This window comes from Castellaniella sp., assembly GCF_049671645.1.
Taxonomy (GTDB): Bacteria; Pseudomonadota; Gammaproteobacteria; order Burkholderiales; family Burkholderiaceae_B; genus Castellaniella.
In genome coordinates, this window is record NZ_JBATVG010000023.1 from 114877 (window position 1) to 229301 (window position 114425).

General features: G+C 63.7%; 108 protein-coding genes and 1 tRNA gene (2 of these 109 only partly in view). 60 read left to right on the forward strand and 49 right to left on the reverse strand.

Going from position 1 to position 114425, the window contains the following annotated elements:
* On the forward strand, nucleotides 1-3227 hold the 3' portion of the coding sequence (locus WBG56_RS11560) for a DUF3683 domain-containing protein (RefSeq protein WP_424268417.1). 706 nt of this gene lie to the left of the window's left edge; the window shows 3227 of its 3933 coding nt (coding positions 707-3933); the start codon falls outside the window, past its left edge; it ends in the stop codon at nucleotides 3225-3227.
* A gap of 355 nt (nucleotides 3228-3582) precedes the next feature.
* Here the strand turns inward: WBG56_RS11560 and WBG56_RS11565 are convergent, their stop codons facing one another.
* Complete coding sequence (locus WBG56_RS11565) at nucleotides 3583-4137, reverse strand: adenine phosphoribosyltransferase (protein WP_424268419.1); 555 nt, start codon at nucleotides 4135-4137, stop codon at nucleotides 3583-3585.
* Between the two features lie 73 nt (nucleotides 4138-4210).
* Here WBG56_RS11565 and WBG56_RS11570 point away from each other — a divergent pair, with 73 nt between their 5' ends.
* The 10 genes from WBG56_RS11570 (at nucleotide 4211) to WBG56_RS11615 (ending at nucleotide 12047) form a co-directional block, all read left to right on the forward strand.
* Nucleotides 4211-5197, forward strand: coding sequence for a KpsF/GutQ family sugar-phosphate isomerase (locus WBG56_RS11570; protein WP_424268421.1), 987 nt, complete (start codon nucleotides 4211-4213; stop codon nucleotides 5195-5197).
* Nucleotides 5197-5799 carry a KdsC family phosphatase gene (locus WBG56_RS11575; RefSeq protein ID WP_424268423.1) on the forward strand — a complete coding sequence of 201 codons (603 nt, stop codon included), beginning with the start codon at nucleotides 5197-5199 and terminating at the stop codon, nucleotides 5797-5799. The genes WBG56_RS11570 and WBG56_RS11575 overlap by 1 nt, the downstream gene beginning before the upstream one ends.
* A complete protein-coding gene (gene lptC, locus WBG56_RS11580; RefSeq protein WP_424268425.1) occupies nucleotides 5796-6413 on the forward strand; it encodes an LPS export ABC transporter periplasmic protein LptC in 618 nt (205 codons plus the stop codon). Before WBG56_RS11575 ends, lptC begins: the two co-directional genes overlap by 4 nt.
* A complete protein-coding gene (gene lptA, locus WBG56_RS11585; protein ID WP_424268427.1) occupies nucleotides 6410-7003 on the forward strand; it encodes a lipopolysaccharide transport periplasmic protein LptA in 594 nt (197 codons plus the stop codon). The genes lptC and lptA overlap by 4 nt, the downstream gene beginning before the upstream one ends.
* A 16-nt stretch (nucleotides 7004-7019) precedes the next feature.
* On the forward strand, nucleotides 7020-7805 hold the full coding sequence (gene lptB / locus WBG56_RS11590) for an LPS export ABC transporter ATP-binding protein (protein WP_424268429.1): 786 nt from the start codon (nucleotides 7020-7022) through the stop codon (nucleotides 7803-7805).
* 492 nt (nucleotides 7806-8297) lie between these two features.
* Nucleotides 8298-8624, forward strand: a complete 327-nt coding sequence (gene hpf / locus WBG56_RS11595; protein ID WP_298013151.1) for a ribosome hibernation-promoting factor, HPF/YfiA family — start codon at nucleotides 8298-8300, stop codon at nucleotides 8622-8624.
* Nucleotides 8625-8734: 110 nt separating this feature from the next.
* On the forward strand, nucleotides 8735-9232 hold the full coding sequence (locus tag WBG56_RS11600; RefSeq protein WP_424268432.1) for a PTS sugar transporter subunit IIA: 498 nt from the start codon (nucleotides 8735-8737) through the stop codon (nucleotides 9230-9232).
* Nucleotides 9204-10142, forward strand: a complete 939-nt coding sequence (gene hprK / locus WBG56_RS11605; protein WP_424268434.1) for an HPr(Ser) kinase/phosphatase — start codon at nucleotides 9204-9206, stop codon at nucleotides 10140-10142. The genes WBG56_RS11600 and hprK overlap by 29 nt, the downstream gene beginning before the upstream one ends.
* Before the next feature lie 52 nt (nucleotides 10143-10194).
* Complete coding sequence (rapZ, locus tag WBG56_RS11610) at nucleotides 10195-11070, forward strand: RNase adapter RapZ (RefSeq protein ID WP_424268436.1); 876 nt, start codon at nucleotides 10195-10197, stop codon at nucleotides 11068-11070.
* The gene (locus tag WBG56_RS11615; protein WP_424268438.1) at nucleotides 11067-12047 is read left to right on the forward strand and encodes a septal ring lytic transglycosylase RlpA family protein; all 981 of its coding nucleotides are present in this window, start codon (nucleotides 11067-11069) and stop codon (nucleotides 12045-12047) included. The genes rapZ and WBG56_RS11615 overlap by 4 nt, the downstream gene beginning before the upstream one ends.
* On the opposite strand, the gene rsmI is transcribed toward WBG56_RS11615, so the two are convergent.
* Complete coding sequence (gene rsmI, locus WBG56_RS11620; RefSeq protein ID WP_424268440.1) at nucleotides 12035-12964, reverse strand: 16S rRNA (cytidine(1402)-2'-O)-methyltransferase; 930 nt, start codon at nucleotides 12962-12964, stop codon at nucleotides 12035-12037. The genes WBG56_RS11615 and rsmI overlap by 13 nt on opposite strands.
* A gap of 33 nt (nucleotides 12965-12997) precedes the next feature.
* Here rsmI and WBG56_RS11625 point away from each other — a divergent pair, with 33 nt between their 5' ends.
* The 6 genes from WBG56_RS11625 to WBG56_RS11650 are packed head-to-tail and all read left to right on the forward strand — an operon-like array spanning nucleotide 12998 to nucleotide 17013.
* Nucleotides 12998-13492 (forward strand): YraN family protein, encoded by a 495-nt coding sequence (locus WBG56_RS11625; RefSeq protein WP_424268442.1) that lies wholly within the window; start codon nucleotides 12998-13000, stop codon nucleotides 13490-13492.
* A 54-nt stretch (nucleotides 13493-13546) separates the two neighbouring features.
* The gene (locus tag WBG56_RS11630; RefSeq protein WP_424268444.1) at nucleotides 13547-14140 is read left to right on the forward strand and encodes a phosphoheptose isomerase; all 594 of its coding nucleotides are present in this window, start codon (nucleotides 13547-13549) and stop codon (nucleotides 14138-14140) included.
* Nucleotides 14140-14868, forward strand: a complete 729-nt coding sequence (locus WBG56_RS11635; RefSeq protein ID WP_424268446.1) for a BON domain-containing protein — start codon at nucleotides 14140-14142, stop codon at nucleotides 14866-14868. The genes WBG56_RS11630 and WBG56_RS11635 overlap by 1 nt, the downstream gene beginning before the upstream one ends.
* Nucleotides 14865-15359 (forward strand): peroxiredoxin family protein, encoded by a 495-nt coding sequence (locus tag WBG56_RS11640; protein WP_424268448.1) that lies wholly within the window; start codon nucleotides 14865-14867, stop codon nucleotides 15357-15359. Before WBG56_RS11635 ends, WBG56_RS11640 begins: the two co-directional genes overlap by 4 nt.
* Nucleotides 15356-16258: an acetylglutamate kinase gene (argB, locus tag WBG56_RS11645; protein ID WP_424268450.1), complete on the forward strand. Its 903-nt coding sequence runs from the start codon at nucleotides 15356-15358 to the stop codon at nucleotides 16256-16258. The genes WBG56_RS11640 and argB overlap by 4 nt, the downstream gene beginning before the upstream one ends.
* A 5-nt stretch (nucleotides 16259-16263) precedes the next feature.
* On the forward strand, nucleotides 16264-17013 hold the full coding sequence (locus WBG56_RS11650; protein WP_424268452.1) for a pyrimidine 5'-nucleotidase: 750 nt from the start codon (nucleotides 16264-16266) through the stop codon (nucleotides 17011-17013).
* On the opposite strand, the gene WBG56_RS11655 is transcribed toward WBG56_RS11650, so the two are convergent.
* From WBG56_RS11655 to gpmA, 4 genes are all read right to left on the reverse strand, one after another.
* Nucleotides 16943-17722 carry a HesA/MoeB/ThiF family protein gene (locus WBG56_RS11655; protein WP_424268792.1) on the reverse strand — a complete coding sequence of 260 codons (780 nt, stop codon included), beginning with the start codon at nucleotides 17720-17722 and terminating at the stop codon, nucleotides 16943-16945. The two genes, WBG56_RS11650 and WBG56_RS11655, sit on opposite strands and share 71 nt — an antisense overlap.
* Nucleotides 17723-17739: 17 nt before the next feature.
* On the reverse strand, nucleotides 17740-19251 hold the full coding sequence (locus tag WBG56_RS11660) for a S41 family peptidase (RefSeq protein ID WP_424268454.1): 1512 nt from the start codon (nucleotides 19249-19251) through the stop codon (nucleotides 17740-17742).
* An 82-nt stretch (nucleotides 19252-19333) separates the two neighbouring features.
* Nucleotides 19334-20734 carry a peptidoglycan DD-metalloendopeptidase family protein gene (locus WBG56_RS11665; protein WP_424268456.1) on the reverse strand — a complete coding sequence of 467 codons (1401 nt, stop codon included), beginning with the start codon at nucleotides 20732-20734 and terminating at the stop codon, nucleotides 19334-19336.
* Between the two features lies 1 nt (nucleotide 20735).
* Nucleotides 20736-21488, reverse strand: coding sequence for a 2,3-diphosphoglycerate-dependent phosphoglycerate mutase (gene gpmA / locus WBG56_RS11670; RefSeq protein WP_424268458.1), 753 nt, complete (start codon nucleotides 21486-21488; stop codon nucleotides 20736-20738).
* Between the two features lie 88 nt (nucleotides 21489-21576).
* Between gpmA and WBG56_RS11675 the strand changes: the two genes are divergently transcribed.
* The 4 genes from WBG56_RS11675 (at nucleotide 21577) to WBG56_RS11690 (ending at nucleotide 23918) form a co-directional block, all read left to right on the forward strand.
* On the forward strand, nucleotides 21577-21987 hold the full coding sequence (locus WBG56_RS11675) for a rhodanese-like domain-containing protein (RefSeq protein WP_424268460.1): 411 nt from the start codon (nucleotides 21577-21579) through the stop codon (nucleotides 21985-21987).
* A gap of 13 nt (nucleotides 21988-22000) precedes the next feature.
* Nucleotides 22001-22258, forward strand: a complete 258-nt coding sequence (grxC, locus tag WBG56_RS11680) for a glutaredoxin 3 (RefSeq protein ID WP_424268462.1) — start codon at nucleotides 22001-22003, stop codon at nucleotides 22256-22258.
* Between the two features lie 36 nt (nucleotides 22259-22294).
* Nucleotides 22295-22801 carry a protein-export chaperone SecB gene (gene secB, locus WBG56_RS11685; RefSeq protein WP_424268464.1) on the forward strand — a complete coding sequence of 169 codons (507 nt, stop codon included), beginning with the start codon at nucleotides 22295-22297 and terminating at the stop codon, nucleotides 22799-22801.
* A gap of 82 nt (nucleotides 22802-22883) precedes the next feature.
* Nucleotides 22884-23918 (forward strand): NAD(P)H-dependent glycerol-3-phosphate dehydrogenase, encoded by a 1035-nt coding sequence (locus tag WBG56_RS11690; protein WP_424268466.1) that lies wholly within the window; start codon nucleotides 22884-22886, stop codon nucleotides 23916-23918.
* Nucleotides 23919-23980: 62 nt separating this feature from the next.
* On the opposite strand, the gene WBG56_RS11695 is transcribed toward WBG56_RS11690, so the two are convergent.
* Together WBG56_RS11695 and WBG56_RS11700 are read right to left on the reverse strand one after the other, a co-directional pair.
* The gene (locus WBG56_RS11695; protein WP_424268468.1) at nucleotides 23981-24451 is read right to left on the reverse strand and encodes a tRNA (cytidine(34)-2'-O)-methyltransferase; all 471 of its coding nucleotides are present in this window, start codon (nucleotides 24449-24451) and stop codon (nucleotides 23981-23983) included.
* A 52-nt stretch (nucleotides 24452-24503) separates the two neighbouring features.
* Complete coding sequence (locus tag WBG56_RS11700; RefSeq protein ID WP_424268470.1) at nucleotides 24504-25169, reverse strand: ComF family protein; 666 nt, start codon at nucleotides 25167-25169, stop codon at nucleotides 24504-24506.
* Between the two features lie 193 nt (nucleotides 25170-25362).
* On the opposite strand from WBG56_RS11700, the gene WBG56_RS11705 reads away from it, so the two are divergent.
* Nucleotides 25363-26313: a methyltransferase domain-containing protein gene (locus WBG56_RS11705; RefSeq protein WP_424268472.1), complete on the forward strand. Its 951-nt coding sequence runs from the start codon at nucleotides 25363-25365 to the stop codon at nucleotides 26311-26313.
* A 41-nt stretch (nucleotides 26314-26354) separates the two neighbouring features.
* Here the strand turns inward: WBG56_RS11705 and rimO are convergent, their stop codons facing one another.
* Nucleotides 26355-27677, reverse strand: coding sequence for a 30S ribosomal protein S12 methylthiotransferase RimO (rimO, locus tag WBG56_RS11710; protein ID WP_424268474.1), 1323 nt, complete (start codon nucleotides 27675-27677; stop codon nucleotides 26355-26357).
* 93 nt (nucleotides 27678-27770) lie between these two features.
* Between rimO and rsmB the strand changes: the two genes are divergently transcribed.
* From rsmB to WBG56_RS11730, 4 genes are all read left to right on the forward strand, one after another.
* The gene (rsmB, locus tag WBG56_RS11715) at nucleotides 27771-29150 is read left to right on the forward strand and encodes a 16S rRNA (cytosine(967)-C(5))-methyltransferase RsmB (protein ID WP_424268794.1); all 1380 of its coding nucleotides are present in this window, start codon (nucleotides 27771-27773) and stop codon (nucleotides 29148-29150) included.
* 141 nt (nucleotides 29151-29291) lie between these two features.
* The gene (locus tag WBG56_RS11720) at nucleotides 29292-29858 is read left to right on the forward strand and encodes a DUF4390 domain-containing protein (protein ID WP_424268476.1); all 567 of its coding nucleotides are present in this window, start codon (nucleotides 29292-29294) and stop codon (nucleotides 29856-29858) included.
* Nucleotides 29858-32191, forward strand: coding sequence for an ATP-binding protein (locus WBG56_RS11725; RefSeq protein ID WP_424268796.1), 2334 nt, complete (start codon nucleotides 29858-29860; stop codon nucleotides 32189-32191). The genes WBG56_RS11720 and WBG56_RS11725 overlap by 1 nt, the downstream gene beginning before the upstream one ends.
* A 1-nt stretch (nucleotide 32192) precedes the next feature.
* Nucleotides 32193-32891: a response regulator gene (locus tag WBG56_RS11730; RefSeq protein WP_424268478.1), complete on the forward strand. Its 699-nt coding sequence runs from the start codon at nucleotides 32193-32195 to the stop codon at nucleotides 32889-32891.
* A 78-nt stretch (nucleotides 32892-32969) separates the two neighbouring features.
* Here WBG56_RS11730 and fmt read toward each other — a convergent pair whose 3' ends face one another.
* The 4 genes from fmt to msrP all read right to left on the reverse strand — a co-directional run bounded on the left by fmt (nucleotide 32970) and on the right by msrP (nucleotide 36235).
* A complete protein-coding gene (gene fmt / locus WBG56_RS11735) occupies nucleotides 32970-33926 on the reverse strand; it encodes a methionyl-tRNA formyltransferase (RefSeq protein WP_424268480.1) in 957 nt (318 codons plus the stop codon).
* Between the two features lie 4 nt (nucleotides 33927-33930).
* Entirely contained in the window at nucleotides 33931-34455 is a 525-nt protein-coding gene (gene def / locus WBG56_RS11740) for a peptide deformylase (protein ID WP_424268482.1), read from the reverse strand.
* An 82-nt stretch (nucleotides 34456-34537) separates the two neighbouring features.
* Nucleotides 34538-35257: a sulfite oxidase heme-binding subunit YedZ gene (locus tag WBG56_RS11745; protein ID WP_424268484.1), complete on the reverse strand. Its 720-nt coding sequence runs from the start codon at nucleotides 35255-35257 to the stop codon at nucleotides 34538-34540.
* A 12-nt stretch (nucleotides 35258-35269) separates the two neighbouring features.
* Nucleotides 35270-36235 carry a protein-methionine-sulfoxide reductase catalytic subunit MsrP gene (msrP, locus tag WBG56_RS11750; protein WP_424268486.1) on the reverse strand — a complete coding sequence of 322 codons (966 nt, stop codon included), beginning with the start codon at nucleotides 36233-36235 and terminating at the stop codon, nucleotides 35270-35272.
* A 142-nt stretch (nucleotides 36236-36377) separates the two neighbouring features.
* Here msrP and WBG56_RS11755 point away from each other — a divergent pair, with 142 nt between their 5' ends.
* The 4 genes from WBG56_RS11755 to WBG56_RS11770 all read left to right on the forward strand — a co-directional run bounded on the left by WBG56_RS11755 (nucleotide 36378) and on the right by WBG56_RS11770 (nucleotide 40802).
* Nucleotides 36378-37049 carry a heavy metal response regulator transcription factor gene (locus WBG56_RS11755; protein WP_424268488.1) on the forward strand — a complete coding sequence of 224 codons (672 nt, stop codon included), beginning with the start codon at nucleotides 36378-36380 and terminating at the stop codon, nucleotides 37047-37049.
* Nucleotides 37046-38482, forward strand: a complete 1437-nt coding sequence (locus WBG56_RS11760) for a heavy metal sensor histidine kinase (protein ID WP_424268490.1) — start codon at nucleotides 37046-37048, stop codon at nucleotides 38480-38482. The genes WBG56_RS11755 and WBG56_RS11760 overlap by 4 nt, the downstream gene beginning before the upstream one ends.
* A 97-nt stretch (nucleotides 38483-38579) precedes the next feature.
* Nucleotides 38580-39767, forward strand: coding sequence for a DNA-processing protein DprA (dprA, locus tag WBG56_RS11765; protein WP_424268492.1), 1188 nt, complete (start codon nucleotides 38580-38582; stop codon nucleotides 39765-39767).
* Between the two features lie 132 nt (nucleotides 39768-39899).
* A complete protein-coding gene (locus tag WBG56_RS11770; protein ID WP_424268494.1) occupies nucleotides 39900-40802 on the forward strand; it encodes a hydroxymethylglutaryl-CoA lyase in 903 nt (300 codons plus the stop codon).
* A 49-nt stretch (nucleotides 40803-40851) separates the two neighbouring features.
* On the opposite strand, the gene WBG56_RS11775 is transcribed toward WBG56_RS11770, so the two are convergent.
* The gene (locus tag WBG56_RS11775; RefSeq protein ID WP_424268496.1) at nucleotides 40852-41319 is read right to left on the reverse strand and encodes an Lrp/AsnC family transcriptional regulator; all 468 of its coding nucleotides are present in this window, start codon (nucleotides 41317-41319) and stop codon (nucleotides 40852-40854) included.
* Nucleotides 41320-41437: 118 nt separating this feature from the next.
* Here WBG56_RS11775 and WBG56_RS11780 point away from each other — a divergent pair, with 118 nt between their 5' ends.
* Both WBG56_RS11780 and WBG56_RS11785 read left to right on the forward strand, forming a co-directional pair.
* Entirely contained in the window at nucleotides 41438-42733 is a 1296-nt protein-coding gene (locus tag WBG56_RS11780) for a diaminopropionate ammonia-lyase (RefSeq protein ID WP_424268498.1), read from the forward strand.
* Nucleotides 42734-42824: 91 nt separating this feature from the next.
* Nucleotides 42825-43298 carry a hypothetical protein gene (locus WBG56_RS11785; protein WP_424268500.1) on the forward strand — a complete coding sequence of 158 codons (474 nt, stop codon included), beginning with the start codon at nucleotides 42825-42827 and terminating at the stop codon, nucleotides 43296-43298.
* 72 nt (nucleotides 43299-43370) lie between these two features.
* On the opposite strand, the gene WBG56_RS11790 is transcribed toward WBG56_RS11785, so the two are convergent.
* The 7 genes from WBG56_RS11790 to WBG56_RS11820 all read right to left on the reverse strand — a co-directional run bounded on the left by WBG56_RS11790 (nucleotide 43371) and on the right by WBG56_RS11820 (nucleotide 51815).
* Nucleotides 43371-44642: a phenylacetate--CoA ligase family protein gene (locus WBG56_RS11790; RefSeq protein ID WP_424268502.1), complete on the reverse strand. Its 1272-nt coding sequence runs from the start codon at nucleotides 44640-44642 to the stop codon at nucleotides 43371-43373.
* 15 nt (nucleotides 44643-44657) lie between these two features.
* Nucleotides 44658-45485 (reverse strand): ABC transporter ATP-binding protein, encoded by an 828-nt coding sequence (locus WBG56_RS11795; protein ID WP_424268504.1) that lies wholly within the window; start codon nucleotides 45483-45485, stop codon nucleotides 44658-44660.
* A 45-nt stretch (nucleotides 45486-45530) separates the two neighbouring features.
* Nucleotides 45531-46862 carry an ABC transporter substrate-binding protein gene (locus WBG56_RS11800; RefSeq protein ID WP_424268506.1) on the reverse strand — a complete coding sequence of 444 codons (1332 nt, stop codon included), beginning with the start codon at nucleotides 46860-46862 and terminating at the stop codon, nucleotides 45531-45533.
* A gap of 124 nt (nucleotides 46863-46986) precedes the next feature.
* Nucleotides 46987-48048, reverse strand: a complete 1062-nt coding sequence (locus tag WBG56_RS11805; RefSeq protein ID WP_424268508.1) for a branched-chain amino acid ABC transporter permease — start codon at nucleotides 48046-48048, stop codon at nucleotides 46987-46989.
* A gap of 32 nt (nucleotides 48049-48080) precedes the next feature.
* Nucleotides 48081-49010 (reverse strand): branched-chain amino acid ABC transporter permease, encoded by a 930-nt coding sequence (locus WBG56_RS11810; RefSeq protein WP_424268510.1) that lies wholly within the window; start codon nucleotides 49008-49010, stop codon nucleotides 48081-48083.
* Nucleotides 49011-49019: 9 nt separating this feature from the next.
* A complete protein-coding gene (locus tag WBG56_RS11815) occupies nucleotides 49020-49853 on the reverse strand; it encodes an ABC transporter ATP-binding protein (protein WP_424268512.1) in 834 nt (277 codons plus the stop codon).
* Nucleotides 49854-51815: an AMP-dependent synthetase/ligase gene (locus WBG56_RS11820; RefSeq protein WP_424268514.1), complete on the reverse strand. Its 1962-nt coding sequence runs from the start codon at nucleotides 51813-51815 to the stop codon at nucleotides 49854-49856.
* A 147-nt stretch (nucleotides 51816-51962) separates the two neighbouring features.
* Between WBG56_RS11820 and WBG56_RS11825 the strand changes: the two genes are divergently transcribed.
* Nucleotides 51963-52637 (forward strand): Crp/Fnr family transcriptional regulator, encoded by a 675-nt coding sequence (locus WBG56_RS11825; protein ID WP_424268516.1) that lies wholly within the window; start codon nucleotides 51963-51965, stop codon nucleotides 52635-52637.
* Between the two features lie 33 nt (nucleotides 52638-52670).
* On the opposite strand, the gene WBG56_RS11830 is transcribed toward WBG56_RS11825, so the two are convergent.
* From WBG56_RS11830 to WBG56_RS11865, 8 genes are all read right to left on the reverse strand, one after another.
* Nucleotides 52671-53390 carry an ABC transporter ATP-binding protein gene (locus WBG56_RS11830; protein ID WP_424268518.1) on the reverse strand — a complete coding sequence of 240 codons (720 nt, stop codon included), beginning with the start codon at nucleotides 53388-53390 and terminating at the stop codon, nucleotides 52671-52673.
* Nucleotides 53384-55318 carry an ABC transporter permease subunit gene (locus WBG56_RS11835; RefSeq protein ID WP_424268520.1) on the reverse strand — a complete coding sequence of 645 codons (1935 nt, stop codon included), beginning with the start codon at nucleotides 55316-55318 and terminating at the stop codon, nucleotides 53384-53386. The genes WBG56_RS11830 and WBG56_RS11835 overlap by 7 nt, the downstream gene beginning before the upstream one ends.
* Nucleotides 55319-55321: 3 nt before the next feature.
* Nucleotides 55322-56197, reverse strand: coding sequence for a branched-chain amino acid ABC transporter permease (locus tag WBG56_RS11840; protein ID WP_424268522.1), 876 nt, complete (start codon nucleotides 56195-56197; stop codon nucleotides 55322-55324).
* Nucleotides 56198-56313: 116 nt separating this feature from the next.
* Nucleotides 56314-57528: an ABC transporter substrate-binding protein gene (locus tag WBG56_RS11845; RefSeq protein WP_424268524.1), complete on the reverse strand. Its 1215-nt coding sequence runs from the start codon at nucleotides 57526-57528 to the stop codon at nucleotides 56314-56316.
* Nucleotides 57529-57669: 141 nt separating this feature from the next.
* Nucleotides 57670-58584: a LysR substrate-binding domain-containing protein gene (locus tag WBG56_RS11850; protein ID WP_424268526.1), complete on the reverse strand. Its 915-nt coding sequence runs from the start codon at nucleotides 58582-58584 to the stop codon at nucleotides 57670-57672.
* 85 nt (nucleotides 58585-58669) lie between these two features.
* Nucleotides 58670-59971 (reverse strand): sulfate adenylyltransferase subunit 1, encoded by a 1302-nt coding sequence (locus WBG56_RS11855; RefSeq protein WP_424268528.1) that lies wholly within the window; start codon nucleotides 59969-59971, stop codon nucleotides 58670-58672.
* Entirely contained in the window at nucleotides 59971-60888 is a 918-nt protein-coding gene (gene cysD / locus WBG56_RS11860) for a sulfate adenylyltransferase subunit CysD (RefSeq protein ID WP_424268530.1), read from the reverse strand. Before cysD ends, WBG56_RS11855 begins: the two co-directional genes overlap by 1 nt.
* Nucleotides 60885-61661, reverse strand: a complete 777-nt coding sequence (locus WBG56_RS11865) for a phosphoadenylyl-sulfate reductase (protein WP_424268532.1) — start codon at nucleotides 61659-61661, stop codon at nucleotides 60885-60887. The genes cysD and WBG56_RS11865 overlap by 4 nt, the downstream gene beginning before the upstream one ends.
* A 255-nt stretch (nucleotides 61662-61916) precedes the next feature.
* Between WBG56_RS11865 and WBG56_RS11870 the strand changes: the two genes are divergently transcribed.
* Complete coding sequence (locus WBG56_RS11870; RefSeq protein ID WP_424268534.1) at nucleotides 61917-63206, forward strand: Glu/Leu/Phe/Val family dehydrogenase; 1290 nt, start codon at nucleotides 61917-61919, stop codon at nucleotides 63204-63206.
* Nucleotides 63206-64177 carry an asparaginase gene (locus tag WBG56_RS11875; protein WP_424268536.1) on the forward strand — a complete coding sequence of 324 codons (972 nt, stop codon included), beginning with the start codon at nucleotides 63206-63208 and terminating at the stop codon, nucleotides 64175-64177. Before WBG56_RS11870 ends, WBG56_RS11875 begins: the two co-directional genes overlap by 1 nt.
* Before the next feature lie 218 nt (nucleotides 64178-64395).
* On the opposite strand, the gene tdh is transcribed toward WBG56_RS11875, so the two are convergent.
* Together tdh and WBG56_RS11885 are read right to left on the reverse strand one after the other, a co-directional pair.
* The gene (gene tdh, locus WBG56_RS11880) at nucleotides 64396-65436 is read right to left on the reverse strand and encodes an L-threonine 3-dehydrogenase (protein WP_424268538.1); all 1041 of its coding nucleotides are present in this window, start codon (nucleotides 65434-65436) and stop codon (nucleotides 64396-64398) included.
* Between the two features lie 66 nt (nucleotides 65437-65502).
* Nucleotides 65503-66711: a glycine C-acetyltransferase gene (locus WBG56_RS11885; protein ID WP_424268540.1), complete on the reverse strand. Its 1209-nt coding sequence runs from the start codon at nucleotides 66709-66711 to the stop codon at nucleotides 65503-65505.
* A gap of 163 nt (nucleotides 66712-66874) precedes the next feature.
* Here WBG56_RS11885 and WBG56_RS11890 point away from each other — a divergent pair, with 163 nt between their 5' ends.
* Nucleotides 66875-69463: an EAL domain-containing protein gene (locus WBG56_RS11890; RefSeq protein ID WP_424268542.1), complete on the forward strand. Its 2589-nt coding sequence runs from the start codon at nucleotides 66875-66877 to the stop codon at nucleotides 69461-69463.
* Nucleotides 69464-69613: 150 nt separating this feature from the next.
* Here the strand turns inward: WBG56_RS11890 and WBG56_RS11895 are convergent, their stop codons facing one another.
* Entirely contained in the window at nucleotides 69614-70465 is an 852-nt protein-coding gene (locus tag WBG56_RS11895) for an aldo/keto reductase (protein ID WP_424268544.1), read from the reverse strand.
* A gap of 170 nt (nucleotides 70466-70635) precedes the next feature.
* Here WBG56_RS11895 and WBG56_RS11900 point away from each other — a divergent pair, with 170 nt between their 5' ends.
* Nucleotides 70636-71580 (forward strand): LysR family transcriptional regulator, encoded by a 945-nt coding sequence (locus WBG56_RS11900; protein WP_424268546.1) that lies wholly within the window; start codon nucleotides 70636-70638, stop codon nucleotides 71578-71580.
* Nucleotides 71581-71728: 148 nt separating this feature from the next.
* Here WBG56_RS11900 and WBG56_RS11905 read toward each other — a convergent pair whose 3' ends face one another.
* The 3 genes from WBG56_RS11905 to WBG56_RS11915 form a co-directional block, all read right to left on the reverse strand.
* Nucleotides 71729-73474 (reverse strand): TRAP transporter large permease, encoded by a 1746-nt coding sequence (locus tag WBG56_RS11905; protein WP_424268548.1) that lies wholly within the window; start codon nucleotides 73472-73474, stop codon nucleotides 71729-71731.
* 2 nt (nucleotides 73475-73476) lie between these two features.
* Nucleotides 73477-74088, reverse strand: coding sequence for a TRAP transporter small permease subunit (locus tag WBG56_RS11910; protein WP_424268550.1), 612 nt, complete (start codon nucleotides 74086-74088; stop codon nucleotides 73477-73479).
* Between the two features lie 121 nt (nucleotides 74089-74209).
* Nucleotides 74210-75298 carry a TRAP transporter substrate-binding protein gene (locus WBG56_RS11915; protein ID WP_424268552.1) on the reverse strand — a complete coding sequence of 363 codons (1089 nt, stop codon included), beginning with the start codon at nucleotides 75296-75298 and terminating at the stop codon, nucleotides 74210-74212.
* 260 nt (nucleotides 75299-75558) lie between these two features.
* On the opposite strand from WBG56_RS11915, the gene WBG56_RS11920 reads away from it, so the two are divergent.
* Nucleotides 75559-76752, forward strand: coding sequence for an MFS transporter (locus WBG56_RS11920; protein ID WP_424268554.1), 1194 nt, complete (start codon nucleotides 75559-75561; stop codon nucleotides 76750-76752).
* The gene (locus WBG56_RS11925; protein ID WP_424268556.1) at nucleotides 76749-77981 is read left to right on the forward strand and encodes a CynX/NimT family MFS transporter; all 1233 of its coding nucleotides are present in this window, start codon (nucleotides 76749-76751) and stop codon (nucleotides 77979-77981) included. The genes WBG56_RS11920 and WBG56_RS11925 overlap by 4 nt, the downstream gene beginning before the upstream one ends.
* Here the strand turns inward: WBG56_RS11925 and WBG56_RS11930 are convergent.
* From WBG56_RS11930 to hemA, 6 genes are all read right to left on the reverse strand, one after another.
* Nucleotides 77978-79195: an HD-GYP domain-containing protein gene (locus WBG56_RS11930; protein WP_424268558.1), complete on the reverse strand. Its 1218-nt coding sequence runs from the start codon at nucleotides 79193-79195 to the stop codon at nucleotides 77978-77980. The two genes, WBG56_RS11925 and WBG56_RS11930, sit on opposite strands and share 4 nt — an antisense overlap.
* Before the next feature lie 31 nt (nucleotides 79196-79226).
* Nucleotides 79227-79835 (reverse strand): UbiX family flavin prenyltransferase, encoded by a 609-nt coding sequence (locus WBG56_RS11935; protein WP_424268560.1) that lies wholly within the window; start codon nucleotides 79833-79835, stop codon nucleotides 79227-79229.
* A complete protein-coding gene (grxD, locus tag WBG56_RS11940) occupies nucleotides 79828-80172 on the reverse strand; it encodes a Grx4 family monothiol glutaredoxin (RefSeq protein ID WP_424268562.1) in 345 nt (114 codons plus the stop codon). The genes WBG56_RS11935 and grxD overlap by 8 nt, the downstream gene beginning before the upstream one ends.
* 17 nt (nucleotides 80173-80189) lie before the next feature.
* The gene (gene prmC, locus WBG56_RS11945; protein WP_424268564.1) at nucleotides 80190-81011 is read right to left on the reverse strand and encodes a peptide chain release factor N(5)-glutamine methyltransferase; all 822 of its coding nucleotides are present in this window, start codon (nucleotides 81009-81011) and stop codon (nucleotides 80190-80192) included.
* A 19-nt stretch (nucleotides 81012-81030) separates the two neighbouring features.
* On the reverse strand, nucleotides 81031-82110 hold the full coding sequence (prfA, locus tag WBG56_RS11950; protein WP_424268566.1) for a peptide chain release factor 1: 1080 nt from the start codon (nucleotides 82108-82110) through the stop codon (nucleotides 81031-81033).
* Nucleotides 82111-82192: 82 nt separating this feature from the next.
* Nucleotides 82193-83470 carry a glutamyl-tRNA reductase gene (gene hemA / locus WBG56_RS11955; protein WP_424268568.1) on the reverse strand — a complete coding sequence of 426 codons (1278 nt, stop codon included), beginning with the start codon at nucleotides 83468-83470 and terminating at the stop codon, nucleotides 82193-82195.
* A gap of 119 nt (nucleotides 83471-83589) precedes the next feature.
* Between hemA and WBG56_RS11960 the strand changes: the two genes are divergently transcribed.
* The 4 genes from WBG56_RS11960 to WBG56_RS11975 all read left to right on the forward strand — a co-directional run bounded on the left by WBG56_RS11960 (nucleotide 83590) and on the right by WBG56_RS11975 (nucleotide 84919).
* Nucleotides 83590-83665 (forward strand) — tRNA-Phe (locus WBG56_RS11960).
* Nucleotides 83666-83838: 173 nt separating this feature from the next.
* Nucleotides 83839-84249, forward strand: a complete 411-nt coding sequence (locus WBG56_RS11965; protein ID WP_424268570.1) for an Arm DNA-binding domain-containing protein — start codon at nucleotides 83839-83841, stop codon at nucleotides 84247-84249.
* Entirely contained in the window at nucleotides 84144-84566 is a 423-nt protein-coding gene (locus tag WBG56_RS11970) for a tyrosine-type recombinase/integrase (protein ID WP_424268798.1), read from the forward strand. Before WBG56_RS11965 ends, WBG56_RS11970 begins: the two co-directional genes overlap by 106 nt.
* A complete protein-coding gene (locus WBG56_RS11975; protein ID WP_424268572.1) occupies nucleotides 84563-84919 on the forward strand; it encodes a tyrosine-type recombinase/integrase in 357 nt (118 codons plus the stop codon). Before WBG56_RS11970 ends, WBG56_RS11975 begins: the two co-directional genes overlap by 4 nt.
* A gap of 314 nt (nucleotides 84920-85233) precedes the next feature.
* Here the strand turns inward: WBG56_RS11975 and WBG56_RS11980 are convergent, their stop codons facing one another.
* Nucleotides 85234-86820, reverse strand: a complete 1587-nt coding sequence (locus tag WBG56_RS11980; protein WP_424268574.1) for a DNA cytosine methyltransferase — start codon at nucleotides 86818-86820, stop codon at nucleotides 85234-85236.
* 128 nt (nucleotides 86821-86948) lie between these two features.
* On the opposite strand from WBG56_RS11980, the gene WBG56_RS11985 reads away from it, so the two are divergent.
* From WBG56_RS11985 to WBG56_RS12005, 5 genes are read left to right on the forward strand one after another with little or no spacing between them, the layout of a single operon-like run.
* On the forward strand, nucleotides 86949-88475 hold the full coding sequence (locus WBG56_RS11985; RefSeq protein ID WP_424268578.1) for an ATP-binding protein: 1527 nt from the start codon (nucleotides 86949-86951) through the stop codon (nucleotides 88473-88475).
* Nucleotides 88459-91221, forward strand: a complete 2763-nt coding sequence (locus WBG56_RS11990; RefSeq protein WP_424268580.1) for a Z1 domain-containing protein — start codon at nucleotides 88459-88461, stop codon at nucleotides 91219-91221. The genes WBG56_RS11985 and WBG56_RS11990 overlap by 17 nt, the downstream gene beginning before the upstream one ends.
* The gene (locus WBG56_RS11995; RefSeq protein ID WP_424268582.1) at nucleotides 91187-92161 is read left to right on the forward strand and encodes a PD-(D/E)XK motif protein; all 975 of its coding nucleotides are present in this window, start codon (nucleotides 91187-91189) and stop codon (nucleotides 92159-92161) included. Before WBG56_RS11990 ends, WBG56_RS11995 begins: the two co-directional genes overlap by 35 nt.
* On the forward strand, nucleotides 92149-94206 hold the full coding sequence (locus WBG56_RS12000; RefSeq protein ID WP_424268584.1) for an AIPR family protein: 2058 nt from the start codon (nucleotides 92149-92151) through the stop codon (nucleotides 94204-94206). Before WBG56_RS11995 ends, WBG56_RS12000 begins: the two co-directional genes overlap by 13 nt.
* A 34-nt stretch (nucleotides 94207-94240) precedes the next feature.
* Nucleotides 94241-94735, forward strand: coding sequence for a very short patch repair endonuclease (locus tag WBG56_RS12005; protein WP_424268586.1), 495 nt, complete (start codon nucleotides 94241-94243; stop codon nucleotides 94733-94735).
* Between the two features lie 6 nt (nucleotides 94736-94741).
* Here WBG56_RS12005 and WBG56_RS12010 read toward each other — a convergent pair whose 3' ends face one another.
* From WBG56_RS12010 to WBG56_RS12035, 6 genes are all read right to left on the reverse strand, one after another.
* Complete coding sequence (locus WBG56_RS12010; protein ID WP_424268588.1) at nucleotides 94742-95005, reverse strand: transcriptional regulator; 264 nt, start codon at nucleotides 95003-95005, stop codon at nucleotides 94742-94744.
* 1000 nt (nucleotides 95006-96005) lie between these two features.
* Nucleotides 96006-98048, reverse strand: coding sequence for an AsmA family protein (locus WBG56_RS12015; protein ID WP_424268590.1), 2043 nt, complete (start codon nucleotides 98046-98048; stop codon nucleotides 96006-96008).
* Nucleotides 98049-98275: 227 nt separating this feature from the next.
* Entirely contained in the window at nucleotides 98276-99556 is a 1281-nt protein-coding gene (locus WBG56_RS12020) for an aminotransferase class V-fold PLP-dependent enzyme (RefSeq protein WP_424268592.1), read from the reverse strand.
* Between the two features lie 418 nt (nucleotides 99557-99974).
* Nucleotides 99975-101264, reverse strand: a complete 1290-nt coding sequence (locus WBG56_RS12025) for a TRAP transporter large permease (RefSeq protein WP_424268594.1) — start codon at nucleotides 101262-101264, stop codon at nucleotides 99975-99977.
* Nucleotides 101265-101285: 21 nt separating this feature from the next.
* Nucleotides 101286-101798 carry a TRAP transporter small permease subunit gene (locus WBG56_RS12030; protein WP_424268596.1) on the reverse strand — a complete coding sequence of 171 codons (513 nt, stop codon included), beginning with the start codon at nucleotides 101796-101798 and terminating at the stop codon, nucleotides 101286-101288.
* 30 nt (nucleotides 101799-101828) lie between these two features.
* On the reverse strand, nucleotides 101829-102818 hold the full coding sequence (locus tag WBG56_RS12035; protein WP_424268598.1) for a TRAP transporter substrate-binding protein: 990 nt from the start codon (nucleotides 102816-102818) through the stop codon (nucleotides 101829-101831).
* 306 nt (nucleotides 102819-103124) lie between these two features.
* Here WBG56_RS12035 and WBG56_RS12040 point away from each other — a divergent pair, with 306 nt between their 5' ends.
* The 6 genes from WBG56_RS12040 (at nucleotide 103125) to WBG56_RS12065 (ending at nucleotide 108757) form a co-directional block, all read left to right on the forward strand.
* Entirely contained in the window at nucleotides 103125-104033 is a 909-nt protein-coding gene (locus WBG56_RS12040; RefSeq protein WP_424268600.1) for a LysR family transcriptional regulator, read from the forward strand.
* Nucleotides 104034-104044: 11 nt separating this feature from the next.
* Nucleotides 104045-104737: a 5-oxoprolinase subunit PxpB gene (pxpB, locus tag WBG56_RS12045; protein WP_424268602.1), complete on the forward strand. Its 693-nt coding sequence runs from the start codon at nucleotides 104045-104047 to the stop codon at nucleotides 104735-104737.
* The gene (locus WBG56_RS12050) at nucleotides 104734-105723 is read left to right on the forward strand and encodes a biotin-dependent carboxyltransferase family protein (RefSeq protein ID WP_424268604.1); all 990 of its coding nucleotides are present in this window, start codon (nucleotides 104734-104736) and stop codon (nucleotides 105721-105723) included. Before pxpB ends, WBG56_RS12050 begins: the two co-directional genes overlap by 4 nt.
* A gap of 50 nt (nucleotides 105724-105773) precedes the next feature.
* Nucleotides 105774-106547, forward strand: a complete 774-nt coding sequence (locus WBG56_RS12055; RefSeq protein ID WP_424268606.1) for a LamB/YcsF family protein — start codon at nucleotides 105774-105776, stop codon at nucleotides 106545-106547.
* 141 nt (nucleotides 106548-106688) lie between these two features.
* On the forward strand, nucleotides 106689-108035 hold the full coding sequence (locus tag WBG56_RS12060; RefSeq protein ID WP_424268608.1) for a diguanylate cyclase domain-containing protein: 1347 nt from the start codon (nucleotides 106689-106691) through the stop codon (nucleotides 108033-108035).
* Nucleotides 108032-108757 carry a uracil-DNA glycosylase family protein gene (locus tag WBG56_RS12065; protein WP_424268610.1) on the forward strand — a complete coding sequence of 242 codons (726 nt, stop codon included), beginning with the start codon at nucleotides 108032-108034 and terminating at the stop codon, nucleotides 108755-108757. The genes WBG56_RS12060 and WBG56_RS12065 overlap by 4 nt, the downstream gene beginning before the upstream one ends.
* 52 nt (nucleotides 108758-108809) lie before the next feature.
* Here the strand turns inward: WBG56_RS12065 and WBG56_RS12070 are convergent, their stop codons facing one another.
* Nucleotides 108810-109715, reverse strand: coding sequence for a LysR family transcriptional regulator (locus tag WBG56_RS12070; RefSeq protein ID WP_424268612.1), 906 nt, complete (start codon nucleotides 109713-109715; stop codon nucleotides 108810-108812).
* 32 nt (nucleotides 109716-109747) lie between these two features.
* On the opposite strand from WBG56_RS12070, the gene WBG56_RS12075 reads away from it, so the two are divergent.
* The 6 genes from WBG56_RS12075 to WBG56_RS12100 all read left to right on the forward strand — a co-directional run.
* Nucleotides 109748-110524: an RraA family protein gene (locus WBG56_RS12075; RefSeq protein ID WP_424268614.1), complete on the forward strand. Its 777-nt coding sequence runs from the start codon at nucleotides 109748-109750 to the stop codon at nucleotides 110522-110524.
* 46 nt (nucleotides 110525-110570) lie between these two features.
* Entirely contained in the window at nucleotides 110571-111605 is a 1035-nt protein-coding gene (locus WBG56_RS12080) for a TRAP transporter substrate-binding protein (protein WP_424268616.1), read from the forward strand.
* A 26-nt stretch (nucleotides 111606-111631) separates the two neighbouring features.
* The gene (locus WBG56_RS12085; protein ID WP_424268618.1) at nucleotides 111632-112255 is read left to right on the forward strand and encodes a TRAP transporter small permease subunit; all 624 of its coding nucleotides are present in this window, start codon (nucleotides 111632-111634) and stop codon (nucleotides 112253-112255) included.
* Nucleotides 112256-112263: 8 nt separating this feature from the next.
* Nucleotides 112264-113553: a TRAP transporter large permease gene (locus WBG56_RS12090; RefSeq protein WP_424268620.1), complete on the forward strand. Its 1290-nt coding sequence runs from the start codon at nucleotides 112264-112266 to the stop codon at nucleotides 113551-113553.
* Nucleotides 113554-113610: 57 nt separating this feature from the next.
* Nucleotides 113611-114174, forward strand: a complete 564-nt coding sequence (locus WBG56_RS12095; RefSeq protein WP_424268622.1) for an ureidoglycolate lyase — start codon at nucleotides 113611-113613, stop codon at nucleotides 114172-114174.
* A 237-nt stretch (nucleotides 114175-114411) separates the two neighbouring features.
* Nucleotides 114412-114425, forward strand: partial view of a TRAP transporter small permease gene (locus WBG56_RS12100; RefSeq protein ID WP_424268624.1) — the start only. Its footprint extends 523 nt past the window's final position; the window shows 14 of its 537 coding nt (coding positions 1-14); it begins with the start codon at nucleotides 114412-114414; its stop codon lies off the right edge, out of view.

Genomic DNA, 114425 nt, shown 5'->3' on the forward strand with positions numbered 1-114425 from the left:
ACGCCATCGGCGTTGTCGAAGCCATCGCCCTGCCTGGCGTGGAACAGCCGGTGCACACCATCCTGACCGGGGCCGGAGTCGTCACGCGCCGCGTAGCCGAGGCTGCGGAAGCGGCCGGGCGAGTCTTCGCGGTGGACCCGACATCGGCGGACGCTTCCTGCGTGGGCGGCAACGTCGCCATGAACGCGGGCGGGAAGAAAGCCGTATTGTGGGGCACGGCGCTGGACAACCTGGCCTGGTGGCGCATGGTCGACCCCCAGGGCGACTGGCTGGAAATCACCCGCCTCGACCACAATCTGGGCAAGATCCACGATGTCGAGCAGGCCCGTTTCGAACTGAAATGGTTCGACGGCCGCCAGGCCCCCGGCCAGACGCTCCTGAAAACCGAGGTTCTCGCCATCGAGGGCCGTCGTTTCCGCAAGGCCGGCCTGGGCAAGGACGTGACCGACAAATTCCTGGCCGGCCTGCCCGGCGTGCAAAAAGAAGGCTGCGACGGCCTGATCACGGCCGCGCGCTGGATCCTGCATCGCATGCCCACGCACACGCGCACGGTCTGCATGGAATTCTTCGGCCAGGCCCGCCATGCCGTGCCGTCCATCGTCGAGGTCAAGCACTATCTGGACACCGACGGCCGTGCCAACGGCGCCATCCTGGCCGGTCTGGAACACCTGGACGAGCGCTATCTGCGGGCCGTGGGCTACGCCACCAAAAGCAAACGCGGCACCTTGCCCAAAATGGTGCTGATCGGCGACATCGTGGGCGACGACGAACACGCCGTGGCCCTGGCCGCCAGCGAGGTCGTGCGCATCGCCAACTCGCGCCACGGGGAAGGCTTCATCGCCGTCAGCCCCGAAGCCCGCAAGAAATTCTGGCTGGACCGCGCCCGCACCGCCGCGATCTCCCGCCACACCAACGCCTTCAAGATCAACGAAGACGTGGTGATCCCGCTGCCGCGCATGGGCGAATACACGGATGCCATCGAACGCATCAACATCGAACTGTCCACGCGCAACAAGCTGCGCCTGATCGACGCCCTGGAAAGCTACCTGCAGGGGGATCTGCCCGTGGGCAAGGCCGAAGACCCGGACGATGCCGAACACACCCGGGAATTCATCCTGTCCACCCGCCGCCACGACGCCCTGGACACCCTGGCCGCCGTGCGCCGGCGCTGGGCCTGGTTGCTGGACCACCTGGATGCATCCCTGGCCGATCACCTGGACACCCTGGCGGCCCTGGGCCTGGAACCCCTGCTGCCCGCCCTGCGGGAACGCCTGGCCGCGCAGCCCGACAGCCGCATCGTGGACATCATCCAGGACCATACCCTGCGCATTTCCTGGAAGGCCGATATCCGGGGCGCCATGGAACGCCACTTCGCCGGGGCGGAATGCGCCGCCGTCCTGGCCGGTTTGCAGGCCACGCATGACCGCATCCTGAAAAGCCGGGTCTTCGTCGCCCTGCACATGCATGCGGGCGATGGCAACGTGCACACCAACATCCCGGTCAATTCGGACGACTACGAGATGCTGCGCGAAGCCAACCAGGCCGTGGCCCGCATCATGGGCATCGCCCGCAGCCTGGACGGCGTGATTTCCGGCGAACACGGCATCGGGCTGACGAAACTCGAATTCCTGACCGAGGCCGAGCTGGGCCCCTTCCAGGACTACAAGCGGCGCGTCGATCCCCACGGACATTTCAACGCGGGCAAGCTGATGCCCGGCGCCGACCTGTCGCGCGCCTGGACGCCCAGCTTCAACCTGCTGGGCTACGAATCGCTGATCATGCAGCGCAGCGAAATCGGCGCCATTTCCAATGCCATCAAGGACTGCCTGCGCTGCGGCAAGTGCAAGCCCGTGTGCGCCACGCACGTGCCGCGCGCCAACCTGCTGTATTCGCCGCGCAACAAGATCCTGGCAACGTCCCTGCTGATCGAGGCCTTCCTGTACGAGGAGCAGACCCGGCGCGGGGTCAGTATCCGCCACTGGGAAGAATTCGAGGACGTGGGCGATCACTGCACGCTCTGCCACAAGTGCTACAACCCCTGTCCGGTGGACATCGATTTCGGCGACGTGTCCATGGAAATGCGGGCCTTGCTGCGGCGGATGGGAAAAAAATCCTTCAACCCCGGCACCGCGGCATCCATGTTCTTCCTGAACGCGAAGGACCCGCGCGTGATCAAGGCGACCCGCACGGCCATGATCGACATGGGCTACAAAGCCCAGCGCCTGGCCCACGATCTGCTGGCGCCGGTCGCCAAGAAGCAGATGGCGCACCCGCCGGCCACGGTGGGCAAGGCGCCGGTGCGCGAACAGGTGATCCACTTCATCAACAAGAAAATGCCCGGCGGCCTGCCCAAGCAGACCGCCCGCAAGCTGCTGGACATCGAAGACCCGAACATCGTCCCCATCATCCGCAATCCGGCGACCACCGCGCCCGACACGGAGGCCGTGTTCTATTTTCCCGGCTGCGGCTCGGAGCGACTGTTTTCCCAGGTGGGCCTGGCGACCCAGGCGATGCTATGGCACGTAGGGGTGCAGACCGTGCTGCCGCCGGGCTATCTGTGCTGCGGCTACCCGCAGCGCGGCAACGGCCTGGCCGACAAGGCCGAGCAGATGATGACGGACAACCGCGTACTGTTCCACCGCATGGCGACGACGCTGAACTACCTGGACATCAAGACGGTGGTGGTCAGTTGCGGCACCTGCTACGACCAGTTGGAAAGCTACGAATTCGACAAGATCTTCCCGGGCTGCCGGCTGATCGACATCCATGAATACCTGCTGGAAAAGGGGGTGGACATCGCCGGGGTGCAGGGGGTTCGCTACATCTATCACGATCCCTGCCACACGCCGATGAAGCAGCAGGACCCGATGAAGACGGTGAAGTCGCTGCTGGGCGAATCGAACGCGATCAAGACCGACCGCTGCTGCGGCGAATCGGGGACGCTGGCGGTGTCGCGGCCCGACATCTCGACGCAGATCCGTTTCCGCAAACAGGAAGAACTGGCGAAGAACACGGCCGCGATCCGCGCCGATGGCTTCCAGGGAGAGGTCAAGATGGTGACGTCCTGTCCGTCCTGTCTGCAGGGGCTGGCGCGCTACGAGCAGGACACGGGGCTATCGGCCGACTACATCGTGGTGGAAATGGCCAAGCACCTGCTGGGGGACAGCTGGATGCCGGATTATGTGAAGGCGGCGAATTCGGGGGGGATTGAAAGGGTGCTGGTGTAGGGGTGTCGGGGTTTCAGGGTATTGGCGTCTTTGAGGCGTTGGCATCTGAAACCCGGTGCTGCGCAGTTCACCCCTCTGGGTCGCCCTGTTCGGCGGTCCTCCCTGCGGTCGGACTGCCCGGCCCTTCCTCGTCCGAGCGGGCGGCAGGCAAACTCGTCGCTACGCTCCTCAGACAGTGCCCGCCTTGCTGCCCGCTCTCCCTTCGGAAGCCGCCGGCGCCTCACGCGGTTGACCCAGAGGGGTGAACTGCGCAACACCTGGCGGCAGCATCATGCGGGGGGCACGGGCGAGGCTCCCGGAAAACCAAGAGTCCGCAGTGGGGCTTAACGGCGCCCCCTGGAACATCACGGCGGCTTCAGGCCTCCGGACCCGTCTCGAATTCGCAGACGGTGTAGACCGGCAGTCCTGAATCGCGCACGGCCTTGGAGCCGCCCAGGTCGGGCAGATCGATGATGGCGGCGGCCTCGGCGACGTTGGCGCCCAGGCGCTGCAGCAGGCGGGACGCCGCCAGCATGGTGCCGCCGGTGGCGATCAGATCGTCGATCAGCAGGACGCGCTGGCCGGGGCGCACGGAATCCGTGTGCATTTCGACGGTGGCGTTGCCGTATTCCAGGGCGTATTCTTCAGCGACGGTGCGAAAGGGCAGTTTGCCCTGTTTACGCACGGGCACGAAGCCCAGGTTCAATTCGTAGGCCAGGACGGACCCGACGATGAAGCCGCGCGCGTCGATGCCCGCGACCAGATCCAGGCGCTGGCGCATATAGCGGTAGACGAACAGGTCGATCAGCACCCGGAACGAACGCGGGTCCTGCAGCACGGGCGTGATGTCGCGAAACTGGACACCCGGTTTCGGCCAGTCGGGCACGGTGCGGATCGTGTCGCGGATGTACTGGGCCGGATCGGTTTGCATGGCATCATCCTGATAGAAGGCAAGGCGGCGACAGTTTAACAAGCCGCCATATCTTTCACAGTAAAATCGACGGATGCATACCCAACCCCAGATCACCCCGGACGCCCTGCGCCAAAGCGCGGCTCGCACCTTCGACATCGAGATCCAGGCCCTGCAGGCCTTGCGGGGGCGCATCGACGGCCGTTTCGAACAAGCCGTGCGCCTGATTCTGGACTGTCCGGGGCGCGTGGTCGTCACGGGCATCGGGAAATCCGGCCATGTCGCCCGCAAGATCGCCGCCACGCTGGCCTCGACGGGCACGCCGGCATTCTTCATGCATGCCGCCGAAGCCATCCACGGCGATCTGGGCATGCTGACGGGCCAGGATATCCTGCTGGCGGTGTCCTATTCCGGATCTGCCCAGGAACTGATCACCATCATTTCCGTGGCCAAGCGCATGGGCACGCGCATCATCGCCATGACGGGGCACGACGATTCCGAACTGGCGCGCAGCGCCGACCTGGCCCTGGATGCGGCGGTCGATCACGAAGCCTGCCCGCTGAACCTGGCGCCGACGGCCAGCACCACGGCGGCCCTGGTGCTGGGCGATGCCATTGCCGTCGCCTGCCTGGAAGCCCGGGGCTTCAACCGCGACGATTTCGCCCGATCCCATCCCGGCGGGGCGCTGGGCCGCCGCCTGCTGACCTCCGTGGCCGACATCATGCGCAGCGGCGCCGCCCTGCCGCGGGTGCGCCCGGACACGCTGATCCCCGATGCACTGACGGAAATGTCCGCCAAGGGCATGGGCATGACCATCGTGCTCGACCAGAACCGCCCTGTGGGCATTTTCACGGATGGCGACCTGCGCCGCATGATCGCCCAGCACGGCGACATCCGCGCGCTGCCGGTGTCTGCCGGCATGAGCCGCCACCCCCGGACCATCGCCGCCGACGCCCCCGCCATCGAAGCGGCGACCATCATGGATGCCCATAAGCTGAATCAGATGCTGGTGCTGGATGCCGACGGGCTATTATTGGGTGCTTTGCACATGCACGACCTTCTGGCCGCCAAGGTGATCTGATGAATGAACTGCCCGGTTTCTCCCACCCTGCCGAAGCCCAGATCCTGGCGCGCGTGTCGACGGACATCCGCAGCCGCGCCGGCGCCGTGCGCCTGATGATTTTCGACGTGGACGGCATCCTGACCGACGGCAGCCTCTGGTATGGCGAACACGGCGAAGCCGTCAAGCCCTTCAACGCGCTGGACGGCCATGGGCTGCGCCTGCTGCGCGAACAGGGCATCCGCGTCGCCTGGGTCAGCGGTCGGAAAAGCGCCATCACCGCCCGCCGGGCCGCCGAACTGGGCATTTCGCCCGCCCTGCAGGGCATCCACGACAAGATCAACACGGTCGAAGAACTGGCCCGCGACGCGGGGTTGCGACTGGACGCCGTGGGCTACATGGGCGACGACATCATCGATCTGCCCGTGCTGCGACGCGTAGGCTTCGCCGTCAGCGTCCCCAACGCGCCGCTTTACGTCAGCCAGGCGGCCCACTGGGTCACCGGCCTGTCCGGCGGCCGGGGCGCCGTGCGCGAATGCTGCGACCTGATCCTGGCGGCTCAGGGGCGCCTGGGCGCCTGCTTCACCGCGTCCCTGTCCACACTGGGCGGTGCCATCCAATGAAAGAACGGCTGCCCAGTCTGGTCGCCATTCTGCTCCTGGGCCTGCTGGTGCTCGGCACCTGGTGGGCGTCCGACTACGCCCTGCGTTCAATCCAGATCGATCCGCCCCGGCGCATGACCCACGAACGAGACTCCTGGGCCAGCGCCTTCGTCATGGTGCGCACCAATCCCCAGGGGCATGCCATCAACCGCCTGGAAGGCAGCGCGATGGCGCACTACCCCGACACCGACAGCTACGACATCACGGCCCCCCGCGCGGTCGGCCATCAACCGAATTCCCCCATCACCGTCGGCACCGCCGAAATGGGCACGCTGGACCAGCACGGCGAGCGCATCGTCCTGAACGGCAATGCCCACCTGAAACGGCTGCCCGACGCCAATCACCAGCTGCTGGACGTGCGCAGCGACCAACTGACCATCGAGCCCGACCAGGACCTGGTCTATACCGATCACCCGGCGCTGGTCATCAACGGCAATTCCACGATGCGCGGCCAGGGGATGCGCTACGATAACCGCACCCGCCAGCTGACGGTCAAGGCCGCCAGCGACGTCAAGATTTCCGGCGAAGATCAAGCGGCCCGCAATGCCGGACCTAAAAAGGCCCCACAACCATGAAAACCTTGCCTCTAGCTCTGCTCGCCGCATCGGCGGCCTGTTGCCTGACGCTGTCCGCCCAGGCAGCCCCCGCCCAGGACAAGACCGCGGAACCCGACACCGTCATTCTGTCGGACACCCTGCACTACGACGACGTCAGCAAGACCAGCACCTTCACCGGCAACGTGGTCCTGACCCGGGGCGCCATGACCCTGCGGGCCGACAAGCTCGTCACCCACGAAGACGCCCAGGGCAACCAGTTCGGCACCGCCACTGCGGACAAGAGCGGCACCGTCACCATCCGCCAGGAAAATCCGGCCAAATTCGAAACCCTGATCGCCACCGGGCAACAGGCGGATTACGTGGGGCAGGCCGGCGATATCACCCTGACCGGCCAGGCTACCGTGACACGCCAGATCTGCGGCCAGACGTTCGACAACGTCCGGGGCGCCAAAATCATCTATCACGACAAGACCGGCACCTACGAAGCCTTCGGCGGAAAGAATTCCGCTGCCGCAGGCGGACGCGTCCGTTCGCTGGCGCAGCCGCAATCCCGCATCGACCAGGCCATCGCCAAATGCCGCGCGGGACACTCCGCAGGACGCTCGTAACCGCCTGAATCACCATATGCCCGTCACCGCATCACAATCCACCTCCGAACCCCCGCGCAGCAGCGGCTGCCTCCAGGCCATCGGCCTGGGCAAGACCTTTGGCCGGCGCGCGGTGGTCCAGGATGTTTCCCTCTCCGTCGACAGCGGCGAAGTCGTCGGCCTGCTGGGCCCCAACGGCGCCGGCAAGACCACCAGCTTCTACATGATCGTCGGCCTGATTCCCGCCGACACCGGCCGCATCGCCATCGATCACCACGACGTCACGGGCGTGCCCATGCACCGGCGCGCCCGCCTGGGGCTGTCGTATCTGCCCCAGGATGCGTCCGTCTTCCGGCGTCTCACCGTGGAACAGAACATCCGCGCCGTGCTGGAACTGCAACGCGACGCGCAAGGCCACGCCCTGTCCGGCCACGCGATCGAGGAACGCCTGGAGTCCCTGATCGACGAACTGCAGATCGAGCACATCCGCCGCAACATGGCGCTGTCGCTGTCCGGCGGGGAACGACGCCGGGTGGAAATCGCCCGGGCGCTGGCCACGCATCCCCGCTTCATTCTGCTGGACGAACCCTTTGCAGGCGTCGACCCGATCGCCGTCATCGAGATCCAGCGGATCGTGCAGTTCCTGCGCGGGCGCAATATCGGCGTCCTGATCACCGACCACAACGTGCGTGAAACCCTGGGCATCTGCGACCGCGCCTACATCATCAGCGAAGGCCGGGTGCTGACCAGCGGGCACCCCAGCGAGATCGTCGACAACGAAGCCGTGCGCCAGGTGTATCTGGGCAAGAATTTCCGGATGTAGGCCCGGCGGGCCGGGGGAAAGGGCCCCCACGCCGCGTAGCCTTCGGCTGCTTGCTGCCCCCCGAGGGGGCGCTTTGACGCTTGGGGGCGGCCCAGCGCGCCAAAAGGGCCCCCACGCCGCACAGCCTTCGGCTGCTTGCTGTCCACCTCGCAGCTTGCATGCTGCTCGGATTCACCAGGCACAGGCCAGTCCTCAGGACTGCCCTGTGTCCGGGTTCATCCCCCGAGGGGGCGCTTGGGGCGGCCCGGCGCGCCAAAAGGCCGCCGTGCCAAAAACAAATCGCCCCGGCATCCAGGGGCGATTTTCATGGGCGCCGCCGGAAATCGTCAGCAGCCAATCCAAGCATCTTACCTCTTTTTGCCCCTCTTGCTGTCTTTCCGCCAATCGGTACACTGGGGTTGTCATCAACCTGTCAGAAAAGGAGGCCTCTTCCCCCACATCCCCGGTTCTTCACCGAACCGCCCCTGTATTTTTCCGCAAGGAGCCTGCACTATGAGCCTGACAATCACCGGTCGCCATCTGGAAATCACCCCCGCCATCCGCGAATACGTCCACACAAAGACCGCTCGCGTTCTGCGGCACTTCGATCAGGTCATCGATACCCAGGTCATGCTCTCCATCGAACCGCTCAAGCACACGGCTGAAATCACCATGCGCCTGCGCGGCAAGGACCTGCATTGCGAAGCCTCGGATGACAATCTGTACGCGGCCATCGACCTGCTGGTCGACAAAGTCGACCGCCAGGTGATCAAATACAAATCCAAGGCTCAAACCTACGCGCACGAACCCCCGAAACGTCAGGAAATCCACGCTGAATAAGCATCCTGAACGGCCGGCTCGACTCGGCCGCCACTGACTCCATGGCCTCGCAGCGCTGCTCCGGGGCCATGTTGGTATCCAGGGGTCTTCTGACACCTATAATGGGGCCCATGAACCTCAGTTCCCGCATCCTGCCGCCCGGCAACATCGTCCTGGATCTGGCGGCCACCAGCAAGAAACGCGCCTTCGAGCACGCCGGCCTGCTGTTTGAAAACCATCAGGGCGTGGCCCGCATGTCGGTGTTTCACAGCCTGCTGGCGCGCGAGCGCCTGGGCTCGACCGCTCTGGGGCACGATGTCGCCATCCCCCACGGACGGCTGAAAGACCTGCGCGAGCCGCACGCGGCCTTCATCCGGTTGGCCAACCCCATCCGCTTCGATGCCAACGACGGGCGCACTGCGCGGCTATTGTTTTTCCTGCTGATGCCCGAAGCCGCCACCCAGACCCATCTGGACCTGTTGGCGGCCATCGCCCGCCTGCTGTCCGATCCCCAGGTGCGCCAGACGCTGGCCCAGTCCACGGACCCGCTGCAGATCCACCAACTCATCCTGAACGGCACCCAGCCCCCGCCCACCGACCATGCTGACCATTCAAGAGCTGATTCGTGACAACGCCGACAAGATCAGCTTCACCTGGCTAGCGGGGCAGGAAGCCGCCGCCGACCGCGCCATCCCGGACACCCGGGAAGCCGCCGCCGATCTTGTCGGCCACTTGAACCTGATCCACCCCAGTCGCATCCAGGTCTTCGGCACAGAGGAAATCTCCTACTACAAACGCCTGGATTCCAAACGCCGCCGGCATCACCTGGAAGACCTGGTCGCAGGCGGCGTCCCGGCCATCGTGCTGGCGGGCGGCACCGCGCCGCCCGACGACCTGCAGGCCTTCTGCGAGGAACAGGCCATCCCCCTGGTGGGCACCCCGACCGATGCGGCCCACCTGATCGACCTGCTGCGCATTTATCTGGGCAAGCGCATCGCGCCCAAAACCACGGTGCACGGCGTCTTCATGGACGTGCTGGGCCTGGGGGTGCTGATCACCGGGGAATCCGGCCTGGGGAAAAGCGAACTGGCCCTGGAACTGATTTCACGCGGCCATGGCCTGGTGGCCGACGACGCCGTCGAACTGTCGCGCACCGCCCCCAATTTCGTCGAAGGCCAATGCCCGTCGCTGCTGCAGAATCTCCTGGAAGTCCGCGGCCTGGGCCTGCTGGACATCCGCACGATCTTCGGTGAAACCTCCGTGCGGCGCAAGATGAAGATCAAGCTCATCGTGCACCTGGTGCGCATGACGCCCGATAATTTCGAACGACTGCCCATGCAGGACGAATACCAGGACATCCTGGGCATCCCCATCCGCCGCGTCATGCTGCAGGTGGCGGCGGGCCGCAACCTGGCCGTGCTGGTCGAGGCGGCCGTGCGCAATACGATCCTCAGCCTGCGCGGCATCGACACCATGGGCGAATTCATCGAACGCCAGGCCCTGGCCATCATGGAAAGCACCCGGGAGAAACGCCCTTGACCTCTTTCTTTTCCTTCCACGGCGCGATCCGACCGGGCCTCCGAGGCGCCCGATGCTGAATATCGTCCTCATCACGGGCATTTCCGGATCGGGCAAATCCGTGGCCCTGCGCATGCTGGAGGACACCGGTTACACCTGCATCGACAACCTGCCCGTCCGCTTTCTGCATGAATTCATCGCCAGCACCCAGGACAGCGGCCTGGAACGGGTCGCCGTCTCCATCGACGTACGCACTCCGGGCGACCTGGATGAACTGCCCGGCATTCTGACCAGCCTGCGGGCCATGGGCATGGCCCTGCACGTCATTTTCCTGGACGCCGACGACCACACCCTGATGCAGCGGTATTCGGAATCCCGGCGCCGCCACCCCCTGACCGACCGCCTGCGAAAGGAAGGCCTGGACGCCTCGCTGCAGGACTGCATCAGCCGCGAACGGGATCTGCTGGCGCCCTTGCGCCACCAGGAACACGTCATCGACACATCCGACCTGACGCCCGGGCAACTGCGCAGCTGGGTCCGCGATCTGGTCCGGGTGGACCGGGCTTCGGTCATTCTGACTTTTGAATCCTTTGCCTACAAGCGCGGCGTGCCGCACGATGCGGACCTGGTCTTCGACGTGCGCTGCCTGCCCAACCCCCACTACGACCCCCAGTTACGCCCCCTGACCGGACGCGACGAGCCGGTAGCCGCCTGGCTGGCTCAGTTCGGCAGCGTCGATGCCATGATCGAGGACATTTCCAGCTTCATCCGCAAATGGCTGCCGCTGTACATGCAGGACACGCGCAATTACCTGACGGTCGCCATCGGCTGCACCGGCGGACAGCATCGCTCGGTCTACGTTACCGAGCAACTGGCCCGGCGCTTCGCCGATCATTCACCCTTGCTGGTCCGCCACCGCAACCCGATGCTGCACACTCCGACCCCATGACCCACGCCCTGCCAAACCGCCCCGCCGCCCCCGCCCGCTGGCCCGCCGCCATGCGGCCCCTGCTGGTGGGCGGCCTGTGCGTGCTGCTGGCGGTGCTGGCGGGCTGCGCCTCCCGATCCGGCGGCTACTACAAGGACGACGGCCCAGGCAGCGACATCCCGGCCGACATCGCCTCGATCCCGGACGCCGTGCCGCGCATCGAGCGCCATGCCCCGGCGAACTTCCGGCCCTACGAGGTCTTCGGCGTGCGGTACGTCCCCATCGGCGAAGACCAGCCCTACCGCCAGGAAGGCATCGCTTCCTGGTACGGCCGCAAATTCCATGGGGAAAAGACCGCCAACGGCGAAACCTACGACATGTATGCCATGACGGCCGCCCACCCGACCCTGCCGATCCCCAGCTACGCCCGGGTCACCAGCCGCGCCAACGGGCGATCGGTCATCGTGCGCATCAACGACCGCGGTCCCTTCCATTCGGGGCGGATCATCGACCTGTCCTACGTGGCCGCCGCCAAGCTGGGCCTGATCGGCCCGGGCAGCGGGCGCGTCACGGTCCAGGCCATCACCAACGCCGATATCCGCGCCGGACGCTATCCCAGCGCCCCCCTGATGGCCTCGGCCAGTCCGGTGGCCGAATCCGCCCAACCGCAAGCCCGTCCGATCAGCGCGCCGCCGTCCGCGCCGCCCGCCGCGCCCGCGCCCATGCCCGCAGCCATGACCGCCACGGCCCCGACAGCGGGGGGCATCTACCTGCAATTCGGCGCCTTCTCCTCCGAAGACAATGCCCAGGCCCTGGCCCAACGCGTCAACGCGCAAATGGACCAGGCGCTGGGCCAGGCATCCGTCAGCTATCAGCCGCCGCTCTATAAAGTCCGCATGGGGCCGTTCCCGTCCAGGGACCAGGCCCACCACACCGCCAGCACGCTGTCGGCATCGGCCGGACTGAACCCTGTCGTTGCCATGGATCAGGGGCTTTGACGCAGCGCCCAGGCATATAGGCGGTCACGCGGCAGCCCGGTGGCCGCCGCGCCGATCCGGGCCGCATCGCGCACGGACAGTTCCGCCAGCAACACCCGCATCAGCCGTTCCTGATCCGCCGACAGCTCATCCTCCGTCGCGACGACCTGTTCGGGCGCATGCAGCACCAGCACGAATTCCCCCTGACCGCGATGCGGGTCCTGCGCCAGCCAATCCAGGACCTGCCCCAGGGGCTGAGTGCTGATTTCCTCGAACCGTTTGCTCAGTTCGCGCGCCACCGTCAGGACGCGATCCCCCCCGGCCAGTTCACACAGATCGGCCAGCGCCGCCTGCAAGCGATGCGGAGTTTCAAACATGACCACCGGCACGGGCCAGTCCAGCCAGCGCGCCAGCCATTTACGGCGCGCCTGGGCCTTGGACGGCAGAAAGCCGGCAAAGGCGAACCCGGGCTCCTCATCGCGTGTGGCGCCGCTGGCCATCAGGGCGGCGATCACGGCGCTGGGCCCCGGCAAGGGCATGACCCGATAGCCCGCTGCCTGCACCCGGCGCACGATGCGGGCGCCGGGATCGCTGACAGCCGGCGCGCCCGCGTCGGAGACCAGGGCGATGCGCTGGCCCTGGGCCAAGCGCTGCACGATAGCGTCGGCCGCCTGCTGCTCATTGTGCCGGTGAGCCGCCAGCAAGGGCGTGGAGATGCCCCAGGCATCCAGCAAGGTCCGGCTGGTGCGGGTGTCTTCCGCCGCGATGGCATCGCAACGGCGCAAGGCTTCCCAGGCCCGCAGGCTGAAGTCGCCCAGATTGCCGATGGGGGTGGCCACCACGTACAGGCAGGCGGCGGGCCAGGTCTGCGCCGCCACCTGTTGGGCGTGACGTTTCCACGTCACTGCCCCTTCATCCAGACCGTCTGTTTCCGTCATACTGAATTCCTCTTCCCGGAATGATTCCGCCCCATGCCCACCGATCCCTATGCCCGGGCGCAAGAGGCCCAGCGCCTGGCCTGGCAGCGGCGTCAACGGACACTGCGCGCCTCGGCCCGCCGGCTGGCGCGGCCCACCGCGCCGGATGAACCGTCCGCCAAGGCGGGATCGCCGACACAGCGCCAGGGGCGCGCCGCCGAAGCCCTGGCAGCTCGATACCTGGAGGCCCGGGGCGTACCGACGCTGGCCCGCAATCTGCGCTGCAAGGCCGGCGAGATCGACCTGATCGCCCGCCGTGGCTCCGTCCTGATCTTCATCGAAGTGCGCCAGCGCCGCAACCAGCGCTACGGCGGCGCCGCCGCCAGTGTAAACCGGGTCAAGCAGGCCCGCCTGGTCCGGGCGGCACGATATTTTCTGCCCTTTCTGAGCCGAAAATATTTCGCCGGCAGGCCGCCGCCCTGCCGCTTCGACGTGATCAGCATCGAAAGCGGCCGTATCGACTGGATCCAGGACGCCTTCCGGATGTGAAAACGGTTACGTTCCACCATGCCCGTCCGGCGCGGTCATGCGATAATCAGGCGCATGGATATGACTTCCCGCATGACGTCGCACTTCGATGATGCCGTCGACACGATCAAGGCCAGCGCCCGCGAACTGGCTCCCGCCCTGGCGGCCGGGGTGGACCTGCTGTTCGGCGCGCTGACCAACAATGCCCGCATCCTGGCCTGCGGCAACGGCGGATCGGCGGCCGACGCCCAGCACTTCGTGGCTGAACTGGTCGGCCGCTTCGAGCGCGATCGCCTGCCGCTGGCCGGCATCGCCCTGAATACCGACACCTCGATCATGACGGCGGTGGGCAACGACTACAGCTTCGCCTCCGTCTTCGAACGCCAGGTCAATGCTTTGGGGCAGCCCGGCGACGTGCTGGTGGCCATCTCGACCAGCGGCAACTCGCCCAACGTCCTGAAGGCCATCGAAGCCGCCCACGAACGCGAAATGCAGGTCATCGCCCTCTCCGGAAAGGGCGGTGGCCAGATCAACAGCCTGCTCTACGAGACCGACATCCATCTGTGCGTCCCGCACGACCGCACCATGCGCATCCAGGAAGTCCACATCCTGCTGCTGCATGCGCTGTGTGACGGCATCGACGCCCTGCTCCTGGGAGACCCCCTCTGATGCCCTTGTCCGATCGCCTGTCCGCCACCCGCCCCCTGGCCCGCTGCCTGCTCAGCCTGGCCTGCCTGTCCTCACTGTCCGGCTGCGGCCTGCTGCTGATCGGCGGCACGGCCGCCACCACGACTCTCGTGGCCACGGACCGCCGCACCGCCGGCGAGCAGGTTGACGACCAGACCATCGAATTGCGGGTCTCCAGCGAAATGAACAAGGCCTTCGGCGACAAGGCCCGCGTCGTCGGCACGGCCTACGCCGGCCGGCTGCTGCTGGTGGGCGACGTGCCCACCGACGCCGACCGTCAGCAGGCCGTCACGATCGCCCGCGGCATCACCAAGGTCCGAGAGGTCGACGACTACATCCGCGTGGGCGACCTGACGCCGCTCAGCGTGCGCACCAACGACACCTGGATCACCTCGAAGGTCAAAAGCCAGTTGACGACGACCGAGAACGTGCCTTTCCGCACCATCAAGGTCACGACCGAACGCGGGATCGTCTACCTGATGGGCAAAGTCACCGCCACCGAAGGCGATCTGGCGGCCAAGGTCGTCTCGGGTGTATCCGGGGTCAACAAAGTCGTAAAATTATTCCAGATCGTGTCGCGGGAAAGCCTGATCACCGATCCCGGCAAGCCGGCGCCCGTCACGGATTCCAGCGCTTCCAGCCCTGCTGCCGCACCGGCATCATCACCGGCAGCTGACGGCGGGGGCGCACAACCCATGCCTGTGCAATGAAGAAAATCGTTCTCGGCCTGGCAGCGGTGATTGCAATCGGCGCCGCTGCCCTCTGGCAATTCCAGGGTTCCGCTCAAGCGGCCCCCAATGTCGCATTCACCGATCTGCAGGGCAAGACCGTCACCACGCAAGACCTGCGCGGCAAGGTCGTGCTGGTGAAATTCTGGGCCACCAGCTGCGTCACCTGCATCGCCCAGATGCCCGACACCATCCGCCATTACCAGGATCTCAAAGCCCGGGGGTTCGACACGATCGGCGTGGCCATGCAGTATGACCCGCCCAACTACGTCAAGAACTACACGGAAACCCGCCAGCTGCCGTTCCCGGTGGTGATCGACGCCCAGGGCAAGATCGCCCAGGCGTTCGGCGACGTGCGCCTGACCCCGACCGCTTTCCTGATCGACAAACAGGGCCGCATCATCAAGCGCTACCTGGGCAATTACGATGAACAGGCCTTCCTGGCCACCGTGGAAAAGGCTCTGGCTTCATGAATACGCTTGCGGACACCGCCCCGGCACTGTCGGCCACCATCAAGGCCGAAGTGCTCTCCGAGGCCCTGCCCTACATCCGTCGCTTCCACGGCAAGACCGTCGTCATCAAGTACGGCGGCAACGCCATGACCGACGAGCACCTGCAGCGCAGCTTCGCCCATGACGTGGTGCTGCTGAAGCTGGTCGGCTTGAACCCGGTCGTGGTGCACGGCGGCGGGCCGCAGATCAACAGCGCCCTGAAACGCATCGGCAAGGAAGGCACCTTCATCCAGGGGATGCGCGTCACCGATGCCGAGACCATGGAAGTCGTCGAATGGGTGCTGGGCGGCCAGGTCCAGCAGGACATCGTCATGATGGTCAACGAGGCCGGCGGCAAGGCCGTGGGCCTGACCGGCAAGGACGGCTGCCTGATCCAGGCGCGTAAAAAACTGATGCCCGACCCCGACCATCCCGGCGACATGCTGGACATCGGCTTCGTGGGCGACATCGAACGCATCGAGCCGGCCGTGGTCAAGGCGCTGCAGGACGATCAGTTCATCCCCATCATCTCGTCCATCGGCTACGGCGAGGACGGCCAGGCCTACAACATCAATGCCGACGTGGTCGCCGGCAAGATGGCCGAAGTCCTGGGGGCCGAAAAACTGGTCATGCTGACCAACACCCCGGGCGTGCTGGACAAGAACGGCGAGCTGCTGCGCAGTCTGTCGGCCCAGACCATCGACACGCTGTTCCAGGACGGCACCTTGTCGGGCGGCATGCTGCCGAAGATCTCGTCGGCCCTGGATGCCGCGCGCTACGGCGTCAATTCGGTCCACATCATCGATGGCCGGGTGCCCCACTGCCTGCTGCTGGAAATCCTGACCGACCGCGGCGTCGGCACGATGATCAGTTCGCACTGAATCCCATGTCACCGCTACGCGCCCCCAGCCCCTTGCGGCGGGGGCGGTCCGCTCCGCCGGATGGCCCGGTCTGGCTGTTCGACCTGGACAACACCCTGCACGACGCTTCTCATGCGATCTTCGGCATGATCGACCAGCGCATGAGTTCCGCCGTCGCCCAGGCCCTGAACGTGCCGGACGATCAGGCCAACGTGCTGCGACAGCGCTACTGGAAACGCTATGGCGCCACGGCGATCGGCCTGGCGCGGCATCACAGCGTGAATCTGCGCCAATTCCTGGCCACCTGTCACGATTTCGACGTCGCCCCGCTGGTCCGAGCGGAAACCGGCCTGAAGGCCCGGCTGCGCGAACTGCCCGGCACCCGCATCGTGCTGACCAATGCCCCCGCCCACTATGCCCGCCGCGTCCTGAAGGCGCTGGGCGTGCTGCAGGAATTCGACGGGCTCTGGGCCATCGACCACATGATGCCCATGGGCCTGCCGCGCCCCAAGCCATCGCTGGGGCTGATGCGCCAGATCGTCGCCCGGCTGGGCGTGCCGGCGCACCGCATCATCCTGGTGGAAGACACCCTGCGCAACCTGAAATCCGCCCGCCAGGCGGGCCTGGGAACCGCCTACCTATACCATCCGGGCACGCCGTTCGCCCGGCAGCAGCACGGCCGCGACCTGTACGTGGACGTCCGCGTCAATCGCCTGAGCACCCTGCTGCTGCAGGCGCGCGCCGGGCGCATACCGGGCATTCGGGATCGCGCTTGAAGCGGATCGTATGCCACTGCATGCGCAGGGCATCGACCGACAGCAGGCGCCCCACCAGGGGCTCACCCATGCCGGTGATCAGCTTGATGGCCTCGGCGGCCTGCACGCTGCCCACCATGCCCACCAACGGCCCCAGCACCCCTGTAGTGGCGCACCGCAATTCCTCGATGTCGTCGGCTTCGGGAAACAGGCAGTGGTAGCAGGGGGACGCGTCGTCGCGTAGATCGTAAACGCTGATCTGGCCGGAAAATTTGATGGCGGCCCCCGACACCAGCGGCACCCGGTTGGCCACGCATGCCCGATTGATGGCATGCCGGGTGGCGAAATTGTCGCTGCAATCCAGCACCAGATCGACCTGGGCCGTCAGCTCGCGCAAGCGCGCCTCGTCCAGCCGCTCGACCAGCGCCCGGACCTGGATGTCGGGATTGATGGCCAGCAGGGCATCGCGCCCCGATTCGGCCTTGGGCCGCCCCAGACCCGCCATCGTATGCAGGATCTGGCGCTGCAGATTACTGAGTTCGACGGCATCGTCATCGACCAGCAGCAACTGCCCGACCCCCGCGGCGGCCAGATACAAGGCGGCGGGCGACCCCAGACCGCCTGCCCCCAGGATCAGCACCCGGGCGGCCAGCAGGCGTTCCTGGCCCTCGATGCCCAGCTCATCCAGGAGGATGTGCCGGGCGTAGCGCATCAGTTGCGCGTCGCCCAGGGAGGCCGGATCGGAAATCATTGGACCTTGATCAGCCCTTCCGGGGTAATCCGATAGTGTTCCACCGCGCCCGAGCCGTCATTCAAGGTTTTTTTTTCCGCGGGCGCCGGCTTGGCGGCAGCGGGCGTCGCCGGTTTGGCGGCTGCGTCCTTGTCGGTGGCGGCGTGCGCCTGGCGCACCAGCACCGGGTCGGATTTCAGCACCGCGCGCCCCTGCAGGGCGTTGAGCGCCTGCTGGAGCTGCCAGTCGTCGGCGCCGCCGAATTCGAACATCTTGATCTCACCCGGCACGAAGTCGCTTTCCTCTTCCTTGTCGGATTGAGGCGCGGCCTGATTGGCCAGGTGATGCTGCAGATCGACCTCGCGCTGGATGTGGAACAGATTGCCGGCGGCGCTGTCGTCGACGACATGGTCAGGCGCGACCCCGGTATTCTGGATGGAGCGGCCGTTGGGCGTGTAGTAGCGGGCCGTGGTCAGTTTGATGCCGGTATCCTTGCTGAGCTGCAGCACCGACTGCACCGAGCCCTTGCCGAACGTGCGGTTGCCGATGATCTGGGCGCGTTTGTAATCCTGCAGGGCGCCCGCCACGATTTCCGAGGCCGAGGCCGAGCCGACGTTGACCAGCACGACCATGGGCACCGTGCGCGTCCAGGAAGGCAGCGTCGCCCCGGCCTCGACCCCGTGGTTGCCGTTCAGGGAACGCGCATAGAATTCCTCGTTGGACGAGGGAATGCGGCCCTTGGTGGAGACCACCAGCTTGCCGGGATCGATGAAGGCCGAGGTCACGCCGATGGCCCCATCCAGCAGGCCGCCCGGGTCGTTGCGCAAGTCCAGGATCAAGCCCTTGGGCGCCTGTTTCTTGGACAGATCCGCCAGCATCTTGACCAGATCGCTGGTCGTGCGGTCCTGGAACTGGCTGATGCGCACATAGGCGATGTCGTGCGCCAGCATCTTGCCCCGCACGCTGCGGGTCTTGATCATTTCCCGGACGATATGGAATTTCAGCGGCTTGGGGCTGCCCGCGCGCTCGATGGTCAGATCGATGGGGGTGCCGGGGTCGCCGCGCATCTTCTTGACGGCGTCGTTCAGGGACATGCCCTTGGTGGGTTCGCCATTGATCTGCGTGATCAAGTCGCCGGTCAGGATGCCGGCGCGCGCGGCCGGGGTGTCTTCGATGGGGGCGATGACCTTGGGCATGCCGTCCTGGGTGCCGATCTCGATGCCCAACCCGCCAAAACCGCCGCGGGTGATGTCCTGCATCTGCTTGTAGGCTTCTTCGTCCAGGTAGACGGAATGCGGATCCAGGTCGGCGAACAGGCCCTTGATGGCATCATCCATCAGCACCTGGTCGGACACGGGTTCGACATAGCTGGACTTGATGGCGCCGTAGACATTGGCGAACTGTTGCAAGCTTTTGAGCGGCAGCGGTTCGCCTTTCTGGGCGGCGGCAGTGATGCCCAGGCTGACCAGGATGCCCCCCAGAAAACCTGCCGCAATCCAACCCAATGATCGATTCTTTCGCATGCCCATGCACGTTTCCTAAACAAGTATCCTGCCGCCAGTTCGGCCCGCCACGCAATACGCCCGCGCCAAACTCAACATAGTACAGAAATTAAGGCCGCAGCCATAGTTGGGGATTGATCGGGGCCCCCTGGTGGCGCAATTCGAAATACAGGCCCGATTCAACCTGCCCCCCCGTGGCGCCGACCCGGGCGATGACGTCTCCGGCCGCGACCACGTCGCCCACCTGTTTGAGCAAGGCCTGGTTGTAGCCATAGATGCTGAGATACTGCTGGCCATGGTCAATGATGAGCAGATTGCCGAAGCCGCTGAGCCAATGCGCGTACACGACCCGGCCCGGAGCCACGGCATGCACCGGGGTGCCGACGGCCGCGCGCAGCACGATGCCGCGCCACACCCCGCCTTCCGGACGCTGCATGCCGAACCGCCCCTGGACCTCGCCCGATACGGGATAGGGCAGGTTTTTACGCAGGCCGGCAAAGCCTTTTTCAGGCACTGCCCGGACGTCATCCGAAGCGGCGCCGGAGGCCGCCGGCGGTGCGGGCCGGGCGGTGGACGGCGTCGCGGCCTGCTCTTCGGCGGACAGGCCCTGCCCCTCCGACTCCTGGACATGGCGTTCGGCCTGCTCGCGCACCTGCTGCGCCTGGCGGGCCGCTTGCTCGCGCTGCGCCTTCAGGCGTTGCTGTTCGCGCCGCGCCTTTTCCGCCTGTTCCTTGGCGCGGCGTTCGGCCGCCGCCTTGAGCGCCGCCTGGCGGCGGGCTTCCGCCCGGGCGATTTCGACATCCAGGGACTGGATCAGAGTCCCCAGCCGCGCATCGCGGGTCTGCAGGCTCTTGGCCTGCTGGTGTTCGTCCTTCAAACGGGATTGCACCTGGGCCAGGACATCGCGACGCTGGGCCTGCTGGGTCTGCAAGGCCTGCTTCTGCGCCTGGGTGTCCGTCACCAGGGCATCCAGTTCCTTTTGGCTGGCGTCGGTCTGCCGCTGCAGTTCCGCCAACCGCGCCACAGTGTCCTGCAAGGCTTTCAGGTCCCGGGTCCGGGCCCGGGACACGTAAGCCAAATACGCCAGCTCGCGGCCGATGTCCTGGGGATCCCGGCCTGACAGCAGGGCCGTCCAGGGCGACAGGCCGCTGGCATACTGCGCCCGCAATTGGTCGGCCAAGGCCTGGCGCTGGCGGTCGAGTTCGGCGGTCTGCTGCCGATGGGCGTCCTGCAGGCGTCGCAAGGTCTCGGTCAGCGTTTGATGGCGCCGATCCAGGTCGGCCAGCGCGCGGCTGATGTCGGAAATCGCCTGTTCGGAATCCTTCAGCGCAACGGTGGCATCCTGGCGGGCGGACTCGGTCGCGCCGATGCGCTTTTGCAAGGCGTCGATCTGCTCGCGCAGCGCCTGCCGGTCTTCGCGGGCCTGCGTCTGGCGCGTCTGCAAAGAAGATTGCGCCTGGGCGCACACCGTGACCAGACACAGCAACAGCCCCAGGCCGACATGACGCATATCAGGCCTGGCTTGCCTTGCCCTGATTCGCCACCGCCTGCATGGCCGCGCGGATCTGGTCTTCGTCACCCAGGTAGTAATGGCGCAGCGGCCGCAGCTCGTCGTCCAGCTCGTAGACCAGCGGTTGGCCGGTCGGGATGTTCACACCCACGATATCGTCGTCGGAAATGCCGTCCAGGTGTTTGATCAAGGCCCGCAGACTGTTGCCGTGGGCCGACACCAGCACCCGCCGCCCCGACCGGATCGCCGGCGCGATGGAATCGTCCCAGAACGGCACCACCCGATCGACGGTATCGCGCAGGCATTCGGTGGCGGGCAGTTGATCCGCCGGCACGCGGCGATACCGGGCGTCGAACCTCGGATGGCGGGGGTCGTCCTCGGCCAGGGGTTCAGGCGCGATGGCATAGGCGCGGCGCCACTGCAGCACCTGGGCTTCGCCGTATTTGGCGGCGGTCTCGGCCTTGTTCAGCCCCTGCAGGGCGCCGTAGTGGCGTTCGTTCAGGCGCCAGTTCAGCCCGATCGGCGTGTGCATGGCATCCATCGCATCCAGGGCGATCCACAGCGTGCGGATGGCGCGCTTGAGCACCGAAGCGAAAGCCAGGTCGAATTCGTACCCCTGGGCGCGCAGCAGTTCGCCCGCCTGCCGCGCCTGGGCCCGGCCGGTATCGGTCAGGTCCACATCGGTCCAGCCGGTAAAGCGGTTTTCGAGATTCCATTGGCTCTCGCCATGGCGCATAAGGACCAGTTTGTGCATGATCGGTTAACCTGCGAAGTTCAAAACTGCCGACCATTTTATAATCCCCGGCATACAATTTCCCTTGACCGTTGTTACAGGAACTTCTGTGGACTTTTTACTCAGCCAGAATAACCTCTGGATCCTGCTCATCGCCCTGGCCTCCGGCGCCATGCTGCTGTGGCCCGGCCTGGCCAAAGGGCGCTCGAACGCACGCATCGCCCTGGCCGACGCCATCGAACAGATCAACCGCGAACAAGGCGTGTTCGTGGACATCCGCCCGGCCGAACAATTCAAGGCCGGCCACATCCCCCAGGCGCGCAACATCGCCCTGGACACGCTGGACGCCCACCTGGGCACCCTGTCCCAGGACAAACCCGTGGTCATCGTCGATGCCCAGGGGCGCGAGGGCGCCCGCGCCGTGGCGCAACTGCGCAAGCACGGCTTTGCCCGGGCATTCTGCCTGGACGGCGGCCTGAACGCCTGGACCGAAGGCGGCATGCCGCTGAAAAAATCCTGATCGAGTCGTCCAGATGGCCCAAATCACCATGTACTGCACCACCGTGTGCCCCTACTGCACGCGCGCCGAGATGCTGCTGAAGCAACGCGGCGTCCAGGACATCCGCAAAATCTACGTGGACCGCGACCCGGACCAGCGCGTCATCATGATGGAACGCACCGGACGGCGCACGGTTCCGCAGATCTACATCGACGAGCGCCATATCGGCGGCTTCGACGACCTTTCCGCCCTGGACCGCGCCAACGGCCTGTTGCCGCTGCTGCAGGCCTGATCCCGCCCCCTCACCCCCTCTTGCACGGAAATCTCCATGTCTGAAGAAAACCAAACCGAAAATGGCCAGGCCCCCAGCTTTGGGCTGCAACGCACCTATGTGAAGGACCTGTCTCTGGAAATGCCCAATGCGCCGGCCATTTTCCTGGAACAGGAAAGCCCGACCGTGGAAGTCTCGATCCAGGTCGGCGGCCAGCAACTGGCCGAATCCGTCTTCGAATCCGTGGTCACCGCCACCGTCACCACACGCATCGGCGACAAGGTCCTGTACCTGATCGAACTCAGCCAGGCCGGTATCTTCGAAGCCGCCAACATCCCCGCCGACCAGCTCGACCCGCTGCTGGGCATCGTCTGCCCGACCATGCTCTACCCCTACCTGCGAGCCAACGTGGCCGACGCCATCACACGCACCTCGCTGCCGCCGCTGCATCTCAGCGAGATGAATTTCCAGGCGCTATACGAGCAACGGATTGCTCAGCAGGCCGGCGAACAGTCCCAGGGCGAAGACTCCGGCCTGATCCTCCCACCGGGCGCCCGCAACTGATAAGCTGACGAGGTCCGTCCGGCCGGCCGCTCAACGCCCATCGGACGGACCGCACACCACAGCCACCATCAGGACTCACCCTATGTCATCCGTTCGGCTCACGGTGCTGGGCGCAGGCAGCTGGGGCACGGCGCTGGCCGCCCTGGCCAGCCAGCGCAGCGACACCCTGCTCTGGGCCCGCAATGCCGACACGATCCGCACCATCCGGCAGACCCGGCGCAATCCGCGCTATCTGCCTGGCATCGATCTGCCGCCATCGCTGATGGCCACCGACGACTGGGCGGCGGCCCTGGCGCATGTGCGGCAAGGCCCGGACGACGCCATCCGGCTGATCGTGCTGGGGGTCCCCATGGCAGGCCTGGACGACATGTGCCGGCAACTGGCCCGGGACCTCCACGCCGAACCTCGGACGCCCATCCATCTGCTCTGGACGTGCAAGGGCATCAGCCCGGATACCCAGCAATGGCCGCATCAGATCGTCAGCAGCATCCTGCCCCATGACGACTGGCTGCAGACCGGGGTGCTTTCCGGCCCCTCATTTGCCCGGGAAGTCGCCCAGGGCCTGCCCGTCGCCCTGACGGTCGCCAGTCCCCATGCGCAAACCGGGCAGGCGGCGCAGACAGCCTTTCACGGCACCCAGGCCCGCATCTACACCACCCGGGACATCATCGGCGTAGAGGTCGGCGGCGCCTTGAAAAATGTCATGGCCATTGCCTGCGGCATCAGCGACGGCCTGCGCCTGGGCACCAATGCGAGAGCCGCCCTGATCACTCGCGGCCTGGCGGAAATGCAGCGCTTGGGCGTCGCCCTGGGCGGGCGGGCGGAAACCTTCACCGGCCTGACGGGCCTGGGCGATCTGGTGTTGACCGCCACGGGCGATCTGTCGCGCAATCGCCAGGTCGGAGTGGCGATCGGCCAGGGCCAGCCGCTGGCCGCCATCCTGGCCGGCGGCATGACAGCCGAAGGCGTGCGCTGCGCGCGCGCGGCGCTGGCCCTGGGGCAGCGCCACGAAATCGAACTGCCCATCACAGAGGCCGTGTGCCAGGTGCTGTTCGAAGACCTGCCCCCCCATCAGGCCGTCGCAGCGCTGCTGGCGCGCGAAGCGCGGCCGGAATAGGCATCCACCGCAGGAACCGGGGCCGCGCGCCTCACGCGCGGCGGCCGACGTCCCATCGCCCTTCAAACGCCGCCGGCATACCCCGCCTGACGCCAGGCCTCGAACACCGTCACCGCTACCGCATTGGACAGATTCAGGCTGCGCTGCTGCGGCCGCATGGGCAGGCGGATGCGTTGAGCGGCGGGGAAGAGCCGCAGCTGTTCATCCGACAGGCCGGCGGTTTCCCGGCCGAAGACGAATACATCGCCAGGCTGCAGGGGGCGTTCCCCGATCAGGACCGAACCGCGCGTCGTCAGCGCGAAGCGGCGGGCAGGATCGCCCCCGATGGATTCGAACGCCTGAACCAGGCCGTCATGCACCCGCATGTCGGCCCATTCGTGATAATCCAGGCCCGCCCGGCGCATACGGGCGTCATCCAGCGGAAATCCCAGCGGCCGCACCAAGTGCAGGCAGACGCCGGTATTGGCGCTCAGCCGGATGATGTTGCCGGTGTTGGGCGGAATTTCGGGTTCGACCAGGACGATGTGAAACATGGATGACGGACGGGACAGAAAGCAACGGACAGGCCCCGATTGTAAAGCGCCGTCACGGCCCAAGCCCTCCGAGACGATGCACGGCGCGGGCCAGCACCCAGCCTTCCACCCGCGCCGCCCCGGCGGCCTTCAGCGCCACGGCCACCGCATGCATCGTCGCGCCGGTCGTCAGCACGTCGTCGACGACGGCGATCCGCGCCCCCGCCAGATCCATCGCCGGACGGCTCCATCCCTTGAACAGGCCAGGGCCTTGTCGCGTCTCGGGACGGTCGCAGGCATACAGGCCCATCTGGGCCTGCAGCCGGTCCGCACGCCCCAGCGCCGCTTGTTTGCGGCCATCCCGCAGACGGCGCACCGCCGTCAAACGATAGGGCAACCCCAGGCGGGGCGCCAGCAGGCGCGCGATCTCGGCGGGAGGACTGAAGCCGCGCCGGCCCAGGGCCTGGCGCCTGGCCGGCACGGGAACAACCCAATGCGGCAGATCCGCGCGGATCGACCCTGCGCGGCGCACTGCGCCGGCCAATACGTCGGCCAGCACATCCGCCAGCGACAGGCGGCAATCGATCTTGTAGGCCTGGATCAAATCGCGGCCCAGGCCTTGGTAGCCGAATGCGGCGACGATCCGGTCGTATGCCGGAGCGACGGGCGGGCAATCCGGGCAGAAGCCCGCCGCCAAGGGGTGTGCGCAGACCGGGCAGCATGGCCTGTCCGGATCCATCGTCAGTTCTCCGGAGCACGCCCGGCACAGGCCTTGCCCTGCCATCCGCCGGCCGCACCCCGGGCATTCCGCCGGGACCCAGCGGCGCCAGTCGCGCCAGGGTGTCAGATGCCGCATAATGTCACCTTCCTTTCCGCCAGTGCGCTCCATCACACCACAGTGTCGGGCGCGGCGGCACCGGCCTTGATCCTTTATGTCACAGCTTCCCCGCCTGCCCATCGACCCCGCGGCCGTTTCACGGCAATTCGCCCGACGCGCGCCCCTGGACGCACCGCAGTTCCTGTTTGGCGAAATCGCCCAGCGCATGCTGCGCCGGCTCAGCTACATCCGGATCGATCCGCATGACATTCTCGATGCGGGCTGCGGGGCGGCGCACGCCCTGGACCCGCTGCGGGCCCGCTACCCGAACCTGCGCTACATCGGCCAGGATCACTGCGCCGCGCTGCTGGATACCGCCCGCGAGCGCTACCTGAGCAAGCCCGGCTTCTGGCATCGCCTGCGCAACAAACCGACGCCGCAGCCCGAGTTCCTGCAGGCGGATCTGGCCGACACCGGCCTGCCCGACGAAAGCCTGGATCTGGTGTGGTCGAATCTGGCGCTGCACTGGCACCCCGAACCGCACCTGGTGCTGCAGGAATGGCGCCGGGTCCTGCGCAACGACGCCCTGGCCCTGTATTCCAGCCTGGGGCCGGGATCGCTGCGCGAACTGCGCGAGGCCGTCGCCGAGGCGGGCCTGGATACCCGGCCCATGGAATTCGTGGACATGCACGATTTCGGCGACCTGATGCTGCAGGTCGGCTTCGCCGACCCGGTGATGGACCAGGAAATCATCACCCTGACCTACAAGACCGCCGACAAGCTGCTGGAAGACGTTCACGCCCTGGGCGGCAACCCCCACGCCCAGCGCCGGCCCGGGCTGGCGGGCCGCGCCTGGCGCAGCCGCCTGACCCAGGCGCTGGAACGCCGTCGGCACCAGGATGGCACCATCCACCTCAGCCTGGAAGTCGCCTACGGCCACGCCTGGCGAGCAGCCGCCCGGCGCGGCGTGATCGGCGAGCTGCCGGTCACGGTCTTCAAGCGGGCCCAGCCCCTGGAGGCCGGCAAGCCGCCGCCCCGGGTGGTGCCGCGCAAGCCGGACGCCTGATCCGGCCCCTGGCGCCCTGCCCGGTCAATCCGGACAGGACACTAGACCGGCGCCCCGTACAGATCGTATTCGTCGGCGTCCTCGATGCGGACCTGGATCAGGTCGCCGGGGGCGCGGCCGGCGGCATCGCGCAACAGCACGCTGCCGTCGATCTCGGGGGCATCGGCCATGGACCGGGCGGTGGCGCCGCCCTGATCATCGACCTCATCCACCAGCACGGTCAGCGTGCGGCCGACCTTGGCCGCCAGGCGCTGGGTGGAAATGGCCTGCTGGTGCGCCATGAAGCGCTCCCAGCGTTCGGCCTTGACCTCGTCGGGCACCGGATCGGCCAGCTCATTGGCCCGGGCGCCGTCCACCGGCGAATACTGGAAACAGCCGACGCGATCCAACTGGGCCTCGCTCATCCAGTCCAGCAGATACTGGAAGTCGTCCTCCGTTTCGCCGGGGAAGCCGACGATGAAGGTGGACCGCAGGGTCAGATCCGGACAGGTTTCGCGCCACTGGCGGATGCGGGCCAGGGTGCGATCTTCGAAGGCGGGGCGCTTCATGGCCTTCAGGACGCGCGGGCTGGCGTGCTGAAACGGAATATCCAGGTATGGCAGGATGCGGCCCTCGGCCATCAGGGGGATCAGTTCGTCCACGTGGGGATAGGGGTAGACGTAGTGCATGCGCACCCAGACGCCGAATTCACCCAGGGCCTGGGCCAGCTCGGTCAGACGGGTCTTGACGGGACGGCCATCCCAGAAGCCCGTGCGGTATTTGACGTCCACCCCATAGGCGCTGGTGTCCTGGGAGATCACCAGCAGTTCCTTCACGCCGGCATCCACCAGGCGGCGGGCCTCGCCCAGCACATCGCCGATCGGTCGGCTGACCAGGCGCCCGCGCATGGACGGAATGATGCAGAAGCTGCAATTGTGGTTGCAGCCTTCGGAAATCTTCAGGTAGGCGTAATGGCGCGGCGTCAGCCGGATGCCCTGGGGCGGCACCAGATCCACGTAGGGATCATGGGCGCGTTCATGCGGGGCGGCCTGATGCACGGCCCGCACCACTTGCTCGTACTGCTGCGGACCGGTCACGGCCAGCACCGCCGGGTGCACGTCGCGGATCATGTCGGCCTCGACGCCCAGACAGCCGGTGACGATGACCTTGCCATTTTCAGTGATGGCCTCGCCGATGGCGTCCAGCGATTCGGCCTTGGCGCTGTCGATGAAACCGCAGGTATTGACCACCACGACGTCGGCGCCGTCATAATCGGCGCTGATGGTGTAGCCATCCATGCGCAGCTGGGTCAGAATGCGTTCTGAATCGACCAGGGCCTTGGGGCAGCCCAGGCTGACGAAACCGACACGGGGGGATGGGCTCATGAAATCCTCGAGGTGCGAAGCAAACCTTTGATTTTAATGAATTGGTGCTACAGTCCCCAAAAAACATTCCTCATCGGCGGAATTCCCTCCCTCATCGTGCCAGAATCACCACACTCCCCCAAGACCGCCCCCGCAAGCGGCGCAGGCCACGCGACAGACATCCCCCTATCCCGGCAGTTGCTGGCCGCCGCCCAGGCCGTACGCGGCGTGCTGACCGGCCGGTCCTTGTCGGAATCCCTGGATCGGACGCCACCGGCCTTGCGCCCGGCCGCCCAGGCGCTCTCCTTTCACGCCATGCGCCAGCTGGGGTTCGCCCAGGCGACACGCACGCTCCTGGCGCCGCGACGCCCGTCCGACCGCCTGACCGAGGCCCTGCTGCTGTTGGGCCTGAGCCTGCTGGAAGCCAGCTGCCGCCAGGCGGACGGCGCCGATCAGCCCCCCGGCACGCCGGTCTACGCCGGACACACGCTGGTCCATCAACTGGTGCAGGCGGCGGAATCGGACCGCCACACGCGCCCCGCGAAAAACCTGATCAACGCGGTCCTGCGCCGTTACGGGCGGGAACGGGCGGCGCTGCTGCCGCAGATCCTGGAAAATCCGCTGGCGCGCTGGAACCATCAGGACTGGTGGATCAACGCCCTGCGGCAGGCCTGGCCGCAGGACTGGGAAGCGATCCTGAAGGCGGCCGACCAGCCGCCGCCCATGACATTGCGGGCGAACGTCCGCCAGGTGTCCCGCGACAACTTGCTGGAACGCCTTCGGCAGGCGGGCATCGCCGCCAGTCCGGCCGGTTCCTCCGGTCTGATCCTGGACCGTCCTTTGCCCGTGCGCGACATCCCCGGTTTTATCGAAGGCTGGTGGTCGGTGCAGGACGCCTCCGCCCAGCGGGCGGGCGAGCTGCTGCCGCTGCAAGACGGCATGCGCGTGCTGGACGCCTGCGCCGCGCCGGGCGGCAAGACCGCCCATCTGCTGGAACGCCACGCCCTGACCCTGACGGCGCTGGACAGCGAAGAACAGCGGCTGGCGCGGGTGGCGGACACGCTGCGGCGCCTGCGGCTGCACGCCGGCGCCGTGCAGCTGCGCTGCGCCGATGCCGCCGATCCCGCCGCCTGGTGGGACGGCCAGCCCTACGACGCCATCCTGGCCGACGTGCCCTGCACGGCATCCGGCGTGGTACGCCGTCATCCCGACATCCGCTGGCTGCGGCGCGCCGAAGACGTGACCCGCACCGCCGCGCTGCAAGCCCGCATCACGGATGCCTTATGGCCGCTGCTGGCGCCCGGCGGCCATCTGCTGTACGCCACCTGTTCGATCTTCCCCCAGGAAGGCGAATCTCAGATCCAGGCCTTTCTGGGCCGCCACCCTGACGCCCGACGCCTGCCGGCCCCCGGCCAGATCCTGCCGGGCGGCGCGGACCAGGGCGACGGGTTTTTCTATGCCCTGCTCCGCAAACAGGAACAAGCGCCGTCCTAGCGCGCGGTTCGGGCCGGACATGGCCTCCCGGGACGAGCGCGCGCGGGATCGCGGCGGCGAGGCGAAAGTCCTACAGCTTGCGCTCAAGCGCTGGGTCATCAACAATACCGCCATTGTCCGTCCAGTCGCCCGGCTTCGTGCATGCTCCGTTTCCTGATCACCCTGACCTTCTGCCTGCTGAACCTGCTGCCAGCCGCCTATGGCCGTGAAGGCCAGGTCGTGCGCATCGAACCCCTGGTGCAACAAGGCCAGCTGCTGATCGACGCCGACATCGACTTCACCCTGGGCGACGACCTGCGCGATGTCGCGCAAAAGGGCGTGCCCCTGTACTTCACCGCCGACCTGGAGATCCTGCGTCCCCGCTGGTGGTGGTTCGACAAGACCGTCATCACCACGGAACAAACCTGGCGCATCCAGTTCAATGCCCTGACCCGTCAATGGCGCATCAGCCTGGACGATCTGTCCCTGCCCGCCACGACGCTGGACGAAGCCCTGGACCTGGTGCGCCACATCCGCGGCTGGCAGATGGGGCCCGCCAGCCAGTTCACGCCCGACGTCGATTACGAGGGACAACTGCGCCTGCGACTGGATACCTCGCGGCTGGCCCGGCCCTTCCAGGTCGACGCCCTCAACAGCAATGCCTGGTCCTTGACGACCCCATGGAAAAAATTCACGTTTTCTCTTTCCGCCGGCACGCCCCGAAACTGATACGCTGGGCGCTGCGCATCGCTCTGCTGGTCGCGGCCATCAGCGCCCTGGCCCTGCTGGGCCTGCTGGTCTGGTCCACCGGCAACGCCTCGCGCTACGCGCAACAATACGATCTGCTGCTGCTGCTCAACGGCATCCTGGCCGTCGCACTGATGTCCTGGGTGGCCATGCTGACGATCCGGCTGGTGCGCCAGATCCGGCGCCGCCAGTTCGGCGCCCGGCTGACCGCGCGTTTCACGCTGTACTTCACCCTGATCGGCATCCTGCCCGGCGTCATCATCTACGTGCTGTCGGTGCAGTTCATGTCGCGCTCGATCGAATCCTGGTTCAACGTCCGCGTGGACAGCGCCCTGGAAGCCGGCCTGAACCTGGGCCGCGCCGCGCTGGATGCCCAGTTGAACGAATTGAACGGCAAAGCGCGCAGCATGGCGCTGCGGTTGAACAACGCCAGCGACGCTGAAACCGCGCTGCTGATCACGTCGCTGCGGGAAAGCAATGGCATCGACGAGACCATGGTGTTCACCGGCAACGGCCGGCTGGTGGCATTTTCTTCGTCGGCGTTCGGCCAACTGCTGCCGGATCTGCCGCCCAACAGCGTCATGAACCAACTGCGGGTGTCGCAGGGCTATTCGGCCGCCGAAGCCGATGTCGCCCCCGGCAGCGGCCCCACCAGCACCGGCCTGCATCTGCGCATCATCATCCCTCTGGGGTCCACCGCCGACCGCCTGGGCGCTCAGATGGGCCTGGGCAGCGACACCCGCTGGCTGCAGGTGATCCAGGCCGTGCCCGAACGCATCGCCCACAATGCCAGCCAGGTGCAGCAGGGATTCCGGGATTACCAGGAACTGGCCCTGTCGCGGCTTGGGCTGCGCAAGCTGTACGGCATCACCCTGACCCTGGCGCTGATCCTGGCCGTGTTCGCCGCCGTCGTCGTCGCCCTGGCGGTATCGCGCCGGCTGGTGCGGCCCTTGCTGTCCCTGGCCTCGGGCACCCAGGCGGTGGGCGTGGGCGACTACCGTCCCCTGCCCGAGCCGCCGGCCCGCGATGAAGTCGGCCAACTGACCCGGTCGTTCAACGCCATGACGCGCCAGCTGGACGAAGCCCGGCGGATGGTCGATCGTCACCGGCGCCAGCTGGAACAAAGCAATCTGTACCTGGAGTCGGTGCTGAGCAATCTGTCGTCCGGGGTGCTGGTCTTCGACCATGCCTTCCGCCTGAGCCTGTTCAACCAGGGGGCGCAGGCCATCCTGCACCTGGATCTGCGCACCTGCCAGGGCCGTCCCCTGGAGACCGTGGATGGCGCGCTGGCCCTCTCGCAACTGATCCGCCAGGCGTTCTCGGCCCATGACGCCGTGGAATCCACCCGCCCCTACTGGCAGCAGCAGTTCGAAATCGAATTGCAGCAAGCGCCGGACAATGAACGCAAGAAACACGTCATCACCCTGCTGGCCCGCGGCACCCGCCTGATCATGGACGGTCACGAAGACGGCTATCTGGTGGTGTTCGACGACATCAGCGAAGTCATCTCCGCCAGCCGCACCGTCGCCTGGGGCGAAGTCGCCCGCCGTCTGGCGCACGAAATCAAGAACCCGCTGACCCCCATCCAGCTGTCCGCCGAACGCCTGGCCATGAAGCTGGCCGATCGCCTGAATACCGACGATGCCGCCATGCTGCAGCGATCCACCCAGACCATCGTCAATCAGGTGGCATCGCTCAAGCGCATGGTCGACGATTTCCGCGAATACGCCCGCACGCCGCCGGCGCAAATGCAGGACATCGATCTGAACGCCCTGCTGACCGACGTGCTGACCTTGTACGGCTGGGATCCGGCCGAGCCCGGAACGGCGCCCGCCCGGTCCGGGGTGCGCATCGATGCGCGCCTGGCCGACCCGCTGCCCCCGATCCAGGGCGACCCCGCGCAACTGCGCCAGGTGATCCACAACCTGCTGGCCAATGCCCGCGACGCCGCCAGCACCCACGCGGCCCCCGGCACGGCGGAAATCCGGATCCAGACGCGCCTGATCGCCCCGGAAGGCGCCGCGGATCACGCCCGCGTCCGCCTGACCGTCTCGGACAACGGCCCCGGATTCGCGCCGGAAGTCCTGCATCGGGTATTCGAGCCCTACGTCACCACCAAGGCCACCGGCACCGGCCTGGGTCTGGCCATCGTCAAGAAGATCATCGAGGAACACGGCGCCCAGGTGGACATCTCCAACCGCTCCGAGGGCGGCGCCCGCATATCGATCCTGTTCTCACGGCTGGCCGAGGGGACCGGCCGGCTGGACGCCGAGAGTCAGGCACAGGATAATACGCACAATATACAGGTGAGGTGATATGGCCAGAATTCTGGTGGTCGACGATGAAATTGGCATTCGCGAACTGCTGTCCGAAATTCTCTACGACGAAGGCCACACGGTCGAACTCGCGGAAAATGCCGCTCAGGCCCGCGACTCCCGCCTGCGCCAAAGACCGGACCTGGTCCTGCTGGACATCTGGATGCCCGATATCGACGGGGTCAGCCTGCTGAAGGAATGGTCCAGCCAGGGCTTGCTGAACATGCCTGTCATCATGATGAGCGGCCACGCCACGGTGGACACCGCCGTGGAAGCCACCCGGATCGGCGCCGTCGATTTCCTGGAAAAGCCGATCACCCTGCAAAAGCTGCTGAAGACCGTGGCGGCCGGCTTGGCCCGTCCGGTCATTCCGGCGTCCATGCGCAGCCGCACCGAACGGCCCGTCATGCCCGACCCGGTCTTCACGCAGCCGCCCACCCTCAACAGCACCGCAGCCACACCCGCCCCGGCGCCGGCCCCCGCCGCCGACGATTCCCACCTGGGCGCGATTTCCCTGAACCAGCCCCTGCGCGAGGCGCGCGACGAATTCGAGCGTATCTATTTCGAATACCACCTGCTGCACGAAAATCACAGCATGACGCGGGTATCGGAGCGCACCGGGCTGGAACGCACCCACCTGTACCGCAAGCTGAAACAGCTGGGCATCGATACGTCGCGCAAGAAATCATCGGGCAGCTGAACGCCGGCCGGGCGCGGGCGGGTCTGGCGGCGGAACGATCGGCTCAAGCCGTCCGGCCGCCCCGCCCCGACGCCCGCTTTACGGCGCCCGGTACGACTGCAGGAAGACGTCCGCCGGCTGACGCCGGCTACCGGGCTTCTGCAGCACGGTGACCCGCAGCAGGCCCTCGGCCGTCGCCACGTCGATGCCGTCGCGGCCCGTGCGCACGATGGCGCCCGGCACGGCCGGCTCCCCGCCCGGCTGATCCGGGGGCAGCGCATGCGCGGCCCAGATCTTCACCGGCTGATCGATCCCCGGCAGGACCATCGTGGTCCCGGGAAAAGGATCGAAGGCGCGAATGCGCCGGGCCAGCACGGCGGCCGGCAAGGCAAAGTCCAGGGAGGACTCGGACTTCTGCAGCTTGTCGGCATAGGTGATGCCATCCAGGGGCTGCGGCACGGGCGCCGGCGGATGCCCCGCATCCAGATCGCCCAGCACCTGCACGATCGCCCGGGCGCCCGCGGAGGCCAGCGCATCGTGCAGGCTGGCCCCGGTGTCATCCGGCCCAATGGGCTGTTCCACCCTCAAGAGCATGGCGCCGGTATCCAGACCCGCGTCCATCTGCATGATCGTGATGCCGCTGGCGGCATCCCCGGCCTGGATGGCCCGCTGGATGGGGGCAGCCCCCCGCCAGCGCGGCAACAGGCTGGCATGGATGTTCAGGCACCCGAGGCGGGGAAGATCCAGCACCCATTGGGGCAGAATCAGGCCGTAGGCCGCCACCACCATCACATCCGGCGCCCAGGCCTGCAGCGCCGCCTGCGCGGACCGGGCCTCGTCGGGGAACTTGCCGTCCAGGCGCAGGCTGCGCGGCTGCAACACGGCGATACCGGCATCCAGCGCCGCCTGCTTGACGGGGCTGGGTTGCAATTTCATACCTCGCCCGGAGGGACGATCCGGCTGTGTCAGCACGCCCACGACCTGATGGCCCGCCTGCAGGATTGCGGTCAAGGCCTGGCGGGCGAATTCGGGGGTTCCGGCAAAAACGATCCGCATCCGCCTAGACCCCGGCGGCTTCGCGCTGGGATTCGCGCTGCTGCTTGCGCAGGCGCGTGCGGATGCGGTTCTGCTTCAACACGGACAGGTATTCGACGAAGACCTTGCCCAGCAGATGATCCAGTTCATGCTGCACGCAGACGGCCAGCAGGCCTTCCGCGTCGAATTCGTAGGGCTCGCCCTGCTCGTTGAGCGCGCGCGCGTGGATGCGGGCCGAGCGTTCGACCTCGTCGTAGACCCCCGGCACCGACAGGCAGCCTTCTTCGTAGACCTGCAGTTCGTCGCTTTTCCAGGTGATCTCGGGATTGATCAGCACATGCAGGTCGTCGCCGTCTTCGGACACGTCGATGACGACCACCCGCTCATGGACATCGACCTGGGTGGCCGCCAGGCCCACGCCCGGCGCGGCATACATGGTTTCCGCCATGTCGCGCACCAGTTGACGAATGCGATCGTCCACCTGCCGCACCGGGGCGGCGACCTTGTGCAGCCGGGGGTCCGGATATTTGAGGATGGGGAGCAAAGCCATGGTGATTGCCTGATTCAATAAAAGCCAGAGTTCCATCATAAAACAAGAGACAGACCCAGGGCCAGGCATCCAGCAGTCTCCCCTAGGGCTCGGATATGCTCCGGCACAGGCCTTGCCCCCCGGATCGCGCCGGCTTCGGCCGGGCTGAAACGCCCGGCGGACACGGGCGATGCGACGAACGGCGGCCAAGCAGGAAAAAGGCCAGTCGCCACGACAGCAGAAGGGCGAGCGCAAGGCCGTAGACATAGGGCTCGAAGAAATCGTTTTTTCCGGACCGGACCAGCCAGAAATGCCACACCGACAAGCCCCCGACGGCGTACACGCTGCGATGCAACGTCTGCCAGAGGGGGCCGAGCCGGCGCATCCACCCCTGCGTTGACGTCAAGGCCAGTGCGGACATGGGCAGGAATGCCGCCATGCCCACCGCCACGAAGGTTCTCTGCGCCACATCGTCCCACATGAGCGCCGGCGACAAGCCTCTTTCCCAAAGCGCCCAACCGACCACGTGCAAGGCGGTATAGAAAAATGCGAACAGCCCCAGCATGCGCCGCAACCTCACGAGCGCGGGCTGCCCGAGCATGCGGCGCAGCGGAGTGACCGCCAGCGTGACGAGCAGCAGGACCAGCGCCCAGATCCCTGTAGACCGGATCAAGAACTCCGGGGGATTGGCGCTCAAGCCGCCGTCGAAGGCCAGCCAGATCCATCGGGCCAAGGGGTACGCCGCCAGGATGAATACGAACGGTTTGATCCGGTTGACTTCGCGCGCCGTCCAGTTGCGCCGCCCGGGTGCCTGCACGCCCATGCCATCCACCCTCTAATAGTGCGCCCGCAGATCCATGCCGGCATACAGCCCGGCCACCTGATCTCCATAGCTGTTGTACATCAGCGTCGCCACGCGGGGCGCGAAAAAGCCGCTCCCGATCCTCCGCTCCGTTGCCTGGCTCCACCGGGGATGCGGCACGGTCGGGTTGACGTTGGCATAAAACCCATACTCGTTCGGCGCAATCTCCGACCAGCTGGTCAGAGGCTGCTTCTCGAGCAACCGTATCCCGACGATGGATTTGCCGGACTTGAAGCCGTACTTCCACGGAATGGCCACCCGTACGGGCGCGCCGTTCTGATTGGGCAAGCGCTTTCCGTACACACCGAAGACCAGCATGGTCAGCGGATGCATGGCCTCGTCCATCCGCAGGCCTTCGCGATAGGGCCAATTGATGATGCGCGCGCTCAGCCCCGGCATCCGATCCGGTTGGACCGCCGAGATGAACTGGACATATTTCGCCCGGCTGGTGGGCTTGACCCGGCCCAGCAGGGCTGAGAGCGAATAGCCGCTCCAGGGAATCACCATGGACCATGCCTCTACGCACCGGAGCCGATAGACGCGTTCTTCCAGGGCCGCCAGCTTCTGCAGATCGTCGATGTCCAATGTCACGGGCTTCTCGACCTCGCCATCGATCCGCAAGGCCCAGGGACGGGTCTGCATGCGGCCCGCATACTCCATCGGATCCGACTTGCCGGTGCCGAACTCGTAAAAATTGTTGTAGCCGCTCACGTCTTTTTCCGCCGTGAGCGCATCATCGACGCGATAGCGGGGATTGGGTGTGCCCGCCAATACGCCATCCGCCGGCTGCCCCCACGAGACGCGTCCCGCCAACAGACTGCCGGCTCCCACGGCAAGCGCGCTTTGCCCCGCCCGTTTCATCCACGCGCGGCGAGATTCCCAGATGTGTTCCGGCGTGATCTCGGAGGAAGGTATCGGGGGAAGTCTGAAACGCGACATGATCTGGACTCCTGACGGGGGCTGACGGACGTTCACTTTAGCGGCGCCCCACTGACAGGCAGGTGACCGTCACATGACAAATTTGTCATGAACCCCGGGCCCCGGCTTGCTAAGATTGGCTACTCTCGTGGTGGAGCGGGGCATGACTATTCTCGTCATCGAAGACGATGTAAAGACCGGCGATTATCTAAGGAAAGGCCTGCTTGAATCCGGATACAACGCGGACCTGGCCCGCAACGGCACCGATGGCCTGCACATGGCGCTTGAGCACGACTACGAGCTGCTCATCCTCGACGTCATGCTGCCGGGAATGGATGGATGGCAGGTTCTGGCGGAGGTGCGCCGCGTCTGCGACGTGCCGGTCATCTTCCTGACGGCGCGCGACCAGGTCGACGACCGGATACGCGGCCTACGGCTCGGGGCCGATGACTACCTGGTCAAGCCCTTTTCATTCACCGAACTGGTGCTGCGCATCCGCACACTGTTGCGCCGGGGCGCCGCCCGCGAACCCGACACCTTCGAACTGGCCGACCTGCGCCTCGATCCCACGCGCCGCAAAGTGATGCGCGGCGGGCTCACGATCGTCTTGACCAACAAGGAGTTCCTGCTGCTGCATCTGCTGCTCAAAAGACAAGGTGAAGCGCTGTCCCGCACGATGATCGCTTCGGAAGTCTGGGACATGAATTTCGACAGCGACACCAATGTGGTGGATGTCGCCATCAAGCGATTGAGAGCGAAGGTGGACGCCCCCTTCGAACACAAACTGATCCACACGGTTCGCAGCATAGGCTACATGCTGGCAGAGCAGCCGTGAAAGCCCGCGCCCCGCATTCGCTGACCGCCAGGATCACGCTGGTCTTTGCCCTGATATCCTGCCTGATCGTCTCGGGGCTTGGCCTGTATCTGTATTCCTCGGCCAAGCAAGCGCTGGAGACCCGCGCCGACTACACGCTGGTGGGGCGCGTGGAGCGTTTTCGCCACCTGCTGCACGATCTCTATACCGTCCGGCAAATGGAAGAACGCCCTGCGCTGTTCGAGAACATGCTGGGCAACGAAAGCGATGTGCGCATCTTCCAGCGGCTGGGGGAGAAGCCTTTCATTCTGGTCAACCCCGACCATATGCCCATCCCGGCCATGACTCCGGTTCCCATCGGCCGAGAGCTGGGCATCAGCGCGCTGCACCCCGGCGTGCGCGCCGATGGCGTGCGGGTGCGCTGGATATCCGCTCTGGCGGAAATCGGGGACCACGGCGATCGGGTCCGGATCACGGCAGCCTACGTGATGACACAGGAATCCCGGATGCTGGCCGACTATCGGGCGCGCGTCTTCGGCGCGGCCACGCTGGCAGTGCTGTTGAGCACCCTGATGAGTTTCATGCTCTTGCGGCGCGGTCTCAAACCGCTGCATGCCATGAGCCGGCAGGCGGCGCGCATCACGCCCGCCCATCTGGCAGCGCGCCTGCCCGACCAGGACGCGCCAGCGGAACTGCGACAATTCGCCAAAGCGTGCAACGCCATGCTGGACCGCCTGCAAGCCGGCTATGAGCACCTGTCGCAGTTCTCCGCCGATCTGGCGCACGAGATGCGGACACCGGTCAACATCCTGATGGGGCAAACCCAGGTGGCCCTCGGGCAGCCCAGAAGCGGCGCCGAGTACGAGCACGTGCTGGAATCGAACCTGGAGGAACTCACCCGGCTCGCGCACATCATCGAAAACATCCTGTTCCTGTCGCGCGCCGACCACGACGCCGCGGAGGTGACGCGCGAGCCGCTGGCGCTCCTGCCGGAGCTGCGCAAGATCGCAGATTACTTCGAGGGTCCGGCCCAGGAGCGCGGCATGGATTTCGAGGTCATCGCCAGCGGCACCTGCCACGCCAATGCCATCATGTGGCAGCGCGCCGTCAGCAACCTGGTCGTCAATGCGATACGGTACGGACGGCCGGGCACCCGCATATCGCTGGGCGGGCGGGCCGACGCCTCAGGTTCCCAAGTGACCGTCGACAACCGCGGCCAGGCATTCTCGCCAGACGAGATCGACCGCATGTTCAGGCGCTTCTACCGGGGCGACCAATCCCGCAGCCAGCACACCGAATCAAACGGGCTTGGCCTGGCCATCGTGGTCGCCATCATGGCGATCCATGGCGGCAGCGCCGATGCGCAGGGGGCCGACGACGGGCGCATCTGCTTCCGTCTGCGGTTCCCGCCGCCCGAACCGGGCGATGCAGGTCAGGGCAAGCGCATCGATTGAGCCGGTGATCCGGGCATGGCCGGGAAACAGCGGCGCGCCAGGATGGTTAAGCCACACCGGCATACGCGGGGATGGCAAACCGTGGCACACTGCACGCATGCTACCAACCGCCGATGAGACCGAACTGCGGGCCTGGATCCGCCTGAGCCTGGAGCCCGAACTGGGGCCGGCGCGCATCCGCCTGCTGTTGTCGGCGTTCGGCATGCCCCAGGACATCTGCGCGGCATCCACCGGCAATCTGGCCCGGTATCTGGATCCCGGCCTGGCCGCGCGGCTGCGCCAGGCGCCCGATGAACCGCTGCAGCAGGCGATCGATACCAGCCTGAGCTGGCTGGCGGAACCCGGCCACCATCTGCTGACACTGGCCGACCCCCTGTACCCTTCGGCGCTGTTCGAACTGAACGACCCGCCGCCCATCCTGTATGCGCACGGGCAGCTGGATGTCCTGAGCCGGCCGATGCTGGCCATCGTCGGCGCCCGCAGCGCCACGCCTGAAGGCGCCCGCAATGCCCACGATTTCGCACGCCACCTGGCGCAACAGGGCTGGTGCGTAGTCAGCGGGCTGGCCAGCGGCATCGACGGGGCGGCCCACGCAGGCGCCCTGGATGCGGGGACCACGGGCGGTGGAACACTGGCCGTGCTGGGCACCGGCATCGACCGGGTCTATCCGCCCGCCCACCGCGGCCTGGCCCACCGCATTGCGGAACACGGCCTGATGCTGTCTGAATTCCCGCTGGGCGCCCAGGGCCTGCCGTTCCATTTCCCGCAGCGCAATCGCATCGTGGCGGCACTGAGCCAAGGCGTGCTGGTGGTCGAAGCCGCCGCCCGCAGCGGATCGCTGATCACTGCGCGCCTGGCCGGCGAACTGGGACGCGAGGTCTTCGCCATCCCGGGATCCATTCATTCCCCGCTGTCGCGCGGCTGCCATGCATTGATCCGCCAAGGCGCCAAACTGGTCGAGTCCGGGCAGGACATCATCGAGGAACTGCGCCAGGGCGACCTGCCGGGCATCGCTGCCCGGTCTGCCACTCCCCGGACGGCAGCCATGCCGCGCCGGCCCCCCGTGTCGCCACCGGCGCAGACGGAGGCATCCCCCGCGCGAGACCCCGATGCGGCAGCCTTGTTGCAGGCACTGGGCTACGAACCTGCGGACCTCGACACCCTGCAGGCCCGCACGAACTGGCCCATCGACCGGCTGATGAGCCAGCTGACCCTGATGGAAATCGGCGGCGCGCTGGAACGCCAGCAGGACGGCCGCTATCGGCGGCTGCCGGATCGGGGATGAACCCGCAGCCCAAGGGCGCTCCCGCCCCGACCACCCCCATCCCCGCAAGCGCCGCGCTATGATCGAGGCATGACTCTACAAACCGGCCCTCTGCGCATGGGGGCCGGATTTCATGCACCGGCAAGGATCTCCATGAGCGAACACGTCAAGATCGTTGAAGTCGGCCCTCGCGATGGCCTGCAGAATGAAAAGCAATTCGTCGATTCGACCGTGAAGATCGAACTGATCAACCGCTTGGCCGCCGCCGGATTTCCCAACGTCGAGGCGGTGTCCTTCGTCTCGCCCAAGTGGGTTCCGCAAATGGCCGACGGGGCGCAGGTCATGGACGGGATCGCCCGGCGGCCCGGCACGATCTACTCGGCGCTGGTCCCCAATACGCGCGGCCTGGAGGGCGCCCTGGCCGCCGGGATGGACGAAGTCGTGATCTTCGGAGCGGCCAGCGAGGCCTTTTCCCAGCGCAACATCAACTGTTCCATCGCGGAATCGATCGCCCGGTTCGAACCCGTGGCCGCGGCGGCCAAAGAGGCCGGGCTGCGCCTGCGGGGCAGCATCAGCTGCTCGCTGGGCTGCCCCTACCAGGGCGAGGTCCCGGTCAGCGCCGTCGTGAACGTGGCCGAACGGTTCCTGCAGCTGGGCTGCGATGAAATCGACGTGGCCGACACCATCGGAGTGGGCACCGCGGCCCAGGTCGCCCGGGTGCTGCGGGCCGTGGGCGGGATCACCGATCTGGGCACGCGGGTGTCCGGGCATTTCCACGACACCTACGGCCAGGCTCTGGCCAACATCCTGTCGGCCCTGGAATGCGGGGTGCGGATTTTCCACAGCTCCGTGGCCGGGCTGGGCGGCTGCCCCTACGCCAAGGGCGCCACCGGCAACGTGGCCACCGAAGACGTGTTGTACCTGCTGCAGGGCCAGGGCCTGCACACCGGCGTGGACCTGGATGCCGTCGTGGACATCGGACAATGGATTTCCGAACAGATCGGCAGACCCACGTCCAGCCGCGCCGGGCGGGCGCTGGCGCTGAAGCGCGGCTGATGCCGCCGGACCGGCGGGGGCGGGCCGCGCCGCTGCCGCGACCGGCGTCCTAGTCGATCGCGACCTGGCTGCCGGTCTTCACCCGGTCCATCACGACCAGGGTCTTGAAGCCTTTCACGTTGTTGTTGCCGTGAAACAGGCGGCGCGTCCATTCCACATACTGGTCCATGTCGCGCACCAGGAAAATCAGCACGAAATCGCAGTCCCCCGTCACGTAATAGCACTGCTGGATCTGCGGACACGCCTGGAAGCCCAGGCGCATCTCGTCCAGCAGATCCGCGCGTTCGCTTTCCGCTTCGACTTCCACGACGATGGTCAGGCTATACCCCACGGCCTTGGGGTTGATGCAGGCCGTATAGCGTTCGATGACGCCATCGCTGGCCAACGCGCGCAGCCTGCGATTGACCGCCGCGGTGGACAGGCTGGTGCGCTCGCCCAATTCGCTCTGGGGCGTGCGTGCATTTTCCTGGATCGCGGCCAGCAGCGCGCGGTCATAGGCATCAAGTTTGCTTGCCATCTGAATGTCCGATAAGAAATCAAGGCCAAAATGATAAAAAATTCACCTATAAGGATAAAGATCAATAAAAAAATTGGGTATTAAAAAATAAAATTCCACCATCACCAAGGAGCGTTCCATGAGCATCAAAGTCCTGCCCAATCCCAATCGCGGGCAACGCGCCGTGGCGGCGGCGCCCATGCTGGCCCAGCTCAAGCCGGAGCAAGTAGGCGGCGTCATCGCCTTTCACCGGTCGATCGAAGGCTACGCGCCCACGCCGCTGGTGCGGCTGCGTCACCTGTCATCCCGCCTGGGCGTCAAGGCCATGTATGTCAAGGACGAAAGCTTTCGTTTCGGGCTGAACGCATTCAAGGCGCTCGGCGGCAGCTATGCGATCGCGACCTACCTGGCGGGCAGGCTGGGCCTGGACCTGTCCGAACTGCCCTACGACCGGCTCATTTCCGACGAGATCCGCGAGCGCCTAGGCGAAGTGACGTTCATCACGGCCACCGACGGCAACCACGGCCGCGGGGTGGCCTGGACCGCAGACAAGCTGCGGCAGAAATGCGTGGTGCACATGCCTAAAGGCACGGCCCCGGAACGGCTGGCCAACATCCAGGCGCTGGGCGCACGGGCCGACATCACCGGCCTGAACTACGACGATGCCGTGCGCCTGTCGAGCCGGGAAGCCGAAGAGCACGGCTGGGTCATGGTGCAGGACACCTCGTGGCCCGGATACGAAGACATCCCGCGCACCATCATCCAGGGCTATACGACCCTGCTCGCCGAAGCCGTGGAACAACTGGCCGCCGAGCCGGATGGCCAGCGCCCGACGCACGTGTTCGTACAGGCCGGCGTCGGGGCGCTCGCCACCGCCGTCGTCGGCTACATCGTCAATACCTACGGCGCATCGGACGCAGGCGGCCCCACGATCATCGTGGTCGAACCGGAAAACGCCGCCTGCATCTTCGACACGCTGCGCGCCACGGACGGCCGCATCCACGCGGTGGGCGGCGATCTCGACACCATCATGGCGGGGCTGGCCTGCGGCGAGCCTGTCACGGTGGGCATCGACGTCCTGGCCAATCACGTGGATTTCGTCGCCAGCCTGCCCGACTACGTCGCGGCCCAGGGCATGCGGGCGCTTTCCAGCCCCGTCCGCGCCACCGCGTCGGCGACGGATGCCGCGGCGCCTTCCGATCGCCGCATCATTTCGGGCGAGTCCGGCGCCGCGCCCTTCGGTTTCGCGCACGAAGTCCTGACCGACCCGGCGCTGGCGCACATCAAGGACACTCTGGGCATCGATGGCGAATCCGTGCTGTTCTTCCTGTCCACGGAAGGCGACACGGACCGCGCCGGCTACGACGCGATCATCCACGACGGCGCGTATGCGCGCCCCTCGGCCCCCCAGGAGGCCGGCGCGAGCCCCGTCTGACCTGCTGGCGGGTCATGGACTTCTGCTAAGATCGGCTGCCCGCCGCCCGTTTTTCCGGGCGGGGCGCAAACCCTGAAACCGACCCGACCCCATGTCCCCTTTCGACCGCCCCTCCCCCGAAGAACACGCCGCGCTGCTGGCGCAGATCGGCCCGCTGCCGCTGCGCGGACGCGCCTGGCCGCGCTGGATCGGCGTGATTGCCTGGCTCATCATGGCCTTCATCGCCGTGCGCCTGTTCATGGTGCTGCGGCTCGCGCCCGAAACCGCCCTGCCGCTGCCGGTCATCGCCAGTCTGGTGGTCTGTTTCGGCGCCCTGCTCTGGATGAGCTGGCACATGTGGACCTCGGTGACGGAAATCTCTGACTGGGGCATCCGCCAGACCTGGATCTCGCGCCGCGAAGTCTCCTGGGACGACATCCAGTCCACGAAATTCATTCCGCTGTTCGCCTCGAAGAAGCTGGTGTGCTTCGTCCAGAAGGGCCGGCCGCTGTTCTTCCAGGCAGGCAGCCCCGAACTGCAGGCGGCCTTCGCGCGCATCAGCCTGGTCTACCGCAAGAAGCTCTGAGCCGCGCGGCTCGCGTCCCGGCCGGCGAACGTCCGTCGGGAACGCCCGCCGCCCCGATCGGCGCGCCGCACGTCAGTCGTAGCGGCGGATGTCCTCGATCACCTTGCCGTCATTGGGCAGGCTGCCGGCCGGCACCACATCCACGATGGCCCGAAGCTTGGTCTGGTCCCTCACGGTATCGGCCACACGGGCGATATCCAGGTCGTCGGCCGATTCGATTTTCAACGTCATGACGTCGTGCCCCATTTCGCCCGACACGACCAGCCGGGCGCGGCCGATCTGCGGATGGCGGCTGAGCACCCGGGCGATCTGCTCGGGATGCACGAACATGCCGCGCACCTTGGTCGTCTGGTCCGCGCGCCCCATCCACCCGCGGATGCGGCCATTGGTCCGGCCGCAGGGCGACGTTCCCGCCATCAAAGCGGACAGATCCCCGGTGCCGAAGCGCAACAGCGGATAATCGGGGTTGAAAGTCGTCACCACGACCTCGCCGACCTCGCCGTCGGGCACGGGTTGGCTGGTGCCGGGCCGCACGATTTCCACGATCAGGTCTTCGTTCAGGACCAGGCCGTCGCGCGCTTCGGTCTCAAAGGCAACCATCCCCAGATCCGCGCTGCCATAGGCCTGGAAGCCCTGGACGCCTCGGGCCTGAAACCAGGCCTGCAACGACGGCGGATAGGCCTCGCCCGAAAACAGGGCCCGGCGCAGGGACGGCAGCGCCACCCCCATGTCGTCGGCCTTTTCCAGGATGATGCGCAGGAAACTGGGCGTGCCGGTATACGCCTGAGGCGCCAGATCGGCCATGGCCCGGACCTGCTGTTCGGTCTGCCCGACTCCGCCGGGAAACACCGTGCACCCCAGGGCATGGGCGGCGGTTTCCATCATCGAGCCCGCCGGCGTGAAATGATAGGAAAAGCAGTTGTGCACCAGATCCCCGGGGCGCACCCCCGCCGCGTGCAAGGCGCGGGCAAAGCCCCAATAATCGGGGCGTGCGCTTTCAGGCTCGTAAATGGGGCCGGGTGACGCGAAGACGCGCCGCGCCGCGCCCCAGCCGATGGTGGACACCCCGCCGAACACCCTTACCCGTTCCGCGTCTCCTTGGGTCGCCGGACGGGCAATGCGGGCCGCATGCTGGATCTCAAGCAATTCGCTTTTGCGCAGCACCGGAACCTGCGACAGCGCGTGGCGTGAGTTCAGACTGGCGGGGTCGACACCCTGCAACTGCCGGGCGATGGCCGGCGCCCGCTCCCGGGCAGCCGCCGCCACGGCAGGCAGGCGGGCAAACAGCGTCTGCTCCCGCTGTCCGACGGCCGCCGTCTCTCGCGCATCGAAATAAGCCTGCATGCCATCCCCTGTGTATCAAGCCAGCCAGCGCTTGCGCCGGCGATAGAACTTGGTGTCGCGAAAGCTGGTGCGTCCGGCCCCCGAAACCCCCAGATAGAATTCTTTGACATCCTCGTTTTCAGCCAGCGACCCGGCCGAACCATCCATCATGACGCGGCCGTTTTCCAGGATGTAGCCATAATCGGCATAGCGCAGCGCCACACTGGTATTTTGTTCGGCCAGCAGGAAACTGACGCCCTCGCGCTGGTTCAGGTCGCGCACGATCTCGAAGATCTCCTCGACGATCTGCGGCGCCAACCCCATGGAAGGTTCGTCCAGCAGGATCATGCGCGGATCGGCCATCAGCGCCCGGCCGATGGCGGCCATCTGCTGTTCGCCGCCCGACGTATAGCCCGCCTGGCTTTTGCGACGCTGTTTCAAACGCGGAAAATACTGGTAGACACGTTCCAGCGCCGCCGTCAGATCGCCGCGCCCCAGGCGCCGCGTATAGGCCCCCGTCAGCAGGTTTTCCTCGATGCTCAGGTGGGCGAAGCAATGACGGCCTTCCATCACCTGGACCACGCCGCGCTGCACCAGATCGGCTGGCGACAGCGATTCGATGCGTTCACCGCGATATTCGATACTGCCCTTGGTGACCTCGCCGCGTTCGCCCCGCAACAGATTTGAAATGGCCCGCAGCGTCGTGGTCTTGCCCGCGCCATTGGCGCCCAGCAGCGCCACGATGCGGCCTTCGGACACACTGAGCGATACACCCTTCAGCACCAGGATCACGTGGTTGTAGATGACCTCGATGCCATTGACGTTCAACAGGACGGCGGGCTCGGAGGCCTGTGCGCTTTCCATGAATCTTCTCCTGGGGGCCGGGCATGCGCCCGGCCCCGGCACGGCTTACTCGGCTGCACAATCCCGCACGGGCAGTTTCTTTTCCGTGGCGTATTTTTCACCCAGGGCCTGCACCAGCGGCTTGATGTACTTCGGATCGGACTGGTACCAGTCGGACACCACATTGAACTTCTTGCCGTCCCACTGGATGATCCGCGCCCAGTCGGTGCCCATGTGATTTTCGCAGGTAGTCTTGACCGGACGCATCAGCTTGGCGAACCCCAGTTTTTCCAGGCGCGCCTCGTCCAGGTTCAGGTTTTCATAGCCCCAGCGCACCTGCTCCGGCGTCATGGCCTTGCCCTTGCCGAATTTCTCCTGGGCCGTGCGGATGGCTTCCACCTGAAGCATGGAGATCATCATGCCGCGCGTATAGGCGATGGACCCGAAGGTCTTGCCATCCTTGTCGGAGCCTTCGCCCTTGTCATAGACGTACTTCTTGACGTCGTCATGCACGCGGCCATGTTCGGCGCTGTTCTGGATGGTGATGCCGTGGTAGCCCTTGGCCGTATCGCCCAGGTCGGCCACGTCGGTTTCCGAACTGGCCCACCAGATGCCGTACATCTTGTCGCGCGGATACCCCACCGCCTGGGCCTCGCGGATGGCGGTCGGCGTCATGATGCCGGCGCTTTGCAACAGGACGAAATCGGGGCGGTTCTTGCGGATCTGCAGCCAGGTCGACTTCTGCTCCACCCCGGGGGCGGCGACAGGATAGACCTGCAGCTCGAAGCCGTTGTCCTTGGCGCGTTCCTCGAGCAACGGGATGGGTTCCTTGCCGAAAGGCGAATCATGGTAGATCAGGGCGATCTTCTTGCCCTTGAGCTTGTCCACGCCGCCCAGGTTCTTCGCGATGTCCTGGATCATGGAGTCATAGGCGGTCCAGTAATTGCCCAGCAGCGGGAAGTTCCATTTGAACACCCGGCCATCGGCCGATTGCGACAGGCCATAGCCCACCGTCACGACGGAACGGCCATCCACCATGGCCTTGTCGGTGACGGCGAAGGTGATGCCCGTGGACTGCGTGTCGTATCCGGTGGCGCCGCCGAACTTGTCCTTCAGCCGTTCGTAGCACTCGACCCCTTTGTCCGTGGAATAAGCCGTTTCGCATTCCTCGTAGACGATCTTGACGCCATTGACCCCGCCGTCGCGCTCGTTGACCATCTTCAGGTAATCCAGCTTGCCGTTGGCCCAGGGAATCCCCAGCGGCGCGAACGACCCCGTGCGATACACCAGCAGGGGAATGAAATTTTCCTCGGCGGCCTGGGCGGTGCTGGCTACCCCCATCAGCCCGGCGGCGGCCATCACGACGGCCGCCGTGGTCTTGGTCAATGCATGCTTCATCTGTAGCTCCTCCTGGTGCTGATGGCACCTTTTTTATGGAACGCATCCGGCTGGATGCGCCCCGGGATGACACCACCGGGACCCGCCGCCGGCACAGGACCACGCCTGCGCCGGGCCGCGCGCCCTAGTGGGGAAACGGCCAGATCCTCAGCTTCTCCTTGGCAATGCTCCACAGCCTGGCCAGGCCGTGCGGCTCCACGATCAGAAAGAACACGATCAGGAAACCAAACACCATGTGTTCGATGTGCGCGGCGATGTCCACGGGGATGGACAGCCCCAGGGCATGCGGGACGTTGGTCAGCAGCACGGGCACCAGCACCATGAAGGCCGCCCCGAAAAAACTGCCGATGACCGACCCCAGGCCGCCGATGATGATGATGAACAGCAACTGCAGCGAACGATTCAGGTCGAAGGCCAGGGGTTCCCAGGACCCGAGATGGATGTATGCCCACAGAGCGCCCGCCACGCCGATGATGAAGGAACTGACGGCAAAGGCGGTGAGCTTGGCATAGACCGGGCGGATGCCGATGACGGCGGCGGCCACGTCCATGTCGCGGATGGCCATCCACTGCCGGCCGATCGCCCCGCGCACCAGATTCTTGGTCAGCACGCCGATCACCACCACGAAACAGAGCACGAACAGATACTTCTGAATGGGCGTGACTACCGGCAGGCCGAAGAAATCCAGGGCCGGGACCGAGACATTGCCCGAGGTCGAATAATTGGTGAAATACGGGATGCGCAGAAATGCCCAGTCCATGAAAAACTGGGCCGCCAGCGTGGTCACGGCCAGATACAGGCCGCGAATGCGCAGGCTGGGGACGCCGAACACCACGCCCGCCAGGGTGGCAAAGACCCCGCCCAGCAGGATCTGCACCACCAGGGGCAAGTCCAGGCGCACGCCGAAGTTCCAGGCGGCATAGGCGCCCACGGCCATGAAGGCCCCCGACCCGATGGAGATCTGCCCGCAATAGCCCACCAGCACGTTCAGGCCGATGGCCGCCAGCGACAGGATCAGGAAGGGAATCAGGATGGCCTGCAGCCAGTATTCCGACGCCAGGGCCGGCACGCCCACGAAGGCCGCGACCAGCAGGACGCCCATGAACCAGCGGTCCTGGCGGATCGGAAAAATCTGCTGATCCGACCGATAGGTGCTCTTGAACTGGCCGTTTTCACGATAGAACATGGATGCGGACTCCCCCGTGACGCCTGAACCGGTCAGACGCGGTCAATGATTTTTTCGCCGAACAGCCCCTGCGGCCGGAACAGCAGGAACACCAGGGCCAGCATGTAGGCAAACCAGATTTCGATGCCGCCGCCCACGAACGGCCCCAGGTAGACCTCGGACAGTTTTTCACCCACGCCGATGACGAGCCCGCCCACGATGGCCCCCGGCACCGAGGTCAGCCCGCCCAGAATCACCACGGGCAGCGCCCGCAATGCGGCGGTGGACAAGGTGAACTGCACGCCGAATTTCGACCCCCAGACGATGCCCGTCACCAGAGCCACCAGGCCGGCGACGGTCCAGACCACGACCCAGATGCGGTTCAGGGGGATACCCACCGACTGGGCCGCCTGATGGTCATCGGCCACGGCGCGCAAGGCCCGTCCCACCGTGGTGTATTGGAAAAAGAAGGCCAGCACGGCCACCAGCACGGCGGCCACGACGGCCGCGGTCAGGTCTTCCAGGCTGACCAGGACACCGCCTTCGAAGAGGCTGTCGAGGATGAAGACCGGGTCCTTGGGCATGCCCACGTCGATCGAATACACCGAACTGCCGAACAGGATCTGACCGATGCCGTCCAGGAAATAGCTGATGCCGATCGTGGCCATCAACAGCGTCGTGGCTTCCTGGTTGACCAGATGACGCAGCACCCAGCGTTCGACCAGCACGGCGATCAGCCACATGAAGGCGGCGCTGAGCGCGAAGGCCAGCAGATTGGACAGCCACAGGGACTGCCCGCCCAGCCAGCCATCGATCCAGCCCGACAGCCGGGCCATGGCCAGTGCGGCGATCAGCACCATGGCGCCCTGGGCGAAATTGAACACCCCCGAGGCCTTGAAGATCAGCACGAAGCCCAGGGCCACCAGCGCGTACAGCATGCCGCTCATCAGGCCGCCGATCACGGTTTCCAGAAAGAATCCCATGCTGTTTCCCTAGTGTGTGGTGCCCAGATAGGCGCGGATGACATCCGGGTTGCCGCGGACCTCGTCGGGCGTGCCGTCGCCGATCTTGCGGCCGTAATCCAGCACCACCACCCGATCGGAAATATCCATCACCACCCCCATGTCGTGCTCGATCAGCACGATGGTGGTGCCGAATTCGTCGTTCACGTCCAGGATGTAGCGGCTCATGTCCTGCTTTTCTTCCATGTTCATGCCGGCCATGGGCTCGTCCAGCAGCAGGATGCGCGGTTCCATGGCCAGGGCGCGGCCCAGGTCGACGCGTTTCTGCAATCCGTAGGGCAACCGGCCCACAGGAGTCTTGCGCCAGGCCTGGATTTCCAGGAAATCGATGATGTTTTCCACGACGGCGCGGTGGGCGAGTTCCTCGCGCTCGGCCGAGCCCAGGCGCAGGGCCTGGGCCAGCACCCCGCTTTTCATGCGCAGGTTGCGGCCGGTCATGATGTTGTCCAGCACGCTCATGCCCTTGAACAGCGCCAGGTTCTGGAACGTTCGGGCGATCCCCATTTCGGCGGCGCGGCGCGAGTTCATGCGGGAGAATTGCTGGTCCTGCAACAGGATGCGGCCTTCCTGGGGGGTGTAGACGCCGTTGATGACGTTCAGCATGGAACTTTTCCCCGCGCCGTTGGGGCCGATGATGGCGCGGATCTCGTGTTCGCGCACATCGAAGGAAATGTCGGTCAGGGCCTTGACCCCGCCAAAGGACAGGGAAATGTTCTGCAGGTCCAGGATGGCCGGCCCGATGCGGCTGGCGCGGTCCGCCCCCGGGGTCAGGTCGTCGGCCGCCTGGGCGATCGAGTCTATCATTCAGGCCACCTTTTTCAGGGCTTCGGGCCGGACGACGGCGGCCGGTTCGATCCGCAGATCGGCGGCGATCCGGCCGCTGCGCCCGTCTTCGAACTTGACCTCGGTTTCGATGTACTGCCGGTCGCGCCCCTCGAACAGGGCGTCCACCAGCACGGCGTATTTCTGGGCGATGAAGGCGCGGCGGACTTTGCGGGTGCGGGTCAGCTCGTCGTCATCGGGGTCCAGTTCCTTATGCAGGATCAGGAACCGGGCGATCTGCGACGCCGACAGTTTCGGGTCCTGGGACAGATCGCGGTTGATCTGCTCGACGCAGTCGCGAATCAGCTCGTAGACCTCGTCCTTGGATGCCAGGTCGGTATAGCCGGCGTAAGGCAGCCCCCGGCGTTCAGCCCAATTGCCCACGGCCTCCAGATCGATGTTCACAAAGGCGCAGACCTCCGGGCGATTGGCGCCGAACGCCACGGCCTCCTTGATGAAGGGGAAGAACTTGAGCTTGTTTTCGATGTATTTGGGCGCGAACAGGCTGCCGTCCGACAGATGGCCGACGTCTTTGGCGCGATCGATGATCTTCAACTGGCCATCGGCATCCAGGTAGCCGGCATCACCCGTGTGGTACCAGCCATCCGCCGTGTAGGATTCGGCGGTCGCCTGCGGGTTCCGGTAGTAGCCGGTAAACATGCCGGGGCTGCGCACCTGGATCTCGCCGCTGTCGACCACGCGGATGTCCACGCCTTCGCAAGGCGGGCCCACCGTGTCGTCGCGCACCTGGCCGTTGGCCTGCACGCAGACGAAAACAGAAGTTTCGGTGGAACCGTACAACTGCTTCAGGTTGATGCCGATGGAACGGTAGAAGACGAACAGGTCGGGCCCGATGGCCTCGCCCGCCGTGTAGGCCACCCGGACCCGGCTCATGCCCAGGGTGTTGCGCAGCGGCCCGTAGATCAGCAGGTCCCCCAGCGCATATTTGAAACGGTCCCAGGCCCCCACGGAACCGTCGCCGTCCAGCACATGCGTGCCGACCCGCCGGGCCAGGCCCATCGCCCGGTGGAACAACCAGCGCTTGGGGCGTCCGGCGTCTTCCATCCGGATCATGACGTGGGTGAGCAGGCCTTCCAGCACCCGGGGCGGCGCGAAATAGTAGGTGGGACCGATATCGCGCATATCGATGGACACGGTATCGGGCGATTCGGGATGATTCACCGTGAAGCCGGTGGTCAGGAACTGCGTGTAGGAGAACATGTTCTGGCCGATCCAGGCGGGCGGCAGATAGGCCAGCACGTCTTCATGATCGGTCAGGCCTTCGAAGCGTTCGATCACCCGCGCCCGGTCGATCAGCGCCTGGTGGCTGAGCACCACGCCTTTGGGCTTGCCCGTGGTGCCCGAGGTATAGAACATGGCCGCCGTGTCGGCCGGCCCGACGGCGGCCATGCGTTCGTCGATTTCCCCCGGCCGCCGGCCGATGCGGGCCTCGCCGCGTTCCAGCAGGGCTTCCCAGGACAGCAGCCGGGCATCGCGGTAATGACGCAGGCCGCGCGGATCGTCATAGACCAGCGCCCGCAGCGCCGGGCAGCGGCCGGAGACTTCCAGCATCTTGTCCAGTTGTTCCTGGTCTTCGACGACCACGACGCCGACCTGGGCATCCTGCAGGACGAAGGCCATTTCGTCGGCGACGGCATCCTGGTAGAGCGGCACAGGAATCGCCCCCAGACATTGGGCGGCCATCATCGCCATATAGAGCCGGGGGCGATTTTCACCCACGACGGCCACGTGTTCGCCTACCGCCACGCCCAGATCGGCCAGTCCGGCCGCAATGCGGCGGACTTCGTCGGCCACTTGGCGCCAGTTGAGGGTCTGCCAGATGCCCAGGTCCTTTTCCCGGATGGCGGGCCGCTGGCCCCGCGCCTGCGCATGGTGCATCAACAAGGCGGGGAACGTCACCGCCGCAGCGGATTCCTGTACCATGATGTCTCCTTGGACCGGCCGCATGCCATCGCAGGCGGCCCGGTGGTGCGCCCCTTATCCGAGGCGTCATGCACCCTAAGGTACAGGGCGCACCCGCGCCGGACTGTCGCACATATGACATTCGCATACGATCTAGGGTAATTCCCCATGAACCTGTCACGGGCTTTGCAGACCCACGCCGCCTGGTTTGATTTGCTGGATGACGCCCAACAAGCGCGTGTCATCCGGGATACCACGCTGGCCCAGGTCGAAGCCGGCACCATCATCGAACACAAAGGCGTGGTGGCTGGGGCCTGGATCGGGGTGGTGGACGGCCTGATCAAGGTGTCGGTCGGCAATGCCGACGGCAAACTGGCCTCGCTCACCGGCGTACCCGCGGGCGGCTGGATCGGCGAAGGCTCGCTGCTGAAGCGCGAAGCCCGGAAATACGACATCATCGCCCTGCGCCGCAGCGTCATCGCCCGGCTGCGCGGCGACACATTCGACTGGCTGCTCGACAACAGCATCCCCTTCAACCGCTTTCTGCTGCATCAGTTGAACGAGCGGGTGGCCCAGTTCATCGGCAAGGCCGAACACGACCGCCTGCTGGCCCCGGATGCCCGCGTTGCCCGGTGCCTGGCGGAACTGTTCAATCCGCTGCTGTATCCCAGCAATTCCACCCGCCTGGAAATCACCCAGGAAGAAATCGGCTATCTGGCGCGGATATCCCGCCAGCGCACCAACCAGGCGCTGCGCGCCCTGGAAGCCGCCCGGCTGCTGAAGATCGAATACGGCGCCGTCCAGGTGCTGGACCTGGACGGCCTGAAGCAGTACGGGGTGTGACACCCCGGTCACGCTTCCCCGGGGGCGCCGGCGTCAGTGGCCGCCCAGGTACGCCGCCGCCACCGCCGGGTCGCTGCGCAGCTGGGCCGCCGGGCCTTCGACCGCAATGCGGCCGTTTTCCAGCACATACCCGTAATCCGCCACCGCCAGGGCCGCCGCGGCGAATTGCTCGACCAGCAGCATGGTGACGCCCTCGCCCTTCAGGCGCGCGATGATGCGAAAGACCTCATCCACCAGGATCGGTGCCAATCCCATGGAAGGTTCATCGAGCAAAATGACCTCGGGGTTCAGCATGACCGCCCGCGCCATCGCCAGCATTTGCTGTTCTCCCCCCGACAGGGTGCCCGCCAGCTGGGTGCGACGCTCCCGCAGGCGCGGAAACAGTTCCAGCGCGCGGGCCAGGTCATGGTCCACGTCGCCTTTGGCGCGGCTGCCGGTCAGGCGCGGAAAGGCGCCCAGCAGCAGATTGTCGGTCACACTGAGCGTGGGGAAGACCCGCCGGCCTTCGGGGGAGTGGGCCAGCCCCAGGCGGGCGATCCGGTGGGATTCCAGCCCCTGGATCTGACGGCCGCCCAGCGTGATGACGCCCGCCGATGGCCGCAGCATCCCCGAAATGGCCTTCATGGTGGTGGTCTTTCCGGCCCCGTTCGACCCGATCAGGGTCACGACCTTGCCGGCCGGGACTTCCAGGTTGATGCCGTGCAGGACCTTGACCTTGCCGTAACCGGCTTCCAGATTTTCAATTTTCAACATGCTTGGGCTCCTGCCTGTTCACCGCCCAGATAGGCTTCGATCACCCGCGGGTCCGCCTGCACGTCCAGCGGCAGGCCTTCGGCGATCTTCTGGCCGAAGTCCAGCACCGACAGAGCATCGCAGACGCCCATCACCACATCCATATGGTGCTCGATCAGAATCACGGTCAGGCCGCGCTCCTTGATCTTGCGCATGATGGCCAGCAGCTCTTCGATATCGGGCGCCGTCAACCCCGCGGCAGGCTCGTCCAGCAGCAACAGGTGCGGATCCAGGGCCAGCGCCCGGGCGATTTCCAGCAGGCGCTGCTTGCCATAGGGCAGGTTGCGGGCTTCCTCGCCGGCCAAGGACGCCAGGCCGACGAAATCCAGCAGCGCATAGGCGCGATCCCGCGCCGCCCGTTCTTCCCGGCGCCACAGCGGCAGACGCAGGGCGATGCTGCTCAGGCCGCTCTTGAACGTGTGATGCAGGCCGACGAGGACGTTTTCCAGCGCCGTCATTTCGCCGAACAGCTGCACGTTCTGGAAGGTCCGCGCCACGCCGCGAGCGGCGATCTCGGACGAGGTCAAGCCCGCCAGATCCTTGCCGGCAAAGACCACGGAACCCGAAGTCGGCACATAGATGCCGGTCAGCACGTTCATCATCGTGCTCTTGCCCGATCCGTTCGGCCCGATCAGGCCGTGGATCGTACCGCGCCGCACTTCCAGGTCGACCTCGTTGAGGGCCTTGAGTCCGCCGAACTGCATGATGGCCCGGCTGACCGAGAGCAGCACCCCATGCGAGGCATCCGGATCGCGGCCCACCTGGGCCAGGCCCGGCGTCGCCGGGGACGGCGCTTCGGCGTCATTCCGGCGCCTGCCCCAAAGCTGGGTGACGAACCCCACGATGCCGTCGGGCAGGTAATACACCACGAACAGGATCATCAGCCCGAAGATCGTCAGCCGCCAGTCGGTCATCTGCTCCAGGACCAGCGACCCCGCCGCCAGCGCCAGCGAGCCGACGACGGGCGCCGCCATGCGCTTCCAGGTGGCCCGGCCGCGCCGCACCGCCACCGTCGCGCCGATGGTCACCAGCACAGCCAGGCCGATGGCCAACGGACGGAACGTGGACACGTCATCCAGCATCTTGGGCAGCAAGACGATGATGGCCGCCCCCAGCAGTGCGCCGGAGCGGGTCTTGCGCCCCCCCATGATGAGGGCCAGCAGGAACAGCACCATCAGTTCGAAGGTGTAGGTATTGGGCGAGATGTACTGTTCGGAATACGCGTGCAGCGCGCCCGACAGCCCCGCCAGCCCGGCGCTGATGACGAAGGCCACGACCTTGTAGCGATAGACGGATACGCCCATGCAATCGCAGGCGATCGGACTGTCGCGCAGGGCCTCGAAAGCACGGCCGTAATGCGAACGCGCGACCCGCTCGGTAAACAGCACCGACAGGGACAGCAGGCCCAGCACCAGCCAGAAGAACTCCGGGCCGGTCAGCATGTGGTCGCCGATCATGGGCTTGTCCAGGCTGATGCCCAAGGGCCCCGCCGTCAGGAAACCCATTTCATTGATCAGGATCTGGATGATGGTGCCGAAAGCCAGCGTGACCATCGCCAGGTAGGGACCCGTCACGCGCAGGGAAGGCAGCGCCAGGATCACGCCGAAGACGGCCGTGACCGCGATGGCCGCTGGAATCGTGACCCAGAAGGGCATGTTCAGCTGCAGGATCAGCACACCGACGGTATAGGCGCCGATCCCGAACAGGCCGGCATGGCCCAGCGACACCTGGCCGGTGTAGCCCACGACGATGTCCAGCCCCAGCAGCAGCACTGCATAGATCAGGATCGTTTCGATCAGATGCAGGTAGTACGGATTCTGCACCACCAATGGCACCGCGGCCAGGACGGCCGCCAGCGCCACAAACGAAAGCAATGACTTCTTGTTCATGGATCAGACCTTCTTGATCGCGGTTTTCCCGAACAGGCCGGCCGGACGCAACGTCAGCACGAGCAGCAGCAGGATCAGGCCGGGCACGTCCTTGTAGCCCGTGGACAGGTAGAAACCGGTCATGGTTTCGATCACGCCCAGCAGCAGGCCGCCCACGATGGCGCCCATGCCGCTGTTGAGCCCGCCCACGATGGCGACCGCAAAGGCCTTCAGGCCCAGGACCGCGCCCATCGAAGCGCCCGTCAGCGTGAGCGGCGCCACCAGCACGCCGGCGAAAGCCGCCGTCAGCGACGACAAGGCGTAGGAAAATGTGATCACCAGCTTGGTGTTGATGCCCATGAGGCCGGCCGCATCCCGGTCGCCCGAGGTGGCCACCACGGCCTTGCCGTAGATCGAGGTGCGGTTGAACAGCTCGATGGCCCCCATGATCAGCAAGGCCCCGCCGACCACCAGCAGCTCCATCGGCAGGATATGGGCGCCGAAGACCGTGAATGGCGTTTCGGACACAGGCGACGGGAAGCGCAGCGCATCCCGGCCCCAGACGTTCTCCGCCACGTTGCGAAAGATGATGCCCAGGGCGATGGTCGCCATGATCCAGCCGAATTCGGACCGGGCTTCGATCGCCGGGCGCACCGCCACGCGTTCGACCACGGCGCCCTGCAGCATGCCGAAGATGCAGACCAGGGGAATCATCAGCCAGTAGCTGACACCAAAGCCGACCAGCGTCAGCCCCACCAGCCCCCCCAGCATCAGGGCATCGCCCTGGCCGAAGTTCAGGGTCTCGGAGGTGGCATACGTCAGTTGATAACCAAAGGCAATGACCGCATAGATCATGCCCAGCGCAATGCCGCTATAGGCAAGCTGCAGAAAAATCGTCATGACACATTCCAACGAAACGCGCCGTCCGGCAGGCGGAACCGCACCGGACGGCGCTGCACGACATGCCTCTCCGGCGGGCCGTCAGGCCGCCGCGAGAAGACACGAATCAGGCAGGGTTACTGCGCGGCCTGCCCGGAGTTGGCGATGCTGCGCTTTTCGTCTTCCGCGTGCGCGAAGATCACGCGGCCCTTGGACACCTCGCCCATGTACACCATGTCGGGAGAATCGATGGTTTCGTGGTCGGTCGCCGAGTACGGCTGTTTGTAGGTCATGATCACGCCTTCAACCGGCTTTTGCAGGTTTTCCAGCGCCGCGCGGATGTCCGGGCCCTTGGTGCTGCCGGCCTGCTGGATGGCGGCCGCCAGCAGCAGGACGGAGTCATAGCCCTGAGCAGCCGACACCGCCGACTCCATCACGCCGTTCTTCGGTTGATCCGCCTTGACGTAGGCGTCGATGAACGCCTTGCGCTTGGGCGTGTTGGGGTTCTGGATGAAGGTCTGCGGCATCAGGGCGCCGTCGCCGTTGGCGCGGGCCGTATCGATGAAGTTGGCCATGGCCAGGGTCCAGCTGCCGATCATCGGCACCTTCCAGCCCAGTTTCGCCATGCCATTGGCCAGCTGCGCCAGCTCGGGTCCGATGGCGTAGGTCAGCAGCGCCTCGGCGCCGGCTTCCTTGGCGCGAAGCAGTTGCGCGGTCATGTCGACGTCACCGATATTGAATTTTTCCTCGGCAACCGGTTTGACGCCCAGCTTTTCCAGGGCCTTTTCCATGTCCTCGCGGCCCAGTTGGCCGTAGTTGGTCGAGTCGGCCATGATGGCGACCTTCTTGAAACCGCGCTTGGTCACGGCTTCGGCGGCGATCATTGGCGCCTGGATATTGTCCGCGGCCGAAGTGCGGAACACGTAGTTGTGCGGGTATTTCGGCTGTTCAAACTGCCGGGACACCAGCGTGCCCGTGGACACATTGACGAGGACCGGAATCTGGGCCTGCTGGTAGAAACGCGTGCCCGCCAGCGCCACGCCGGTATTGATGAACCCCAGGGATGCCACCACCCGTTCGCGATTGATCAGTTCCTGGGCGATCTGCACGCCGCGTTCGTTCTTGGCCTCGTCATCGCGTTCGACCAGTTCCAGCTGGCGGCCCAGCACGCCGCCCTGCGCATTGATCTCCTGGGCGGCGATGCGCACGCCTTCGCGCATGCTGACGCCCATGGAGGACGAGCCCCCGGTGTACGGGCCGGACACGCCGATCTTGATGGTGTCCGCCGCTTGCACCGTGGCGGCCAGCGACAACGTCAGCGCGGCGGCCAGGCAGGTCTTGGAAAATTTCATGAAGTCTCCTGTGCGTGATGCGGCCGACTGTCGACGCCGGCCATGAATGGTATCGGCGGAAAGTCTAGCGATCCGTCACAGGAGCGGTTGGAAAATGCCTCGGGGCAGGGCGGAAAATAATTCCGCACCCGATCACCCCCCCTAGGGGGAGACCGGAGTCCGGCGGCAGAGGTCCCGGAGCCATAGGGAAAACGATAATCTGATTCCCATCAGCGGCACGGAGGCATCGTGACACAGGTAGTAATGGGAATCCGGCGCCGCCGTCACCGAAAAAGGCGCGACCAGCTGCCCTGTCTGCAGACAATGGCCCGCCAGGCTGCGCCGTGTGATCATCACCCCCTGACCGGCGCAGGCGGCCGCCATGGCCATGCCCAGATCGAAGAAGCTCACCCCTTCCTCGGGCTCGGGCCAGTCCAGTCCCGCCGCGTCGAACCAGGGCTTCCAGGGATCCAGGGGACTGTGCAGCAAATGACTGTGCAGCAGGTCGGAGGGCTGGCGCAAGGGACCGTGGCGGCGCAGATACTCCGGCGAGCACGCCGGAAAGACCACGTCGTCGGTCAACAGCTCGGAGACGGCCCCGGGATAGCGCCCCAGCCCGAACCGGATCCAGAAATCGGCCTGGGACGGCCCGATGTCCAGGTAAGGGATGGACATCACGACGCTGAGATCCAGGTTGGGGTGCATCTGCATGAATTCATGCAGATGCGGCCCGAGCACCCAGTGGCCGAAGGACGGGGTGGTCACCAGGCGCAGGCTTTCGCGCGGTTTCTTGGCTCGATGGTGCAGGGAGACGTCCGACAGCAGATGCAGCGCCGTCCCGATCTGCTCCAGGTATTCATGGCCGACGGCCGTCAGCACCACGCCCCGGCTGCCCCGATCGAACAAGGGCTGACCCAGCAGGGCTTCCAGCTGGGTGATGCGTTTTCCCACCGCACTGGCCGTGAGGCAGAGTTCCTCGGCCGCCCGGCCGAAAGAACCCAACCGGGCGGCTGATTCAAACGCCCGTATCGTCGCCAGGGAAGGCAGGCGGATATGCTGTTGGGCGAGTGGCATCATCGCAGGATCCCTGGCGCTGATTGGACAAGTGATCCGGCATTGTGTCACAGCATCCGGTCACCGCCTACCCGGCGCGCCCGCGCAATCACCCCAGGCGCACCAACCCGGCGGCGGCCGTCTGGTTCGTGGCGGTGTCGATCAGGATGAACGAGCCCGTCGCCCGCTGGGTTCCATAGTCATCCAGCGCCAGGGCGTCGCGGGTGCGCAGCCGGACCCGGCCGATGTCGTTCATGGCCAGGGTGCCGTGCCAGTCCACGGAACGCAGCTCGTGGATATCGCGCCGGGTTTCCACCGCCTGGATGCGGGCCTGGGTCAGGCGGCTGCCCAATTTCAGCCAGTACAGGCGGGCGGGGTTCAGCGCCTGCTGGTCCAGCCAGCACAGATCCGCATCGAAATCCTGCCGCAAAGCGGGCCGCGCATGATCATCGACCAGCAGATCGCCGCGCGACACATCGATGTCGCGGTCCAGCACCACCGTGATGCTGTCGCCGGGCCGGGCTTCTTCCAGTTCCTGGTCCCCGCGCAGCAGACGCGCGATGGTCGCCGGTTCCTGGCTGGGCAGGACCTGCACGGCATCGCCCACCCGCCAGGCGCCGCCCTGCAATTGGCCGGCATAGCCCCGGAAGGCGTCGGGGCCGCTGCCCTGGTGGCGGATGACCCACTGCACGAAAAAACGGGCCTGGCCGTTGCCCTGGTGCGGGTCCAGCGGCAGGCTTTCCAGCAGCGGCAGCAGCGGCAGGCCGCGATACCAGGGGGTCAGGCTGCTGGGCTGCACGACGTTGTCGCCCGACAGGGCCGACAGGGGCACGATGTGGAAATGAGGGATTTCCAGCCGCGCGGCCAGATCCTGGTAGGCGGCATGGATGCGGTCGAATACCCCCTTGTCCCAGCCCACCAGATCCATCTTGTTCACGGCCACGATGATGTGCTGCAGGCCCAGCAGGCGCGCCAAAGTGCTGTGCCGCTTGGTCTGCGGCAGCAGTTCGCCATCGACCACCCGGCTGGCGTCGATCAGGATGATGGCGGCATCGGCCGTCGAGGCCCCCGTCACCATGTTGCGCGTGTATTGTTCATGTCCCGGCGCGTCCGCCACGATGAACTTGCGCACCGGCGTGGCGAAATAGCGGTAGGCGACGTCGATGGTGATGCCCTGCTCCCGTTCGGCCTCCAGGCCGTCGGTCAGCAGAGCCAGGTCGTATTGCGCATCCGGCGCACGGGTGTATTTGGACCCGGCGATGGCTTGCAACTGATCGGCGAACACGCCCTTGCTGTCCAGCAGCAGGCGCCCGATCAGGGTGGATTTGCCGTCGTCCACGGAGCCCGCCGTGATCAGACGCAAGACGCCGGTTTCAGGGTCGGCCGGCCATTGTTCATTGATCGCATTCATCAGAAATATCCTTGTTTCTTGCGTCGTTCCATCGACGCTTCGGAAGTCTGGTCGTCCATGCGCGTGGCGCCGCGCTCGGTCAGGGTGGCGACCGCCGTCTCGGCGATGATGTCGGCCGGCGTCGCGGCGTCGGATGCCACCGGGCAGGTGCAGGACACGTCGCCCACGGTACGAAAGCGCACGGTCAGGCGCTCGCCCCGTTCGCCCTCTCGCGGCGGCGTCAGGGGGGTCACGGGGACCAGCAGCCCCTGGCGGCGCACGACCTCGCGTTCATGCGCGTAATACAGGGACGGCAACGCCAGCCGCTCACGTTCGATGTATTGCCAGACATCCAGCTCCGTCCAGTTGGAAATGGGGAACACGCGAATGTTCTCGCCGGGGTGGACGCGCGTGTTGTACAGGTTCCAGAGTTCCGGGCGCTGGGCCTTGGGGTCCCATTGGCCGAATTCGTCGCGAAAGGAACAGATGCGTTCCTTGGCACGGGCCTTTTCCTCATCGCGCCGGGCGCCGCCGATGCAGGCATCGAAACCGAATTCCGCGATGGCTTCGAGCAGCGTCGTGGCCTGCGCGGCATTGCGCGAATCCGTGGCATGGCGCAGCACCACCGTGCCCCGGGCGATGGAATCCTCGACGCCGCGCACGATCAGTTCTTCGCCCAGTTCCGCCACGTGGCGGTCCCGGAAGGCGATGACTTCGGGGAAATTGTGCCCGGTGTCGATGTGCATCAGGGGAAAAGGGAAACGCCCCGGACGAAAGGCCTTTTCCGCCAGCCGCAAGAGCACGCAGGAATCCTTGCCCCCGGAAAACAGCAGCACGGGCCGCGCGCACTCGGCGGCGACTTCGCGCAGGATGTGGATGGCTTCGGATTCCAGCCAGTCCAGGTGAGTACGGGTCGAGGAAGCAATCGCAGTCGTCATGATGAAAAGATGGATTCGACAGAAACAGGGTGAAGGGGATCGACCGCCCTGGGGCGCACCCCGGGACGATCCGTCAGGTTGGAGGCGTGCAGGCCGCATTCGCGGCTATCGCGCTGCTCCCACCACCAGCGGCCGGCGCGGGGATCCTCCCCCGGGCGCACGGCCCGGGTACAGGGCTCGCAACCGATGGAGGGATAGCCCCGGTCGTGCAGGGGGTTGTAAGGGACGTCCAGCGCCCGCACGACGGCCCAGACCTCGTCGGCCGACCAGGCCGCCAGCGGATTGAATTTCCGCAGGCCGAAGGCGTCGTCCCACTGTGATTCGGGAAGCTCCGTGCGCGTCACGGACTGTTCGCGGCGCTGGCCCGTGATCCAGGCGGAATGCCCCGCCAGCGCCCGGCGCAGGGGCTCGACCTTGCGGATGCCGCAGCATTCCTTGCGCAACGCGACACTGTCGTAAAAAGCGAATTCCCCATGCGCCGTCACGTGCGCCTGAACGGCGGCCGGATCGGGATGCATGACCCGCACGTCGATGCCGTAGCGGTCACGGATCACGTCCACCAAGGCGACGGTCTGCGCATGCAACCGTCCGGTATCCAGCATGAAGACACCCAGGGGCCGCGGCAGTTGCGCCAGGGCATGGATCAGCAAGGTGTCCTCGACGCCCATGGACGAGGCCAGGACGGCATCCGGATGAGCCGCGGCAATCGTCTCCAGGCGAGCCAGCAAGGCCTGCCATTGGTTCGAGAGCGGGGCGGTCAGAGGGGTGGGCACGGCATGTTCTCCATCGAGGCGGCAGGAACGGGCAACGCCGACCTGCGACGAAGCCCAGTGTGCCCGCGCGGACACCGCAACGGAACGAACAAATCGTTGATTCCATATAACCCCGGAAACGCCCGGGCCGGCGCGGCGCGGCCCTCCGCAGGAGAATTCTTCCGCCCCCCGACTCCACAGAAGCGCGAGGCCGCACTAAAATGGTGCCGGTTGTATGTCCTTGTCATTTCTGAATTCATCAAAAGGCTGCACATCATGGCTGAACCGCATTCCCACCCCTTGCCCTCGTATCTGGACCCCGCCCACCCGGGGCCCTGGGGGATCTACCTGGAACAGGTCGATCGGGTGACTCCGTACCTGGGCAACCTGGCCCGCTGGGTTGAAACCCTGAAACGCCCCAAGCGCATCCTGATCGTGGACGTGCCCGTCGAACTGGACAATGGCACCGTGGCCCACTTCGAAGGCTATCGGGTGCAGCACAATACGTCGCGCGGACCAGGCAAGGGCGGTGTGCGTTTTCACCAGGACGTCACGCTGTCCGAAGTCATGGCCCTGTCGGCCTGGATGTCGGTGAAATCCGCCGCCGTCAATCTGCCTTTCGGCGGTGCCAAGGGCGGCATCCGCATCGATCCGCGCCAGCACTCCCAATCCGAACTGGAACGCATCACCCGCCGATACACCAGCGAAATCCACGACATCATCGGCCCCAGCAAGGACATCCCCGCGCCCGACGTGAACACCAACGGCCAGGTCATGGCCTGGATGATGGACACGTATTCCATGAACGAAGGCCGCACCACGACCGGCGTGGTGACGGGCAAGCCCGTCTCGCTGGGCGGCAGCCTGGGCCGCGTCGAGGCCACCGGGCGCGGCGTCTACGTGATCGCCTGCGAGGCCGCGCGCGAATCCGGCATCGACATCAAGGGCGCGCGCGTCGCCATCCAGGGCTTCGGCAACGTGGGCGGCACGGCGGCGCGCCTGTTCCATGACGCCGGCGCGCTGGTCGTCGCCGTGTACGACCACACCGGCATCGTCTATGACGAACGCGGGCTGAACGTCCCCGGCCTGATCGACCACGTGCACGAAACGGGCGGCGTGGGCGGCGCGCCCGGTTCCCAATCGCTCACCCCGAAGGAATTCTGGTCGCTGGAAACCGACATCCTGATCCCGGCCGCCCTGGAAGGCCAGATCACCCACGAAAACGCCGATCTGATCCACACCCGCATTCTGGTCGAGGGCGCCAACGGCCCCACCACCCCGGAAGCCGACGATATCATCTCGGCCAAGGGCACCGTCATCGTGCCCGACGTGGTCGCCAACGCCGGCGGCGTCACGGTCAGCTATTTCGAATGGGTGCAGGACTTTTCCAGCTTCTTCTGGACGGAACAGGAAATCAACCACCGCCTGGAAGCCATGATGCGCTCGGCCTACGGCGCCATGGCCGGGGTGGCTCGCCAGCATGGGGTGTCGCTGCGCACGGCGGCCTTCATCGTGGCCTGCACGCGCATCCTCGAAGCCCGCCAGGTACGCGGCCTCTACCCCTGATGCGCCGCCTGCTGCTGATCGGCACGGGCGGCACGATCGCCGCCACGGCCGATGCCCATCGGCTGACCGATTACCAGGTCACGGAGGGCATCACCGCCATGCTGGCCGCCATTCCAGGAGCCAGCGGCCTGGCCGACATCCGCTGCGAACAATTGTTCAACGTGGACAGCCGGGCGTTGCGCACCGCGCAGGTGCTGCAACTGGCCCGGCGGGTGCAACAGGCCGTCCATGACGACGCGGTGGACGGGGTCGTCATCACGCACGGCACCGACAGCCTGGAAGAAACCGCCTTCCTGCTGCACCTGACCGTGCGCACGCCCAAACCCGTCGTGCTGGCGGGCGCCATGCGCCCGGCCTCGGCTCCCAGCGCCGACGGCCCCTTGAACCTGATCAATGCCCTACTGGCGGCCCGCGATCCGTCCAGCCATGGGCGCGGCATCCTGATCGTCATGAACGACCGCATCCTGGCCGCCCGCCAGGCAGCCAAGGGACACACCACCCGGGTGGATGCCTTCGGCAGCGACGGCCTGGGGGTTCTGGGGGCGGTCTGCGACGGCCAGGTCCGCTATCAGCAGCATCCCGATCCATTGACGGCCCCGGCGCTGCCGCTGTCGGGCTTGCGCTCGCTTCCCGCCGTGGACATCATCCACGACTACCAGGATGCCCCGCTGCACGCCTACCAGGCCGCCATCCAGGCCGGGGTCCGAGGCATCGTGGTGGCGGGCATGGGCAACGGCAGCCTCAGCCCCGCGGCAGAGCGCGGTTGCGCCCAGGCGCGGCGCAAAGGGCTGATTTGTGTGCGAGCCAGCCGCGTGCCGCGCGGCCCGGTCACGGCCAAGGCGTCCGACGCTGATTCGGGTCTGCTGGCCTCGCACGACCTGAACCCCCTGCAGGCCCGCGTCGCGCTGCGTCTGGCGTTGGCGCATGGCTGGGACCGCGACGCCATCGGGGCATTGCTGCTGCAGTTGTAGAAAGACATCGCGCCGACGCTCGTCAGGGCGGACGGGCGAAAATGCCCCGGTCTCAAGCCGGGGCATTTCTTCACGTCGCGGCTTGCAAGCGGCTCCGATGAGTCAGGCGTGAAATAGCCCGCAGGGGCTATTTCACCCCAGTCTCAAGTCGTGGCATCCCTCCACGTCGCGGCTTGCAAGCCGCTCCGATGAATCAGGCGCGAAATAGCCCGCAGGGGCTATTTCGCGTCCTGATTCATCCAATCCAGGATCACCTTGCCGCTTTGCCCCGACAGCATGGCATCGAAGCCCTGGCGATACTCAGCGACCGGGAAACGGTGCGTCAGTATGGGCGACAGGTCCAGGCCGCTTTGCAGCATCGCGACCATCTTGTACCAGGTCTCGAACATCTGCCGGCCATAGATGCCCTTGATCTCCAGACCCTTGAAAATGATCTGGCTCCAGGCCGCGCCCACCCCATCGGGCAGGATGCCCAGCATGGCGATCTTGCCGCCGTGGTTCATCTGTTCCAGCATGGTGGCGAAAGCGCTGGGCACGCCCGACATTTCCAGGCCGACGTCGAAGCCTTCGGTCATGCCCAGTTCGCGCATCACGTCGCGCAAGTCTTCCCGCGCGACGTTCACCGTGCGGCTGGCCCCCATGCGGGCCGCCAGATCCAGACGGTAATCGTTCACATCCGTGATGACGACATTGCGGGCACCCACATGACGTGCAATGGCGGCCGCCATGGCGCCGATCGGCCCGGCGCCTGTGATCAGCACGTCCTCGCCCACCAGGTCAAAGGCCAGCGCGGTATGCGTGGCATTGCCATACGGATCGAAAATGGCCGCCAGATCGTCGGAGACATCGTCCGGAATGCGGAAGGCGTTGAAGGCCGGGATGACCAGATAGTCGGCGAAAGCCCCTGGCCGGTTGACCCCCACGCCCTGCGTGTTGCGGCACAGATGGCGGCGCCCCGCCCGGCAATTGCGGCAATGTCCGCAGGTGATGTGGCCTTCGCCCGACACCCGGTCGCCGATCTTGAAGCCCTGGACTTCCTGGCCGATCTCGACGATCTCGCCCACGTATTCGTGGCCCACATGCATGGGCACGGGAATGGTGCGAGCCGCCCATTCATCCCACTTCCAGATGTGGATGTCGGTCCCGCAGATCGCGGTCTTGCGGATGCGGATCAGAATGTCGTTGTGGCCCATTGCAGGTTTGGGCACATCCACCATTTCCAGCCCTGCGGCGGGCTGGGTCTTGGCCAAGGCTCTCATGGAAGCTCCATAGATAAAAACGAACGGCAGGCCGCAACCGGCCCGCGGAATCTGTTCAAAACGCGATCAGGCCGGACCGATGACGCCCAATTGACGGCCGACCCGGGCAAAGGCATCCACAGCCCGGTCGATGTCCTCCAGCGAATGCGCCGCGCTCATCTGGGTCCGGATGCGGGCCTTGCCCTTGGGCACCACGGGGTAGGAAAACCCGATCACGTAGATGCCTTGCGTCAGCAGGGCATCGGCCATGCGGCCGGCCAGCGCGGCGTCTCCCAGCATGACGGGGATGATCGGGTGCTGCCCCGGCACCAGGGCGAAACCCAGCGCCTGCATGGCCTGGCGGAAATGCTGGCCGTTACGGTGCACTTGCGCCCGCAACTGGTCGCCTTCGGCAGCCTGCAACAGCGCCAGCACACGGCGCGAAGCCGCCACGATGGCGGGCGCCAAGGTATTGGAAAACAGATAAGGGCGCGACCGCTGGCGCAACAGATCGACCACGACCGGATCGGCTGCTACGTAACCGCCCGACGCGCCCCCCAGGGCCTTGCCCAGCGTGCCGGTCAGGATGTGCACCCGTCCCTGGACACCGCAAAATTCGGGCGTGCCCCGCCCCCCTGCCCCCATGAATCCCACCGCGTGGGAATCATCGACCATGACCAACGCATCGAACTCATCGGCCAGATCGCAGATGGCGCGCAGATCGGCAATGATGCCGTCCATGGAAAACACGCCATCGGTGGCGATCATCACGTGGCGCGCGCCACCGTCGCGGGCGGCGTGCAGCTGAGCGCGCAGATCGGCCATGTCGTTGTTGGCGTAGCGGTAGCGGCGAGCCTTGCACAGGCGGATGCCGTCGATGATGCTGGCATGGTTCAAGGCATCGCTGACGATGGCGTCCTGTTCATCCAGCAGCGCCTCGAACAGGCCGCCATTGGCATCGAAACAGCTGGAATACAGGATAGCGTCGCCCATGCCCAGCCAGCGGGCCAAGTCGGCTTCCAGCGCTTTGTGCCCGGATTGGGTGCCGCAGATGAAACGCACCGATGCCATGCCGAAGCCATCGGCGGCCAATCCCGCCTGGGCGGACTCGATCAGGCGCGGGTCATTGGCCAGGCCCAGATAGTTGTTGGCGCAGAAATTCAAGACCTGTACGCCGTCCGCCAACTGGATCCGCGCCGCCTGCTGGCTGGCGATGACGCGTTCGGATTTATAGAAGCCGTCAGACTGCAACTGCCCGATCCGGGCCCGCGCATCGGCAAGAAATGCCTGGGACATGATTCACCTTTTGGGGGAACGTCGAAAACCTGCCTGGCATTGTACGCCGAGCCCCTACTTGTCGGACAATCGACGAAACTGTTGACAATCTGACGGCCAGTGCGTGACATTGCCTTGCAACGCTACGCCCTATGATTGCAACATCCGTTCTATATTCAGCCCTATGCACCTGCATGCACGCGCGATTCTTGCGGTTTTCCGGCTTGCCCTGGCATGTTGCCTGGGCTTGGCCGCCGCGCGGGCGCAGGCTCTGACCCTGAAGGTCGGCATCTATGACCAGAAGCCGGACGTGTACATCGGCGCCAACGGCCGGCCCGCGGGCATCCTGGGCGAACTGCTGAACGAAATCGCCCGCCGCGAAGGCTGGACCCTGCAGACCCAGGCCTGCAGCTGGGAAGCCTGCATGCAGTTGCTGTCCACCCATCAGATCGATCTGCTGCCCGACGTCTATTACACGCCCGAACGCGCCCAGGCATTCGGCCTGCATCACGTGCCGGCCCTGCACAGCTGGTCGCAGATCTACGCTTTGCCCGCCAGCGGTTTTCAATCGATCACCGATCTGAAAAACCGCACCGTGGTGGTGCTGGCCGGATCCACCCAGCAGGACTATCTGCGCACTACGCTCGACGGCCTGGGCATCAACGCCCGGATCGTGCCGGTCCAGCGGCTGGAAGAAGGCTTCCAGATGGTCAGCCGGCATCAGGCGGATGCCGTGGCAGCCGACTTCTATATCGGCGAACTCACCGCCCGCGACTACAACCTGGCGGCGACCCCCATCGTCTTCCAGCCCACCCAGGCCTTTTTCGCTACTCCGAAAGGCGAATACCCGGCCGTGCTGGCGGCCATCGACCGCTACCTGGGCGTCTGGCAGGCCGACCCGAATTCCTTTTATTTCCGCACGCTGGACCACTGGCGGACCCCTCCGGTCCAATCCACCCTGAGCGACAATGCCGCCTGGATCGTGGCGGGGCTGGCGGGCTTGCTGGCCCTGGTGCTCTGCGTCATCCTGGGCCTGAGAATCCAGATGGGCAGGCAGCGACGGCGCCTGCAATCGAGCGAGCAGCGGCTGGATGCGATCCTGGACAGCGTCGACGCCATCGTCAGCATCAAAGACCCCAGCGGCCGCTACCTGTTCGTCAACCGCAAACTGGAGGAATTCCTGGGTGCCGGCTCCGGAGACATCATCGGCCGGCGCGATGCGGATTTCATCACGGACCCTCAATCCCTGATGTCGATTGAACAAAGCGACCAGGCCATCGTGGACACCCGGGAACGCAGCGTCATCCAGCAAACGCTGAGGCGACCCGGCGGCGGCGATTCTCGCACGCTGCTGACCATGAAGGCGCCCCTGCATACACCCGATGGCGACATCGGCTCCATCTGCGTCGTCGCCACCGACATCACCGACCGCCTGCTGGCCGAAAGAACCGCCCACCGCCTGACCTACTACGACAGCCTGACCAACCTGCCCAACCGGCGCATGGCGCTGGAACGGCTGGCGCAACTGATCGAGCACGCGCAGCAGGATCGCAGCTATGGCGCCCTGCTGCAGATCGACCTGGACAGCTTCAAGAGAATCAACGACACCCAGGGCTATCGGGTCGGGGACCAGGTCCTGTCGGCCATTGCCGAACGGCTGGCCCACATGACGCGGGATCGCGATCTGGTGGCCCATACCAGCGCCGATGAATTCGTGGTGCTGATCGACGGGCTGGGGTCGGAACAGCACGACGCGGCCCGCACCGCCATGCACATCGCCGAAAAGCTGCGGCTGGCGATCTCAGGCAGCGCCCTGACCATCCAGAACACCCCGGCCTTCGTCACCGCCAGCATCGGCCTGACGCTGATCCACGCCGCCAGCCATACGACCGACCGCGTGATGCGCGAAGCCGACATGGCGACCCAGCGCGCCAAGGAACAAGGCGGCAACCAGGCCACGTTCTACGAGCAGGAACTGCAGGCGGAAGTCGAACAGCGCCTATGGCTGGAACACGATCTGCTGCAGGCCATCAACACCCCGCAGCTGTCGCTGTATCTGCAGCCCCAATTCGGCCAGGACGGCCGCGTGTCCGGCGGCGAATTGCTGGCCCGCTGGCATCACCCCCGCCACGGCGCCATCTCGCCCGCCCGGTTCATTCCGATCGCCGAGGAATCCGGCCTGATCAATCTGCTGGGGGCCTGGACCCTGGGGGTGGCCTGCGACACGTTGCTGACGCTGCAGGCCCTGGGAGAGATCTATCCGCTGTCGATCAATGTCAGCCCCAAACGCCTGATGGATCCGCAGTTCGTGGATTATGTGCGCGATATGCTGGAACAAAAGGGGCTGCCCGGCAACCGCCTGATCTTCGAAGTCACCGAAGGCGTCCTGATCCAGGACATCCAGGCGGTCGCCCGCCGCATGCAGGCCCTGGCCCGGCTGGGCATACGCTTTTCCATTGATGATTTCGGCACGGGCTATTCCAACCTGGCCTACCTCAAGCGCTTGCCTCTGTACGAACTGAAAATCGACAAGAGCCTGATCCAGGATCTGCCCCATGATACCGACGGCATCGCCATCGTGCAGATGATCCTGGCCATGGCCGATCAGTTGAATCTGCGGGTGGTGGCCGAAGGCGTCGAAACCGAGGACCAGTCCCGCTTCCTGTTCCAGCACGACTGCCACGCCCTGCAGGGCTTCCTGCTGGCCCGCCCTATGCCCATCGACGCCTGGATCGGCATCGTGCGCGAGCGCGGCAAGACGACCGAAGGGTAAAAGGCCCCCACGCCGCGCAGGCTACGCCCGCTTGCTGCCCCCCGAGGGGGCGCTTTCGCCTTGGGGCGGCCCGGCGGCAAAAGCAGGACCCCCACGCCGCGTGGGGACACAGGCGAGGTCAGGTGCGTTCTCTACTTTGGCGCATGCCGATCAGATGTCGAGTCGGCGCTCGCTCATCCACTTGACCTTGGCTGGGTCGCGGTGCGAGAAAAAGCTGCTTTCACCGGTTTCAAGCTGCGCGATGCGGCTCATGTCCGAGTCGTCGAGGGTGAAATCGAGAACCCGCAGGTTTTCCTCCATCCGCTCCTTGCGCACCGACTTGGCAAGCGCCACGATACCGCGCTGCACCACCCAGCGCAGCACAACCTGACCGACCGACCGGCCGTGCTTGCGGCCGATGTCCACCAGCGCTTCGTTCTGGAACAGGTTGTTGCGGCCCTCGGCAAAGGGCGCCCACGCCTCGGCCTGCACGCCGCTCTCGCGCATGAAGGCCACGCTGTCCTCCTGCTGGTGGAAGGGATTGACCTCTACTTGGTTCACAGCCGGCACGACGTCGTTGAAGCCGATGATGTCCATCAACCTGTCAGGGTGGAAATTGCTGACGCCGATGGCACGCACCTTTCCAGCCTTCAGGGCATCCTCCATCGCGCGCCATGACCCATGCACGTCTCCGAAAGGCTGGTGGACGAGGTAGAGGTCCAGATAATCCAGTTGCAGACGATGCAGCGATTTGTCGATGGCCCGCTGAGTGCGCTCGTAACCGGTGTCCTGCACCCACAGCTTCGTGGTCACGAAAAGGTCGGCACGCGGCACGCCGACGCTCTTGATGCCACGGCCAACCGCTTCCTCATTGAGGTAAGAGGCCGCCGTGTCGATCAGCCGGTAACCCGCGTCGATCGCCTCCACAACGCAGCGCTCGCATTCCCGCGGGTCGGGAATCTGGAAGACGCCGTAGCCGAGGGTCGGCATCATGACGCCATTGTTCAAAGTGATCTGTCGCATAACGTGTCCCTACCCATGGGAAATAGCCGCGCTGGCGATCCCTGGGCGGTTGTCGTAAAAGCGGAACCCGGCGTCGGCAAAAATCTGGACAACCCGTTATGAATATAGTCACTATCAAGACATTTGATTAGATGCTAAATTCCTCAAAAACTTGTGAATTTGATTCATCAATGCCACGCTACAGCTACAACGATCTGCTCGCATTCATTCAGGTGGCCCAGCAGGGCAGTTTCACGCGAGCAGCCGCGCATGCAGGCGTATCTCCATCCGCACTCAGCCACGCCATCCGTGCGCTCGAGGCCCGCTTGGACGTCCGCCTGCTGACGCGGACCACGCGCAGCGTCTCCGTCACGGAGGCGGGAGAGCGACTGCTGACACGTGTCGCGCCGCACTTCCAGGACATCGACGCCGAGCTGGCCACGGTGAGCGAGTTGAGCAAAAAACCCACAGGACTTGTCCGCATCACCGCATCTGAATTTCCTGCCACTTACCTGATATGGCCGACGCTGGCCAAGGTGCTTCCGGACTATCCGGACATCACCGTGGAGGTGGCCTCCGACTACAACCGCACGGATATCGTCTCCGAACGCTACGATGCAGGCGTACGTCTGGGCGATGAGATCGCCAAGGACATGATCGCCGTGCGTATCAGCCCGGATATGCGCATCGCGGTGGTCGGCTCACCCACCTACTTCGCGGGCAGACCGAAGCCGAAACAACCCCACGACCTGGCCGAGCACAACTGCATCAACCTGCGTCTGCCCACGCACGGCGGACTCATGGCCTGGGACTTCCGCAAGGGCAAGCGCGAACTCAAGATCCGTGTGACCGGGCAGTGGATCTACAACAGCATCTCTCCCATCGTGCGTGCCGCGCTGGCAGGGCAAGGCTTGGCATTCCTGCCTGAAGATGCCGTGGCGGATCAGATTGCCGAAGGGCGGTTGGTCCGCGTGCTGGACGATTGGTGCCAGCCCTACACCGGCTATCACCTGTACTATCCGAGCCGCCGCCAGGCGTCGGGTGCCTTGGCCGTCATCGTCGAGGCGTTGCGGTACCGGGGGCCCCGGCGCAAGACAGCGAAACCGAATCGGGCTCCGGAAAGCACCCGCCTCTGACGGGCTCGCGTCAATGACCGATGGACCCGCCGTATCGACTTGAGGCGCAGTCCGGCGAAATGCCCGGCTGGAGTCGCAATCAAAAAAAACCCCGCCCAGGCATCCCGGAGCGGGGCGCGTTGCCGGCGCTGGCCGGCACGCCGAGGTCTTACTTGAACATGTTGTTGTAATCCTCGTCGGACGGGGTCGACGGCGCGGCGCCGGACGGGGTCTCGCCCGCCCCCGCATCGCCGTCATAGAGCTTGGCGGTATCGCCGTAGCCCCCACTCCCGTAGCCGCCGAAATTGCCGGCGTCGATCTTGATGTCCTCGACATTGACCTGAGGCCGATCCGCCTTGTAGTGCGTCACCATGCCCGGATACAGCAGCACGGCCACCACCATGATGATCTGGATGGCGATGAAGGGCAGCGATCCCCAGTAGATCTGGCCCGTCGTGACCTTGGCGATCAGCTTGCCCGTGACCTTGTCCTTGTAGTCATTCTTGGGCGCCACGGACCTGAGGTAGAACAGCGCAAAGCCGAAGGGCGGGTGCATGAAGGACGTCTGCATGTTCACCGCCAGCAGGATACCCAGCCAGATCAGATCGATGCCCATCTTGTCGGCCACCGGCCCGATCAACGGCACGATGATGAAGGCCAGCTCGAAGAAGTCCAGGAAGAACGCCAAGCAGAAGGTCAGCAGGCTGACGACGATCAGGAAGCCCATCTGCCCGCCCGGCAGGCCGGTCAGCAGATGTTCCACCCACAAATCGCCATTGACGCCGCGGAACGTCAGGCTGAACACCGACGAACCGATCAGGATGAACACCACGAAGCACGTCAGGGTGGTGGTGGTATCCATGGCCTGACGCAGCAGCTTCAGGTTCAGCCGGCGCTTGATCACAGCCATGATCAAGGCGCCCACCGCCCCCATGGCCCCGCCTTCGGTGGGAGTGGCCACGCCGATGAAGATCGTGCCCAGCACCAGGAAGATCAAAGCCAGCGGGGGAATCATGACGAAGGTGACGCGTTCGGCGATCTTCGACAGCAGCCCCAGGCGCAGGATCTTGTTCAGGGCCGCCATGACAAAGGCCGCCGCGCCCCACAGCAGAATGCTGGTGACGATCAATTCGTCCACATGGGCCTGGTCATCCAGCAGGAATTCGACCCCGCCCACGGCGAAAGCGACCGACAAGGCCATCAGCACCAGCAAGGAGGGCACGCCGTGCCCGCCGTTGGATTCGACGAAGGTACGGGCCTCGGGCGGAATGGCCGGCGCCGATTTGGGACGGAACACCGCCATGCCGATCACGTACAGCATGTACAAGCCGGTCAGGGCGAAGCCCGGCAGAAAGGCGCCTTTGTACATGTCGCCGATGGACCGTCCCAACTGGTCGGCCAGCACGATCAGCACCAGCGAGGGCGGAATGATCTGCGACAAGGTGCCCGATGCGGCGATAACCCCCGCCGCCAGACGACGGTCATAGCCGTAGCGCAGCATGATGGGCAGGGAGATCAGTCCCATGGAAATCACCGAGGCCGACACCACGCCGGTGGTCGCCGCCAGCATGGCCCCCACCAGAATGACGGCAATCGCCAGACCGCCACGCAGCGGGCCGAACAACTGACCCACGGTTTCCAGCAGGTCCTCGGCCATGCCGGAGCGCTCCAGGATCAACCCCATGAAGGTGAAGAAGGGCACGGCCAGCAGGGATTCGTTGGACATGACCCCGAACACCCGCTGAGGCAGGGCCTGGAACAAGGCCGGCGACAGCAGACCCAGATCGATACCGACTAGACCGAACAGGATGCCGTTGGCCGCCAGCGAAAAGGCGACCGGGAAACCCAGCAACAGCAAAATGACCAGCATGCCGAACATGATCGGCGCCATATAGGCAAGCAATAAGGCTTCCATGATCAGCGCTCCTCGTGCGAGGCGGCCTCGCGCTGTTCGGCATCCCGGGCGATCTCATCGGCCAGTTCTTCTTCCGCCGATTTACCGATGTGCGTATCCCGGGGGTCGGGGCACAGCCCGCCCAGGCAGCCGATGCATTTGATCAAATGCGACAGACCGGCGGCCACCAACAGCGCAAAGCCGATGGGGATCAGGATTTTCGCCGGCCAACGGATCAGGCCGCCCGCATTGGAGGACTGTTCCAGGTTCACGAACGCGTCCATGAAGAACGGCCAGGACAGCCACATGATCAAGCCGGCCATGGGCAGCAGGAAGAACAGAACCCCGAAGATCTCGATCCAGATCTGCGTCCGGCGGGAGAAATGGGAGGCCAGCACGTCGACGCGGACGTGTTCGTTTTTCAACAGGGTATAGCCGGCAGCCAGCAGAAAAACGCCGCCAAACAGATACCACTGCAATTCGAGCCAGGCATTGGAACTGACGTTGAAGACCTTGCGGACCGTCGCGTTGGTGGCGCTGACGAGCACGGCAAGAAGAATCAACCAGGTCACAGCCTGGCCCACGCGGCGATTGATGGCATCAATCGCCCGTGAGAGGGCTAGGAGTGCATTCATGGAGAAAACCAATCAAAAATGAGAGAACCCCGGACACGCAGAAGCCCCCGCAAGCGGGGGCTGATGCACGAACCGGCGACACGGGCCGGCCGAAGCCGGCCGGCGCAAGGCGTGCAAGCGATTATTTCGCTGCTGTGGCCATGTACTGGTCGTAGCTGCCTTCGGCAATCCGGAACCAGGGGATTTCATGGTCGCGGAAGGCCATATAGGAGTCGTGGATCTTCTTGAAGTTGGGATCCTTGGCCGAGAGTTCGGCGTAGGTTTCCTGGGCCGCCTTGTAGCAGGCGTCCATGACGGGTTTCGGGAAGGCGCGCAGTTTGGCGCCTTCGCCGATCAGGCGCTTCAGGGCATTGGGGTTTTCGGCATCGAAGGTGGCGATCATGGTATTGGTCGCCAGGGCGGATGCCTGGTCCAGCACGGCCTGGTAGTGTTTCGGCAGGGCCTCGTATTTGTCCTTGTTGACGTACAGGGACACCTGCAGCGTGCCTTCCCACCAGCCCGGGAAGTAGTAGTACGGAGCCACCCGATGGAAGCCCATCTTTTCATCATCGTAGGGGCCGATCCATTCGGCGGCGTCGATGGTGCCCTTTTCCAGAGACGGGTAGATATCGCCGCCCGCAATCTGCTGCGGCACGACGCCCAGCTTCATCAGCACCGCGCCGGCGAAAGCGGAGGCGCGGAACTTCAGGCCCTTCAGGTCTTCGACGGTCTTGATTTCCTTGCGGAACCAGCCGCCCATCTGGGTGCCCGTGTAGCCGCAAGGGAAATTGACGATATTGAACTTCGCGTACATGTCCCGCAGGATCTTCAGACCGCCGCCATGAAGCACCCAGGCATTCATCTGGCGCGTATTCAGCCCGAACGGCACGGCGCCGTCGAAACACAGCGCGGGGTCCTTGCCGTAGTAGTAGTAGGACGCCGTATGGCCGCATTCGACGGTGCCATTCTGCACGCCATCGAGCACACCCAGCGCCGGCAGGATTTCACCCCCCGGGAAGGCACGGATCTGGAATTTTCCGCCTGTGGCTTCGGAGACGAACTTCGCGACGTTTTCACCGCCGGAGTAGATCGCATCCGCGCTGCGCGGAAAACTGGAAGCCAAGCGCCACTGGAGGGCGGGCGCATCCTGGGCGAAGACGGGAGCGGCGAGAGTGGTGCCGCCGGCGGCCACGCCAAAGGCGGCCTTCTTGAGGAAGGAACGACGTTGCATGAGAGAGAGCCCCTATGAGTTGATGGTAAACCCGGATTTTTGTACTGTTTTGTAAACAGCGAGAGCGCGCGAATTGTCTCTTGGGCACCGCCAGCGACGCAATCGGTAATAACGCTTACTGGGTTCTGAAACCGAATCTGCCGACCCTCCCCCGGCAAGAGCCGTCGGGTCGCAATTTCCTTGCTCGATGTCAGGGTTTTCCCGCGACAGAGCGGATGTCCGTGTGCGACAATGGACGATTAAGCTTTTGATGCTCCAGCGTGCCAGCTTCCCCGGAATCCTTCAGCCTGCGCCAGATCGCCCTACCGGCCTTTGGTCCTTCCCTGCTGTTCGGCATGGGCGAAGGGGCCATTTTCCCGGTGCTCGCCCTAAGCGCCCGCGATCTCGGGGCCAGCTCCGCCGGGGCGGGCCTGATCGTCGCACTGGTGGGTATCGGGTCGCTTCTGGCCAACCTGCCGGCCGCCGCCCTGGCGACCCGCTACGGAGAACGCCGGGCCATGGTGGGAGCGGCGGCCTTCAGCCTGCTGGGGCTGGCGCTTTGCCTGCTGGCGTCCAACCCCTGGCTCTTCGGCACAGGCGTCTTCATGATCGGCCTGGCCAGCGCCGTCTTCCTGCTGGCCAGGCAGACCTTCCTGGTCGAAGCCGTCCCTCTGCACATGCGCGCCCGCGCCATGTCCACCCTGGGCGGCACCATGCGCATCGGCATGTTCATCGGCCCGTTCGCCGGAGCGGGCCTCATCCACCTGATGGGCCTGCCGGGCGCCTACTGGCTGTCCGCGCTGGCCATGCTGGGGGCCGGCGCCATATCGCTGGCCGTCCCCGATCTGGAACCCCGCGAAGCCGCCAGCCCCGCAACGGCGCACCCCCGGGTCAGCATGATCTCGATGATGCGCCGGCATGCCCGGGTGCTGCTGACGCTGGGCGTCGCCACGGCGCTGGTCTCGGCGCTGCGGGCCTGCCGCCAGATCGTCATTCCACTGTGGGCCGACCACATCGGCCTGGACGCCGCGACCACGGCCCTGATCTACGGCCTGATGGGCGGCGTGGACATGCTGCTGTTCTACCCCGCCGGCAAGGTCATGGACCAGCACGGCCGCCTGTGGGTGGCCCTGCCCTGCATGCTGGTCATGGGGCTCAGTCTGCTGGCCATGCCCTGGACGACTGGCTTCGCCAGCCTGCTGGCGGTCTGCATCGTGCTGGGATTCGGCAACGGCATCGGTTCGGGCATCATCATGACCATCGGGGCCGATGCGTCGCCCCGCGAAGGCCGCACCGTCTTCCTGGGACTCTGGCGCCAGATCACCGACCTGGGCGGCAGCGGCGGCCCCCTGCTGCTGTCGGGCCTGACCGCCGTGGCGTCCCTGGCCACCGGCATCATGACCATCGGCGGCATTGGCCTGGTGGCAGCCTGGATGTTCTGGCGCTGGCTGCCCCGGGGCCGGACATCCCGATGACCGCGCAACAGTCTCCTGCCGACGGCGCCGGCCCGCAACCCATGACCCATGGCGTGCGGGCCGCCTTGTTTCTGGTGCTGGTCGGCATCTGCGCCGCCCTGCACATCTGGAAACTGCCCCCTGCTCTGCCGCAGTTGCAGGCGCAATTTCAACTCAGCCTGGTGCAATCCGGCTTCCTGCTGTCCGTGGTGCAGATGGGGGGCATGGCGCTGGGCCTGCCGATCGGCCTGGTGGCCGAACGCATCGGCCTGCGCCGCTGCATCCTGATCGGGCTGGCCACACTCGCCACGGCATCCGCGCTGGGGGCATGGCTGGACTCCGCCGCCACCGTTTTGTTCTGCCGGGCCATCGAAGGCTGCGGCTTTCTGATGGTCGCCATGCCGGTGCCATCCCTGATCCGCCGCCTGATCCCCGCAGAGAACCTCAGCCGCGTCATGGGACTATGGGGCTGCTACATGCCGCTGGGCACCGTCATCATCCTGCTGTCGGGGTCCTGGGTCCTGAGCCTGGGCGACTGGCGACTGCTGTGGCTGCTGCTGGCCGCCCTGACGCTGGCCTGCCTGTTGTTGACGCTCTCCATCGTGCCGCCCGACCCTGCGCGCGGCGACCAGCCCCACCCCGCCGCGCTGACGCTGGTCACCACGACGCTGCGCTCGCAAAACGTCTGGCTGGTCGCCCTGACATTCGGCGCCTATGCCAGCCAATGGATCGCCGTCATCGGTTTTCTGCCAACGATCTACATGGCGGCAGGCATCACCGGCACCACCGCCGGCCTGCTGACCGCCATCGTTGCCGGGGTCAACGCCATCGGCAATCTCGCGGCCGGACGCCTGCTGCACCGCGGCGCCCGGGCCTGGCATCTGTTGGTGCTGGGCCTGGGAACCATGATCCTCTGCGCCTATGCGGCCTTCGGCGCCCAGTTGCCGGCCACGGCGCAATTCCTGGCCGTGCTGATGTTTTCCATGGTGGGCGGCCTGGTGCCGGCCACCCTGTTCGTGCTGGGCCTGACCCTGGCGCCCAACCCCCAGACCACATCGACCACCATCGGCTGGATGCAGCAATGTTCGGCCCTGGGCCAGTTCGTCGGCCCCCCGCTGGTCGCCTGGGTCGTCAACCGGGCCGGAGGTGACTGGCAATGGACCTGGGTGGCGACCAGCGCCCTGGCCGCCGCCGGGATCGGCCTGGCGATCCAGATCGGGCGACGGACGCGAACGGGCGTCAAGCCCTAGCCGACCACCGGCGGGACCGGCAAGCCGGACTGCGCCCAATCCACCGGCGCGCGCACCGGCTGCACGGCGCTGCCGCAATCCGGCTCGGCCAGATTCACCCGGCGTTCGGGAATCGCGTGCGCCCAGCGGATGGAATAAAAGACCTTGACGACCGGCTGTTCGGGCAAATCGCGGTTCTGCGCCACCACCAATCCCAGTTCGCTGTTGACCAGGCTGATGATGGAGCCCACCGGATAGCGGCCGACGGTACGCACGAAGGCCCCCAGCACGTCCATGTCGAACTGGCCTTCGGACTGCAGCATCTTGAACAGCGTGAAGGCCGGGTCCCAGCCCTTGCGGTAAGGCCGGCTGGACGTCATTTCATCGTAGAAATTGCAGATGGCGGCCATGCGCGACAGCAAGCCGATCTGCTTGCCGGCCAACTGATCCGGGAAACCCTTGCCATCCATGCGCTCGTGATGATGCAGGCAGACCTCGACGACTTCAGGCGGGATGGCCGAATCGGCCCGCAGCACGGCGGCGCCCGCGCCGGGGTGCTGGTGCAGCAGTTCCTGGGGCGGCTGGATCGGACGACCGATCTTGCCGGGGGCCTCGGCGGGGTCGCGAACCTTGCCGATGTCGTGCAGCAAGCCGGCCATCCCCGCCAGATGCACATGCTCGTCGGCCAGCCGCATGGTGCGGGCCAGGGAGGTCATCAACGCAGCCACGGACACGGAATGCGCATACAGGTATTGGTCCGCCTTTTTGATGCGGGCCAGACTGGTCAGGGCATCGGGGTGGCCGTCCAGGGAATCCGCCATGTCCTGCACCAGCCCATGAATCTGGTTCAGGTCGATCTTGTTGCCCAGCTCGGTTTCGGCAAACAGCTGCTTGACCTGATCCCGCGATCCGTCGAGGATCTCGCGGGCATCGTCAAACGCCTGCTGTTCGCTCGTGGCGGCATGAGCGGGCGCTTGCGGCGCGGCAGCCCCTCCGGTCCTGGCCGCCGCAGCGGGCCCATGGACAGGCGCGCCGGGAACGTCCCCCCGGACATCCACGCCGCGATCCGTATCGATCAGCACCCATTCCAGGCGGGACTTCTGCAATTTCTGCAGCTTGCGATCATTGGAGATCAAAAAGCTGGATCGCCAGAAGGAATGGTCCAGAAAAGACCCCCCCAGATCCTGAACATACATACCCACGCATAACTGGGAAACAGGAACTTTTTTGATCATGTGCAATATCAGGAAGGAGGTGGACGGCCCGTCAAAGTGTATCCGAAGACTGCCGCGCCGGTCCCTCCAGAGTATCCATACCTTCCCAGCGGGGGCCCGGGACGTGGATGTCGAACAGGTCCAGCACCCGGCACACCGTATGGTCGATCATCTCGGCAAGGCTGGAAGGCCGCATGTAGAAAGCCGGCAGCGGGGGAAAGATCACCCCGCCCATTTCCGTCACGGCGGTCATATTGCGCAGATGCGCCAGGTTGAAGGGCGTTTCGCGCACCATCAACACCAGGCGGCGGCGTTCTTTCAGAGTGACATCGGCGGCCCGGGTGATCAGGTTATCGGACAAGCCGTGGGCCACCGCGGCCAGGGTGCGCATGGAGCACGGCACCACCACCATGCCCGTCGTAGAAAAACTGCCGCTGGCCAGGGCCGCGCCCACGTCGCGCGGACTATAGACCTGATCGGCCAGCGCATGGACCGCCTGGCGGTCCATGTCCAATTCGTGGCGGATGTTCAGCACCCCCGACGGGGAAATGACCAAGTGGGTTTCGACACCCTGGTCACGAGCCAGCGCCAGCAGGCGAATGGCGTACTGCGCGCCTGTCGCCCCGCTGATGCCGACCACCAGCCGGCGCTTGTCAGTCACCGATCGCCCCGGCGTCCTTCAGCAAGGTGGCCAGCTCGCCGCTGGCATGCATTTCATTCATGATGTCGGTGCCGCCGACGAATTCGCCCTTGACATAGAGCTGCGGAATCGTGGGCCAATTGGCGTAGTCCTTGACGCCCTGGCGGACTTCCGCGTCTTCCAGGACGTTGACCGTGACCAGCTTGGTGACGCCGACTTCCTTCAGGAGCTGGATGGCGCGCCCGGAAAACCCGCATTGCGGAAACTGCGCCGTGCCCTTCATGAACAGCACCACCGGGTGGCTGGTGACGGTCTCGCGGATGAAATTCTGGACTTCGGATTGCACTGTGTCGGTCATGGTGATCTCTTTAAAATTCAGGCCGCCAGGCGGCCCCAGGTGACGCGTTCGATACCGGCCAGATCCCGCTGGCTGGCCGCATCGGAAAACCCCTCGGACTGGAACAGGCCCCGCACGGCGGCCGCCTGATCCCAGCCATGTTCCACGCACAAGGCCCCGCCGGGTCGCAGATGATCCGCCGCCCCCCGCACGATGCAGCGCAGGGCGTCCAGGCCATCGGCCCCGTCGGTCAGCGCCCCCCGCGGTTCGAACCGCAGGTCGCCCTGAGCCAAGTGGAGGTCTTGTGAGTCGATATAGGGAGGATTCGAGACGATCAAGTCATAACGCCCCGAATCCAACTGAGTATCGTACCAATTCCCCAAGGAAAACAATAGCGTTGCCCCTAGCGCGCGTGCGTTCATTTCCGCCACGGCCAGCGCGGCCGGGCTGCAATCGGTGGCCCGCACCCGGGCGTCGGGGCGGTCCAGGGCGATGGACACCGCCACGATGCCGCTGCCGGTGCCCAGATCCAGCACCCGGGGGCTTGGCAGGCCGGCGATGGCCTGCAAGCCGCATTCCACCAGCGCCTCGGTGTCCGGCCTGGGGATCAGCACATCGGGGGTGACCCGGAAATCCCGCCCCCAGAATTCCCGCCGCCCCAGGATGTAGGCCATCGGCTCGCCCGCCAAACGACGGGTTTCCAGTGCCCGGTAGGCCGCTTCCTGCGCCGCATCCAGCGGGTCGGTGTCGTGGGCGATGAGCCAGGCGCGGGACACCCCCAGCACCTGCCGCCACAGCAGTTGGGCCTCCAGGCGCGGCAAGGGACTGTCCGCCAGGTGCTCCCGCAAGGTATGGGCCATCTCGTCCGCGCCCCCAGGTTCAGTCCAGCGCCAGCGCCGCCAGCTGTTCGGCCTGGTGCTCGGCCAGCAAGGCATTGGTGACCTCGTCCAGATCGCCATCCATCACCTGTGCCAGTTTGTACAAAGTCAGGTTGATGCGGTGATCCGTCATCCGCCCTTGCGGAAAATTGTAGGTGCGGATGCGCTCGGACCGGTCTCCCGATCCCACCAGGCTTTTGCGCTGCGCGGCCTCGCGGGCGTGGACTTCCTGCTGCTGGCGGTCTTTCAGCCGGGCGGCCAGCACCTGCAGGGCCTTGTCCTTGTTGCGGTGCTGCGAACGGTCGTCCTGGCATTCCACCACCAGGCCGGTGGGCAGGTGGGTGATCCGGACGGCGGAATCAGTCTTGTTGATGTGCTGCCCGCCCGCGCCGCTGGCGCGGAACGTATCAATACGCAGATCGTTGGGATTGATCTGTATGTCCGACTGGGCATCGGCTTCCGGCATCACCGCCACGGTGCAGGCCGAGGTGTGCACCCGCCCCTGGGATTCGGTTTCCGGCACGCGCTGCACCCGATGCGCCCCGGACTCGAACTTCAGCCGGCCGTACACGCCATCGCCTTCGATATGGGCGATGACTTCCTTGTAGCCGCCCAATTCGGCGGCGCTTTCGGACATCAGTTCCACCCGCCAGCCGCGGATTTCCGCATAGCGCGTATACATGCGCAGCAGGTCACCCGCGAACAGGGCGCTTTCGTCACCCCCCGTTCCGGCGCGGACTTCCAGAAAAACGCTGCGGTCGTCGTCCGGGTCCTTGGGCAGCAACAGGATCTGCAGATCGGCTTCCAGCCGTTCGATGCGTTCGTCGGCGCTCGCCAACTCTTCTTCCCCCAGGGACTTCATGTCCGGATCGGACAGCATCTCGCGGGCCGTGGCCCGGTCGGCGCAGGCCCGTTCCCAGGATCCGAACACCTGCACCACGGGGTCCAGCTCCGCCCGTTCCCGCGAAAGCTTGCGGAAACGGTCCATGTCGGCAGCGCTGTCGGGCTCGGCCAGCATGGCATCGATCTCGGCCAGGCGGTGGCTGAGCTGTTCCAGGCGGCTGCGCATCGAGCTTTTCATGAAATGGATTCCGGAGGGTTACGCGAGAGACGCGATCCGGGGCGCGGGCCGCCGGATCGGAAGACGAGGGACGGAAAAGCCGCTACCGGCGGCGGGCGCCGGATTCGGGCAGCAGGCGAGGCAGCAGAGTCAGCAACTGGTCGCGTTCCGCGCCTTCGCTGCGATTGAGCGCCGCCAGGGGGCCGTGCATGTATTTGTGCGTCAGGCTGTAGGCCAGCTGTTCCAGCACGGCCTGCGGATCGTCGCCCCGCGCCAACAGGCGCCGGGCGCGGTCCAGTTCGGCCAGACGCAGGGCATCGGCATTCTGCTGGTAATCGATGATGGCCGGCACGATGGCGCGGTTGGACAGCCAGTGCATGAAATGCTGCACGCGGGCTTCGATGATGGCCTCGGCCTGCACCACGGCGGCCCGCCGGGCGTCGGTGCCCGACTGCACCATGCGACCCAGGTCGTCCACGGTATAGAGATAGACGTCGGCCAGGCGGCTGATTTCCGGTTCGATGTCGCGCGGCACGGCCAGATCGATCATCACCACGGGGCGATGGCGGCGCGTACGGGCAGCCGTTTCCACCATCCCCAGGCCGAGGATGGGCAAGGATGAGGCCGTACAGGAGACGACTACGTCGAATTCGGCCAGATGATCCGGCAAAGCGGACAATTTCAGCGTGCGCGCATCGAATTGCGCGGCCAGCAGTTCCGCCCGTTCGACGGTGCGGTTGGCCACCGCCATCTGGCGGGGTTGCGCCGCCGCGAAATGGGTCGCACAGAGCTCGATCATCTCGCCCGCGCCGATGAACAGCACGTTCGCACAGGACAGATCCCCCAGCACGCGTTCGGCCAGGCGCACGGCGGCGGCGGCCATGGACACCGAATGGGCGCCGATCGCGGTCTGGGAACGGACTTCCTTGGCGACCGAGAACGTACGCTGGAACAATTGATGCAGCAGGGTGCCCAGCGTGCCTGCCTGTTCGGCGGCCCGCACGGCGTCTTTCATCTGCCCCAGGATCTGCGGTTCGCCCAGCACCATGGAATCCAGCCCGCTGGCCACGCGAAAGGCGTGTCGCACGGCATCGTTGTGCTGGTATTCATAGAGATGCGGCGTCAGCTGGCCGGCTTCCAGGCGGTTGAATTCCGCCAACCAGGCCGGCAGTTTCGCCTTCACGCCCGGATCGGCCGCACAGTAGATTTCCGTGCGATTACAGGTGGACAGGATCGCGGCCTCGCGCACCGAGGAGCCGAACGCGGTCCGCAAGGCCGACAGCGCGGGCTTGAGCAATTCGATCGGAAACGACACCCGCTCGCGCACGGAAACCGGCGCGGAGACGTGGTTCAGGCCAAAGGTCAGGACATCAACGGACATGCCGCGGAAAAATTCGTAGCTGGAGACTTCAGTATTATAGGTCGTGGGACGGACATTGGGCCATTTCCATGCCCCAGCGCCTGCATACGGCAAAAAATTCGTGTATGATTCGACGTCTTGGCCCGGTAGCTCAGTCGGTAGAGCAGAGGATTGAAAATCCTTGTGTCGGTGGTTCGATTCCGCCCCGGGCCACCACCGCGCTGTTCCAGCACGGTTCAAAACATCCCAAAACCCCATAAAATCAATCTCTTAGGCAGAACTCTCTGCCCTAGACGTGTCACTGCGCGTCCCTACATCCCGCGTTTGTCTGTACCCCAACTTGTACCCCACAATGGTTTTGTCAAAAACAGCCTCTGGGGGTACAAGTCATGAGCCTACCCAGCGAGACTCAGATCAGGGCAGCCAAGCCCGGTCCGAAAGAATATCTGCTAAACGACGGCGATAATTTGTATCTGCGTGTACGAGTGTCCGGCAAGGCCTGGGCCTATCGCTACACAAAGGGCGGCAAGGCCGTGAAGCCGGGCATGGGGCCCTATTCGGAAGTCACGCTTGCCCAGCACGCGCCAAGGCCTACGAAGCCAACAGCCAACGTGCCAATGGTCTTGATCCCAAAGAAGTACGCGACCGGCAGGAGGAACAGGCGCACATCACGCGCCTGTAAACCTTCGAGCTGCTGGCGCGGGCCTGGCACACCAGCGCCAAGAAGGACCAGGAGTGGTCGGAAGACTACGCCCAGAAAGTCATCCGGCACCTGGAAATTCACATCTTTCCCTGGGTAGGCCACAAGCCGATCGAAACGATCCTTCCAACGGAAATCGTGCAATGCCTGTACCGCCCCAAGGATCGAGGCAACCTTGAAACGGCGCAGCGCGTCCGCGAGGCTGTCCAGCACGTCTACCAATACGCCGTGGACGTGGGCGCGCTGGAACCCGGCAAGAACCTCGTCAACAAGAACACGGGCGGCCTGCCGCCGCCGTGCAGCAGGCACTTTGCGGCAATCACCGAGCCCGCCAAGCTGGGACAGCTGCTGCGCGACATCCGCAACTACCACGGGCACTTCATCACACGCAGCGCGTTGCGGCTTGCCCCCCCATGATGTTCCAGCGTCCGGGACAGATCCGGCTCGCGGACTGGGAAGACATCGATTTCGAGGTCGAGCTTTGGCGCTGCCCACCGGAGAAGATGAAAATGCGCGAGTGGCAAAAGCGGGATAGTCGAACGCCCGCCCATATCGTCCCGCTGCCACGCCAGGCGCTGGAAATCCTGCGTGAGCTGTACCCGCTGACCGGCCCCACCGGCCCGGTCTTCCGCAGCATGTCGCGGCGCTCAGAGAGAAGCCGCTACATCAGCGACAACACCATCAACAGCGCATTGCGCACCCAGCCTGGAGGCTTGCAGAATGAACGCGGAGAGAATTTGCGAAGTTTTATTTATGAATCAAAGCATTAGCTCTTTTTGAAATCCAGGTCTTCAGAAAGGAGGCCGAAAGGAGGCCGAAAGGATGCAGAAAGGGACTCCCGCTTGACTTAAGGTCTACGGGACACAGGCCAGAAGACCCAAAACGTGGCGGCTCTCACCCTTGAGCGCACACTCCTTGTGGGAAGGAGCGCAGTAATGCAGTCGATGTTTTAGGCAACGGACTCACGGCAACAGATACCCACACCGCGCCGGATAGTCCGCAGCTGCTGACCACTCGGCAAGCGCCGCTCCATCTAGTGGGCAGTCTGACCGTTAAAGGCCCATCCGCAGAAGGTTCGTTATGCTCATGAGCAGGCTGCACGTTCTCGACCCGCCAATGCCCGTACACTATCTAGGAAGTCAAGGACAACATCCGCAATTTGCCGCGCGAGGTAGGGTGGGACAGCATTTCCAACCTGCCAATACTGCTGAGTCCTATTCCCTTCAAAGAAATAATTATCGGGAAAGGTTTGCAGCCGCGCCGCTTCCCGGACCGTAAGGCTGCGGCATTGGGACGGGTCCGGATGTATGTAGTAATGGCCATCCTTCGCGATGTGCGAAACGATGGTAGTCGAAGGCTCGTCAGCACGCTGAACCCTAAATCGGTCCATAAATGGAACCTTTTCATCGCAGACATTTGAGTGAAGCGGCAACAGCTTTTCGGGGAAATCAGACAGCCTAGGTGACTTTTTCGTAACTTCCGCATACGATGATGCAAACATATAGCGCTCCAAATCTGAGCGCATATGCTTACGGGCCTCATGCTGAAGAACACCCGGCAATCGTGGGTCTTCAAGCCAACTCTTCAGTTTTTCTGGAGCCCCTGTGGGGCAGCCCCCTCCTCGCAAGAAAACGCCCCCATACGATCCATGCTGCGGCGCATCCGCACATGCCTTGGCCATGACTTCCTCAACCCTCATCCGCAGCGGATGATGCCAACCTCTAAGCATCCGCTTCGAACTCCTCAGAACTGCGAGCCACGCGTCAAGTCCATCCTGCTCCTTGGACAGGCGGCTTCGCAACGAAGGGAGGCCGGACAGGGCCTCGCTGACGGTCACCTTCGCATCATTCGCCTTCAAAAGAAAACGCCCGTCATCCATGAGCATCTCTTTCCCTTTCTCTGCCAAATCTGAGCGGATTCCAAAAACAATCACTCGATGTCGCGCTTGAGGCAAACCAAATCGCTCGGATTCAATAAGAAAGTCCAGTGGCGTCAGAGACTGCCCAGCAGCAACGAAGGATCTTATTTGATACCTACGCCCGTTTCCCGGCTCTTGCAAGTCACGAAGAATCCGATCAAAGATGAGATTCCCACCAAGCCGCGAAGTCAGGATCCCCTTGACGTTCTCCATGACAAATACAGCCGGACCAAAGTCACGCAAAATACGCAAATACTGCTCGTATAGCAGATGCCGCTTGTCCTTCTCAAACTTGTTTGGATCGCTCGACCTCATCCGGGATCTCCCGGCCAGAGAATAGGCTTGGCAAGGCGGGCCACCGATCAGAACCCATTCTGAAGCATCGCCAAGCGCCTCCCTAATCCAGCCATCCACCTGGCCTGCCGGAGTAACGCCTAACTCGGCGCACCGCGCGCCCAATGCCGCCGCCCTCGCATCATCAGATACGGCGGAATCCCTGAATAACTGCTCACGAGTAATTTTCCCTGAGACGTAGTCGTAGTAGCAATCAGGAGCGCTGGCTCCACCGCTGCACATTGCACGATATAGCGCGCGGAGAGACAAGGTGCTGTGAGCAACGCTCTCCTTTTCTATCGAGAGCCGCACATCAAATCGCATGCGATTGTGACCATCAACAGCAGTGGAAAAACCCTCGCCCAATCCACCCGAACCCGCAAACAAATCTATTACAGGTATCTGGTCGATAGATAACATCTATTTTCTTCTGTTTGTTAGGGAATTCCCCGCAAGCCTGAAGTGTACCAGGAAGGGGCCCATGACTCACCTCAGTATCCCTACAGCCACTCTGATGCAGGAGTACAGCGTCAACTGAAAGAGTTAACATGTGTCAAACTGTACACTATTCAGACGACGACAAGGAGACCCTTCTGAAAGAGAGGTACACCCCACCTTCGGCGCCGACACTGCTGGACGCGATGCGGGCGATTGGCTATTCATTCGAAACCGCGCTGGCAGACATCATCGACAACAGCATCGCTGCCGCTGCTAGCCAAGTGACTATCGAGTTCTCGGCGCAGCCGTCGCCCTATGTAGTTGTTGGCGATAACGGGACAGGGATGACAGCATCCAGGCTATTCGACGCAATGAGGCACGGTAGCCAAAACCCGGGAATTGAACGAGAACAGGCTGACCTCGGACGGTTCGGCCTAGGCTTGAAAACCGCCAGCCTCTCCCAATGCCGACGCCTGACAGTAGTCTCTTCTCGCGACAGCATCTTCACCGGCGCAGAATGGGACCTGGACACAGTAGCTCGAACATCGAACTGGACGCTGCTCGAACTCGAAAGTCACGATCTGAACAAAGTGCCAGCCATTGAGAGCCTACGGAAAGCTGACCACGGCACCCTAATAATCTGGCGCGAGCTTGATCGAGCGCTAGCAGGGGAATCGAATGCCGAAAGGGCACTGATGGACTTGATGGACAGAACCAGAGATCATCTAGCCCTAGTATTTCACCGCTTTCTTCAAGGCACAACACCAATTCTGGCAATCACAATTAACGGAATCCCGATCACCCCTATAGATCCGTACCTATCCAATTCGCGAGGCAGCCAAACACTACCCGAGGAAATCCTACACATCGACGGTGAGAAGGTACGGATAGAAGCTCATATTCTCCCACACATCTCAAAGCTCACACCAAGCGAAGTCAGGGAGGCCGGCGGCGAGGAAGGCCTCAGACGCAATCAGGGGTTCTACGTCTATAGAAGCCGGCGACTCATTACCTGGGGAACATGGTTCAGACTAGCCAAGCAGGAAGAGATCACAAAGCTTGCACGGGTAATCGTAGACATCCCAAATTCTCTAGACCACCTATGGTCTCTAGACGTCAAGAAATCAGCGGCCCACCCGCCAGAGAAGGTACGACAAGGATTACTACGAATCATTGAATTAATTACCAACCGCAGTCGTCGCGTATACACATTCCGTGGGAATCAGAGGCAGTCCCGAGGGCTCATATCCGTTTGGGAAAGAATCGAGCTGCGAGACAAGCATGTTCGATATCAAATCAACCGGGAGCATGATCTCTTTACAGCATTAACGAAGGAATTGCCGGAGCACACCACACCTCTACTAGAGCAGCTGATTCGTCTGCTCGAAGATTCATTTCCTTTCGACGCCGTATATGCTGATATGGCATCAGACAGGCGGACTGCAAATAATAATATTGGCGTGCTTGAAATTGAAGACAAACTCACGGAACTTGCCATTCAAATCTTAGCCGCAATCGGAAAAAACCAAGAAGATCGGACAAGCCTGCTAGATCGGATTCACCTATTGGAGCCATTTAGCAAATACCCCGATATCACCGCAAAGATAAGGGAGAAATTCGGTGAGCCTCACACATAATGCACAACTACTGGCTGACTACGTCGTCAGGTCCTTCCAGGACGACGTGACGATTACCGAACAAGCGCTGAAGGACAGAATAGTCAAGCTAGCTCCAGTTGTCGAAGCCGCCATGGGCAAAGGGACGAGCGAGTCAGAACAAAACGATATTCTGAAGGAACTATTGGCGAGGCTTAGCGTCAGCATGGATCTGGGCGAAGGGCTGAAAGCCGATGACATAAAGCCATGGCTCGATTCACGGCGCGCAACGATAGATCCCTTCTACTGGACCCGCTTTCGCAACTACTTGCAAAAAGACTGGTCCCCTGACGTTCTCCGACAGTTCAACAGAGTCACCGATAGCATCCTTGACCTATGCGGGAATCCGTATGCCAAAGAAGAAGTGTGGAAGCGACGCGGCCTAGTAATCGGAGATGTCCAGTCAGGAAAGACCGCAACCTATACAGGACTCTGCTGTAAGGCAGCCGACGCAGGATATCAGGTTATCGTACTCCTAACAGGTACTCTTGAAAGTCTCCGGCGTCAAACACAAAAGAGATTGGACGAAGGCTTCGCTGGCCTAGACAGTTCGGAATTTCTACTATCGAAGGGGAGTAGAGGCGCCTGGAGGAAGAGAGCGGTGGGAGCAGGCTTAGACAATCAGAAGCGATTCGCTGCCGTATTCACATCACGAACGAAGGACTTCAACAAGGACGTTCTGAATTCCCGGCAACTGACACTGAGCGCGGTACGTGAACCCGTCCTCTTCGTTGTTAAGAAAAACAAAAACATCATCGAAAATCTAACTGCCTGGCTAAAAGCATACAACGCGGACAGCGGCGGCAACGTGAGAGAAAGCCTGCTGGTAATAGATGACGAAGCCGACAACGCTTCCGTCAACACAAACAAGGGAGACACGGAGCCAACCGCCGTCAATCGCTGCATACGAAGTCTACTCAACTTATTTACTCGCTCCACCTATATTGGCTTCACGGCAACCCCTTTTGCCAACGTATTCATAGATCCCGACACCACTGACAGGGATTTCTACAAGGAGGAACTTTTCCCCCGTGACTTCATTTATGCGCTGGACGCGCCGACCAACTATATCGGCGCGAGTCGAATATTCGGTATTGACAGTGACTCAGCCAACACGTTCATCCGAGAGCTAGAAGACGCAGAAGACATATTCCCGCTGAAGCACAAGAGCACATTGGCGATAGAAGATCTTCCACAGAGTCTCCAAACGGCAATAAAGCAATTCATATTGGTCAATACAATACGAGACCTTCGTGGCGACCGGACAGCGCACAGGTCGATGCTCGTTAACATAAGCCGCTTCACACATGTGCAAGACCAGACGAGAGATCTTATTTACGCCGCACTGGAGGAAATGAAACAGCACATACGAAGCTACAGCGGACTCAGCAACGGAAGTTCCGAGAAAGATACAGTCTTGAATGAGCTGCATTCCTTATTTTTGAAAGAGTATCAAGATTGCGGTTTCGATTGGAAGCAAATAAGAGCGTCACTGTTCGAGTCCAGCGCACCAATCTCCGTTCAATCTGTAAATCAAAGGTCAGGTGCGGCAAGCCTAGACTATACAAAACATGCCGAATCCGGCCTGCGAGTAATTGCCATTGGTGGAAACAGCCTATCTCGTGGCCTCACCTTGGAAGGCCTATGCATAAGCTACTTTCACAGAAGCACACAAGCATACGACACTTTACTCCAGATGGGACGCTGGTTCGGGTACAGACGCGGATACGAAGACTTATGCAGGCTATGGATTACCGCCGACGCACAGCTATGGTATTCGCACGTCACCCTGGCAGCGGAGGAGCTACGAGACGAAGTCCGCAGAATGCGGCAGCTAGGCCTCACTCCAAAAGATTTTGGCCTTAAGGTTCGCTCGCATCCAGATACGCTGATCGTGACAGCACGCAACAAGATGCGAAACTCCGAGACTGTTATAAGGCAAATATCATGGAGCTGTGAGGGGGCAGAAACAACTAAATTACGAGTACGTTCGAATGACGCCAATAAGGTTGCCACACGAGCTCTCATTCGATCTTTGCAGGAACAGCATATAGGGATTGAGCGTTCTGAATGGGGAAATCCGATAGCAAGGAGCGTCGGGAAGGAAATCGTAGCGAATTTTCTTGACTCGTTTGAGGTTCATCCACACAACTTTAAACTTTACGTCCCTGACGATGAAAAGGAAGATTTTGGACTAAGAAAATTCATCGCCGAGACAGATGAGCCTAAGCTTCAAACATGGGACATTGCGTTCCCCCAAGGCGGACTAGACCCTATTAACTTCCTAGACTCGAATATTGAGCTGCGGCCCCTCCAGCGTGTCGTCACAACTGCCGACAGCGATCAGACAGTGCTGATTTCCGGGGCAAAGGCGAGAGTTGGCTCAAGGGGTGTAGAACGCGAGGGAATTGCCAAGAGCATCGTTGACGAAGAAATCTCGGAGGCAAAAGAAAAGGGGAAAAATGTAGCAGACCACGTTCTCCGCTCGAAGAGGGATCGACCGCTCCTGCTTATTTACGCAGTGACACCGTACCACCAACACGATGAGAGCGTCTGGAGTGGGCTTACTACGGATGATTTGTTCATCGCATACGGCCTGAGTTTTCCACCGTTTGACGATAAGACACCAAGCAAGACCGTCGCATATCGCGTGAACCAGACATGGCTTCGCGACCATTCCATAGATGACGAATATGAAGAATCTGACGAAGATGACGTCGCGGAGTGAATTACTATGGCAAAGCCTGACGGGGACCGGGACATTACCCGTTCACCGGCGGGTCTCGCCAAACCACCCCCTCGATCTCTTCGCGCAATTGGACGGAGCGGGTCAGGTCGGACTGCTCGCCATCTCGAGTCAGTCCCCAGGAGACGTTCCGACATACACGTCCGTGGACGTTAGCATCGGCTTGAGAAGTGACGGGGCCTGGGCAACATCCATCTCGTTAAGGCAACCCCAACTGCGGCAACTCTTTGCCGCGATGTGCGACGAGATAATTGACCAAGGAGAAACCACGACAGAGGGCACACAAGCAGGGGGTTTCGTGCTTCACCTTCTAGCACGGTGGCAACGGCTTTTAGCTCTGGGTCCTGACGGCCTCCTCTCCTCGCAGCAAAGGCTAGGGTTGGCCGGTGAGTTAACCATACTCACCAAGGCTATCACACACTTAGGCCCAGGGCTTGCAATTGACGCGTGGCGCGGACCACTGGATGCTCCGCAGGACTTTGTGTTCCCAACTTTCCTGGTGGAGGTCAAGTCAATCACGCTGGGAGGGACGGAGGTAATTATCAGTTCGTCTGAGCAGCTTGACATCAAGCCCAGTGCCCTCTCGCTTGCTGTCTGCGAATTCATAATTCGTCCCGCCACCAAGGATAGCGGGACTCTCTCGTCCATGGTGTCACAGATTCGCGAGAAAGTAATGAATGAGCCTGAAGCAGCAGGGAAATTTGAGATACTGATAAGAGAGGCCGGCTTCATAGATAGAGATGAATACACACGCGAAGAGTACAACCTGACGCAAATTCAGTGGTACACAATAACGGAAAATTTTCCCTGCCTGCGCAGAAGTGAACTCCCGAGTGCGATAACCAAGGCCAAATATTCTTTGGAAATCAGCCAGCTGAGTCCATTCAAAGTAGCTGAGAGGGGAAAGCCATGGAACCAATAGAAGATTTTCGCAGAGAGCTCCTTGCGCGAGCCATGGTCCGAGCGAGTGCGGACAGGAACTTTGGCTACACCGCCTTCGTCGAGCAATGCGGTGAGCTCCTGGAGGAGGCAGAGGAGCTATCTGAATTCTTTTCCTGCTTCTACCGTCGCCAGCGCCCGGGACTAAAAAACTTAGGGGTTGACGGATATTCTTTTGACGACGCAGACGAGTCTGCACGTTTCGTCATAGCAGACTTTTCGGCAGAAAGAGACACCTTTCCATCGAACATAACAGGATCGGATGCTCTCAAACTCTTTTCTGATCTGAAGGCATTCATCGAGGAATCACTCTCAGGATCCATCGAGGACGTGACAGAGGAAAGCTCGCCGGAGTACGGCCTTGCGAGGGAGCTTTGCACACGCATAAATGATATCTCTCGCTTCCGGCTCTACTTAATAAGCGATCGGCCACTGAGCACGCGAATCAAGGACTGGCCAGAGGGCGAGATCAATGGAGTACCTGTCGAATTCCACATCTGGGACCTCACGAGGTTCTACAGAGCCAGCCTAGCTCAATCGGGCCGTGACGAGCTAGTTGTAGACTTCAGCTCCCTCCCCTCCGGCGGCCTACCATGCCTCCCTGCCAGTAACAGCTCGGACTCATACGAAGGGTACCTTTGCGTGATACCTGGCTCTGTTCTATCAGAAATCTATGAGAGCTATGGGAGCCGACTTCTCGAGGGAAACGTGCGAGCATTTCTCAGCACAACCGGCAAGGTCAACAAGGGCATCCAGCAAACTCTACAAAAAGAGCCGCAGATGTTCTTTGCCTACAACAACGGCATAGCCGCGACCGCGTCGAGTGTTGAGATCCTCGAATCGGGTGGAGGAAAATATATAGTCTCTGCCCAAGACTTTCAGATCGTCAATGGCGGACAAACGACAGCATCCATAGCTTACGCTAACCGAAGGTCTACGGTAGACCTCTCCGACGTCTTAGTGCAGATGAAGCTATCAGTAGTAAGCGACGAACGTTCTGGAACCTTTATTCCTCTAATTTCCCGTTTTTCAAACTCACAGAACAAGGTCTCAGATGCAGATTTCTTCGCGAACCACGAATTTCATCGGCGCATAGAAAAAATCTCCCGTCGGCTTAGAGCACCTGCCAAAAAGGGGACGCAGGTTGAGAGCTACTGGTTTTACGAACGCGCAAGGGGCCAGTACGCAGTGGAGATTGGAAGACTGGCGGGTGTCGAACGCAAGCGATTTGAGACAGAAAATCCACGAAACCAGATAATCACCAAGACCGATCTCGCGAAATTCGAGAACTCGTGGAGGCAGTACCCTCACGATGTTAGCCGGGGAGCTCAAAAGAATTTTATCAAATTTGCGGAATATATAACTGCTGAATGGACGCAAAACCAAGACTTTTTCCACGATGAATACTTCAGACAGCTTATTGTGAAAGCATTGATGTTTCGTTCGCTCGAAAAAATGGTTCCGAAGGAAGAATGGTATCAAGGTGGCTACCGAGCCCAGATCATTACATACACTATCGCAAAACTGGCGAACATGATCGAAAACCGGACAGACAGGCACAAACTCAATTTTGACCAGATCTGGCGGGATCAATCTCTGTCGGACGCGTTAGTCGAACAATTAGCCCTAATTGCAAAATCGGCCCATAATTCTATTACGCACCCGATTGCTGGCATACAAAACATATCAGAATGGTGTAAGAAGGAGGGTGCTTGGCAGCGGTTCCGAGAAACTGATATTCCCTTTATCAGCTCACTAGAATCGGAACTCATTGCCTCTGAGGAAGCCGAATCCGTACGCCGCGCAGCGAGGGCGGAGGCAAAGATAGATTCTGGCATCGATGCCCTGCAAGAGGTACTCGCATATGGTGCAAGCAACTGGGTTAGCTTGCGAGAAGCGGCCCTCAACAGCAGGCTAGTGACACCACGCGAGGATGGACTTCTGCGGGTAGCCTCAAATCCTTCCTGGGTACCTACGGATCGCCAAGCGAAGGAGCTAGTCAAATTACGTAGGAAGTTGGAGACCTGAGTTGTCAGATTGGTATCGTCATATTTAGCAGATCATGTCAGATATTGTCACCCCGCAACAACGTAGCAAGATGATGGCCAAAATAAGAGGCAAAGACACTAGGCCAGAGATCAAGATACGCCAGTTGCTATTTTCTCACGGACTACGTTTCCGCCTGCACCGGCGAGACCTGCCAGGTACGCCCGACATCGTAATGAAAGGTATAAAGGTAGCTATATTCGTGCATGGGTGCTTCTGGCATCAACACGTTGGATGCAAGCTTGCGGCACGGCCGTCAAGCAACACAGATTTCTGGAATCGCAAGCTTGAAGCGAACACCCAGCGTGACGCACAAGCCCTCGTGGAGCTCGCGGCCTCTGGCTGGCGCACGCTTATCATCTGGGAGTGCGCCACACGCAAGCGGTGCAGCGACGAAGTGCTTTACGACGCAATCCGCGATTGGATCAATGGCAGCGATTCAGTCGGGGAGATTCCTCCAAGCGGGGGCATGGTTCTACCAGGGAACCACATCGGCTCGCCGGTAGCGTAGCCATCGCTACCCCGCTCCTCTCAACTCCGGCCAAATCTGCCACCAGTCATCCGGGCGCAGCTGCTTCCGGGTGACGGCCCCGCTTGTTAGCTCCTCGATCTCTACGCAGCGGATGATGGGCACGGGGCGCGCCCCCGCCGCCCAGCTGCTGACCACCTGTACGGGCAACCCCAATTTCTTGGCCAATGGGATCATCCCGCCCATTACTTCACAGGCATCTCGGACGGATTGAAAATCGTGCATATGCTTCCATGACCATGCTAACAGCATAGATTTTATAAAATAAATTCGTTATTTGGATGTGACGTCGCGTTGACGTTTTGTGCCGTTTTTCGGCGCGAAAGTTCAGGTACAGCAGGCCAAATTGCAACAATAGGTCAAATGGCAGCATGCGCAGCGGGAAACAAGCTGAAATGACCTGAACCAAACTTTTTTCAAAGCACCCTAGAAGAGCCGGCGATTTTATGCCCTTCCGCCGAGCACGAGATAGTCACAGGCACAAACAATTTGCCCTAGTGGCGTATCCCTAGGCCACACAGGTATCCGCTAAGCTTAATCATCCCTCAGTAAAGCCTTGAATCGTTTAGAAAATCAATCGGCTGAATGCCTGTTGATATAACTAAGCGTTTTGATGAAAATGACATAAACTGCCTCACGCAGGTCAGCTCTTTAACAAGCAACAATCGATGAATACTGCGCCCTGCCCGATTACGCGGCACGCGACTGCGCAGCAACCTGTAGGACGTGGGGATTGAAGCAAAACCGATGAAATCCACCAACGTTGGCCAGCCCCTCGCGTGGGGTATGGATGGCTGCGTGCGGTGGGGGCTTTCCCCAGCGGAAGCGCCCGGGGCATTCCCCCAGCAGAGGCCAAACTGGGAGCGTCCTGATCCACCATTTACCGGCTGGTCAACGATGGCGAGCGTGTACTGATCAAGATAGGCAAACGCTCCAGCGGCATCACCGCAGCCAGCCTGCATGCGCTCATCGAACGCAACAAGGCAATCGCCAGTTGAATCAACGTGGCGGAGGCACATTGGGTCAGGCGGGAATCGACCGATGAGGCGTTTTCGGCCGCTTCTGCTGTTTTTCTACACTTGTACCCCGGGGTTCCTGTCTAATCTGCAGAAGCGCGTCATTGCTAGCTGTACGACAGCTGGTTCGATTCCGCCCCGGGCCACCAGTTGCAATCAACCCAGTCGGTTTCGGCTGGGTTTTTTGTTGCCTGGAGCACCGCCGTTGGCGCGGGCCGCTGTTCAATGCGTCGCGCTCACGGCTCGGGGTGTGTAGGCGCCGGCTTGCGGCCCGGATGGGCCAGCATGGCCTGGCAATCGGTGACCTCGGTCGTGCCCGGATTCAACAAGGGCAGCAACGCCGCGAAAGGCGTGGCCACCACGCCCAGAAGCGCCGCCGCACCGGCGCGCAACAGCAGCGGCCCCTTGTAAACGCCCACGTCGGGGTGTGCGAACGTACCGTGCGCGTATAGCGGGGTGCGCAGCGTAAAGACGCGTGCCGACTTGTTCTTGGGCGTCACATCCAGGTTCAGTACCTCGGTGGCCAGGTTGATGGTGCCAGTGATATCGACGACGGCATCGGCGGTGTCCAGCCTGAAGACGCGGGCGCTCATCAGGCCATCGCGCACGCTGAAATCGCTGGCCATGCAATTGAGTACGACCTGGCTGTCGCCGAACAGCTTGTTGATCAGGATATTGGCCACATTCAACCCCGCCGTTTCGAGCAGCAGGCGGCTGATCGTGCCCTTGCTGATCAGGGCGCGCAGATCGCCGTCGGCGTGGCCCAGCAACGCGGCGATGGAGTTGCCCGCGCTGGACAGCTTGGCGTCGCCATGCAGTTCGCCAAAGCTGGCGTTCATGCTCTCGGCGCCCGGAAACAGCCGCTTGAGTTTCAGGTGGCGCGCCGTCAGCGTCATGTCCGCCTTCAAGGGCTTGCTGCGGCCATCGAAATGGATCACGGTGGCCAAGGTGCCGCCGGCCACGCCGAAGTCCAGCGGCTCCAGGCTCAGCTCCCGATCGCTCAGCACGATATGGGTCTGGATGTGGTCCAGCGGTAATGCCTTTGAATGGACGATCTTCTGCCCCGAGAACCGCACGTCGGCATCCATCGTGCCCCAGCTGTCGGTGGAGATCGGATCGACCGGCAACACCTTACCGGCGGGCTGCCGCACTCTAGCTGCAGGCTGCAGCGCTTCCCCTTCGGCAGTGTGAACGGCTTCCAGGCGCCGGGCCTTGCGCGCCGCGGTGTCGACCCCGACCAAAGGGCCCAGGTCCTTAAATCTCAGCAGCGATGACCGCAATTCGCCACTCAACAAGGGGCGCGGCTTGCGGATCCGGTATTCAAGCGTGCCTTCGATGTCGCTCGCGCCGACCTTGCCGCGAAAGCCGGAATACGTCCAGGTTTCATGCCCGGGCTGCAGCGTGCCGATCAGATGGCCCTCGGTGCTGTAGGCAGGGGTATTGGGCAGCACCACCCCCAAGATGGGATACAGGTCGGCCATGGTCGCGCCCTGCAGCTTGAACTGCACGTCCAGCGCCGCCAGGGCTTGCGGACGGGTCACCGAACCCCGTGCCTGGATCAGCGTTTCGCCGATTTTCACATGGGCGTCGATGGGAAAGGGCTGGCTGCCCTGCTGCAGCGACAGAATGCCGCCGGAACTGCCCTGTCCCTGGATAGGCGCGCCGTTATAGCTGCCGCTGAGCTTCCAGCCTAACCCGTAGCCCTCGGGAGTCACTTGCGGCAGGCTGTGCAGGCTCGCCTGCAGGTCGAGCCGATTGGCGACATCGCGCACCCGCACGTCTACGTCCTGCAACTGCAGGCGGCGCAGGTCGAAGCTCCAGTCCGACGCGGACTCGGTGGGCGGGTCCTGCGTCAGGCTCCAGTTGACGGTGCCGTCCCGGGCGCGCTGCAACGAGGCCTGCGCCGCGGTGACTTGCAGGCTCTCGATGCGCGCCACATGGTCGGGCAAGACCCAGGGGTCGACGACAACGACCACATCGCCGGCCTGCAGCAGGCTCTCGTCACCCTGGCTCCATCGCGGATTGCCCACCACCAGGCCCTGGGCCCGGATGCGCGGCAGCGGCAGCCAGCCGCGCCAGCCGGAACGGTCTTGAGGCCAGAACCAGTCCACGGACAGGTCCTGCATCGACACGGGCCGATGCAGCAGCTCGCTGAGCTGGCGATCCAGAGGCGCGCGCACCAGATTCCAGTTGAAGGTCCAAATGGCCGCCACGCAAAGCGCCAGAGCGGCCATCAGCGCCGCCGCCACCCATGTTCCGATTCTTACGTCCCTGCGCATTCTTGCTTCCATGCGAGCTGAGCGACGCGGGCCGCCCACTGTCTCGAATGCTACGTACGATGGACTACCGCCGTACGAACAGAGAGTGATTAAACGTAACCATACTGCCGCGATGCGCAGCGATGGCGCAGCGCCGCCAGCGGCGCGACACCGATGTCCACTTCAGGTGCAACGCCGAACTCCCCGCCATCCGCGGCCAAGACGCGCAATCCCTGCGATCCGGGCAATTACGCCGGCGCGCCCGCCATCTCGGCGGTAATCTGGAGAAACTGGTCGATGTCTTCGGGCGTATGCACATGCAGAGGAGATACCCGCACGCCCCCGCTGATACTGAACGAATCCAGCATCCGTTTTGAATAGATGCTGCTGGCGGTCCGCTGATAGACCAGCACGCCACGCCGCTCGTATTCCAGAACGACTTCCGAAGGATCAAGATCCCCAATGCCGATCATGACGATGAGGTCACGCTTGCTCAGGTCAGGATAATCAAGATACACCTTCACCTTTGGAATATGCCGCAACCCCCGGACCGACCCGCCCCCATCCAGCAACCGCGACAGCAGCGCGCGTTCCTGCAGTTCGATCCGGGTCATCCCGCTCTCGAACAGGTCGCGGCGATCACGGCTATCGGTAAATTGCTCGCCCAGCCAGCAGACATAGGAGACGATTTCGGTCATGGCCGCGAACTGCCAAGGCGTGCCGCTGCCCAGGCCCCAGAAATTGGCATCCTTCCCGTGGAGCTTGTGGTGCGGCAATACAGCAGCCCGATCCGACAGCCAGGCCATCCCCGAGCCACGGGCTCCAAAAAACTTGTACGGCGCAATATTGATGCCGTCCACCGGTGTGCGCTGCAGGTCGATGAGGCCATGAGGCGCGTGCTGGACGGCATCGACAAGAATGTAAAGATCCGGTTTGATGGCACGCGCCCGCTGGACGACCGCTTCCAGATCCAGCTTCGCACCCGAAATATTGGATGCGCAGATCACATTGAGCACGCAGGTGTTCTGGTCGACCAAGCGCACGATCTCGTCCACGTCTATGCCCCCGGTATGGGGGTTGCTCCGCGCGACCCGCAATTCCTTGCCCGATCGTTGGGCATACAGGGACATCGCATCAAAAACCGAAGGATGCTCCAGCACGGTAGTCACCATATTGGTCCCGGGAACGCTCTCCGAGACGGCGCGCACCATGTCGAACATGACCGACGACGCCGTTTGGGACGCATGAATGCTGCCGCCTTTCGCGTTCAGCATGCAGCGGAAATCCGCCTCTCCCCTCGCCTGGACATCTTGCAGGTGGCGCGCCACGGTATGGACACGCTCTATATTGTCCGGGATCGCATCCAGCTCGACCATGCGGTCGAGCACGGACTTCAAGCGAAAAGCGCCGCCGGCATTGTCAAAATACAAACGCTTCTGCCCCGCATGGTCATGATCCACCTGATGAAATCTGCTTTTTATCTCGGACGCCAGATATTCAGAAAAAAACTGATCTTGGAAAGAAGGCATAAGAAGCTCTTGAAAGGATTTCCCGGAATTCCGGGAATTATGAAACTGATGCAAATTCAGTGAAAGAGAGATTTTTATATCCAAAATAATGAATTAAAGCGATCCATGAGCCCGCCCATCAGCCAGAACCCGTCAGCCGGCCGGCGAGGCAAGCATATAAAAGATCACCACAGTCTTTCACAGCCTTCAGGGAACACTCCACCCTCCCGGTCCGGATGGAAAAACCAGGCATTTGAAACGCGGAAACCAAGCTTTGAATTAAATATATTCCGGCATGGAATATTTATTCATATGTGGAAATCAAACCCCTGTTTCTCAAAAAAATTATTTTCAAGAAAAATAAAACCTGAAGTTAATTCAATTCCGTATTCTTGGATTTTTGCGCGATACGTCCGAATCGATCTGATCGATGCCTACCTCACGCAATCAAGGTCGGCAACCAGGCGATCAAGGCGGGGAACACAGCCATGACCAGCACAAAAATCACCATGATGAAGAAAAACGGCAGGGTCGCCACGGCGATACGCGACATCTTTTCGTTCGTCAGCCCCTGGATCACGAACAAATTCATGCCCACGGGGGGAGTGATCTGCGCCAGCTCGATCACGATGACCAGAAAGATGCCGAACCAGACCTTGTCGTAACCGGCGGCCAGGATCAGAGGCACCACGATGGGCAGCGTCATCACCAGCATGGACATGCCCTCGAGAAACATGCCCAGCACGATATAGACCAGCAGCAGAAAAATCACCAGCTGGATGGGGCTCAGCTGCATGGCATGTATCTTGGCCGCAATGGCCTGGGGCAGGCCCAGAAAACCCATGGAGACAGAGAGAAAGCCGGCGGCGCCGATGATCAGGCCCAACATGCTGACGGTGCGCGCGCAGCCCATGCAGGCGTCCTTGACCGTTGCCCAGGACAACGAACGTTCGAAAGCCATGATCACGCAAGTCGCGGCCACGGCCACCGAAGCGGCCTCGGAGGGGCTGGCCCAGCCAGCGTACATGGACCCCAGCAGCACCGCCATCAAGACGAAGAACGGCAACAGAGCGGGCAAGCCCTGGATGCGGATGCGCCACAGTTCCGCGCGCGTCGTGACTGGCGCCTCGATTTTGGGCAGGAACAACGAGCGGACGGCCAGAAATCCCATGAAGCAGGCGGCCAGCACCAAGCCGGGCACGATGCCTGCGGCAAACAGCTTGAGGATGGACGTCTGCGTCAGCACCCCGTAGATGATCAGGATGATGCTGGGGGGGATCAAAAAGCCGAGTGTCCCCGCGCCCCCCAGGGAACCGAGCGCAACGGAACGGTTGTAGCCGCGCTTTTCCAGCTCGGGCAGCGTAATACGTCCGATGGCCGAGGTCGTGGCCGCGGAAGAGCCTGAAACCAGGGCGAACAGCGTACAGCCCAGCACGTTGGTGTGCAGCAGGCCGCCGGGCAGATTGCGCACCCAGGGTTCCAGGGACGAGAACAGATTGCGCGTGAAGGTCGAGCGATACAGCAACTCGGCCATCAGGATGAACAAGGGCAAGGCGACCAGTTCGGGGGAAGTGAGCGTGTTCCAGATCGACTGGGCCAGCAGATTGTCCACAGGCATGGAGCGAAACAGGTATAGATTGCCGATGGCAACCCCCATCAGGCTCAGTCCGATCCAGGCCCCCGCGCCCAACAGGCCGAACAACAAAATGATCGTGGTGATGATTGGCATGGGTTCTCCAGTCTCGGGCAATCAATCGGTGGTCAGGACCGCTTGGTGCTCGTTCAACTCCGCCGGGCGGCCCGTCGCAGCCTGAAACAGCCGCAAGGCCAGCTGAACGCTCAGCAGGACGGAGCCGACAGCCACCAGCGAAGCCGGATACACCAGGGGGATATCGTTGGTGGTCCCGGACGTGCGGCCGCTGACGCCATAGCGCCAAGCCAGCGACACCAGGGCATAGCTCAGGAACACCGAGACCAGCAGGCCCGCAAACGTGCTGATGAGTTCGAAGCGGCGCGGGTTGGCCGACTGAAACAACGTGACGCGGATATGCCCGCCGCTGCGCAGGGTGAATGCCGCGGCCAGGAATATGGCCACGATATGCAGGTAGGCGGCGATTTCCCAGACGATGCTCAGGCTGGTGTTCAGCAGATTGCGGCTGAGAATCTCGCTGATCTGCAAGGCGGCGATGATGAAGATGAGCAGGCCTGCCAGGTACCCCAACCCCCGGGAAAACCGGTCCACCATCCGACTCAGAATATCCATGTGTGTCTCCCTCTAGGCCCGCGTCGGGGCTCAACGCTTCTGGTAGGCATCCACCACGGCCTGAGCTTTCGGGCCCAGCTTGGCGATGGTGTCGTTGCGGATCGTGGCCGCCTTGTCGCGCAACTGAGCGCGCATCGCGTCGCTCAACGAGCCATTGACCATGCCGTGCCCGGCCAGCTTGCCCATCATGACCTTGTCATTGGCATCGGCCTTGTCCCAGAACTCCGGCTCCAGGCGCCGAGCGACCTCGGCGATGGCCTTGCGGTCTTTCTCGCTCAGGTTGTTCCAGGCATCCAGGTTCACGCTGATGACGTCGGTGTTCCAGGTCTGGCGGGTGGGGTAGCCATATTTCAGCAGCTCCCAGAACGAGCCATCCACGGCCGAGGGCGAAGACGTCGCCACTGCGTCTATGGTGCCGGCCGCCAGCGCGGGAACCACGTCGCTCCAGGGCAACTGGACCGGGCTCATGCCGATCGCCCGGAAAATCGCGGTCGAAGAACGGTCGTACGAGCGGATCTTCACGCCTTGCAGATCATCCAGCGACTTCACTTCTTTCCGGGTGTAGATCTGCTGCTGCGGCCACGGGATGCGGAACAGGATCTTCTGATTGTTGGCGGCGTAGATTTCATCCAGCAAGGGCAGATAGGCCTTGCCAAAATCTTTCAGTCCTTGAAAGTCGTCGATCATGAACGGCAGGGATTCCAGCCCCAGCAAGGGATTGAAACCCACTTGCTGGTTCAGCAGCATGTCGCCGATGGGCACCAGCCCATCGCGCACGGCGCTCAGCATCTCGGGGCCCTTGAAGCCCAGCGCGCCCGAGGGATGCAGGGTGATCTGCACCTCGCCGCCCGTGGCCTGCTTGACCTCGTCGGCGAACTGCCCCACGTATTTGACGATGTAATTGCTTTCGGGCCAGGCCAGGGGCAGATCCCAGCTGGTCGCGGCCTGGGCGCTGACGCCCGTCAGCATGCCCAGGGCAGCCGCGGCAACAAAGGTCTTGATTCGGGTCGGTATCATCATGATGTCTCCAAAGTCATAGTGATCAGCCATGTGCTCATGGTCTGTTTTGCCTGCCTCACAGGCTCCGAAGCCTGCCCTGGCGGGCACCGCGGGTCATGCCGTATCGGCGGGCTGCGGCCCGCCGATGGATCGATGCTGTGGACACGACTCGACAGATGAACCGGCCTGCATTTCTCCACGCCCAGATCCTTTTCAGGAATTCTAGGGAAAATGGAGTATTCATTAAAGAGATAAATAGTTATAATTAATCATCTCTTTTATTCATAATAAAAAAGAATAGAACCTGATGGGAAAAAGGAATGGATCATGGCCATGGTGTCTTTCAAGCAGCTTGAAGCGCTGTACTGGATCGCCGAACTGGGCACGTTCGAAAAAGCGGCCGCCCGGCTGTGCACCACTCAATCAGCCGTTTCCAAACGCATCCAGGAGCTGGAGAGCATAAGCGACATTGAAGTGTTCGACCGTTCCCAGCGCGGCGCACGGCTCACCGAGAAAGGCGAAGAACTGCTGCTGCTGGCCCAACAGATCCTGGGCTTGGGAGAGCAGATCCTGCATCTCAAAAGCCAGCGTGCGCATCCCGCCAGGAAACTCAAGCTGGGGGTGACCGAACTCACCGCCTGGACCTGGCTGCCCCGATTGGTCGCCGCCCTGCAAGCCCACTACCCCAAAATCATCATCGAGCCCGAAGTGGACATGAGCCGCGCCCTCTTCGATCGGCTGCGCGAAGGCTCCGTGGATCTCATCATCGTGCCCGAGACCTTTCGCGATCACGACATCGCCGCGGTACATCTGGCCTCGGTGGAAAACATCTGGATGGCTCGACCCGGATTGATCAAGAAACGCAACCAGGCCTTGCGCCTGGACGAACTGGTACAGCATCCCATCCTCGCGCAAGGCTCGCGCTCGGGCTCAGGCCTGCACTTCAACCGCTGGCTCAAGGGGCAGGGAGTGGGGATCTCCCGCCTCATCTCCAGCGACAGCCTGAACGCCATGCTGGGCCTGACCGTGGCCGGCCTGGGGGTCAGCTATTTCCCGCGCGCCTGCTTCCAGCCCCTGGTCGACGCCGGCAAGCTGGAGATCATTCCAGTCACCCCGGCGTTGCCCCCCGTCCCCTATGCGGCCATGTACCGCTCCGACCGCCCCTCTGCCTTCATCGAAGAAAGCGTGGAGATCGCCAAGGGAACCTGCGATTTCTCGCGCCAATTGCAAAGCTGACCACTCACATCATGTCCGAACCTCATCCCCCTACGGGCCATGGCGCTCTCCAATGCACCCGCCAAGGCGAATACGCCGTGCTGTGCGACGCGGGCATCGCCGGCGACCCCGTCGCCCGGCCGGACCTGCAGCGGCGCGTCTGGGCCGTGTCCCTGCACCTGGGCGCCTGCGCGGACGTGCTCGAAGTCGTGCCGGGAATGAACAACTTCCTGGTGATCTTCAGACACATGCCGCTGGACCTCGACGTCGTCCGTCAACGCATGGAACACGCCTGGCGCACAATCCAGTCCGGCAATCCGCACAGCCGCGAAGTCATCGTCCCTGTGCGCTACGGCGGCGCATACGGTCCCGATCTGGACTCGGTGGCCCGGCACGCAGGCCTGGCTCCGGAGGAATACGTGCAACGACACGCGGCTGGCCACTACGTCGTCTACGCCCTTGGCAGCCAGCCCGGCTTTGCCTACCTGGGCGGCCTGAACCCCGGACTGGCCGTGCCGCGCCGCTCCTCGCCAAGACCCAAGGTCGAGGCCGGCGCCATCATGATAGGCGGCAGCCAGACAGGCATTCAGTCCCGCACCACACCTTCGGGATGGCACGTCATCGGCCAGACGCAGCTCGAATGCTTCGATGCCGCTCAGTCTCCACCCGCCTTATTCGCGCCCGGCGATACCGTGCGCTTCCAAGTCCAGGAGCTGTGCACATGATCACGGTGACACGAGCTGGCTATGCGACTTCCGTACAGGACCTGGGGCGCCTGGCCTACCGCCACCTGGGAGTGGGTTTAAGCGGCGCCATGGATAATCTGGCCCTGTCGATCGCCAACCTGATGCTGGGCAACCCCGTCGATGCGGCAGGCCTGGAGATCACACTGGGCAATGCCAGCTTTGCCTTCAGCGCGGACACCGAGATCGCCCTGACGGGCGCATGCACACACGCCACACTGGACGGCCAGACCCTGCCGAACTGGTGGGCCTGCAGTGTGCGGGCCGGCCAGACCCTGCGGCTGGGAGAAACACAGACCGGAGTACGCAGCTATCTGGCGGTGCGCGGCGGCATCGCCGCAGCCCTCGCGCTGGGCTCGGCTTCCACCGACCTGAAAGGCGGTTTTGGCGGCCACCAAGGCAGGGTGCTCAAACGCGGCGATCAACTGCCCCTGCATGACAGCCCGCCGCTGCGCCGACCGAATCCCGGCCTTGGCCTGTGCCCCTGGCTGCTGGACCCGTACGACCTTGCCTCGGATGCCGAGGCGCCTACGGAACCGGTGGTCCACATCCTGCCAGGCCCGCAGTGGGCCGACATCGCGGCGGAGGCACGCCATGTGCTGACAGGGACGGCCTGGGCAGTATCAGCGCAAAGCAACCGCGTAGGCTGCCTGCTGGAAGGGCCCGAAATCCCCCTGCTGAAACGCCGTGAAATGCGTTCGCACGGCATTATGCCGGGCGTGGTGCAGCTGCCGCCTTCGGGACGTCCCATGGTGCAGCTGTGCGATGGCAACACCAGCGGAGGCTATCCGGTCATCGCCACCGTGCTGCAGACCGACTTGCACCGCTTCGCGCAGCTGCGCCCCGGGGAATGCGTGCGATTCAGCCTGTGCGACCCCGCCCAGGCCTGGACCCGGCATCAGAAACACGAAAAATTCCTGGACGAAATCGCCATGCGCTGCGAACTTGCCCGCCAGCGTTTCAGCTAAGCCCCCCCCGCTTCGACAAACGTCCGCAACAGAGAGAGAAAGGAGCCGACTTGAAAAGCATAGACCTCAACGCCGATCTGGGCGAAGGCTTCGGCGATTACGCCATGGCCGATGACGCCGCCCTGATGGCACTGATTACTTCGGCCAATATCGCCTGCGGTTTCCACGCCGGCGATTTCACCACCATGGCGCGCACCGTGGCCCTGGCGGCGCAGCACGGCGTACATATAGGTGCTCACATCGGTTACCCGGACCGCCAGGGCTTCGGGCGGCGCCACGTCGCCTACACGCCCGTCGAAATCGCCCGCATGTCGCTGTACCAGCTCGGCGCGCTGGACGCTTTCGCGCGGCAGGCCGGCCTGCGCCTGAGCCATGCGAACTTCCACGGCGCCTTGGGCAATCTGTGCTTTGCCGACGAAGACATCGCCTGCGCCGCCTTGTCGGCATTCAAGGACTTCGATCCCGCCCTCAAATTCGTCATCCCGCCACACACGGCGGCGCACAGGGCGGCCCAGGCGCTGGGCATCGATGTCGTGGCCTCGTTTCTCGCCGACCGCGCCTACACCCCGGAGGGCTTGCTGGTCAGCCGCGGCACCCCCGGCGCGGTCATCCATGATCCGGACGCCATATGCCGCAGGGTGCGGCGGGTGCTGCTGGAGGGCGAGGTCGTAGCCATCGACGGCACCGTCCTGAAAATGCCGGCAGATTCGATTCTGGTGCACGGGGATACGGCGGGGGCGCTCGAGATCACCCGCAAAATCCGGCAGACGGTAGAGGATGCCGGATTCGAACCGAGGGGCTTCGGGCCGGACAGGCGCGGCTAGCCAGCTGCTGGACCGAAGGCTTGTCAAGGCTTTTGACAGGTCTTTTTTCCTTTCCGGCCCCACCCCGGGTACCCCGGCATATGCTTCGATCCGCGATCACAGTATGCTTGACGCACAGCCCGGAGCCAACTCTATATTCCCATGCGGAAAAAAACCTACACGCCCGATGCCAACTTCATCGATCTCCTCATCGATGCGGTGTTCGCGGTCGATATCGACGCGCGCGTGGTGTTCGCCAGCGCCGCATGCGAACGCATCTTCGGCTACACCCCCGAAGAGATGGTCGGGATGAATATGTTCGACATCATGCTGCCGGAGGATCGTGAACGAACCCGGCAATCCGTGACCGAGATCATGGCCGGCCGCCCCCAGCTTCACTTCGAGAATCGCTATGTGCGCAAGGATGGGCAAATCGTCCATCTCATGTGGGCGACACGCTGGTCGCCCACCGATCAAGTGCGGATCGGCGTGGCGCGCGACATCACCGAGCGCAAGCACGCCGAATCGATCCAGACCTCGCTCTACGCGATCTCCGAAGCTTCTCACGGGGCCGAGGATCTGCTCACGCTGATTCAGCGCATCCACCGGATCGTCGGCACATTGCTTCCGGCCGACAACTTTTCCGTCGCGCTATACGATCAGAGAACGGGATTGTTGAGCTTTCCCTATTACGCGGACGAGTACGACCGCAAGCCCGAACCCTACAGACCACAGGCCGGGACGCTGTACGAGAGGATCCTGCAAAGCGGCCAGCCGCTCCTGCTGCCACGAGAAACAGTCGTTGCGGATGAGCCGGGCATTCATGTCGGCCCGAGCCCGCTGTGCCAATTGGGCGTTCCTCTCAAATCGCATCGCGGCACCATCGGTGTGCTGATGCTGAAAAGCTATCCGAACGGCGTGTGCTACAACGAAAAAGACCAGGAATTGCTGCAGTTCATCTCCACCCAGATAGCCACCGCCATAGAAGGCCAGCGCATGCAGGCCCGGCTTCAGCACATGGCGCAATACGATCAACTGACCGGACTGCCCAATCGCGGGTTGCTGGATGACCGGCTCAAGACGGCTCTGTCGATAGCGCGGCGGGCACAAGAGCGGCTGTCCGTGCTTTATCTCGACCTGGACCGGTTCAAACCGGTCAACGACACACTGGGCCACAGCGTGGGCGACCTGCTGCTGCAGGAAGTCGCCTGCCGCCTGCAGCAGTGCGTGCGCGAATCGGACACCGTGGCGCGCATCGGCGGCGATGAGTTCGTGATCCTCCTTCAGCGTGTGCCTGCGCCCGGACATGCCGCGGCGGTCGCGGAAAAAATCCACGACGTCATGAGTCGACGGTTCACGCTGGATGGCCACACCCTGACCATCACGCCCAGTATCGGGATTGCGCATTACCCCGAGGACGGCGAACTTGCGCAACAGCTCCTCAAGCATGCCGACCAGGCCATGTACCGGGCGAAATATGAAAAGAAACTGAAGACGGGCGACGTATGACAGCAAGACAAGACACGGACCTGGACAACGCCAGCACCGCCATCGCGCGCGTACTCGCGGGCAGCCTGCAGGTGCTGGCATTTCCCAGCGCAAGCCACGTCTACAACCCGCTGATCTATATGTGGTCGGCGCACCGCGAATACTTGCAGCGGTACGGCGCCCGGACGGGCCGGATACTGCTGGTGGGCATGAACCCCGGCCCCTGGGGCATGGCCCAGACCGGCGTCCCCTTTGGAGAGGTCTCCGTAGCGCGCGACTGGCTGAAGATCGAAAAGCCCTTGGACGGACCGCTGCCGGAGCAGCACGAAAAATATCCGATTGCCGGCTTTGCCTGCCGCCGCAGCGAAGGCAGCGGGGATCGCTTCTGGGCTTGGGCGCAGCGGCGCTTTGGCAGCCCGGACCGATTCTTCCAGGACATCTTCGTCTGGAACTACTGCCCCTTGCTGTTTCTGCGCAATAACCGCAACCTGGTCCCCGAACAATTGCACAAGGCCGAACGCGAACCCTTGTTCGGCATCTGCGACGCGGCGCTGGGCGCCGTGATTCACGCCATCCGGCCACGGGCAGTCATCGGCATCGGACGCTTTGCCCTCGGCCGCGCGCAGGCCGTCACGAGCGCCGGCATACCGACCGCCTACCTGCTGCACCCCAGCCCGGCCAATCCCACGGCCAATCGAGGCTGGGCGGACAGCGCCGATCAGACCCTGGCCCCCTGGCTGTGACGGCCCGGCGGTGCCGCCGCCGAACCGCGGCCGGCCATGCCGCCTGCGCAGCCTAAGGCTCGATAGTCAGAAACTTCAAGCGCAGCAGCGCGTCCTTGGCGAGTTCGACGACCGATTCCATCTGCTGGTTGTGCGACGCCGTCAGATAGGAAATATAGAATTTCGCCGGCGCGATCGGAGGATCGCACGGGAGAGTGCGCACCACCCCCATCGTGAGCATCTCCTTCAACAGCGGCAGAGGCAGGATCGCAATGGCGTGTCCGGCGGCCGTCAGCCTGGCGATCAAGGCCAGGGAATTGCTGGTGCTCAGCGAATGCGGCTGCGTGCCGCCGCTGCCGAGCCAGCTCTCCACCACCGCATGCAAGGTGGAGGGGGCCGAATGGGTCGCGATGTTCAGGCCACGCGCATCCCGGGGACGGAAGGGGTTCGCCGAAATCGGCATCGAAGAGGACGCGACCCAAGCGAAAGGCATCCCGCCGATGAAACAGTCCGTAATGTCCGGTCCTGTCGAGGGATTGGTCAGCAATGCCATGTCCAGCTCTTTGGCGTTCAGCTTCCGGTTCAGCACGGAGCCCACGTCGACCGTGATTTCCAGTTCCAATGACGGGAAGTGCTCTTTGATGTGCGCGATGACCTCGGTCAGCCCCACCGTGGCGGAACACTCGTCGGCGCCCAGCCTGAGCTTGGTCGCGTCGTCGCGCCCCTTCCGGAAATGCTCCAGCTGGCGGCTGCTATGCAGGGCCTGCTCGGCGTGCCGAAGCGCGGCCATGCCGGTCTCCGTCAGCGTCATCCGCTGCCCTGTCCGCTCGAACAGTTTCGCCTCCAGGGCGCTTTCCAGTTCGCGGATGCGCGCGGAGATCGCCGGCTGGGAAAGGTGCATGTGCCGCGCAGCGGCATGCGTGCTGCCGAGATGGGCCGCCCAATAGAACGCCTCAAGCTGACTTAGGGTTATCCGCATGATAAGAATATCTTTTCAAGTCGACGGAATTCGTGATTATTAAGAACAATAAGCTGCATGATATTCTGAACTTGCCAATTATAAATGTGATTTATTTTAATAAAAGTGACACTTCCAGCATGTATTTAATTCACCCCTTGCCCGCTCCGATTCCGGCCACGGAACTAGCATACCTTGCTCGCGCCGAGCCGGCGAACATCGGCCACTTCCGTTCCAGCGGATTTATGGATAGCGAAATACGCAGCCACGACAAGGGCATCAAAGTGGCGGGCACGGCCGTCACCGTGCAAATGCCGGGCACGGACGGGGGCATTATGCATTACGCAATGGGCTGCGTGCGCAAAGGCGACATCCTCGTGATAGACCGCTGCGGCGAATCCACCACGGCGGCATTTGGCGGCGCCATGGCTTTCGCGGCGGCGCAGGCAGGCGTGGCGGCCCTGATCGTCGACGGCAAAGTCACGGACCTGGGAGAATTACGCCAGTATGGCGTTCCCGTATGGTCCCGCGGCCCTTCCGTGGTGACGACCCGGGTGCTGGAACAGGACGGGACGTTCTGCTGCGCGATCAGCTGCGGCGGCGTATCCGTCCATCCGGGCGACGCGGTGCTCGCCGATGAAAACGGTGTCCTGGTGCTGCGCCCGGATGAAATCCGCGCCGAGGCGAAAAAGGCGATCGAATTGCAGGAAAAAGAAAAAATCACATTGAGCAGGCTTCGAGCAGGAGAACGTTTTCCTGATATTGTCGGATCTCGTTTCGCGATTGAAAGAAATTCGATCATCGCTGATTCAAGGATATTATCCGCCTGATAAAAATAGAGATCTGGATTATGTGTTTTTCCCCGAGGAGGTTGTGATGAGGAAGATTGTTTGTGGTTTTGTACTGGCTGCGATGCATTTTGGCGTCGCCGCGGCTGAATTGCCCGAAACCCACTTCAAAGTGGTCGGCGGAGGCAGTCACAATTACACGTTTGGCGCCGTCGAGAAGCCCTTCTGGGGCAAAACGCTGCCGGAAGCTTCCGACGGCCGCGTCACCGCGGATCTCACCGGACTGGCCGAAAGCGGCTTGAAAGGCCCCGAGGTCATCCGCCTGATGCGCTCCGGCGCGCTGGACATCGGCATGGGCGTGTTCGCCTACGTCAGCGGAGACGACGCGATGTTCGAAGGCATTGACCTGCCCGGCATGGCGCCCGACATTGACGCGGCCTACAAGATTGCGAAGGCGTACAAGCCCGTGCTGGACAAACGCATGCTGGACCGCCATGGCATCAAGCTGCTGGCGACCGTCGCTTACACGGCCCAGGTCTTCTTTTGCCGCGAACCCGTCAATCAACTGAGCGACCTGAAGGGCCGCAAGATCAGAACCCGCGGGCGCAACATGGCCGACTACGTCAGCGCATTGGGCGCGAACCCCGTCACGATCCCGTTCGCCGAAGTGGTGACCGCGCTGCAGACCGGGGTGATCGACTGCGCCGTCACGGGCATCGGCTCGGGCAACGCCGCAAAATGGTACGAAGTGGCCAACAACCTCTATAACCTGCCCATCGACTGGTCTGTCGGTTTCTACGGCATCGGCATCAAGCGCTGGCAGAAACTGGACCCCGCCGTCCGGGCGCTGATGGAACGACAGTCACAAACGCTCGAGGACAGGCTGTGGGAGGAAACCAAGCGCGAGAACGAATACGCGCTGGCCTGCAACACGGGCGAAGGCGAGTGCCAGATCCACACCAAGGCAAACATGCACGCTGCAGCGCCCAGCGTCCAAGAGCGCGAGGAACTGCGCGGCATCGCACAGAACATCGCCAAGCAGTGGGGTGAGCGCTGCGGCGCCGACTGCGTCCGCGAATGGAACGAAACGGCAGGAGTCGCGGCAGGCGTCACCATCCAATAAACCATCAGACGACAAGCAAGCAGGCCATGACCATCCGATCTACATCCCCCTCGTTGCAAGCGCTGAATCGAATCGCCGGTTTCGGCTCCTGGATCGGCGGCTTCGGCCTGCTGCTGTCGTCCCTGTACATTGCCGTGGACCTGATCTGCCGGAAGTTCTTCGGCTGGTCCATCGGAGGCGCGGACGAGATCGCGGGCTACGTTCTTGCCGGCGTCAGCGCCTGGGCCTTCCCGATCGCGCTGTTGCGACGTTCGCATATCCGGGTGGATGTGCTTTATGTGCACGCTCCGCGCGCCCTGCGAACGGCGATGGACCTGTTCGCCCTGGCGTGCCTGGCGGTATTCATCGGATTGCTGACTTATCAGGCCTGGCTGGTGCTGGAAGATTCCATTTCCTTCAAAGCCATATCAAACACCCCCCTGCAAGTGCCTCTATGGATTCCTCAATCCATCTGGTTCGCGGGCTATGTGTTCTTCATCGTCACCATCACCTGCCTGCTCATGATCTCGCTCGCCCTCCTGATCCGCAAGCGGGCCGGCGACGTTGGGAAGCTGATCGGCATCAACTCCGTCGAGGAAGAGATCAGTGAAGAGGTCAGGCCCGACCTCAACGAGCCCGACACCCGCGCGGCGACCGACCTGAAGGTATAGAGACCCCTATGTTGTCTGTGACCGTAACCCTGCTGCTCGGCCTTCTGGCCTTGAGCGTGACCGCCGCCGCCAGCGTCGGAATCCTCGGCATTGCGCTGGCCGAACTGTATTCCCCTTTGTCCCTGACAAACGCGCTGGGCGAACTGGCCTGGGGATCCAGCGCCGAATTTCTGCTGGTCGCCATCCCGCTGTACGTGCTGATGGGAGAACTGCTGGTCAGCTCGGGCGTGGCCGGGAAAATGTACGGCGCAGTTTCAAAATGGGTCTCATGGTTGCCCGGCGGATTGATGAACGCGAACATCGGCGCCTCCGCCCTGTTCGCCGCAACCAGCGGATCGAGCGTGGCGACCGCCGCCACGATCTCGACCCTGGCTTTGCCCGAGCAGAGGAAATCCGGGTACGGAGCCCCTTTGTTCCTGGGCTCCATCGCCGCCGGCGGGACTCTGGGCATCCTGATTCCGCCCTCCATCAACATGATCGTCTTTGCCCTGATCGCCAATGTGTCGGTCCCCAAGCTGTATCTGGCCGCCACCATACCCGCGCTGATCCTGACGAGCCTTTTCGTCCTGTTGATCGTCTGCGCCTGCCTGATCCGGCCCAGCCTGGCCGGCGCCCGCCTCAGCGTGACGCGAAAAGAGCGGATCCAGAGCCTGCCGCACCTGCTGCCCCCCCTGGCGATATTCGGACTGGTGATTGGCGTGATCTACGGAGGCATCGCCACGGCCAGCGAATCCGCCGCCCTGGGCGTGATCGCGGCATTGGCGCTGGCAGGCTACAAAGGGGCGCTGACCATCGCGATGCTGCGCCAGGCATTCGAATCCACCATGCGCACGACGGGCATGATCGTCCTGATCACGCTGTCCGCATTTTTCCTGAATTTCGTCCTGTCTTCCATCGGCCTGACGACGATGCTGGTCGACTTCGTCACCGGCCTGTCCCTGTCCCCCCTGGGGACCATGCTGGCGATCATCGTGTTCTATCTCATCCTGGGTTGTTTCATGGACACCCTGGCGATGCTGGTCACCACGGCTCCCCTGACCGTGCCCATCGTCGTCGCGATGGGGTTCGACCCGGTGTGGTTCGGCGTCGTCATGATTCTGCTCTGCGAGATGGGGCAACTGACGCCGCCCTTCGGCATGAACCTGTTCGTGGTCCAAAGCATCCGGGCGGAAGGTCAATTCATCGACGTGGTGTACGGAATCCTGCCGTTCTGCCTGGCGTTGCTGCTGATGCTGGCGCTGATGCTGATGTTCCCGGAACTGGCGCTGTGGCTGCCGTTTCATGTGGCCGTCTCGTGACGTTCCCCAGGTAATGGGCCGGATGCCCATATTTCAACTATGCGAGGAGATTCACGCGTGACCGTTTCCAATCTGAAAACAGTACCGCTGGCATGCAACATGCCGGACGACGCCGATTTTTCCCCCTATGGAAGAATCGTCCAGTATTCCCATGAAAGCCCGGCGAACCTCAAGTCCGGTTCGGTGGAGTCATGGCTCCTGCCTTTCGAATCCGCCTCCCCCGCGCACATCATGTTCAATCGGTATCACAACAACGACCGGCGGTTTTCCGTGATGGAGAAGCATCTGGACGTGACACAGTGCTTCTTCCCCCTGGGAAACACGCCGTTCATCATGGTCGTGGGCGTGGAATCACAAGGCAATCAGCCTTTTTCCGTCGATGACGTGAAGGCTTTTTATATTCGGGGCGACCAGGGCGTATTGCTGTGGCGCAATGTATGGCATTCCCTGGCCCGATTCGCCGTCGGATCCGACCATATAGATCTGGCCTTCATCACGGACCGGAGCACCCAGGACGAAATCGAAAGCAGCCTGGCGGGCGGCGAAGCACCGTCGCGGACGCTTTTCACCGACTTCAAGAATACCGACGAGATTCAATTCCTGGTCCGGGACCCCTTGTGACAGACCTATTTTCTTTCCTCAACGGGGTCATTCTCAGATATGTCATCACACGACATACATCTTGAAAATGAAGTGGCGTATGAAATCAGAATGCCCAGCAATACATTCATAAGTATCAGTTAACTATCTGTTTAAGCGCTCAGAAGAACTAAGGCATTCCGTCACATTCATATTTACTTATACGATGACGTATCACAACACCTGATAGACATCAAGCAGAAATTTTTCGGGAGACAAATGTTGGATCAGAA

Coding starts and splice junctions, on each gene's coding strand:
- WBG56_RS12035 (WP_424268598.1), bottom strand. CDS start 102,818: ATGATGATACCGACCCGAATCAAGACCTTTGTTGCCGCGGCTGCCCTG.
- WBG56_RS11785 (WP_424268500.1), top strand. CDS start 42,825: ATGTCCCCTTTCGACCGCCCCTCCCCCGAAGAACACGCCGCGCTGCTG.
- msrP (WP_424268486.1), bottom strand. CDS start 36,235: ATGTCGCGTTTCAGACTTCCCCCGATACCTTCCTCCGAGATCACGCCG.
- WBG56_RS11890 (WP_424268542.1), top strand. CDS start 66,875: ATGCACCTGCATGCACGCGCGATTCTTGCGGTTTTCCGGCTTGCCCTG.
- WBG56_RS11985 (WP_424268578.1), top strand. CDS start 86,949: ATGTGTCAAACTGTACACTATTCAGACGACGACAAGGAGACCCTTCTG.
- WBG56_RS11660 (WP_424268454.1), bottom strand. CDS start 19,251: ATGGGCATGCGAAAGAATCGATCATTGGGTTGGATTGCGGCAGGTTTT.
- WBG56_RS11635 (WP_424268446.1), top strand. CDS start 14,140: ATGCCCTTGTCCGATCGCCTGTCCGCCACCCGCCCCCTGGCCCGCTGC.
- WBG56_RS11910 (WP_424268550.1), bottom strand. CDS start 74,088: ATGAATGCACTCCTAGCCCTCTCACGGGCGATTGATGCCATCAATCGC.
- WBG56_RS11790 (WP_424268502.1), bottom strand. CDS start 44,642: ATGCAGGCTTATTTCGATGCGCGAGAGACGGCGGCCGTCGGACAGCGG.
- WBG56_RS11690 (WP_424268466.1), top strand. CDS start 22,884: ATGTCATCCGTTCGGCTCACGGTGCTGGGCGCAGGCAGCTGGGGCACG.
- WBG56_RS11810 (WP_424268510.1), bottom strand. CDS start 49,010: ATGGGATTCTTTCTGGAAACCGTGATCGGCGGCCTGATGAGCGGCATG.
- WBG56_RS11850 (WP_424268526.1), bottom strand. CDS start 58,584: ATGATGCCACTCGCCCAACAGCATATCCGCCTGCCTTCCCTGGCGACG.
- WBG56_RS11775 (WP_424268496.1), bottom strand. CDS start 41,319: ATGGCAAGCAAACTTGATGCCTATGACCGCGCGCTGCTGGCCGCGATC.
- lptA (WP_424268427.1), top strand. CDS start 6,410: ATGAAAACCTTGCCTCTAGCTCTGCTCGCCGCATCGGCGGCCTGTTGC.
- lptC (WP_424268425.1), top strand. CDS start 5,796: ATGAAAGAACGGCTGCCCAGTCTGGTCGCCATTCTGCTCCTGGGCCTG.
- grxD (WP_424268562.1), bottom strand. CDS start 80,172: ATGACCGACACAGTGCAATCCGAAGTCCAGAATTTCATCCGCGAGACC.
- dprA (WP_424268492.1), top strand. CDS start 38,580: ATGCTACCAACCGCCGATGAGACCGAACTGCGGGCCTGGATCCGCCTG.
- WBG56_RS11625 (WP_424268442.1), top strand. CDS start 12,998: ATGCCCACCGATCCCTATGCCCGGGCGCAAGAGGCCCAGCGCCTGGCC.
- WBG56_RS12025 (WP_424268594.1), bottom strand. CDS start 101,264: ATGCCAATCATCACCACGATCATTTTGTTGTTCGGCCTGTTGGGCGCG.
- rapZ (WP_424268436.1), top strand. CDS start 10,195: ATGCTGAATATCGTCCTCATCACGGGCATTTCCGGATCGGGCAAATCC.
- hpf (WP_298013151.1), top strand. CDS start 8,298: ATGAGCCTGACAATCACCGGTCGCCATCTGGAAATCACCCCCGCCATC.
- WBG56_RS11820 (WP_424268514.1), bottom strand. CDS start 51,815: ATGGTACAGGAATCCGCTGCGGCGGTGACGTTCCCCGCCTTGTTGATG.
- WBG56_RS11665 (WP_424268456.1), bottom strand. CDS start 20,734: ATGCGTCATGTCGGCCTGGGGCTGTTGCTGTGTCTGGTCACGGTGTGC.
- prmC (WP_424268564.1), bottom strand. CDS start 81,011: ATGGCCCATACCTTGCGGGAGCACCTGGCGGACAGTCCCTTGCCGCGC.
- WBG56_RS11695 (WP_424268468.1), bottom strand. CDS start 24,451: ATGTTTCACATCGTCCTGGTCGAACCCGAAATTCCGCCCAACACCGGC.
- rimO (WP_424268474.1), bottom strand. CDS start 27,677: ATGAGCCCATCCCCCCGTGTCGGTTTCGTCAGCCTGGGCTGCCCCAAG.
- WBG56_RS12060 (WP_424268608.1), top strand. CDS start 106,689: ATGCGGAAAAAAACCTACACGCCCGATGCCAACTTCATCGATCTCCTC.
- WBG56_RS11870 (WP_424268534.1), top strand. CDS start 61,917: ATGGCTGAACCGCATTCCCACCCCTTGCCCTCGTATCTGGACCCCGCC.
- WBG56_RS11845 (WP_424268524.1), bottom strand. CDS start 57,528: ATGAAATTTTCCAAGACCTGCCTGGCCGCCGCGCTGACGTTGTCGCTG.
- WBG56_RS12065 (WP_424268610.1), top strand. CDS start 108,032: ATGACAGCAAGACAAGACACGGACCTGGACAACGCCAGCACCGCCATC.
- WBG56_RS11905 (WP_424268548.1), bottom strand. CDS start 73,474: ATGGAAGCCTTATTGCTTGCCTATATGGCGCCGATCATGTTCGGCATG.
- WBG56_RS12040 (WP_424268600.1), top strand. CDS start 103,125: ATGGCCATGGTGTCTTTCAAGCAGCTTGAAGCGCTGTACTGGATCGCC.
- WBG56_RS12015 (WP_424268590.1), bottom strand. CDS start 98,048: ATGCGCAGGGACGTAAGAATCGGAACATGGGTGGCGGCGGCGCTGATG.
- pxpB (WP_424268602.1), top strand. CDS start 104,045: ATGTCCGAACCTCATCCCCCTACGGGCCATGGCGCTCTCCAATGCACC.
- WBG56_RS11975 (WP_424268572.1), top strand. CDS start 84,563: ATGATGTTCCAGCGTCCGGGACAGATCCGGCTCGCGGACTGGGAAGAC.
- WBG56_RS11825 (WP_424268516.1), top strand. CDS start 51,963: ATGAACCTGTCACGGGCTTTGCAGACCCACGCCGCCTGGTTTGATTTG.
- WBG56_RS11815 (WP_424268512.1), bottom strand. CDS start 49,853: ATGATAGACTCGATCGCCCAGGCGGCCGACGACCTGACCCCGGGGGCG.
- WBG56_RS11835 (WP_424268520.1), bottom strand. CDS start 55,318: ATGAACAAGAAGTCATTGCTTTCGTTTGTGGCGCTGGCGGCCGTCCTG.
- WBG56_RS11995 (WP_424268582.1), top strand. CDS start 91,187: ATGAAGAATCTGACGAAGATGACGTCGCGGAGTGAATTACTATGGCAA.
- WBG56_RS11840 (WP_424268522.1), bottom strand. CDS start 56,197: ATGACGATTTTTCTGCAGCTTGCCTATAGCGGCATTGCGCTGGGCATG.
- WBG56_RS12005 (WP_424268586.1), top strand. CDS start 94,241: ATGTCAGATATTGTCACCCCGCAACAACGTAGCAAGATGATGGCCAAA.
- WBG56_RS11650 (WP_424268452.1), top strand. CDS start 16,264: ATGTCACCGCTACGCGCCCCCAGCCCCTTGCGGCGGGGGCGGTCCGCT.
- WBG56_RS11965 (WP_424268570.1), top strand. CDS start 83,839: ATGAGCCTACCCAGCGAGACTCAGATCAGGGCAGCCAAGCCCGGTCCG.
- WBG56_RS11930 (WP_424268558.1), bottom strand. CDS start 79,195: ATGATCAAAAAAGTTCCTGTTTCCCAGTTATGCGTGGGTATGTATGTT.
- WBG56_RS11755 (WP_424268488.1), top strand. CDS start 36,378: ATGACTATTCTCGTCATCGAAGACGATGTAAAGACCGGCGATTATCTA.
- WBG56_RS11800 (WP_424268506.1), bottom strand. CDS start 46,862: ATGAAGCATGCATTGACCAAGACCACGGCGGCCGTCGTGATGGCCGCC.
- WBG56_RS11700 (WP_424268470.1), bottom strand. CDS start 25,169: ATGGATCCGGACAGGCCATGCTGCCCGGTCTGCGCACACCCCTTGGCG.
- cysD (WP_424268530.1), bottom strand. CDS start 60,888: ATGACGACTGCGATTGCTTCCTCGACCCGTACTCACCTGGACTGGCTG.
- fmt (WP_424268480.1), bottom strand. CDS start 33,926: ATGCGGATCGTTTTTGCCGGAACCCCCGAATTCGCCCGCCAGGCCTTG.
- WBG56_RS11875 (WP_424268536.1), top strand. CDS start 63,206: ATGCGCCGCCTGCTGCTGATCGGCACGGGCGGCACGATCGCCGCCACG.
- WBG56_RS12020 (WP_424268592.1), bottom strand. CDS start 99,556: ATGCCTTCTTTCCAAGATCAGTTTTTTTCTGAATATCTGGCGTCCGAG.
- WBG56_RS11600 (WP_424268432.1), top strand. CDS start 8,735: ATGAACCTCAGTTCCCGCATCCTGCCGCCCGGCAACATCGTCCTGGAT.
- gpmA (WP_424268458.1), bottom strand. CDS start 21,488: ATGCACAAACTGGTCCTTATGCGCCATGGCGAGAGCCAATGGAATCTC.
- WBG56_RS11770 (WP_424268494.1), top strand. CDS start 39,900: ATGAGCGAACACGTCAAGATCGTTGAAGTCGGCCCTCGCGATGGCCTG.
- lptB (WP_424268429.1), top strand. CDS start 7,020: ATGCCCGTCACCGCATCACAATCCACCTCCGAACCCCCGCGCAGCAGC.
- WBG56_RS11830 (WP_424268518.1), bottom strand. CDS start 53,390: ATGTTGAAAATTGAAAATCTGGAAGCCGGTTACGGCAAGGTCAAGGTC.
- prfA (WP_424268566.1), bottom strand. CDS start 82,110: ATGAAAAGCTCGATGCGCAGCCGCCTGGAACAGCTCAGCCACCGCCTG.
- def (WP_424268482.1), bottom strand. CDS start 34,455: ATGGCTTTGCTCCCCATCCTCAAATATCCGGACCCCCGGCTGCACAAG.
- WBG56_RS11630 (WP_424268444.1), top strand. CDS start 13,547: ATGGATATGACTTCCCGCATGACGTCGCACTTCGATGATGCCGTCGAC.
- WBG56_RS11640 (WP_424268448.1), top strand. CDS start 14,865: ATGAAGAAAATCGTTCTCGGCCTGGCAGCGGTGATTGCAATCGGCGCC.
- rsmI (WP_424268440.1), bottom strand. CDS start 12,964: ATGACGGAAACAGACGGTCTGGATGAAGGGGCAGTGACGTGGAAACGT.
- WBG56_RS11730 (WP_424268478.1), top strand. CDS start 32,193: ATGGCCAGAATTCTGGTGGTCGACGATGAAATTGGCATTCGCGAACTG.
- WBG56_RS12000 (WP_424268584.1), top strand. CDS start 92,149: ATGGAACCAATAGAAGATTTTCGCAGAGAGCTCCTTGCGCGAGCCATG.
- WBG56_RS11795 (WP_424268504.1), bottom strand. CDS start 45,485: ATGGAAAGCGCACAGGCCTCCGAGCCCGCCGTCCTGTTGAACGTCAAT.
- WBG56_RS12090 (WP_424268620.1), top strand. CDS start 112,264: ATGTTGTCTGTGACCGTAACCCTGCTGCTCGGCCTTCTGGCCTTGAGC.
- WBG56_RS12030 (WP_424268596.1), bottom strand. CDS start 101,798: ATGGATATTCTGAGTCGGATGGTGGACCGGTTTTCCCGGGGGTTGGGG.
- WBG56_RS11570 (WP_424268421.1), top strand. CDS start 4,211: ATGCATACCCAACCCCAGATCACCCCGGACGCCCTGCGCCAAAGCGCG.
- argB (WP_424268450.1), top strand. CDS start 15,356: ATGAATACGCTTGCGGACACCGCCCCGGCACTGTCGGCCACCATCAAG.
- WBG56_RS11885 (WP_424268540.1), bottom strand. CDS start 66,711: ATGTCCCAGGCATTTCTTGCCGATGCGCGGGCCCGGATCGGGCAGTTG.
- WBG56_RS11745 (WP_424268484.1), bottom strand. CDS start 35,257: ATGGGCGTGCAGGCACCCGGGCGGCGCAACTGGACGGCGCGCGAAGTC.
- WBG56_RS11915 (WP_424268552.1), bottom strand. CDS start 75,298: ATGCAACGTCGTTCCTTCCTCAAGAAGGCCGCCTTTGGCGTGGCCGCC.
- hemA (WP_424268568.1), bottom strand. CDS start 83,470: ATGTCCGTTGATGTCCTGACCTTTGGCCTGAACCACGTCTCCGCGCCG.
- WBG56_RS12050 (WP_424268604.1), top strand. CDS start 104,734: ATGATCACGGTGACACGAGCTGGCTATGCGACTTCCGTACAGGACCTG.
- WBG56_RS11575 (WP_424268423.1), top strand. CDS start 5,197: ATGAATGAACTGCCCGGTTTCTCCCACCCTGCCGAAGCCCAGATCCTG.
- WBG56_RS11615 (WP_424268438.1), top strand. CDS start 11,067: ATGACCCACGCCCTGCCAAACCGCCCCGCCGCCCCCGCCCGCTGGCCC.
- WBG56_RS11900 (WP_424268546.1), top strand. CDS start 70,636: ATGCCACGCTACAGCTACAACGATCTGCTCGCATTCATTCAGGTGGCC.
- WBG56_RS11805 (WP_424268508.1), bottom strand. CDS start 48,048: ATGTTCTATCGTGAAAACGGCCAGTTCAAGAGCACCTATCGGTCGGAT.
- secB (WP_424268464.1), top strand. CDS start 22,295: ATGTCTGAAGAAAACCAAACCGAAAATGGCCAGGCCCCCAGCTTTGGG.
- WBG56_RS12085 (WP_424268618.1), top strand. CDS start 111,632: ATGACCATCCGATCTACATCCCCCTCGTTGCAAGCGCTGAATCGAATC.
- WBG56_RS12080 (WP_424268616.1), top strand. CDS start 110,571: ATGAGGAAGATTGTTTGTGGTTTTGTACTGGCTGCGATGCATTTTGGC.
- WBG56_RS11720 (WP_424268476.1), top strand. CDS start 29,292: ATGCTCCGTTTCCTGATCACCCTGACCTTCTGCCTGCTGAACCTGCTG.
- WBG56_RS11925 (WP_424268556.1), top strand. CDS start 76,749: ATGACCGCGCAACAGTCTCCTGCCGACGGCGCCGGCCCGCAACCCATG.
- WBG56_RS11895 (WP_424268544.1), bottom strand. CDS start 70,465: ATGCGACAGATCACTTTGAACAATGGCGTCATGATGCCGACCCTCGGC.
- WBG56_RS11705 (WP_424268472.1), top strand. CDS start 25,363: ATGTCACAGCTTCCCCGCCTGCCCATCGACCCCGCGGCCGTTTCACGG.
- WBG56_RS11980 (WP_424268574.1), bottom strand. CDS start 86,820: ATGTTATCTATCGACCAGATACCTGTAATAGATTTGTTTGCGGGTTCG.
- tdh (WP_424268538.1), bottom strand. CDS start 65,436: ATGAGAGCCTTGGCCAAGACCCAGCCCGCCGCAGGGCTGGAAATGGTG.
- WBG56_RS11780 (WP_424268498.1), top strand. CDS start 41,438: ATGAGCATCAAAGTCCTGCCCAATCCCAATCGCGGGCAACGCGCCGTG.
- hprK (WP_424268434.1), top strand. CDS start 9,204: ATGCTGACCATTCAAGAGCTGATTCGTGACAACGCCGACAAGATCAGC.
- WBG56_RS11855 (WP_424268528.1), bottom strand. CDS start 59,971: ATGAATGCGATCAATGAACAATGGCCGGCCGACCCTGAAACCGGCGTC.
- WBG56_RS11565 (WP_424268419.1), bottom strand. CDS start 4,137: ATGCAAACCGATCCGGCCCAGTACATCCGCGACACGATCCGCACCGTG.
- grxC (WP_424268462.1), top strand. CDS start 22,001: ATGGCCCAAATCACCATGTACTGCACCACCGTGTGCCCCTACTGCACG.
- WBG56_RS12010 (WP_424268588.1), bottom strand. CDS start 95,005: ATGCTGTTAGCATGGTCATGGAAGCATATGCACGATTTTCAATCCGTC.
- WBG56_RS12070 (WP_424268612.1), bottom strand. CDS start 109,715: ATGCGGATAACCCTAAGTCAGCTTGAGGCGTTCTATTGGGCGGCCCAT.